This is a genomic window from Lapillicoccus jejuensis (assembly GCF_006715055.1).
Taxonomy (GTDB): Bacteria; Actinomycetota; Actinomycetes; order Actinomycetales; family Dermatophilaceae; genus Lapillicoccus; species Lapillicoccus jejuensis.
On record NZ_VFMN01000001.1, the window covers coordinates 3,418,048 to 3,532,253 of the forward strand.

The 114,206-nt window shown below is 73.7% G+C and carries 109 protein-coding genes (2 of these 109 only partly in view); 49 read left to right on the forward strand and 60 right to left on the reverse strand.

What is annotated here, in order from left to right; all coding sequences use genetic code 11:
* On the forward strand, positions 1-719 hold the end of the coding sequence (gene polA / locus FB458_RS15865; RefSeq protein WP_141849351.1) for a DNA polymerase I. It extends 1,984 nt beyond the left edge of the window; 719 of the gene's 2,703 nt are visible here — the last part of the coding sequence; its start codon lies off the left edge, out of view; its stop codon occupies positions 717-719.
* A 228-nt stretch (positions 720-947) separates the two neighbouring features.
* Here the strand turns inward: polA and FB458_RS15870 are convergent, their stop codons facing one another.
* A complete protein-coding gene (locus tag FB458_RS15870) occupies positions 948-1,778 on the reverse strand; it encodes a class I SAM-dependent methyltransferase (RefSeq protein WP_141849352.1) in 831 nt (276 codons plus the stop codon).
* 169 nt (positions 1,779-1,947) lie between these two features.
* Here FB458_RS15870 and rpsA point away from each other — a divergent pair, with 169 nt between their 5' ends.
* The gene (rpsA, locus tag FB458_RS15875) at positions 1,948-3,435 is read left to right on the forward strand and encodes a 30S ribosomal protein S1 (RefSeq protein WP_141849353.1); all 1,488 of its coding nucleotides are present in this window, start codon (positions 1,948-1,950) and stop codon (positions 3,433-3,435) included.
* Between the two features lie 90 nt (positions 3,436-3,525).
* Here rpsA and FB458_RS15880 read toward each other — a convergent pair whose 3' ends face one another.
* Positions 3,526-4,296, reverse strand: coding sequence for an SDR family NAD(P)-dependent oxidoreductase (locus tag FB458_RS15880; protein ID WP_141849354.1), 771 nt, complete (start codon positions 4,294-4,296; stop codon positions 3,526-3,528).
* 72 nt (positions 4,297-4,368) lie between these two features.
* On the opposite strand from FB458_RS15880, the gene FB458_RS15885 reads away from it, so the two are divergent.
* The 6 genes from FB458_RS15885 to serA are packed head-to-tail and all read left to right on the forward strand — an operon-like array spanning position 4,369 to position 11,928.
* Positions 4,369-5,094 carry a YoaK family protein gene (locus tag FB458_RS15885; protein WP_141849355.1) on the forward strand — a complete coding sequence of 242 codons (726 nt, stop codon included), beginning with the start codon at positions 4,369-4,371 and terminating at the stop codon, positions 5,092-5,094.
* A 9-nt stretch (positions 5,095-5,103) separates the two neighbouring features.
* Positions 5,104-6,321, forward strand: coding sequence for a dephospho-CoA kinase (coaE, locus tag FB458_RS15890; RefSeq protein WP_141849356.1), 1,218 nt, complete (start codon positions 5,104-5,106; stop codon positions 6,319-6,321).
* A 26-nt stretch (positions 6,322-6,347) separates the two neighbouring features.
* Positions 6,348-7,211: a siderophore-interacting protein gene (locus tag FB458_RS15895; RefSeq protein WP_211356067.1), complete on the forward strand. Its 864-nt coding sequence runs from the start codon at positions 6,348-6,350 to the stop codon at positions 7,209-7,211.
* A 46-nt stretch (positions 7,212-7,257) separates the two neighbouring features.
* On the forward strand, positions 7,258-9,393 hold the full coding sequence (gene uvrB / locus FB458_RS15900) for an excinuclease ABC subunit UvrB (protein WP_141849357.1): 2,136 nt from the start codon (positions 7,258-7,260) through the stop codon (positions 9,391-9,393).
* Between the two features lies 1 nt (position 9,394).
* Positions 9,395-10,735: an MFS transporter gene (locus tag FB458_RS15905; RefSeq protein ID WP_141849358.1), complete on the forward strand. Its 1,341-nt coding sequence runs from the start codon at positions 9,395-9,397 to the stop codon at positions 10,733-10,735.
* Entirely contained in the window at positions 10,732-11,928 is a 1,197-nt protein-coding gene (serA, locus tag FB458_RS15910; protein ID WP_141849359.1) for a phosphoglycerate dehydrogenase, read from the forward strand. Before FB458_RS15905 ends, serA begins: the two co-directional genes overlap by 4 nt.
* 29 nt (positions 11,929-11,957) lie before the next feature.
* Here the strand turns inward: serA and FB458_RS15915 are convergent, their stop codons facing one another.
* Together FB458_RS15915 and FB458_RS15920 are read right to left on the reverse strand one after the other, a co-directional pair.
* A complete protein-coding gene (locus tag FB458_RS15915; protein WP_141849360.1) occupies positions 11,958-12,947 on the reverse strand; it encodes a TerC family protein in 990 nt (329 codons plus the stop codon).
* A 238-nt stretch (positions 12,948-13,185) separates the two neighbouring features.
* Positions 13,186-13,977, reverse strand: coding sequence for a C40 family peptidase (locus tag FB458_RS15920; RefSeq protein ID WP_141849361.1), 792 nt, complete (start codon positions 13,975-13,977; stop codon positions 13,186-13,188).
* An 82-nt stretch (positions 13,978-14,059) separates the two neighbouring features.
* On the opposite strand from FB458_RS15920, the gene FB458_RS15925 reads away from it, so the two are divergent.
* The 5 genes from FB458_RS15925 to FB458_RS15945 all read left to right on the forward strand — a co-directional run bounded on the left by FB458_RS15925 (position 14,060) and on the right by FB458_RS15945 (position 19,406).
* Entirely contained in the window at positions 14,060-15,139 is a 1,080-nt protein-coding gene (locus FB458_RS15925; protein WP_141849362.1) for an alpha-hydroxy acid oxidase, read from the forward strand.
* Positions 15,136-16,020, forward strand: coding sequence for a serine hydrolase (locus FB458_RS15930; RefSeq protein ID WP_141849363.1), 885 nt, complete (start codon positions 15,136-15,138; stop codon positions 16,018-16,020). Before FB458_RS15925 ends, FB458_RS15930 begins: the two co-directional genes overlap by 4 nt.
* 82 nt (positions 16,021-16,102) lie before the next feature.
* Positions 16,103-17,620: a circularly permuted type 2 ATP-grasp protein gene (locus tag FB458_RS15935; RefSeq protein WP_141850641.1), complete on the forward strand. Its 1,518-nt coding sequence runs from the start codon at positions 16,103-16,105 to the stop codon at positions 17,618-17,620.
* Entirely contained in the window at positions 17,614-18,564 is a 951-nt protein-coding gene (locus FB458_RS15940) for an alpha-E domain-containing protein (protein WP_141849364.1), read from the forward strand. The genes FB458_RS15935 and FB458_RS15940 overlap by 7 nt, the downstream gene beginning before the upstream one ends.
* A complete protein-coding gene (locus FB458_RS15945; RefSeq protein WP_141849365.1) occupies positions 18,561-19,406 on the forward strand; it encodes a transglutaminase family protein in 846 nt (281 codons plus the stop codon). The genes FB458_RS15940 and FB458_RS15945 overlap by 4 nt, the downstream gene beginning before the upstream one ends.
* Before the next feature lie 12 nt (positions 19,407-19,418).
* Here the strand turns inward: FB458_RS15945 and FB458_RS15950 are convergent, their stop codons facing one another.
* Genes FB458_RS15950 through FB458_RS15960 form a run of 3 tightly spaced genes read right to left on the reverse strand, consistent with a single transcriptional unit; the run spans position 19,419 to position 22,844 of the window.
* Positions 19,419-20,126 (reverse strand): MBL fold metallo-hydrolase, encoded by a 708-nt coding sequence (locus FB458_RS15950; RefSeq protein ID WP_141849366.1) that lies wholly within the window; start codon positions 20,124-20,126, stop codon positions 19,419-19,421.
* A gap of 5 nt (positions 20,127-20,131) precedes the next feature.
* A complete protein-coding gene (locus FB458_RS15955) occupies positions 20,132-20,866 on the reverse strand; it encodes a maleylpyruvate isomerase family mycothiol-dependent enzyme (protein ID WP_141849367.1) in 735 nt (244 codons plus the stop codon).
* Positions 20,867-20,876: 10 nt separating this feature from the next.
* A complete protein-coding gene (locus FB458_RS15960; protein ID WP_141849368.1) occupies positions 20,877-22,844 on the reverse strand; it encodes a glycoside hydrolase family 15 protein in 1,968 nt (655 codons plus the stop codon).
* Positions 22,845-22,917: 73 nt separating this feature from the next.
* On the opposite strand from FB458_RS15960, the gene uvrA reads away from it, so the two are divergent.
* A complete protein-coding gene (gene uvrA / locus FB458_RS15965; protein ID WP_141849369.1) occupies positions 22,918-26,055 on the forward strand; it encodes an excinuclease ABC subunit UvrA in 3,138 nt (1,045 codons plus the stop codon).
* An 84-nt stretch (positions 26,056-26,139) separates the two neighbouring features.
* Here uvrA and FB458_RS15970 read toward each other — a convergent pair whose 3' ends face one another.
* The 5 genes from FB458_RS15970 to FB458_RS15990 form a co-directional block, all read right to left on the reverse strand.
* Entirely contained in the window at positions 26,140-26,847 is a 708-nt protein-coding gene (locus tag FB458_RS15970; RefSeq protein ID WP_246061608.1) for an ABC transporter ATP-binding protein, read from the reverse strand.
* Between the two features lie 5 nt (positions 26,848-26,852).
* Positions 26,853-27,734, reverse strand: coding sequence for an ABC transporter ATP-binding protein (locus FB458_RS15975; RefSeq protein ID WP_141849371.1), 882 nt, complete (start codon positions 27,732-27,734; stop codon positions 26,853-26,855).
* Complete coding sequence (locus tag FB458_RS15980; RefSeq protein WP_141849372.1) at positions 27,731-29,464, reverse strand: branched-chain amino acid ABC transporter permease; 1,734 nt, start codon at positions 29,462-29,464, stop codon at positions 27,731-27,733. Before FB458_RS15980 ends, FB458_RS15975 begins: the two co-directional genes overlap by 4 nt.
* Entirely contained in the window at positions 29,461-30,459 is a 999-nt protein-coding gene (locus tag FB458_RS15985; protein ID WP_141849373.1) for a branched-chain amino acid ABC transporter permease, read from the reverse strand. The genes FB458_RS15980 and FB458_RS15985 overlap by 4 nt, the downstream gene beginning before the upstream one ends.
* A gap of 117 nt (positions 30,460-30,576) precedes the next feature.
* Complete coding sequence (locus FB458_RS15990) at positions 30,577-31,806, reverse strand: branched-chain amino acid ABC transporter substrate-binding protein (protein WP_141849374.1); 1,230 nt, start codon at positions 31,804-31,806, stop codon at positions 30,577-30,579.
* A gap of 323 nt (positions 31,807-32,129) precedes the next feature.
* Here FB458_RS15990 and FB458_RS15995 point away from each other — a divergent pair, with 323 nt between their 5' ends.
* The 10 genes from FB458_RS15995 to FB458_RS16040 all read left to right on the forward strand — a co-directional run bounded on the left by FB458_RS15995 (position 32,130) and on the right by FB458_RS16040 (position 42,018).
* Positions 32,130-32,663, forward strand: coding sequence for a Rieske (2Fe-2S) protein (locus FB458_RS15995; RefSeq protein ID WP_141849375.1), 534 nt, complete (start codon positions 32,130-32,132; stop codon positions 32,661-32,663).
* A gap of 114 nt (positions 32,664-32,777) precedes the next feature.
* A complete protein-coding gene (uvrC, locus tag FB458_RS16000) occupies positions 32,778-34,826 on the forward strand; it encodes an excinuclease ABC subunit UvrC (protein ID WP_141849376.1) in 2,049 nt (682 codons plus the stop codon).
* A gap of 33 nt (positions 34,827-34,859) precedes the next feature.
* Positions 34,860-35,747, forward strand: coding sequence for an RNase adapter RapZ (gene rapZ, locus FB458_RS16005; protein WP_141849377.1), 888 nt, complete (start codon positions 34,860-34,862; stop codon positions 35,745-35,747).
* Between the two features lie 7 nt (positions 35,748-35,754).
* A complete protein-coding gene (locus FB458_RS16010) occupies positions 35,755-36,702 on the forward strand; it encodes a gluconeogenesis factor YvcK family protein (RefSeq protein WP_141849378.1) in 948 nt (315 codons plus the stop codon).
* A gap of 112 nt (positions 36,703-36,814) precedes the next feature.
* Positions 36,815-37,792 (forward strand): DNA-binding protein WhiA, encoded by a 978-nt coding sequence (gene whiA / locus FB458_RS16015; RefSeq protein ID WP_141849379.1) that lies wholly within the window; start codon positions 36,815-36,817, stop codon positions 37,790-37,792.
* A 428-nt stretch (positions 37,793-38,220) separates the two neighbouring features.
* Positions 38,221-39,225 (forward strand): type I glyceraldehyde-3-phosphate dehydrogenase, encoded by a 1,005-nt coding sequence (gap, locus tag FB458_RS16020; protein WP_141849380.1) that lies wholly within the window; start codon positions 38,221-38,223, stop codon positions 39,223-39,225.
* Positions 39,226-39,230: 5 nt separating this feature from the next.
* Positions 39,231-40,445, forward strand: coding sequence for a phosphoglycerate kinase (locus FB458_RS16025; RefSeq protein WP_141849381.1), 1,215 nt, complete (start codon positions 39,231-39,233; stop codon positions 40,443-40,445).
* Positions 40,445-41,257 carry a triose-phosphate isomerase gene (gene tpiA / locus FB458_RS16030; protein WP_141849382.1) on the forward strand — a complete coding sequence of 271 codons (813 nt, stop codon included), beginning with the start codon at positions 40,445-40,447 and terminating at the stop codon, positions 41,255-41,257. Before FB458_RS16025 ends, tpiA begins: the two co-directional genes overlap by 1 nt.
* Positions 41,258-41,352: 95 nt before the next feature.
* Positions 41,353-41,598: a preprotein translocase subunit SecG gene (gene secG / locus FB458_RS16035; protein ID WP_141849383.1), complete on the forward strand. Its 246-nt coding sequence runs from the start codon at positions 41,353-41,355 to the stop codon at positions 41,596-41,598.
* Positions 41,599-41,667: 69 nt separating this feature from the next.
* Complete coding sequence (locus tag FB458_RS16040; RefSeq protein ID WP_141849384.1) at positions 41,668-42,018, forward strand: RNA polymerase-binding protein RbpA; 351 nt, start codon at positions 41,668-41,670, stop codon at positions 42,016-42,018.
* Between the two features lie 67 nt (positions 42,019-42,085).
* Here the strand turns inward: FB458_RS16040 and pgl are convergent, their stop codons facing one another.
* From pgl to tkt, 6 genes are read right to left on the reverse strand one after another with little or no spacing between them, the layout of a single operon-like run.
* Complete coding sequence (pgl, locus tag FB458_RS16045) at positions 42,086-42,823, reverse strand: 6-phosphogluconolactonase (RefSeq protein WP_141849385.1); 738 nt, start codon at positions 42,821-42,823, stop codon at positions 42,086-42,088.
* Entirely contained in the window at positions 42,820-44,073 is a 1,254-nt protein-coding gene (gene opcA, locus FB458_RS16050; RefSeq protein ID WP_141849386.1) for a glucose-6-phosphate dehydrogenase assembly protein OpcA, read from the reverse strand. The genes pgl and opcA overlap by 4 nt, the downstream gene beginning before the upstream one ends.
* A gap of 55 nt (positions 44,074-44,128) precedes the next feature.
* Positions 44,129-45,670 carry a glucose-6-phosphate dehydrogenase gene (zwf, locus tag FB458_RS16055; RefSeq protein WP_141849387.1) on the reverse strand — a complete coding sequence of 514 codons (1,542 nt, stop codon included), beginning with the start codon at positions 45,668-45,670 and terminating at the stop codon, positions 44,129-44,131.
* Positions 45,667-47,310 (reverse strand): glucose-6-phosphate isomerase, encoded by a 1,644-nt coding sequence (locus FB458_RS16060; protein ID WP_141849388.1) that lies wholly within the window; start codon positions 47,308-47,310, stop codon positions 45,667-45,669. Before FB458_RS16060 ends, zwf begins: the two co-directional genes overlap by 4 nt.
* Complete coding sequence (tal, locus tag FB458_RS16065; RefSeq protein ID WP_141849389.1) at positions 47,307-48,440, reverse strand: transaldolase; 1,134 nt, start codon at positions 48,438-48,440, stop codon at positions 47,307-47,309. The genes FB458_RS16060 and tal overlap by 4 nt, the downstream gene beginning before the upstream one ends.
* 49 nt (positions 48,441-48,489) lie before the next feature.
* Complete coding sequence (gene tkt, locus FB458_RS16070) at positions 48,490-50,820, reverse strand: transketolase (protein ID WP_425460852.1); 2,331 nt, start codon at positions 50,818-50,820, stop codon at positions 48,490-48,492.
* Between the two features lie 305 nt (positions 50,821-51,125).
* On the opposite strand from tkt, the gene FB458_RS16075 reads away from it, so the two are divergent.
* Entirely contained in the window at positions 51,126-52,082 is a 957-nt protein-coding gene (locus tag FB458_RS16075; RefSeq protein WP_425460853.1) for a heme o synthase, read from the forward strand.
* 214 nt (positions 52,083-52,296) lie between these two features.
* Here FB458_RS16075 and FB458_RS16080 read toward each other — a convergent pair whose 3' ends face one another.
* From FB458_RS16080 to FB458_RS16095, 4 genes are read right to left on the reverse strand one after another with little or no spacing between them, the layout of a single operon-like run.
* Entirely contained in the window at positions 52,297-53,229 is a 933-nt protein-coding gene (locus tag FB458_RS16080; protein ID WP_141849391.1) for a COX15/CtaA family protein, read from the reverse strand.
* Between the two features lie 33 nt (positions 53,230-53,262).
* Complete coding sequence (locus FB458_RS16085) at positions 53,263-53,772, reverse strand: GNAT family N-acetyltransferase (protein WP_211356068.1); 510 nt, start codon at positions 53,770-53,772, stop codon at positions 53,263-53,265.
* A 28-nt stretch (positions 53,773-53,800) separates the two neighbouring features.
* Complete coding sequence (locus tag FB458_RS16090; RefSeq protein WP_246061281.1) at positions 53,801-54,595, reverse strand: ABC transporter permease; 795 nt, start codon at positions 54,593-54,595, stop codon at positions 53,801-53,803.
* Positions 54,592-55,236: an ABC transporter ATP-binding protein gene (locus FB458_RS16095; RefSeq protein WP_141850645.1), complete on the reverse strand. Its 645-nt coding sequence runs from the start codon at positions 55,234-55,236 to the stop codon at positions 54,592-54,594. Before FB458_RS16095 ends, FB458_RS16090 begins: the two co-directional genes overlap by 4 nt.
* A 188-nt stretch (positions 55,237-55,424) precedes the next feature.
* Between FB458_RS16095 and FB458_RS16100 the strand changes: the two genes are divergently transcribed.
* The 9 genes from FB458_RS16100 (at position 55,425) to FB458_RS16140 (ending at position 63,141) form a co-directional block, all read left to right on the forward strand.
* Positions 55,425-56,258 carry an alpha/beta fold hydrolase gene (locus tag FB458_RS16100; RefSeq protein WP_141849392.1) on the forward strand — a complete coding sequence of 278 codons (834 nt, stop codon included), beginning with the start codon at positions 55,425-55,427 and terminating at the stop codon, positions 56,256-56,258.
* A gap of 79 nt (positions 56,259-56,337) precedes the next feature.
* Complete coding sequence (locus tag FB458_RS16105; RefSeq protein WP_342778067.1) at positions 56,338-57,096, forward strand: helix-turn-helix transcriptional regulator; 759 nt, start codon at positions 56,338-56,340, stop codon at positions 57,094-57,096.
* Positions 57,093-58,514, forward strand: coding sequence for a Fe-S cluster assembly protein SufB (gene sufB / locus FB458_RS16110; RefSeq protein ID WP_141849394.1), 1,422 nt, complete (start codon positions 57,093-57,095; stop codon positions 58,512-58,514). Before FB458_RS16105 ends, sufB begins: the two co-directional genes overlap by 4 nt.
* Positions 58,514-59,767 carry a Fe-S cluster assembly protein SufD gene (gene sufD, locus FB458_RS16115; protein ID WP_141849395.1) on the forward strand — a complete coding sequence of 418 codons (1,254 nt, stop codon included), beginning with the start codon at positions 58,514-58,516 and terminating at the stop codon, positions 59,765-59,767. The genes sufB and sufD overlap by 1 nt, the downstream gene beginning before the upstream one ends.
* On the forward strand, positions 59,764-60,117 hold the full coding sequence (locus tag FB458_RS16120; protein WP_141849396.1) for a non-heme iron oxygenase ferredoxin subunit: 354 nt from the start codon (positions 59,764-59,766) through the stop codon (positions 60,115-60,117). The genes sufD and FB458_RS16120 overlap by 4 nt, the downstream gene beginning before the upstream one ends.
* Before the next feature lie 50 nt (positions 60,118-60,167).
* Positions 60,168-60,947 (forward strand): Fe-S cluster assembly ATPase SufC, encoded by a 780-nt coding sequence (gene sufC, locus FB458_RS16125; RefSeq protein WP_141849397.1) that lies wholly within the window; start codon positions 60,168-60,170, stop codon positions 60,945-60,947.
* Positions 60,944-62,302 (forward strand): SufS family cysteine desulfurase, encoded by a 1,359-nt coding sequence (locus tag FB458_RS16130; RefSeq protein ID WP_141849398.1) that lies wholly within the window; start codon positions 60,944-60,946, stop codon positions 62,300-62,302. Before sufC ends, FB458_RS16130 begins: the two co-directional genes overlap by 4 nt.
* A complete protein-coding gene (gene sufU, locus FB458_RS16135) occupies positions 62,302-62,772 on the forward strand; it encodes a Fe-S cluster assembly sulfur transfer protein SufU (RefSeq protein WP_141849399.1) in 471 nt (156 codons plus the stop codon). Before FB458_RS16130 ends, sufU begins: the two co-directional genes overlap by 1 nt.
* Positions 62,773-62,814: 42 nt before the next feature.
* Complete coding sequence (locus FB458_RS16140; RefSeq protein ID WP_141849400.1) at positions 62,815-63,141, forward strand: metal-sulfur cluster assembly factor; 327 nt, start codon at positions 62,815-62,817, stop codon at positions 63,139-63,141.
* Between the two features lie 92 nt (positions 63,142-63,233).
* Here the strand turns inward: FB458_RS16140 and FB458_RS21430 are convergent, their stop codons facing one another.
* Positions 63,234-64,367 (reverse strand): hypothetical protein, encoded by a 1,134-nt coding sequence (locus FB458_RS21430; protein ID WP_170185707.1) that lies wholly within the window; start codon positions 64,365-64,367, stop codon positions 63,234-63,236.
* A gap of 143 nt (positions 64,368-64,510) precedes the next feature.
* Here FB458_RS21430 and FB458_RS16150 point away from each other — a divergent pair, with 143 nt between their 5' ends.
* From FB458_RS16150 to FB458_RS16160, 3 genes are read left to right on the forward strand one after another with little or no spacing between them, the layout of a single operon-like run.
* Positions 64,511-65,845 (forward strand): O-acetylhomoserine aminocarboxypropyltransferase/cysteine synthase family protein, encoded by a 1,335-nt coding sequence (locus tag FB458_RS16150; RefSeq protein ID WP_246061283.1) that lies wholly within the window; start codon positions 64,511-64,513, stop codon positions 65,843-65,845.
* Positions 65,845-66,342 (forward strand): CoA-binding protein, encoded by a 498-nt coding sequence (locus FB458_RS16155; protein WP_141849402.1) that lies wholly within the window; start codon positions 65,845-65,847, stop codon positions 66,340-66,342. The genes FB458_RS16150 and FB458_RS16155 overlap by 1 nt, the downstream gene beginning before the upstream one ends.
* A gap of 1 nt (position 66,343) precedes the next feature.
* Positions 66,344-66,964 carry an acVLRF1 family peptidyl-tRNA hydrolase gene (locus FB458_RS16160; RefSeq protein ID WP_141849403.1) on the forward strand — a complete coding sequence of 207 codons (621 nt, stop codon included), beginning with the start codon at positions 66,344-66,346 and terminating at the stop codon, positions 66,962-66,964.
* Positions 66,965-67,056: 92 nt separating this feature from the next.
* On the opposite strand, the gene FB458_RS16165 is transcribed toward FB458_RS16160, so the two are convergent.
* Positions 67,057-67,353 (reverse strand): hypothetical protein, encoded by a 297-nt coding sequence (locus FB458_RS16165; RefSeq protein WP_141849404.1) that lies wholly within the window; start codon positions 67,351-67,353, stop codon positions 67,057-67,059.
* A gap of 32 nt (positions 67,354-67,385) precedes the next feature.
* Complete coding sequence (locus FB458_RS16170) at positions 67,386-69,227, reverse strand: flavin-containing monooxygenase (protein WP_141849405.1); 1,842 nt, start codon at positions 69,225-69,227, stop codon at positions 67,386-67,388.
* A 195-nt stretch (positions 69,228-69,422) separates the two neighbouring features.
* On the opposite strand from FB458_RS16170, the gene FB458_RS16175 reads away from it, so the two are divergent.
* Positions 69,423-70,625, forward strand: a complete 1,203-nt coding sequence (locus FB458_RS16175) for a GAF domain-containing protein (RefSeq protein ID WP_141849406.1) — start codon at positions 69,423-69,425, stop codon at positions 70,623-70,625.
* A 107-nt stretch (positions 70,626-70,732) separates the two neighbouring features.
* On the opposite strand, the gene ypfJ is transcribed toward FB458_RS16175, so the two are convergent.
* The 33 genes from ypfJ to FB458_RS16340 all read right to left on the reverse strand — a co-directional run bounded on the left by ypfJ (position 70,733) and on the right by FB458_RS16340 (position 100,015).
* Complete coding sequence (ypfJ, locus tag FB458_RS16180; RefSeq protein ID WP_141849407.1) at positions 70,733-71,683, reverse strand: KPN_02809 family neutral zinc metallopeptidase; 951 nt, start codon at positions 71,681-71,683, stop codon at positions 70,733-70,735.
* A gap of 46 nt (positions 71,684-71,729) precedes the next feature.
* Positions 71,730-72,785 carry an alanine racemase gene (locus FB458_RS16185; protein WP_141849408.1) on the reverse strand — a complete coding sequence of 352 codons (1,056 nt, stop codon included), beginning with the start codon at positions 72,783-72,785 and terminating at the stop codon, positions 71,730-71,732.
* A 1-nt stretch (position 72,786) separates the two neighbouring features.
* On the reverse strand, positions 72,787-73,935 hold the full coding sequence (locus tag FB458_RS16190) for a lipid II:glycine glycyltransferase FemX (protein WP_141849409.1): 1,149 nt from the start codon (positions 73,933-73,935) through the stop codon (positions 72,787-72,789).
* A 43-nt stretch (positions 73,936-73,978) separates the two neighbouring features.
* On the reverse strand, positions 73,979-74,227 hold the full coding sequence (locus tag FB458_RS16195; RefSeq protein WP_141849410.1) for a hypothetical protein: 249 nt from the start codon (positions 74,225-74,227) through the stop codon (positions 73,979-73,981).
* Positions 74,224-76,272, reverse strand: a complete 2,049-nt coding sequence (gene flhA, locus FB458_RS16200) for a flagellar biosynthesis protein FlhA (protein WP_141849411.1) — start codon at positions 76,270-76,272, stop codon at positions 74,224-74,226. Before flhA ends, FB458_RS16195 begins: the two co-directional genes overlap by 4 nt.
* A gap of 66 nt (positions 76,273-76,338) precedes the next feature.
* Positions 76,339-77,511 carry an EscU/YscU/HrcU family type III secretion system export apparatus switch protein gene (locus tag FB458_RS16205; RefSeq protein ID WP_141849412.1) on the reverse strand — a complete coding sequence of 391 codons (1,173 nt, stop codon included), beginning with the start codon at positions 77,509-77,511 and terminating at the stop codon, positions 76,339-76,341.
* 3 nt (positions 77,512-77,514) lie between these two features.
* On the reverse strand, positions 77,515-78,279 hold the full coding sequence (locus FB458_RS16210) for a flagellar biosynthetic protein FliR (RefSeq protein ID WP_141849413.1): 765 nt from the start codon (positions 78,277-78,279) through the stop codon (positions 77,515-77,517).
* A gap of 16 nt (positions 78,280-78,295) precedes the next feature.
* Entirely contained in the window at positions 78,296-78,565 is a 270-nt protein-coding gene (gene fliQ / locus FB458_RS16215) for a flagellar biosynthesis protein FliQ (RefSeq protein ID WP_141849414.1), read from the reverse strand.
* A gap of 7 nt (positions 78,566-78,572) precedes the next feature.
* Positions 78,573-79,550, reverse strand: coding sequence for a flagellar type III secretion system pore protein FliP (fliP, locus tag FB458_RS16220; RefSeq protein WP_246061285.1), 978 nt, complete (start codon positions 79,548-79,550; stop codon positions 78,573-78,575).
* A complete protein-coding gene (locus FB458_RS16225) occupies positions 79,547-80,800 on the reverse strand; it encodes a flagellar biosynthetic protein FliO (RefSeq protein ID WP_141849415.1) in 1,254 nt (417 codons plus the stop codon). The genes fliP and FB458_RS16225 overlap by 4 nt, the downstream gene beginning before the upstream one ends.
* Before the next feature lie 10 nt (positions 80,801-80,810).
* A complete protein-coding gene (gene fliN, locus FB458_RS16230) occupies positions 80,811-81,617 on the reverse strand; it encodes a flagellar motor switch protein FliN (protein ID WP_141849416.1) in 807 nt (268 codons plus the stop codon).
* Entirely contained in the window at positions 81,614-82,489 is an 876-nt protein-coding gene (locus FB458_RS16235; protein WP_211356069.1) for a flagellar motor switch protein FliM, read from the reverse strand. Before FB458_RS16235 ends, fliN begins: the two co-directional genes overlap by 4 nt.
* Positions 82,490-82,704: 215 nt before the next feature.
* Positions 82,705-83,172, reverse strand: coding sequence for a flagellar basal body-associated FliL family protein (locus tag FB458_RS16240; RefSeq protein WP_141849418.1), 468 nt, complete (start codon positions 83,170-83,172; stop codon positions 82,705-82,707).
* Positions 83,169-84,101: an OmpA/MotB family protein gene (locus FB458_RS16245; protein WP_141849419.1), complete on the reverse strand. Its 933-nt coding sequence runs from the start codon at positions 84,099-84,101 to the stop codon at positions 83,169-83,171. The genes FB458_RS16240 and FB458_RS16245 overlap by 4 nt, the downstream gene beginning before the upstream one ends.
* Positions 84,101-84,865 carry a motility protein A gene (locus FB458_RS16250; RefSeq protein ID WP_141849420.1) on the reverse strand — a complete coding sequence of 255 codons (765 nt, stop codon included), beginning with the start codon at positions 84,863-84,865 and terminating at the stop codon, positions 84,101-84,103. The genes FB458_RS16245 and FB458_RS16250 overlap by 1 nt, the downstream gene beginning before the upstream one ends.
* Positions 84,865-85,140 carry a flagellar FlbD family protein gene (locus tag FB458_RS16255; RefSeq protein WP_141849421.1) on the reverse strand — a complete coding sequence of 92 codons (276 nt, stop codon included), beginning with the start codon at positions 85,138-85,140 and terminating at the stop codon, positions 84,865-84,867. The genes FB458_RS16250 and FB458_RS16255 overlap by 1 nt, the downstream gene beginning before the upstream one ends.
* 130 nt (positions 85,141-85,270) lie before the next feature.
* On the reverse strand, positions 85,271-86,125 hold the full coding sequence (locus FB458_RS16260) for a flagellar hook-basal body complex protein (protein WP_141849422.1): 855 nt from the start codon (positions 86,123-86,125) through the stop codon (positions 85,271-85,273).
* A gap of 46 nt (positions 86,126-86,171) precedes the next feature.
* Entirely contained in the window at positions 86,172-86,678 is a 507-nt protein-coding gene (locus tag FB458_RS16265; protein WP_141849423.1) for a flagellar hook assembly protein FlgD, read from the reverse strand.
* 10 nt (positions 86,679-86,688) lie between these two features.
* A complete protein-coding gene (locus tag FB458_RS16270) occupies positions 86,689-88,614 on the reverse strand; it encodes a flagellar hook-length control protein FliK (protein WP_141849424.1) in 1,926 nt (641 codons plus the stop codon).
* Positions 88,611-89,666 (reverse strand): transglycosylase SLT domain-containing protein, encoded by a 1,056-nt coding sequence (locus FB458_RS16275; protein WP_141849425.1) that lies wholly within the window; start codon positions 89,664-89,666, stop codon positions 88,611-88,613. The genes FB458_RS16270 and FB458_RS16275 overlap by 4 nt, the downstream gene beginning before the upstream one ends.
* Positions 89,663-90,124 carry a flagellar FliJ family protein gene (locus tag FB458_RS16280; RefSeq protein ID WP_170185708.1) on the reverse strand — a complete coding sequence of 154 codons (462 nt, stop codon included), beginning with the start codon at positions 90,122-90,124 and terminating at the stop codon, positions 89,663-89,665. Before FB458_RS16280 ends, FB458_RS16275 begins: the two co-directional genes overlap by 4 nt.
* Positions 90,121-91,425, reverse strand: a complete 1,305-nt coding sequence (locus FB458_RS16285) for a FliI/YscN family ATPase (RefSeq protein WP_141849426.1) — start codon at positions 91,423-91,425, stop codon at positions 90,121-90,123. Before FB458_RS16285 ends, FB458_RS16280 begins: the two co-directional genes overlap by 4 nt.
* On the reverse strand, positions 91,422-92,111 hold the full coding sequence (locus FB458_RS16290; RefSeq protein ID WP_141849427.1) for a FliH/SctL family protein: 690 nt from the start codon (positions 92,109-92,111) through the stop codon (positions 91,422-91,424). The genes FB458_RS16285 and FB458_RS16290 overlap by 4 nt, the downstream gene beginning before the upstream one ends.
* Positions 92,095-93,114 (reverse strand): flagellar motor switch protein FliG, encoded by a 1,020-nt coding sequence (gene fliG, locus FB458_RS16295; RefSeq protein ID WP_141849428.1) that lies wholly within the window; start codon positions 93,112-93,114, stop codon positions 92,095-92,097. Before fliG ends, FB458_RS16290 begins: the two co-directional genes overlap by 17 nt.
* Positions 93,111-94,736, reverse strand: coding sequence for a flagellar basal-body MS-ring/collar protein FliF (gene fliF / locus FB458_RS16300; RefSeq protein ID WP_141849429.1), 1,626 nt, complete (start codon positions 94,734-94,736; stop codon positions 93,111-93,113). Before fliF ends, fliG begins: the two co-directional genes overlap by 4 nt.
* The gene (gene fliE, locus FB458_RS16305; RefSeq protein WP_141849430.1) at positions 94,733-95,071 is read right to left on the reverse strand and encodes a flagellar hook-basal body complex protein FliE; all 339 of its coding nucleotides are present in this window, start codon (positions 95,069-95,071) and stop codon (positions 94,733-94,735) included. Before fliE ends, fliF begins: the two co-directional genes overlap by 4 nt.
* Positions 95,068-95,463 (reverse strand): flagellar basal body rod protein FlgC, encoded by a 396-nt coding sequence (locus FB458_RS16310; RefSeq protein ID WP_141849431.1) that lies wholly within the window; start codon positions 95,461-95,463, stop codon positions 95,068-95,070. Before FB458_RS16310 ends, fliE begins: the two co-directional genes overlap by 4 nt.
* A complete protein-coding gene (flgB, locus tag FB458_RS16315; RefSeq protein WP_141849432.1) occupies positions 95,463-95,828 on the reverse strand; it encodes a flagellar basal body rod protein FlgB in 366 nt (121 codons plus the stop codon). Before flgB ends, FB458_RS16310 begins: the two co-directional genes overlap by 1 nt.
* Before the next feature lie 155 nt (positions 95,829-95,983).
* Entirely contained in the window at positions 95,984-96,286 is a 303-nt protein-coding gene (locus tag FB458_RS16320) for a hypothetical protein (protein WP_141849433.1), read from the reverse strand.
* Positions 96,283-96,687, reverse strand: coding sequence for a flagellar export chaperone FliS (gene fliS, locus FB458_RS16325; protein WP_141849434.1), 405 nt, complete (start codon positions 96,685-96,687; stop codon positions 96,283-96,285). Before fliS ends, FB458_RS16320 begins: the two co-directional genes overlap by 4 nt.
* Before the next feature lie 46 nt (positions 96,688-96,733).
* Positions 96,734-98,065, reverse strand: coding sequence for a flagellar filament capping protein FliD (fliD, locus tag FB458_RS16330; RefSeq protein ID WP_141849435.1), 1,332 nt, complete (start codon positions 98,063-98,065; stop codon positions 96,734-96,736).
* Between the two features lie 123 nt (positions 98,066-98,188).
* Positions 98,189-98,983, reverse strand: coding sequence for a flagellin N-terminal helical domain-containing protein (locus FB458_RS16335; RefSeq protein WP_141849436.1), 795 nt, complete (start codon positions 98,981-98,983; stop codon positions 98,189-98,191).
* Between the two features lie 129 nt (positions 98,984-99,112).
* On the reverse strand, positions 99,113-100,015 hold the full coding sequence (locus tag FB458_RS16340; RefSeq protein ID WP_141849437.1) for a sigma-70 family RNA polymerase sigma factor: 903 nt from the start codon (positions 100,013-100,015) through the stop codon (positions 99,113-99,115).
* 236 nt (positions 100,016-100,251) lie between these two features.
* Here FB458_RS16340 and flgN point away from each other — a divergent pair, with 236 nt between their 5' ends.
* The 11 genes from flgN to FB458_RS16395 all read left to right on the forward strand — a co-directional run bounded on the left by flgN (position 100,252) and on the right by FB458_RS16395 (position 111,340).
* The gene (flgN, locus tag FB458_RS16345; protein WP_141849438.1) at positions 100,252-100,731 is read left to right on the forward strand and encodes a flagellar export chaperone FlgN; all 480 of its coding nucleotides are present in this window, start codon (positions 100,252-100,254) and stop codon (positions 100,729-100,731) included.
* A gap of 1 nt (position 100,732) precedes the next feature.
* Positions 100,733-102,127 carry a flagellar hook-associated protein FlgK gene (gene flgK / locus FB458_RS16350; RefSeq protein ID WP_141849439.1) on the forward strand — a complete coding sequence of 465 codons (1,395 nt, stop codon included), beginning with the start codon at positions 100,733-100,735 and terminating at the stop codon, positions 102,125-102,127.
* Entirely contained in the window at positions 102,127-103,014 is an 888-nt protein-coding gene (gene flgL / locus FB458_RS16355; protein WP_141849440.1) for a flagellar hook-associated protein FlgL, read from the forward strand. The genes flgK and flgL overlap by 1 nt, the downstream gene beginning before the upstream one ends.
* On the forward strand, positions 103,011-103,490 hold the full coding sequence (gene fliW / locus FB458_RS16360) for a flagellar assembly protein FliW (protein ID WP_211356070.1): 480 nt from the start codon (positions 103,011-103,013) through the stop codon (positions 103,488-103,490). The genes flgL and fliW overlap by 4 nt, the downstream gene beginning before the upstream one ends.
* A gap of 59 nt (positions 103,491-103,549) precedes the next feature.
* Positions 103,550-103,840: a carbon storage regulator CsrA gene (csrA, locus tag FB458_RS22095; RefSeq protein WP_141849441.1), complete on the forward strand. Its 291-nt coding sequence runs from the start codon at positions 103,550-103,552 to the stop codon at positions 103,838-103,840.
* 251 nt (positions 103,841-104,091) lie between these two features.
* On the forward strand, positions 104,092-105,690 hold the full coding sequence (gene abc-f / locus FB458_RS16370; protein WP_141849442.1) for a ribosomal protection-like ABC-F family protein: 1,599 nt from the start codon (positions 104,092-104,094) through the stop codon (positions 105,688-105,690).
* 10 nt (positions 105,691-105,700) lie between these two features.
* Entirely contained in the window at positions 105,701-106,741 is a 1,041-nt protein-coding gene (locus FB458_RS16375; protein ID WP_141849443.1) for a zinc-dependent alcohol dehydrogenase family protein, read from the forward strand.
* Between the two features lie 105 nt (positions 106,742-106,846).
* Positions 106,847-108,559: a nitrite/sulfite reductase gene (locus FB458_RS16380; protein ID WP_141849444.1), complete on the forward strand. Its 1,713-nt coding sequence runs from the start codon at positions 106,847-106,849 to the stop codon at positions 108,557-108,559.
* The gene (locus FB458_RS16385; protein ID WP_141849445.1) at positions 108,556-109,320 is read left to right on the forward strand and encodes a phosphoadenylyl-sulfate reductase; all 765 of its coding nucleotides are present in this window, start codon (positions 108,556-108,558) and stop codon (positions 109,318-109,320) included. Before FB458_RS16380 ends, FB458_RS16385 begins: the two co-directional genes overlap by 4 nt.
* Positions 109,321-109,322: 2 nt before the next feature.
* Positions 109,323-110,609, forward strand: a complete 1,287-nt coding sequence (gene cobA, locus FB458_RS16390) for a uroporphyrinogen-III C-methyltransferase (RefSeq protein ID WP_211356071.1) — start codon at positions 109,323-109,325, stop codon at positions 110,607-110,609.
* The gene (locus FB458_RS16395) at positions 110,606-111,340 is read left to right on the forward strand and encodes a sirohydrochlorin chelatase (RefSeq protein WP_141849447.1); all 735 of its coding nucleotides are present in this window, start codon (positions 110,606-110,608) and stop codon (positions 111,338-111,340) included. Before cobA ends, FB458_RS16395 begins: the two co-directional genes overlap by 4 nt.
* Here the strand turns inward: FB458_RS16395 and FB458_RS16400 are convergent.
* On the reverse strand, positions 111,333-111,959 hold the full coding sequence (locus tag FB458_RS16400; RefSeq protein WP_141849448.1) for a TetR/AcrR family transcriptional regulator: 627 nt from the start codon (positions 111,957-111,959) through the stop codon (positions 111,333-111,335). The genes FB458_RS16395 and FB458_RS16400 overlap by 8 nt on opposite strands.
* 16 nt (positions 111,960-111,975) lie before the next feature.
* A protein-coding gene (locus FB458_RS16405) for a beta-glucosidase family protein (RefSeq protein ID WP_141849449.1) crosses the window boundary here: on the reverse strand, positions 111,976-114,206 show its 3' portion. It continues 193 nt past the right edge of the window; the window shows 2,231 of its 2,424 coding nt (coding positions 194-2,424); its start codon lies off the right edge, out of view; it ends in the stop codon at positions 111,976-111,978.

Here is a 114,206-nt window from a genome sequence, read left to right on the forward strand (position 1 = left end):
GTCGCGGGCCGGGGGAGCCGTTCGAGTCGCTGATGTCGGTCGACTACAGCCAGATCGAGATGCGGGTCATGGCCCACCTGTCGAAGGACGCGGGGCTCATCGAGGCGTTCCGCACCGGGGAGGACCTGCACAGCTTCGTCGGGGCGCGGGTCTTCGGCGTCGGGATCGACGAGGTCACCCTCGCCCAGCGCTCCAAGGTCAAGGCGATGTCGTACGGCCTCGCCTACGGGCTGTCGGCGTACGGGCTGTCGAAGCAGCTGACGATCTCGACCGGCGAGGCCAAGGAGCTGATGGACGAGTACTTCCAGCGGTTCGGCGGGGTGCGGGACTACCTGCGCGAGCTCGTCGTCGAGGCCCGCGCGACGGGCTACACCGCGACGATGCTCGGCCGGCGCCGCTACCTGCCCGACCTCACCTCGGACAACCGGCAGCGCCGCGAGATGGCCGAGCGGATGGCGCTCAACGCCCCGATCCAGGGCTCCGCGGCGGACATCATGAAGGTGGCCATGCTCGGGGTCGAGCGCCGGCTGCAGGAGTCCGGCGCCCGCTCGCGGATGCTGCTCCAGGTCCACGACGAGCTCGTCCTCGAGATCGCCCCGGGCGAGCGCGAGGACGTCGAGGCGCTCGTGCGCCACGAGATGGGCCACGCCGTCGAGATGGACGTCCCCCTCGACGTCAGCGTCGGGGTCGGCCGCTCCTGGCACGACGCCGCCCACTGAGCCCGTTCCCGGGCCCGGACGACGGAGGACCGGGTGGGTCTGGAGTGGCCCACCCGGTCCTTCTGTCCCGCAGGGGCGGGGAGCCGTCACCTCCCCGCGACGACCCCCGTCACACGCTGCAAGGTGCTTCCGGTAGCAGGACCGACTCTAGGGCCTGCGGACCCGTCGTGGGGCGAAACATTGAGTAAGAAAATGGCAAATTTCCGGACTGTTGCGGTCAAGTCCGACTTAACGCCCAGGTCGGCGCAGCACGAAGATCGCCGTCCCGGGCACCAGACGGCCGCGCAGGGGGGACCAGCCACCCCACACCGCGTCGTTCGCGGGCGGCCACTCGGGCTCGACGACGTCGAGGACCTCGAGCCCGGCGGCCACCGCCTCCCGGACCCGGTCGCCCAGGGTGCGGTGGTGCTCGACGTACGTCGCCCGGCCCGTGCCGTCCTGCTCGACGTACGGCGTCCGGTCGAAGTAGGAGTGGCGCACCCGCAGCCCCTCCTCGCCCGGGTCGTCGGGCAGGGCCCAGCGCAGCGGGTGCGTGGTCGAGAAGACGAACCGGCCGCCGGGGCGCAGGACGCGCGCGGCCTCGCGCATGACCGCGGCCGAGTCGGCGACGAAGGGCACGACGCCGTACGAGGTGAAGACGACGTCGACGCTGGCGTCGGCGAGCGGCAGCGTCACCCCGTCGCACTGCACGAGCGGGACGGCGGGGGCGGCGGGGTCGCGGCGTCGTACGGCGGCGTCGATGAGCTGCGAGCGGCGCAGCATCTGCCGGGAGAGGTCGCTGGCGAGCACCTGCGCCCCCTGCCCGGCCAGCCAGCGCGAGCACTGGGCGGCGCCGGCGCCGATCTCGAGGACCCGGCGGCCGCGGACGTCGCCCAGCAGGCGGGCGTCGGCCTCGCGCAGCCCCTCCGGGCCCCAGCAGAAGTCGTCGTCGCCGAGGAAGCCGCCGTGCTCGGCGTAGTAGTCGACGGCCTCGCCGTCCCACCAGTCGCGGTTGGCCGAGGCCGACTCGTCCTGGTCCGCGTCGCGACGGGTCGCCGACCGCCCGAGGTCCTCGCTCATGGGCCCAGTGTCGCGGTTTTGCCGTCACCGCGGCGCACGGATAGGCTGGAGTGTCGGCCACGTGTGCGTGCACCTTCGCACCCACGGCCCATCCGCCACCCGTCACCTCGGGTGACACCCATCGTTGTTCTCTTCCCTACATCCTGTCCACCATCGGAGTTCCTCCTACATGACTGCTACAACGGTCGCCAAGACCGCCCCTCAGGTCGCCATCAACGACATCGGTTCGATGGAAGACCTGCTCGCCGCGATCGACGCGACGATCAAGGACTTCAACGACGGCGACATCGTCGAAGGTCGCATCGTCAAGGTCGACCGGGACGAGGTCCTGCTCGACATCGGCTACAAGACCGAGGGCGTCATCCCCTCGCGCGAGCTGTCGATCAAGCACGACGTCGACCCGTCCGAGGTCGTCGCCGTCGGCGACGAGGTCGAGGCCCTCGTCCTCCAGAAGGAGGACAAGGAGGGTCGTCTGATCCTGTCCAAGAAGCGCGCCCAGTACGAGCGCGCCTGGGGCACGATCGAGAAGATCAAGGAGGAGGACGGCGTCGTCACCGGCACCGTCATCGAGGTCGTCAAGGGTGGTCTCATCCTCGACATCGGCCTGCGCGGCTTCCTGCCCGCCTCCCTCGTCGAGATGCGTCGCGTCCGCGACCTGCAGCCGTACGTCGGCCGCGAGATCGAGGCGAAGATCATCGAGCTCGACAAGAACCGCAACAACGTGGTCCTGTCGCGCCGCGCCTGGCTCGAGCAGACCCAGTCCGAGGTCCGCACGACCTTCCTCAAGGAGCTCCAGAAGGGGCAGGTCCGCGAGGGCGTCGTCTCCTCGATCGTCAACTTCGGTGCGTTCGTGGACCTCGGCGGCGTCGACGGTCTCGTCCACGTCTCCGAGCTGTCGTGGAAGCACATCGACCACCCGTCCGAGGTCGTCGAGGTCGGCGACAAGGTCACGGTCGAGGTCCTCGACGTCGACATGGACCGCGAGCGCGTCTCCCTGTCGCTCAAGGCGACGCAGGAGGACCCGTGGCAGCACTTCGCCCGGACCCACGCGATCGGTCAGGTCGTCCCGGGCAAGGTCACCAAGCTCGTCCCGTTCGGTGCGTTCGTCCGCGTCGACGACGGCATCGAGGGTCTGGTCCACATCTCGGAGCTGGCCGAGCGCCACGTCGAGCTGCCGGAGCAGGTCGTCACGGTCGGCCAGGACATCTTCGTCAAGGTCATCGACATCGACCTCGAGCGTCGCCGGATCTCGCTGAGCCTCAAGCAGGCCAACGACTCGGCCCAGCTCGCGGAGTTCGACCCGACCCTCTACGGCATGGCCGCGGAGTACGACGAGCAGGGGAACTATAAGTACCCCGAGGGCTTCGACCCCGAGACCAACGAGTGGCTCGAGGGCTACGAGACGCAGAAGGAGAAGTGGGAGGGCCAGTACGCCGAGGCCCACTCCCGCTGGGAGGCCCACAAGGCCCAGGTCGAGGCCGCGGCCAAGGCCGACGAGGAGGCGGGCAACGACGTCGCCCCCACCTCGTACTCCTCCGCCTCGAACGACTCCGAGAGCACGAGCAACGCGGGGTCGCGTCCCCAGCCGGCGGCCGAGGGCACCCTCGCCTCCGACGAGGCGCTCGCCGCGCTGCGCGAGAAGCTCACCGGTCACTGAGCCGGACGGCACAGCACAGGTCCGACGGCCCGGTCCCCGCGAGGGGGCCGGGCCGTCGGCCTGTCCCGGGCCGTCGACGGCCGTCGAGGGTCAGCCGCGGCCGACGAGCGCGCCGCCGTTGACCGGCAGGATCTGGCCCGTCGTCCAGCCCGCGAGCGGCGAGGCGAGGTGGGCCACCGCCTCGGCGACCTCCTGCGCCGTCCCGGCCCGGCCGGTCGGGATGGCGGCGAGCCGGGAGGCGGCCAGGCCCGGGTCGCGCGCGATCCGGTGCCGCCAGAAGTCGGTCTCCGGGACGAAGCCGGGGGCGACCGCGTTGAGGGTGACACCCGAGGGCGCCAGCACCGGGGCCGTGGCCCAGACCCAGGCGTGCACGGCGGCCTTCGCGGCGCCGTACGAGCCCCCGCCGCGCTCCCCGGCGATGGAGCCCATCGCGACCACCCGCGCCCCCGGCGTGGTGAGGTGGCCCCGCAGCGCCTCGAAGGGCAGGACGGTCGTCAGCACGTTGAGGTCGAGGTCGACGCGCCAGGCGGCGGCGACCCGTGCTAGCCGGCCGACCTCGCCCGTCGGCTCGGGGCCGTCCGGCGCCGGGGCGTTGCCGCCGGCGTTGAGGACGAGGACGTCGACCGTCCGCCCCTCGCGCAGGGCGGCGGCGAGGCGTGCGACGTCGGCCGGGTCGCGCAGGTCCGCGGGGTGCGTCGTCACGCGGCCCGCGGCGTCCGCCTCGAGGGCGGCGCGCGCCTGGTCGAGCACCTCCGCCCGGCGGCCGACGAGGACGACCTCGTCGCCGTCGGCGAGGAAGCGGGCCGCGCAGGCCCGTCCGATGCCGGTTCCCCCGCCGGTGATGACGACCCGTCGTGACATGCCCCGAGGATAGGTCGGGGCCGTCGGTGCGAGGATCCACGTCGACGACGGTGGTGGCCGCAGGAGGACGACGTGAGCGACGAGCACGCCAGGCCGTGGTGGCGCGACTACGTCGAGCACCCGCGCCACGGGCCGCTGCCCGGCCTGCTCGTGCTGCTCACGGTGGCGACCGGGCTCGTGGACGGGGTGAGCATCCTCGCCCTCGGCCGCGTCTTCGTCGCCAACATGACCGGCAACGTCGCCTTCCTCGGCTTCGCCCTGGGCGGCGCGCCCGGCTTCTCGCTCGACGCCTCGGTGGTCGCGCTCGGCGCCTTCCTCGTCGGGGCCGGGCTCGGCGGGGCCCTCGTGCGTCGCCGGCGCGCCCACCGCGGCCGGCTGCTGCGCGACGCCACCGTGCCGGTGATCGGCCTGCTGGTCGCCGCGGTCGTCGTGCTCGCGGTGGCACGCCCGCCGTACGACGGCGCGGTGCAGGTCCTCGTCGTCGCGCTCAGCGCCCTCGCGCTCGGCCTGCAGAACGCCGCCGTGCGCGGGCTCGCCGTGCCGGACCTCACGACGACCGTGCTGACGATGACGCTGACCGGGGTCGCGGCCGACCTGCGCGGCGGCGACCACCGCACCACGACCCGGCGCGTGCTCGCCGTCGTGGCGATGCTGGTCGGCGCGCTGGTCGGCACGCTGCTGGTGCGCGGCCCCGGCGCCGCCGTCGCGCTCGGGGTGGCGGTCCTGCTCGAGGCGGTGGTGCTCGGCGCGGTGGCGGCCGCGAGCCGTCGTACGGCGTCCTGGCAGTCCGGCCCCTAGGCTCGGGCCGTGCTGAGGGTGGGGCTGACCGGCGGGATCGGGGCGGGCAAGTCGACGGTCGCCCGTCGCCTCGAGGAGCTCGGGGCGGTCGTCACCGACGCGGACGCCGTGGCCCGCGAGGTGATGGAGCCGGGGGAGCCCACGCTGGCCGCGGTCGCCGAGCGGTTCGGTGCCCACCTGCTGCGCGCCGACGGGACGCTCGACCGGGCGGCGCTCGCCGCCGTCGTCTTCCCGGACCCGGCCGCGCTCGCCGACCTCGACGCGATCACGGGCCCCGCCATCGCGCAGCGGGTCGCGGCGCGACGGGCGCAGGTCCCTGCGGACCGGGTGTCCGTCTTCGACATGCCGCTGCTCGTCGAACGCCGCCTGTGGGTGCACGAGCACCTCACCCTCGTCGTCGACGCCCCGGTGGGGACCAGGGTGCGGCGGCTCGTCGAGCAGCGCGGCCTCGACGAGGGCGACGCCCGGCACCGGATCGCCGCCCAGGCGGACGACCGGCAGCGCCGGGCCGCGGCCGACCTGTGGGTCGACAACGGGGGCGACCCGGACGCCACCCGGGAGCAGGTCGACGCGCTGTGGCGCGACCGTCTGGCGCCGTACGACGACGCGCTGCGCACCGGCCGCCGCAGCCGACGCCCCGAGCACGGGCCGATCCTGCACGAGCCCGACCCGACCTGGCCCGCCCAGGCCGCCCGGCTCGTCGCGCGGCTGCACGACGCCCTCGACCCGGTCGTGCCCGGGGTCCGCGTCGACCACATCGGCTCGACGAGCGTGCCAGGCCTGCCGGCCAAGGACGTCCTCGACCTGCAGGTCGGCGTGCCCGACCTGGCGCTCGCGGACACGCCGGTCTTCCGGGGCGCGATGGACGGGCGGGGGTTCGTCCGCTCGGAGGGGAACGAGGTGGACCACCCGCACGGTCCGGACCCGTGGTGGGAGAAGCGGTTCCACGGGTCGGTGGACCCGGGGCGGTCCGCGAACGTGCATGTCCGCGCCGTCGGGTCGCCGGGGTGGACCTTCGCGCTCGCCTTCCGCGACCGGCTGCGCGCCGACGACGCGTGGCGGGCGGAGTACGCCGCGGTGAAGGCGCGGCTCGCGCGGGAGGCGACGTCGACGACGGCGTACGTCGACGCGAAGGAGCCGTGGTTCGAGCCGGCCTGGCACGCCGTGCAGGACTGGGTCGTCGCGACCGGGTGGCGACCCCCGCCGGAGCCCACCGGGTTGACCTGAGGTTAGGTGAGGCTTACCTTAGCGGGGTGACGATCGCCCCGGTGCGCACCGCCTACTCCGTCTTCCGGGCCCGCGTGGCCGCCGTCCACGACCTCACGCCGTCGCTGCGCAGGGTCGCTCTCGAGGGCGACGGGGACGGCGCGCTGGACGACCTCGGCGATCCTGGCCTCGACACCCGCATCAAGCTCGTCTTCGCCGACGGTCCCGTGGCCGACGTCCTCGCCGAGGCGGGGGAGCAGTGGTACGCCGCCTGGCTCGCGCTGCCCGACGCGGCGCGGCCGGCGCTGCGCACCTACACCACCCGGCGCGTGCGCGAGACGGCCGGCGGTCGGGTGCTCGAGGTCGATCTGGTCCGCCACCCCGACCCCGGACCGGCGGGCGCGTGGGCGGAGGCGGCCGCGCCCGGGGACCGGGTCCTGGTCTGCGCCCCGGTGCGCGGGGTCCCGCCCCGCCACCTCGGGGCCGCGTTCGCGCCGCCGGCGGACACCGGCAGCGTGCTGCTGGTCGGCGACGAGACCGCGCTGCCGGCCGTGTCCCGGACGCTGGAGGACCTCGCGGACGACCCGGTCGGCCTCGGGGCGGTCGCCGTCCACGTCCTGCTCGAGGTGCCGACGGCGGCCGACCGGCTGCCGCTGCGGGTCCCGGAGGGGGCGCGGGTGACCTGGCTCCCGCGCGACGGGGCGCCGTACGGCGGGCCGCTGCTGGCGGCGCTGGGTGACTGGACCCCGGTCGGCTGCGCGACGTCGACCGCGCGGGCCGGGCTCTACGCGTGGGTCGCGGGGGAGGCGGCCGTCGTCCGCGCGGCCCGGCGGCACCTGGTCCGCGAGGCCGGGGTGGCCCGCGAGCGGGTGACGTTCATGGGGTACTGGAGGCTCGGCGGACCGCTCTGAGGGCGGACGGGAGGGCGTTGTCGGTGGTCGGCCTTACGGTGGGGACATGCGTCCGACAACCGACATCAAGCGAACCGTGGCCCCGTTCCGCGTGGAGTCGGAGTTCTCCCCGAGCGGTGACCAGCCGAGCGCCATCGCGGAGCTCGCGCGACGGGTGAAGGACGGCGAGGAGGACATCGTCCTGCTGGGCGCCACCGGCACCGGCAAGTCGGCGACGACCGCCTGGCTCATCGAGCAGGTGCAGCGCCCCACGCTCATCATGGCGCCCAACAAGACGCTGGCCGCCCAGCTGGCCAACGAGTTCCGCGAGCTGCTGCCCAACAACGCCGTCGAGTACTTCGTCAGCTACTACGACTACTACCAGCCCGAGGCGTACATCCCGCAGACGGACACCTACATCGAGAAGGACTCCTCGATCAACGAGGAGGTCGAGCGGCTGCGGCACAGCGCGACGAACTCGCTGCTGACCCGCCGCGACGTCGTCGTCGTCGCCTCCGTCTCGTGCATCTACGGCCTGGGCACCCCTCAGGAGTACGTCGACCGCATGGTGCGGATGCGGGTCGGCGACCGGCTCGACCGCGACGAGCTGCTGCGCCGGTTCGTCCAGATGCAGTACACCCGCAACGACCTCGCCTTCACCCGCGGCACGTTCCGGGTGCGGGGCGACACCGTCGAGATCATCCCGGTCTACGAGGAGCACGCCGTCCGGATCGAGCTGTTCGGCGACGAGGTCGAGCGGATCTACACGCTGCACCCGGTCAGCGGCGAGATCATCCGCGAGGAGGAGGAGATGTACGTCTTCCCCGCCACGCACTACGTCGCCGGCCCGGAGCGGATGGAGCGGGCGATCAAGGGCATCGAGCTCGAGCTCGCCGACCGCCTCTCCGAGCTGGAGCGGCAGGGCAAGCTGCTCGAGGCGCAGCGGCTGCGGATGCGCACGACGTACGACATCGAGATGATGCGCCAGGTCGGCTCGTGCAGCGGCATCGAGAACTACTCGCGACACATCGACGGTCGCGCCCCCGGGTCCGCCCCCAACTGCCTGCTCGACTACTTCCCCGAGGACTTCCTGCTCGTCATCGACGAGTCGCACCAGACCGTGCCGCAGATCGGCGCGATGTACGAGGGCGACATGTCCCGCAAGCGGATGCTCGTCGACCACGGCTTCCGGCTGCCCAGCGCGACCGACAACCGGCCGCTGAAGTGGGAGGAGTTCCTCGAGCGGATCGGGCAGACGGTCTACCTGTCGGCGACGCCGGGCGACTACGAGCTGGCCAAGTCCGGCGCCCCGGTGGAGCAGATCATCCGCCCGACCGGGCTCGTCGACCCCGAGATCGTGCTCAAGCCGACCAAGGGCCAGATCGACGACCTGCTGCACGAGATCTCGACGCGCACCGAGCGCAACGAGCGCGTCCTCGTCACGACCCTGACGAAGAAGATGGCCGAGGACCTCACCGACTACCTCCTCGACAAGGGGGTGCGGGTGCGCTACCTGCACTCCGACATCGACACGCTGCGCCGCGTCGAGCTGCTGCGCGAGCTGCGGATGGGCGAGTTCGACGTCCTCGTCGGCATCAACCTGCTGCGCGAGGGTCTCGACCTGCCCGAGGTGTCGCTGGTGAGCATCCTCGACGCCGACAAGGAGGGGTTCCTGCGCTCCACGCGATCGCTCATCCAGACCATCGGCCGCGCGGCGCGCAACGTCAGCGGCCAGGTCCACATGTACGCCGACAAGGTCACGCCGTCGATGCAGCAGGCGCTCGACGAGACCGACCGCCGCCGCGAGAAGCAGATCGCCTACAACCTCGAGCGGGGCATCGACCCGATGCCGCTGCGCAAGAAGATCGCCGACATCACCGACCTGCTCGCGCGCGAGGACGCGGACACCGAGGCGCTGCTCGGCAGCGGGCGCGCCCAGTCGCGCGGCAAGGGCGGCCGCAAGAACGGCGGCGCGCCGTCCGCGGGCGGGCGAGGGGCGATGGCGGCCGACGTCGCGACGAGCGGGTCCGGCGGCGACGCCGGCTCGATGGCCGCGGCCGACCTCGCCTCGCTCATCCAGGAGCTCACCGCGCAGATGCACCAGGCGGCGGCCGAGCTGCGGTTCGAGCTCGCGGCCCGGCTGCGCGACGAGCTGGGCGACCTCAAGAAGGAGCTCCGCCAGATGCAGCGCGCCACCTCCTGACGTGAGCACCGCCTCGGTCGTGAGCACCCTCCCGCTGCGCGCCGACCGCGACTTCCGTCGCTACTGGTGGGCGCGGGTCGTGTCGGTGACCGGCACGGTGGTCACCACGGTCGCGCTGCCGGTGCTGGTCTACCGGCTGACCGGGTCCCCCGGGCTCACCGCGCTGACGACGACGCTCGAGGCGCTGCCCTACCTGCTTGTCGGGCTCGTCGCCGGGGCGGTCGCCGACCGGGTCGACCGGCGCCGGCTGATGGTCGCCGCCGACCTGGTCAACGTGGTCGTCGTCGGGTCCGTGCCCCTGGCGTGGTTCCTCGGGCACCTCACCGTGCCGCACGTCCTCGTGACGGCCTTCCTCGTCCAGACGGTGTTCACGTTCTACGACGGCGCGAACTTCGGCGCGCTGCCGGTGCTCGTCGGCACCGCCCGGGTCGCCGACGCCAACGCCGCGGTGTGGAGCGTCGGCGGGGTCGTCGACCTCGTCGGGCCGGCCGCCGCCGGGGCGGTGCTCGCGGTGCTGCACCCGGCCGAGCTGCTCGTCGTCGACGCGGCGTCGTACGCCGTCTCCGCGGTGCTCGTGGCCCGGATCGGTCGTCCGCTCTCGCGGACCCGGGAGCGACGGGGCGGCCGGGCCGCCGTCGTGGGGGAGGTCCGCGAGGGGCTGGGGTTCCTCTGGCGGCACACGGGGGTGCGGACCCTGACCTTCATGGGGACCCTGCAGTCCGCGGCCGGCGGCGGGTTCATGGCCCTCTTCGTCCCGTGGTCGGACCGGGTGCTCGGGATCGGGACGTCCGGGTGGCGGTTCGGGCTGGTCTACAGCGTGTGGGGGATCGGTGGTGTCGCCGCGGCGACGGCCAGCGCCCGGCTCCAGCGACGGCTCGGGGCGACGCGGGTGTGCCTGCTCGCGATGCCGCTGTCCGCGGCGGCGGGCATCGCGGCCACCCTCACCCGCTCGTGGGTCGTCGCGGCGCTCGTCCTCGTCGCCTGGGGGGTGGCCTACCAGCTCGTCCTCGTCGCGAGCATCACCTACCGGCAGACGGTGACCCCGGAGCACCTGCTCAGCCGCGTCAACACGACCGCGCGGATGCTCGCCTGGGGCGTCGGCTGGTCGCTGGGGGCGGTGGCCGCCGGCGCGCTGGCCGGCGGGCTGGGCGTCCAGCGCACGATGCTCGTCCTCGCCTGCGCGAGCGTCCTCGCGGCCCTGCTGGGCTGGTTGTCCCCCTTGCGCTCGGGCGACCCGCACGACCGTGCCGAGCGGGCCGGGCGGGCGGACGGCTCGCCGGACGACCATCTGGTGGGCGCCCCCGACGGGTCGCCGCGGGGGGCTGAGAGCATGGACGCGTGAAGGCGCTCCTGCTCGAGAAGATCCACCCCGACGCCCGCGCGACCCTCGAGGCCTCCGGCTACGAGGTCCACGAGCACCCGGGAGCGATGGACGAGGCCGAGCTCGTGGCGGCGCTGCCGGGCGTGCACCTGCTCGGCATCCGCTCCGGCACCCGGGTCACCCCGGCGGCCCTCGACGCCGGGACCGACCTGCTCGCGGTCGGGGCGTTCTGCATCGGCACCAACCAGATCGACCTCGAGGCGACGACCGCGCACGGGGTGGCCGCCTTCAACGCGCCGTTCTCCAACACCCGCAGCGTCGTCGAGCTGGCCATCGCCGAGATGATCGCGCTCACCCGGCGGCTGACCGAGAAGAGCGACGCGCTGCACCGCGGCCTGTGGGACAAGTCCGCCAAGGGCGCGCACGAGATGCGCGGCCGCACACTCGGCATCATCGGCTACGGCAACATCGGCAGCCAGCTCTCCGTCCTCGCCGAGGCGCTCGGGATGGGCGTCGTCTACGTCGACGGCGACGACAAGCTGCCGATGGGCAACGCCCGGGCGCTCCCGTCGCTCGAGGAGCTGCTCCAGGTCGCCGACGTCGTGAGCATCCACGTGGACGGGCGGATCGGCAACGCCGGGCTGTTCGGGGCCAAGGAGTTCGCGGCGATGAAGCCCGGCTCGGTCTTCCTCAACCTCTCGCGCGGGTTCGTCGTCGACACGGCCGCGCTCGCCGACGCCGTGCGCAGCGGCCACCTCGCCGGCGCCGCCCTCGACGTCTTCCCCGTCGAGCCCAAGGCGCAGGGCGACGGCTTCGAGTCCGAGCTGCGCGGGCTGCCCAACGTCATCCTCACCCCGCACGTCGGCGGGTCGACCGAGGAGGCGCAGCGCGACATCGGCCGGTTCGTCTCGGGCAAGCTGCGCGACTACGTCGAGCGCGGCAGCACCTCGCTGAGCGTCAACCTGCCGACGGCGCTGCTCGACGGCCCGCCGTCGGCGCACCGGCTCGCGCTGCTGCACAGCAACGTCCCCGGCGTCCTCGCCCGCGTCAACCAGCTGCTCTCCGAGCACGACGTCAACATCGAGGGCCAGGTGCTGGCCACCCGCGGCGAGCTCGGCTACGTCGTCACCGACATCGCCGCCGCCCCGTCCCCCGAGGCCGTCACCGCCCTCGAGGCCATGGCCGAGACGGTCCGCCTGCGCCGCCTGGGCTGACGCGCGCCGCCGTACGGCGGCGCCTGCGGTCAGGCGACGGGGGTGGCCTGCCGCTCGTCGTGGCGGGTCTTGAGCAGGCTGGCGACGGTCGTCGTGCCGAGGATGACGACGATGGCGCCGAGCGACACCGAGATGGGGATCTCGGGGACGGGCAGGCCCTCGCCGCCGTTGACGAACGGCAGCGTGTTCTCGTGCAGGGCGTGCAGGACGAGCTTGACGCCGATGAAGGCGAGCAGCACGGCCAGGCCGAGGCTGAGGTAGACGAGCTTCTTGAGCAGGCCGCCGATGAGGAAGTACAGCTGCCGCAGACCCATGAGGGCGAAGAGGTTGGCTGCGAGGACGAGGTACGGCTCCTTGGTCAGACCGTAGATCGCCGGGATCGAGTCGAGCGCGAAGAGCAGGTCGGTCGTGCCCAGCGCGAGGATGACGATGAACATCGGCGTGACGAGCCGCTTGCCGTCGACCCGCGTCGTCAGGTGCGCCCCGGCGAACTCCTTCGTCGCCGGCAGGCGCCGCTCGACCCAGGCGAGGAAGCGGTTCTCCTGGTACTCGTCGTCGTCGCTCTCGCCGCCGGTGGCCAGCTTGACCGCGGTGTAGACCAGGAACGCGCCGAAGAGGTAGAAGACCCAGGCGAACTGGTTGATGACGACGGCACCCAGCGCGATGAAGATGCCGCGCAGCACGACGGCGATGATGATGCCGACGAGCAGCGCCGTCTGCTGCAGCTTCTCGGGCACCTTGAAGCTGGCCATGATGAGCAGGAAGACGAAGAGGTTGTCGACCGAGAGGCTGTACTCGGTCAGCCAGCCGGCGTAGAACTCGCCCGCGTAGCGCCCTCCGGCCAGCGCCCAGACGCCGACCCCGAAGGCGACGGCCAGCCCGACGTAGAAGCCCAGCGCGATGGCGCACTCGCGCATCGACGGCACGTGCGGGCGCCGCCCGATGACGACGACGTCGACGGCGAGAGCCAGCGCCATGACGGCGATGGTGGTGATCCAGACCCAGGTGGGGACGTTCACGGGCGGGCAGCCTTCCGGTCGGCGACATGGCGTATCGACCGAAGGTCTCTCCCACCGCGTCCGGTGCGGGACGGCGGCCGGCTCCCCGGGCGGCCGCTGGGGACCGCCGTGATGACGAGGACACCGTGGAGGGGATACTCCCCTTCGCGAGGTCCAGCATGGCACAGGGGTGTGCTGCGGACCGCCGAGGGAACGCCCTGTGGACAGGGATTGTTCCCAGCCGGCCCACAGGGAGCGCTCAGAGTGGCAGCACGAACCGTCCGGCGCCGCTCAGCGTCTCCTGCCGGGGTGGGGTGAGCGCCTCCTCGACCAGGCCCTGCCCGGTCTCCGGGGCGTGCACCATGGCGCCGGGCCGGACGACGACCCCGACGTGGTACGCCCGGGTCGCGCCCGGCTTGGTGAAGAAGTACAGGTCGCCGGGTCGCACCTCGTCCAGGTCGACCGGCTCGGCCGCGTCCTGCTGGTCGTCGGCGTCGCGGGGGACGACGAGCCCGAGGGCGCGGAACCCGTGGTGGACCAGCCCGCTGCAGTCGAGCCCGTACGGCGTCGCGCCCGCCCAGAGGTAGGGCAGGCCGAGATGGCGCCGGGAGACGCCCAGCAGCGGGTGCTCGGCCTCGGCGGCGAGGCGCGCGACCTGCGGGTCGACGTCGGGGAGGGGTGGGACCCCCGCCTCGCCCGGGTCACCCGGCTCGCTCAGGTGGGCGGCGCGCACCCAACCGGGGTAGCCGCGCGGGTCGAGCGAGCTCGGCTGCCACGGCGCCACGACGTGCACCCACCCGGGCAGGTCGGGGTCCTCGTCGTCGACGAGCACCGGCTCGCCCAGGGCGAGCTGGGTGTCGAGGCGGCCGTGCAACCCCAGCCGCCCGTCACCGTCGTGGCCGTCGGTGGGGCGCTCGTCGAGCAGCGCCAGCCACCCGGTCACGTCGGGCGAGGCGGCCGTCGCGGCGGCGTCCACCGCCCGCGGGGAGTCGGCCCTCGTCCACACGTTGGCGACCGGGACGGTGACGTGGGCGAGCCGGGAGGACGTCATCCCGCCATCCAAACACGGACCGCCCGACCCGCCGAGCCGGGAACCGCCGTCGACCGCGACCGGGCTGGGCCAGACTGGCGGCATGCTGCCGCTGCTCCAGGACGTCCGCCGGCGCGCTCACCAGGTCGTGCCCGCCCCCGCCCTCGACTACCTCGAGACCGGGTCGGGGCAGGAGGTCACCCTCGGCGAGGCGGAGCAGGCCTGGCGCGACTGGCGCCTCGTCCCGCAGATCCTCGCCGGCGTCGGACCGCTCTCGAGCATCTCGACCGCGACGCGCGTCCTCGGCGACGTCGTGGCGACCCCGGTGCTGGCCGCGCCGACGGCGTACCACCGCTTCGTCCACGACGAGGGCGAGCTCGCGACCGCGCGGGGCGTCGCCGCGGCGGGCTCGCTCATGGTGCTCTCCTCGCGGGTGACCGTGCCGCTCGAGGACGTCGCCGACGCGCTCCGGGCCGGTGGCACCCCGTGGTGGTGGCAGTCCTACCTCGTCGGCGAGCGCGCCGTCACCGCCGGCCTCGCCGAGCGCGCCGTCGCGGCGGGGGCCACCGCGATCGTGCTCACGGGCGACACGCCGTACGTCTCCGTCCGCACCCGCACCGCGTCGGGCCCGGTGCCCGTCGACGAGGAGGTGCTCGCCGTCAACATGGCCCGCCACGTGCCGCGCGGGGCCGACCTGTCCACCGCGCTCGCGCAGGCGCCGGCGAACCTGGCCGACATCCGCTGGCTGCACGAGCTCACCGGCCTGCCGGTCCTCGTCAAGGGCGTCCTCGGCGGCGAGGACGCGCAGCGCTGCCTCGAGGCGGGCGCCGCCGGGGTCGTCGTCAGCACCCACGGCGGACGCCAGCTCGACCGGGTCGTCGCGAGCGCCCACGTGCTGCCCGACGTCGTCGAGGCGGTCGGCGGGGCGGCGCCGGTCCTCGTCGACGGCGGGATCCGCACCGGGATCGACGTGCTCGTCGCGCTCGCGCTCGGCGCCGACGCCGTCCTGCTCGGGCGACCCGTCGTGTGGGGTCTCGCGGCCGGTGGTGCTCAGGGGGTGGGCGACGTCCTCGGCGCGGTGACGGCCGACCTCGCCCACGGGATGGGCCTGCTCGGCGCCGCCGACGTCGCCGGGGTCCGCGCGGCGCGGCACCGGGTCGTCCCGGCCGGCCTGCGCCGATGACCGTCCCCGCGCTGCCGGGCGGCGCGGTGCAGCGCCTGCGCGACCTCGTCGCCGCCGCGCCGGGCGAGGTCGCCCTCGCCGTACGGCGCCACGACGGCGCGGCCCTCGACGTGGGCGCCGACCGGGTCGTCCCCTCGGCCAGCACGATCAAGGTGCCCGTCCTCGTCGCCGTCCTGCGCGCCGTCCAGGACGGCCGGCTCGCCCTCGACGAGCCGGTGCCGCTGCCGCCGCCGGGGGAGCGGGTCGGGGGCAGCGGCCCGCTCGAGCTGCTGCCGTCGCTGACCGCCCTGCCCGTGCACGAGCTGCTGCTGCTGATGATCTGCCTCAGCGACAACGACGCGACCAACGTCCTGCTCGACCGGCTCGACGAGGTCGTCGGCCCCGGCGCGGTCGCCGCCGCGCTCGCGCTCGTGCCGACCCGCGCGACCCACCTACGCCGCCGGCTCATGGACGCGCAGGCCGCGGCACGCGGCCTGCAGAACGAGACGACCGCGGCCGACCTGGTCGACCTGCTCGTCGCCCTGCGCGAGAGGCGCCTGCTCGACCACGAGCGCACCGGGGTCGCGCTCGACGTGCTGGGCCGGCAGCAGTTCCGCGAGGGCCTGCCCGCCTACCTGCCCGAGTCGGTGCCTGTCGCCTCGAAGACCGGCGAGATCTTCGGGGTCCGCGCCGACGTGGCGCTGGTCGAGCCCCAGCCGGGCCGGTGGGCGGTCGTGGCCGTCGTCGCGACCGGGCTCGGGCGCGGCGGGTCGGGCACCGACATCGTGTCCGCCGCGGGCCGCGACCACGGGACGAGCGTCCTGCCGACCTTCGCCGCGGTGGGGGAGGTCGTCGCGTCCCTCGTCGGCGTGGGACATGCGAGCGAAACACGGGCTCACTAGGGTCGGCGACGTGAGCGCGCCGTTCGAGGTGTACGAGGCGAGGGGACCGGTCGAACCGACGCCGGACACGCCGTACGACGAGATGTTCGCGCCCGACGCGAGCGTGCGACCCGGGTACGCCGCCCTGGGCCGGCGGGTGCAGCAGATCGGCCCCGAGGACCTGCACGTGCGGGCCGAGTCGCTCTCCCGCTCGTACGTCGACCAGGGCGTCACCTTCGACCTCGGCGGCGTCGAGCGGCCCTTCCCGCTCGACCTCGTCCCGCGGCTCATCGAGCCCGACGTGTGGGCGCCGGTCGAGCGCGGCGTCGCCCAGCGGGTGCGGGCCCTCGAGGCGTTCCTCGACGCCGTCTACGGCGAGGGCCGGCTGTTCCGCGACGGGGTGATGCCGCGGCACGTCGTGCTCTCCTCGCCGCACTTCCACCGCGTCGTCCACGGGCTGGAGCCGGTCGGCGGGGTGCGGGTGCACGTCGCCGGGATCGACCTGGTCCGCGACAACGCCGGCACCTTCCGCGTCCTCGAGGACAACGTGCGGGTGCCGTCCGGCGTGTCGTACGTCATGACCAACCGCCGGGCGATGGCGACGGCGCTGCCCGAGGTGTTCGCCGACCACCGGATCCGCCCGGTGGCGCGCTACCCGCGCCAGCTGCTCGCCGCGCTGCGGGCGACCGCCCCGGCCGGGGTCGCCGACCCGACGGTCGTCGTCCTCACCCCGGGCGTCTACAACTCGGCCTACTTCGAGCACGCGCTGCTCGCGCGGCTCATGGGGGTCGAGCTCGTCGAGGGCCGCGACCTCGTCTGCCGCGGCGGTCGGGTGCTCATGCGGACGACGAACGGGCTCGAGCCGGTCCACGTCATCTACCGCCGCGTCGACGACGAGTTCCTCGACCCGGTCCACTTCCGCGCCGACTCGCTGCTGGGCGTCGCCGGGATCGTCAACGCCATGCGGGTCGGCAACGTCACCGTCGCCAACGCGCTCGGCAACGGCGTCGCCGACGACAAGCTCGTCTACACCTACGTGCCGGACCTCATCCGCTACTACCTCGCCGAGGACCCCGTCCTGCCCAACGTCGACACGTGGCGGATGGAGGAGCCGGCGCACCGCGAGGAGGTGCTCGACCGGCTCGACGAGCTCGTCCTCAAGCCGGTCGACGGCTCCGGCGGCAAGGGCATCGTCATCGGCCCGCGCGCGAGCCGCGCCGAGCTCGACGAGCTGCGCGCGAAGGTGCTCGCCGACCCGCGCGGCTGGATCGCGCAGCCCGTCGTCCAGCTCTCCACCCACCCGACCTTCATCGACGGGGCGCTGCGGCCGCGGCACGTCGACCTGCGCCCGTTCGCCGTCAACGACGGCCGCGAGGTGTGGGTGCTGCCCGGCGGCCTGACCCGGGTCGCCCTGCCCGAGGGCGAGCTCATCGTCAACTCCAGCCAGGGCGGCGGGTCGAAGGACACCTGGGTACTGTCGCGCTCGGCCCTGCCCGGCGCCACCGCGCGGCTCGTCCAGGAGCCGCCCACCGGCCGCCTGGATCTGCGGCAGATGGAGCAGCAGCAGCAGCAGTCCGGCGGGGCGCCGTACGGCGACGTCGTGGGGGGTGCGCCGTGCTGAGCCGGATCGCCGAGTCGTTCTTCTGGATCGGGCGCTACCTCGAGCGGGCCGACGCCACCGCCCGGATCCTCGACAGCCACCTCAGCACCCTCGTCGAGGACCCGTCGGTCGAGGAGGCCGCGGCGTCGCGGACCCTGCTCGAGGTCATGGGCATCGAGGCCGTCGACCTGCCGGCCGGCACCCGCGTCGACAACGCCCTCGTCCTGCGGCTGCTCGGCCACGACCCCGACTCGGGCAGCTCGACGGTCTACGCCATCGGGTGCGCCCGCGAGTCCGCCCGGCGCGCCCGCGAGACGGTGTCGGCCGAGGTGTGGGAGGCCATCAACACGACCTGGCACGCGGTCGCCCACGGGCAGCTGCAGGCGATGCGCCCGCACCTCGCGTCGCGGCTCGTCGTCGAGCGCGTCGCGATGATCTCCGGGCTCGTCGAGGGGACGGTCACCCACGACGAGAGCTGGCAGTTCCTCGTCCTCGGCCGCAGCATCGAGAGGGTCGACATGACGGCGCGGCTGCTGTCCAACGCGTCGCTGTCCGCCGGCACCGCCACCGTGTGGGGCACCACGCTGCGGGCCTGCGGGGCGCTCGAGGCGTTCACCCGCACCTACCGCGGCCGGCTCGCGCAGCGCGAGGCGGCCGAGTTCCTCCTGCTCGACCCGCTCTTCCCCCGGTCGGTGCTGCACTCGCTGCAGCAGGCCGAGGCGTGCGTCGCCGCGCTCGACTACGGCGCCCCGCGCCGGGGCGGGCCCGGCACGCACGGCGAGGCGGCGCGGCTCCTCGGCCGCGCGCGGGCCGAGCTGGAGTACCGGCCGCTCGCCGACGTGCTCACCGACCTCGCCGGCGAGATGGAGCGGATCCAGCAGCGGGCGACCAGGGCCAGCGAGGCCATCGCGGCCCGGTGGTTCCCGACGCCGGCGACGCCCGGCTGGCGGGTGGGCGACCTGTGAGCGCGCGCCTCGTCGTCCGGCACCGCACCGGCTACCGCTACCCGCAGGGCGCCCTCGTCTCCTTCGACGAGGTGCGTCTCACCCCGCCGACGACGGCCGAGCAGACCGTCTTCTCCACGCGGGTCGAGGTGACGCCCACGCCGTGGTCGTTCCAGTACGTCGACTACTGGGGCACCCACGTCACCGCCTTCGAGCTGCACGAGCGGCACGAGCAGCTCGTCGTCACCGCGACGTCGTCGCTCGACGTGCACCGCCCGCCGCGCACCGGGCAGGGCCTGACCTGGGACGCGCTCGCCGCCGCGTCGGTCGGGTCCGAGCCGTGCGAGTACCTCGCCGTCACCGACCGCGTCGCGCCGCCGCCGGACCTCGCCGCCCGGGTCGCCGACCTGCGCCGTACGGCGTCCTCCCCGGCCGCGCTGGTCGACGCGGTCGTCGGGCTCGTCCACGACGAGGTGCGCTACGAGACCGGCTCGACCCACGTCGCCTCGAGCGCGGCCGACGCGTGGGCCGCCCGGGCCGGGGTGTGCCAGGACCTCACGCACCTGACCATCGGCGCGCTGCGCTCCGTGGGCGTGCCCACCCGCTACGTCTCCGGCTACGTCCTGCCCGACCCCGAGGCACCGCTGGGCGAGCCGGTGCCGGGGGAGTCGCACGCCTGGGTCGAGTGGTGGGACGGCACCTGGCTCGGCATCGACGTGACGAACCTCGTCGTCCCCGGCGACCTGCACGTCGAGGTCGCCCACGGCCGCGACTACGCCGACGTCCCGCCGCTCACCGGCGTCTTCACCGGCGCCCCCGCGTCCGACATGTTCGTCGAGGTGACCGTCACGCGCACCGCGTGACGGTCACCGTCGTCACCAGCCGCGCTCGCGCCACTCCGGCAGGTGCGGGCGCTCGGCGCCGAGGGTCGTGTCGCCGCCGTGGCCGGGGTAGACCCAGGTGTCGTCGTCGTAGACGTCGAAGACGCGCTCGGTGACGTCGGCGATGAGGTCCTCGAAGCTCTGGCCCTCGTTCTTCGTGTTGCCGACGCCGCCGGGGAAGAGCGAGTCGCCGGTGAAGAGGTGCGTGCGGCCGTCGGCGTCCTCGTAGGCCAGCGCCACCGACCCGGGGGTGTGGCCGCGCAGGTGGACGACGTCGAGGGTGACGTCGCCGAAGGTCACGGTGTCACCGTGCGCGAGGCGCCGGTCGGGCGCGACGGGCAGCGCGTCGGCGTCGTCCTCGCCGGCGGCGCTGCGGGCCCCGGTCGCGTCGAGGACGGCGGCGAGGGCGCGGTGGTGGTCCCAGTGCTGGTGGGTCGTGACGACCTTGACCAGCCGCCCGCCGGCCTCGGCGACGAGGGCGAGGATGGCCTCCGCGTCGTCGGCGGCGTCGACGAGCAGCTGCTCGCCGGTCGCCGTGTCGGTGAGCAGGTAGACGTTGTTGCTCATCTCCGACACGGCCAGCTTGCGGATGGTCAGCCCGGGCAGCTCGCGCACCTGCGCGGGGCCGCCGGGGGCGACGTCGCCGTCGTACGACGACGCGGGGGCACCCGAGGGCGCGGCGGGGGTCTGGGAGTCGGTCATGGGGGTCAGCCTCCGAAGGGCAGGGTGGGGAGGTCGCCGTCGGCGGCGACCCCGTCGGTCAGTCCCCGGGTGCTCCACCCGAGGAGCGCGGCCCGTGGGCCGCGCAGCGTGACGGTCGGGCCCCCGGCCTCGGTCGTCACGAGGTCGTCGCCCTCGTCGCTGAGCAGCCGTACGGCGACGCCGCCGACGCCGAGCCGCGCCGCCTGGTCGACGAGGAGGTCGTGCTGCAGGTCCGGCGGCAGGGCGTCGTACGCGAAGCCGGCGTCGAGGTCGAGGTGGTGGACGACGACCTCGCGCAGGCGCATCCACGGCAGGTCGCGCGCGGGGAGGGTGCGGCCGGCCCGGGCGGTGACCTGCTCGTCGCCGAGCCACTCCTCGGTCCCGAGCGGGGCGGCGTACGCGGCGAAGCGCTCGCTCGCCAACCGCAGGTCGTCCTCCTGCTCGTGGGCGGGCCGTGGGGCACCCTGCTCGATCTCCTGGTCGCGGGCCTCCTCGGAGGCGTACATCGGCAGGCGGTCGCCGGTGAGGACCGTGCGGGTGAGGCGTCGCAGCGCGTCGGCGTTGCGGGCCAGGTGGGTGACGACGTGGCCGCGGGTCCAGCCGGCGCAGGCGCTCGGCGCGGCGACCGCGGCGTCGTCGAGCCCGGCCACCGTCGCGAGCAGCCGCTGCGTCTCGGTCGCCAGCAGCTCGAGGTCCGTCGCCGGGCGTCGAGGAGCCGGGGTCGCGCCAGTGGGACTCATGACGCCAACCCTAGACGTCGGCGGTGTCGCGCCCCGCCGCGGCGCGGGCGGTCGCCAGCTGGCGGGCGGCGCCGATGAGGGCCAGGTGCGAGAAGGCCTGCGGCATGTTGCCGGCCATCCGGTCACCCTGCGGGTCGTACTCCTCGGACAGCAGCCCGACGTCGTTGGCGAGCCCGACCAGCCGGTCCATCAGGGCGTGCCCCTTGTCGAGCTGCCCGGTGCGCGCGTAGGCGTCGACGAGCCAGAAGGAGCACGCGAGGAACGGGTGCTCGTCGCCGCCGAGCCCGTCGACGCCGCTGTCCGTGCGGTAGCGCAGCACCAGCCCGTCGCGCAGCAGGTCCTCCTCGACCGCCTTCACCGTGCCGAGGAAGCGCGGGTCGTGCGGCTCGACGAAGCCGCACTGCGCGAGGACGAGCAGGCTGGCGTCGACCTCGCGGGTCTGGTCGTGCTGGACGAAGGTGCCGCGCTCGGCGTCGTACCCCTTCTCCAGCACCCGCGCCCGTACGGCGTCCCGCACCGACCGCCAGCGCGCCACCGTCTCCTCCGGCGCGGGCAGGCCCTGCTCGACGGCCTTCACCGCGCGGTCGAAGGCGGCCCACACCATGACCTGCGAGTGGGTGAAGTGGCGCTGCGGCCCGCGGATCTCCCACAGGCCGTGGTCGGGCTCCTGCCACCGCTCGGCGAGCTCGTCGACCAGAGCGGTCTGGATCCGCCACGCGCGGGTGTCGTCCTCGAGGCCGGCGTCGCGGCCCTCGGCGAGGGCGATCATCACCTCGCCGAGGACGTCGGTCTGGCGCTGCCCGACGGCGCCGTTGCCGACCCGGACGGGACGCGAGCCGGCGTAGCCGGGCAGGTGGTCGAGGGTCTGCTCGGGCAGCTCGCGGGCCCCGTCGACGGCGTACATGATCTGCAGGTCCTCGGGGTCGCCGGCGACGGCCCGGATGAGCCAGCGGCGCCACAGCGCGGTCTCCTCGACGTAGCCGTGCGAGACGAGGGCGCTGAGCGTGAGGGAGGCGTCGCGCAGCCAGCAGAAGCGGTAGTCCCAGTTGCGCTCGCCGCCGAAGTCCTCCGGCAGGCTCGTCGTCGGCGCGGCGACGATGCCGCCGGTCGTCGAGCTGGTGAGCAGGCGCAGGACGAGCAGGGAGCGGACGACGGCGTCGTGGTAGCGGCCCTCGTGGCGGATGCCGTGGGCCCAGTCCTCCCACCAGTCGAGGGTGACCCGGACGGTGGCGTCGGTGGCGACGTCGTGGGGGACCGGCAGGTGGGAGGGCAGCCAGGTCGTCGAGAAGGCGAGCCGGTCGCCGGCGGCGACGTCGAACACGTCGACGTGGCGGCCGTCGACGGGACGGGGCAGCCGCGACCCGCGCAGCACGAGCAGGTCGGGCCCGGCGACGGCGGTGATGACCCGGTCGGCGTCGCCGCCGGGGCCGAGGCCGCGGCTGACCCACGGCTTGATCCGGCCGTAGCCGAACCGGACGACCCACTCGTGCCGCATCCGGACCGTGCCCTCGACGCCCTCGACGATCCGGACGATGTCGTGGCGGTGGTCGCCCAGCGGCATGGCGTCGACGACCCGGACGGTCCCGGTGGGGGTGACGTGGGTCGTCTCGAGCACGAACGTCTCGCCGACGTAGCGGCGGGTCGTCGTCACGCCCTCGGGGTCGGCCGGGCCGAGCAGCCACCGGCCGTGGTCGGGGGTCCCGAGCAGGGCGGTGAAGCACGAGGGGGAGTCGAAGCGGGGCAGGCACAGCCAGTCGACCGAGCCCTGGCGGCTGACCAGCGCGCACGACTGGAGGTCGCCGATGACGGCGTACTCGCTGATGGGGACGGTCTCGGGCGGGGTCGAGGAGGCGGCGTGACCGGGCTGGGAGGCCGGGCGCTCGTCGCGCTGGCCGGGGCCCGTGGTGGCGCCCGAACCGCTCGACCGGTGGGGGGCTCCGCCGTGCGGAGCCGGGTGCGCGTCCTCGCTGGCGGGCATGCGGCGAGCGTATCCGCGAGGGGGGTCCCCGTCCTGGAGGACCCCTGTCGGTGGGCCCACCTAAGGTTGAGGGGTGACGCCCGCGCCCTCCACCACGACCCCCACACCCCGCCGCAGCCACGACACGCTCGTCGTCCGCGGCGCCCGCGAGCACAACCTCAAGGACGTCTCGGTCGAGCTCCCGCGCGACAGCCTCATCGCCTTCACCGGCCTGTCCGGGTCGGGCAAGAGCTCGCTCGCCTTCGACACGATCTTCGCCGAGGGCCAGCGCCGGTACGTCGAGTCGCTGTCCTCCTACGCCCGCCAGTTCCTCGGGCAGATGGACAAGCCGGACGTCGACTTCATCGAGGGACTGTCGCCCGCGGTCTCGATCGACCAGAAGTCGACCAACCGCAACCCGCGCTCGACCGTCGGCACGATCACCGAGGTCTACGACTATTTGCGTCTGCTCTTCGCGCGCGCCGGCCGGCCGCACTGCCCGACCTGCGGGGAGCCGATCACCCGGCAGTCGCCGCAGCAGATCGTCGACCGGCTGCTCGAGCTGCCCGACCGGACCCGGTTCCAGGTGCTCGCGCCGGTCGTCCAGGCCCGCAAGGGCGAGTTCGTCGACCTCTTCGCCGACCTGCAGTCCAAGGGCTTCGCCCGCGCCCGCGTCGACGGCGAGGTCATCAGCCTCACCGACCCGCCGAAGCTGGAGAAGCAGTACAAGCACACCATCGAGGTCGTCGTCGACCGGCTCGTGGCGCGCGGCGGGGACGCCGGGTCCAAGCGCCGGCTCACCGACTCCGTCGAGACCGCCCTCGGCCTGGCCGGCGGCGTGCTGCTCGTCGAGTTCGTCGACGTCGACCCGCAGGACGAGGACGCCGTCCGCGAGCGCCGCTTCTCGGAGAAGATGGCCTGCCCCAACAACCACCCGATCGCCATCGACGAGATCGAGCCGCGCTCGTTCTCGTTCAACGCGCCGTTCGGGGCCTGCCCGACCTGCACCGGCATCGGCACCGAGCTCGAGGTCGACCCCGAGCTGCTCGTCCCCGACCAGGACCTGTCCATCGCGCAGGGCGCGATCGCGCCGTGGGCGCAGGGCAGCGGGTCGGCCGACTACTTCCAGAACGTCATCGCGGCGCTCGCCGAGGACCTCAAGTTCTCCATGGACGCGCCGTGGCACTCGCTGCCGGCGCGGGCCAAGGAGGCGCTGCTCACCGGACAGAACTACAAGGTCCACGTGCGCTACCGCAACCGTTACGGCCGCGAGCGGTCCTACACGACCGGCTTCGAGGGCGTCGTGCCCTTCGTCAAGCGCCGGCACGCGGAGACCGACTCCGAGTGGAGCCGGGAGCGCTACGAGGGCTACATGCGCCAGGTGCCGTGCCCGACCTGCAAGGGGGCGCGGCTCAAGCCCGAGGTGCTCGCCGTGAAGATCGGCGACCGGAGCATCTCCGAGGTCTGCGCCCTGGCCATCAACGAGGCGGCCGAGTTCCTGTCGGGCGTCGACTTCAGCGCGCGCGAGCGGCAGATCGCCGCGCGGGTCATCAAGGAGATCGAGGCCCGGCTGGGCTTCCTGCTCGACGTCGGCCTCGACTACCTCTCGCTCGACCGGCCGGCGGGGACGCTGTCCGGTGGCGAGGCGCAGCGCATCCGGCTGGCGACGCAGATCGGCTCCGGGCTGGTCGGCGTGCTCTACGTCCTCGACGAGCCGTCGATCGGACTGCACCAGCGCGACAACCACCGGCTCATCGACACGCTGACCCGGCTGCGCGACCTGGGCAACACGCTCATCGTCGTCGAGCACGACGAGGACACCATCGCCACGGCCGACTGGGTCGTCGACATCGGCCCGGGCGCGGGGGAGCACGGTGGGCAGGTCGTCCACTGCGGCACCGTCCAGGGCCTGCTCGAGCACCCCGACTCGATCACCGGTCAGTACCTGTCGGGCCGTCGCGAGATCGCGGTGCCGGCGGAGCGCCGCGGGCAGGACGGCCGCGAGGTGACCGTCGTCGGGGCCAAGGAGAACAACCTCAAGGACGTCACCGTCTCCTTCCCGCTGGGCAACCTCGTCGCCGTGACGGGCGTGTCCGGGTCGGGCAAGTCGACGCTGGTCAACGACATCCTCTACACGGTGCTGGCCAACAAGCTCAACGGCGCGCGCCAGGTGCCGGGCCGGCACAAGACGGTCGCCGGGCTCGAGCACCTCGACAAGGTCGTCCACGTCGACCAGGGCCCGATCGGGCGCACCCCGCGGTCGAACCCGGCGACGTACACCGGGGTCTTCGACAACATGCGCAAGCTGTTCGCCGAGACGACGGAGGCGAAGATCCGCGGGTACCAGCCGGGCCGGTTCTCGTTCAACGTCAAGGGCGGTCGCTGCGACAACTGCTCCGGCGACGGCACGATCAAGATCGAGATGAACTTCCTGCCGGACGTCTACGTCCCGTGCGAGGTGTGCCACGGCGCCCGCTACAACCGCGAGACGCTCGAGGTCCACTTCAAGGGCAAGACGATCGCCGACGTCCTCGACATGCCGATCGAGGAGGCCGTCGACTTCTTCGCCGCCGTGCCGTCGATCAGCCGGCACCTGACCACCCTCAACGACGTCGGGCTGGGGTACGTCCGGCTCGGCCAGCCGGCACCGACGCTGTCCGGCGGCGAGGCGCAGCGCGTCAAGCTGGCCACCGAGCTGCAGAAGCGCTCGACGGGGCGCACGGTCTACGTGCTCGACGAGCCGACGACGGGGCTGCACTTCGAGGACATCCGCAAGCTCCTCGAGGTCCTCCAGGGGCTGGTCGAGAAGGGCAACACGGTCATCGTCATCGAGCACAACCTCGACGTCATCAAGTCGGCCGACTGGATCGTCGACCTCGGGCCCGAGGGTGGCAAGCGCGGCGGGACGGTCATCGCGCAGGGCACGCCGGAGCACGTCGCCTCGGTCGAGGCGTCGTTCACCGGGCAGTTCCTCAAGCCGATCCTCGAGAAGGCCGGCCACTCGCCGCGCCCGAGCACGGCGCGGGCCCGGCGGGCGCCGGTCGTCGTCCCGGCCAAGGGGGCGGCGAAGAAGACCACGACGAAGACCACGACGAAGACCACGACCAAGAAGACGGCCGCCAAGAAGACCGCGGCCAAGAAGACGGCGAAGAAGGCCACGGCGGCGGTGACGGTCACCCGCACGGCGGCCGCGCGCTCCTCGTCCCCGAGGACGACCCGCCGGGCCGGCTGACCGCGCCGACCGCCTCCGTACGCGGTCGCGCCCGGCCCCCCGCGTGGGGGACCGGGCGCGGCGTCGTACGGGCGGGGGTGGTGCTCAGTCCTCGCCCAGGTAGGCCTTGCGGACCTCGTCGCTGGTGAGCAGCTCCTTGCCGGTGCCCTCGAGGACGATCGAGCCGACCTCGAGGACGTAGCCCTTGTCGGCCAGCCGGAGCGCGGCCTGGGCGTTCTGCTCGACGAGCAGGATCGTCGTGCCCTGCTCCTGGAGCGTCTTCACCGTCGACATGATGCGCTTCATCATCAGCGGCGAGAGGCCCATCGAGGGCTCGTCGAGCATGAGCAGCCTGGGCCGGCTCATCATCGCCCGGCCCATCGCGAGCATCTGCTGCTCGCCGCCGGAGAACGTCCCCGCCGGCTGCTTGCTGCGCTCCCGCAGGATGGGGAAGAGGTCGAAGGCCGCCTCGAGGTCGTGCCGGATGTTGGCCGAGTCCTTGCGGGCGAACGCGCCGAGCAGGAGGTTCTCCTCGACGCTGAGCCGCGGGAAGATCCGCCGCCCCTCGGGGGAGTGCGCGATCCCCAGCTCGACGATCGAGTGCGCGGCGGTGCCGCTGATCGGCTTGCCCTGGAACGTGATCGACCCGCTGACCGGCTTGAGCAGCCCGGACACCGTGCGCAGCGTCGTCGTCTTGCCGGCGCCGTTGGTGCCGATGAGGGTGACGACCTGGCCCTCCTCGACGGAGAACGAGATCGACTTGACCGCCTCGATCTTGCCGTAGGCGACGACGAGGTCCTTGACCTCGAGCATGGCGCTCACGCGCGACCCTCCTTCTCGTCCCGTACGGCGTCCTGCGGGTCGGCCGCGGGTACGTCGTCCTCGTCGTCGTCCCCCTCGTCACCGGTGCCGATGTAGGCCTCGATGACCCGCGGGTCGGACTGGACCTCGCCCGGCGTGCCCTCGATGAGGGTCTCGCCGCGCACCAGGCAGAGCACCCGGTCGCACAGGTTGAAGATGAACCGCATGTCGTGCTCGATGACGACGACGGCGATCCCGGAGTCGCGGATCCGGAAGATCAGCTCCATCGCCTCGCGGGTCTCCTGCGGGTTCATGCCCGCCGTCGGCTCGTCGAGCAGGAGCACCTTGGGGTCGGTCGCGAGGGCGCGGGCGATCTCCAGGCGCCGCTGGTCGCCGTACGGCATGTTGCGGGCCAGCAGCTCGGTCGAGGAGCCGAGCCCGACGTAGTCGAGCAGCTCCTGGGCCCGGGCCCGGGTCTCGGCCTCCTCGCGCCGGAACTTCGGCCCGCGGATGATCGAGGTGAGGGCCGCCGCGCTCGTGCGGCAGTACCGCCCGACCATGACGTTCTCCAGCGCGGTCATGTTGCCGAAGAGCCGGATGTTCTGGAACGTGCGGGCCATGCCGGCGAGGACGACCTTGCGCGGCTTCGGCGGCAGCACCGCCCCGCGGAAGGTCACCTGCCCCTCGGTGGGCAGGTAGAGCCCGGTGAGGCAGTTGAAGAACGTCGTCTTGCCGGCGCCGTTGGGCCCGATGAGGCCGACGATCTCGCCCTCGCGGACGGTGAGGTCGACGTCGTTGACCGCGGTGAGGCCGCCGAAGCGCATGACGACGCCGCGGGCCTCCAGCACCGGGGCGCCGAGGTGGCGGTCGGCCGGGGCCTGCTCGAGGGAGGCGGTCATGCCTTGGCTCCTTCCTCTTCGAGGTGGACCTGTTCGATCCGGCTCGCCAGCCGCTCGTCGTCCTCGTGGAACTCCAGGCGCCGCCGCTGGCTGGGCACGAGGCCCTCGGGGCGGAAGCGCATGACGAGGACGAGCAGGATGCCGAAGATGAGGTAGCGGTAGTCGGAGATGAAGCGCAGCTTCTCCGGCAGCAGCCGCAGGATCGCCGCCCCGACGAGGACGCCACCGACCGTGCCCATGCCACCGAGGACGATGGCGGCGAGCAGGAAGGCCGACTCGAGGAAGACGTACTGGTCCGGCGTCACCGACACGTCCTGGTGCGCCTTGATCGTGCCCGCCATGCCAGCGAGGAACGCGCCGCTGGCGAAGGCGAACAGCTTGAGGCCGAAGACGTTGACGCCCATGGCCTCGGCCGCCTTCTCGTCCTCGCGGATGGCCACCCAGCCGCGGCCGATCCGGCTGTTGTTGAGCCGGGTGAAGACCGTGATGATGACCGCCGCGACGACGAGGAGCAGGAAGTAGTAGTTCGCGAACCGGCCCAGCGGGATGCCGAGGACGGTGTGCGTGTCGCCGAAGTTGAACGACCCGATGGCCAGGTCCGGGATGGCGGGGATGCCGTTCGGGCCGTTGGTGAGGTCGGGGCCGTTGTCGCCGTCGAAGTTGCCCATGGCCAGGCGGAAGATCTCGCCGAAGGCCAGCGTGACGATGGCGAGGTAGTCGCCCGACACCCGCAGCGTCGGCGTGCCGATGATGAGGCCGAGCGTGGCCGAGAACAGCGCGCCGACGAAGACGACGACGATGAACGGCGGCTTCCACGAGATCGTCGCGAAGGCCGACATCGAGAGCGTCGCACCGACGTAGGCGCCCGCCCCGAGGAACGCGATGTACCCCAGGTCCAGCAGGCCGGCGAGCCCGACGACGATGTTGAGGCCGAGCGCGGTGACCGCGAAGATGATGACCTGGGTGGCGATCGACATGTTGGCGTCCGACCCGTTCTGGGTGAACGGGAAGAGGAACGCGACGACGAACGCCCCGAGGGTCAGCACCTCGCGGTGCTTCTGGGCGATGATCCCCACCCAGGCGAAGAACCCGCAGCGGACCAGGCCCGCGACGAGGGTCCCCGCGAAGACGAGGAACAGCACGAAGATCGTGCCGTCGTCCTGCCCGAGGGCGAAGGCCGCCCCGAAGAGCGCCACCGCGAGCAGCACGACGATCGTGGCGATCTCGACCCAGCCGGGCAGCCTCGCGTGGATCGCGTCGCGCCGGTCGGTGGAGGGCAGGAGGTAGGCACCGGCCAGGAGCAGCAGCGCGCCCACGAAGGACACCCAGCCGCCCGGGTCGACGTTGACCAGGCCGCCGGCCTGGATGCCGCCCGCGACGACGACGAGCAGCATGTAGATGCTCGCGCCGACGCCCACGGCCGTCAGCCCGGAGGCGACGTCGAGCCACTCGCCGAGGCGGTGCAGCGGTCCGCGGTAGGCCAGCAGCAGCACGATCGCGGCGACCGCCACGATGATCATGAGGATCTGCAGCGGGCCCGGGTAGAAGTAGATCGACAGGTCGCCGAGGACGGTGGTGTCGTAGTTCCACGACAGCAGGCACCCGACGAGGAGCAGGACGGCGCCGGCGAGGGCGACCGGCCACGCGAGGTGCGCGTAGCGACGTCGTACGGCCTGGATGCCGGTGGGCTCGTCGGGGGTCACGGCGGGGGAGGCGGTGGAGGTGCTCATGCCCGGTCCACCACCCGCGCGCCGAGGAGGCCCTGGGGCCGGAAGACCAGGACGATGATGAGGAGCACGAAGGCCCACACGTCCTTCCAGGCCGAGCCGCCGAACTGACCGGGGATGTACGTCGAGGCCATCGCCTCGACGACCCCGAGGAACAGGCCGCCGACGACGGCCCCCTGGATGTTGCCGATGCCGCCGAGGACGGCGGCGGTGAAGGCCTTGAGGCCCGCGAGGAAGCCGATCCGGTAGTCGATGTTCGCGTTCTGCAGACCCTGCGCGACACCGGCGACGGCGGCGAGCACCGCGCCGAGGACGAACGCGACGACGATGATCCGGTCGACGTTGATGCCCATGAGCTTGGCGGTGTCGGGGTCCTGCGAGACGGCCTGCATCGCTCGGCCGAGCTTGGTGCGGTTGACGAAGTACCACAGCAGCGCGGCGCAGACGGCCAGCGCGACGACGGTGAAGATCGCGGACTTCTGGATCGTCACGCCACCGATCGTCGGGCCGGGGCCGGTCACGCCGTCGATCTGCGGGAAGGGGATCTTGCTCTTGGCGTCCGGGAAGGCGCCCCAGAAGGTCAGCGGGTTCCCATCGCGGAAGTTCTCCGAGAAGCAGACCCGGCTGAAGCAGTTGAGGCGCACGAACTCCTGGAGGAACACCGACACGCCGATGGCGGTGATGAGCGGCGCCAGGCGTGGCGCGTTGCGCAGCGGCCGGTAGGCGAAGCGCTCCATGAGCACCGCCACGAGGACCGAGCAGGCGACCGCGCCGACGATCATCACCGGCAGGACCCACAGGGCGGTCGTGACGTTGGTGACGGACGACAGCACCGTCCACGTCCCGAAGGCGCCGAAGGCGCCGATCATGAAGACCTCGCCGTGGGCGAAGTTGATGAGCTGGACGATGCCGTAGACCACGGTGTAGCCCACCGCGATCAGCGCGTAGAGCGCGCCGAGGCTCAGCCCGATCACGAGCTGGTTGAAGAACTCCGTCATGGTGCTCCTGGATCTCTCGTCACGACCCGGGTCGGGCCCTGCCCCGGGGGACATGCGGGGACATGCGGGACGGCAGGCGAGGGCTCGCGCCCCCGCCTGCCGTCACCCGATGTCGGCCTACTTGAACTCGTCGGTCTTGTCGGCAGCCCAGGCGCCGCTCGTGACCTTGTAGACGGTGAGGATCTTGCTCGTCGTGTCGCCGTACTCGTCGAAGGCGACCTTGCCGGTCACGCCGTCGAAGGAGACCTTGCCGACCGCGTCGACCGTGGCCTGGCGGGCGGACTTGACGTCCGAGGCGCCCGAGAGCGACGTCTTCAGCGCGGCGATGATGGCGTTGGCGGCGTCGTAGGAGTAGCCGCCGTAGGCCGCGGCGGGCTCGGCGTAGCCGGCCGCCTGGTACGACGCGAGGAACTTCTTGCCCGCGTCGGTGCTCTCGGTCGGCGCACCGACCGAGGTGGCGAGGTCGCCGTCGGACTTGGCGCCGGCGAGCTTGATGTACTGCGGGTCGTAGATGCCGTCGCCGCCCATGAGCGGGACGTTGAGGCCGGCGGCCTTCATCTGCTGCGAGAGCGGACCGGCCTGCGGGTACTCACCGCCGTAGTAGACGGCCTTGGGGCTCGTCGCGGCGGCCTGCGAGACGACGGTCTGGTAGTTCGACTCGTCCGGGTTGATGGTGAAGGCGCCGGTGATGGTGCCGCCACCCTTCTTGAACTCGGTCGTGAAGGCGTTGACCAGGCCCTGGCCGTAGGTCTTCTTGTCGTTGATCGTCGCGACCTGCTTGATGCCCTGGGCGAGCAGGTACTGCGCCGCGAACGGGCCCTGGACCGCGTCCGTCGTGCAGGTGCGGAAGTAGGTCTTGTAGGTGCGCTTCGGGCTGGCCGAGTCCGCGCCGATGGTCAGCGAGGGGTTGGTGTTGGCCGGCGAGATCTGGGTGATGTTCGCGGCCGCGAAGATCGGCTGCGTCTGCTGCGAGACGCTGGAGTTGAGGTCACCGACGACCCCGACGACCTGGTCGTCCGCCGCGAGCTTGGTCGCGGCGTTCTTGCCGACGTCGGCCTTCGCCTCGTCGTCGACGGGCTCGACCTCGAGCTTCCAGCCCGGGACGGTGTTGTTGGCGTTGGCCTCCTTGACGGCCAGCTCCACGGAGTGCTGGATGCCCTTGCCGAGCGCCGACAGGTCGCCGGACAGGGGCGCGATGACGCCGATCTTGACGGTCTTGGTCGAACCGCCGCCGCCGGACGAGCCGCCGCTCGAGCCGTTGTCGCCGCCGCGGGAGCCGCAGGCGGACAGGGCGAGCGCGGCGACCGCGAGCGGGACGCCGAGCCGGACGATGGAGCGCTGCTGCACTGCTTCCTCCTGAGTGGTACGCCCGGCGGACGTGCCGGACACTCGCGATACCCGCGAGACGTGTGGGCAGGACAGTAGTCCGCAGAGCGAGGGAGGGTCGGGAAGCCACGGGAGTGTGTCCCATCTGTGACATGTGACGGTGGTGTTTCGCCGGCCGGGGTGCTGCGACGACGCAGGACTGTCGCGAACTCCCGCGCGTGCGTGAACGTTTCACGGCGGGGCGAGGTGGTGAACCGCCCGTGCGGCACCGCCGTCTCCCTCGACGAACCCCCCGTACGACGCGTCGTACGGACCCCCATCCCCGAGCCCCACGAGGACCCCTCATGACGGACAGCACCGACCAGCGCCGCACCCCCGCCCCGACCTCGTCCGACCTGCCGCGCCGCACGCTCCTGCGCGGCGCCGGCGTCGCCGGTGCCGCGGCGGTCGGCGTGGGCGCCCTCGCCGCGTGCGGCTCGACCTCGGACGGCACCCGGAGCGGCTCGGGCGCCGGTGCCGGGTCCGGCTCGGGCGGCTCGTCCTCGAGCGCGGGCGGCTCGTCGAGCTCGACGGCGGCCGGCGGGTCCGGCGGCGCGTCCGGACCGTCCGTCGCGACGGCCGACGTCCCTGTCGGCGGCGGCAAGATCCTCGACGGCGTCGTCGTCACGCAGCCGACCCAGGGCCAGTTCAAGGCGTTCAGCTCGGTCTGCACGCACCAGGGCTGCCCGGTCACCCAGATCCAGGGCACGAGCATCGAGTGCATGTGCCACGGCAGCAAGTTCGACATCGCGACCGGCGCCGTCGTCCAGGGCCCGGCCACCCAGCCGCTGGCCGCCAAGACCGCGACGGTGGAGGGCGACAAGGTCGTCGTGTCCTGACGCGCGACCGCCCGGGGCCGCCCCCGGGGCAGCCCCGGGTCCGCCCCGGGTCCGCCCCGGGTCCGCCCCGGGGCGCCCCGCCGGCCTGTCGGTGGGGCGACCTAGGGTTGGACGGTGGCCGACCCGTCGACGTACCGCCCCAAGCCGGGCGAGATCCCTACCGACCCGGGCGTCTACCGCTTCCGCGACAAGGACGGCCGCGTCATCTACGTCGGCAAGGCCAAGTCGCTGCGGCCGCGGCTGTCGTCGTACTTCCAGGACATCACCGCGCTGCACCCGCGCACCGCGACGATGGTGCGCACCGGCGCCAGCGTCGAGTGGACCGTCGTCGGGACCGAGGTCGAGGCCCTCCAGCTGGAGTACAGCTGGATCAAGGAGTTCGACCCCCGTTTCAACGTCAAGTACCGCGACGACAAGTCGTACCCGTTCCTCGCCGTGACGATGGGGGAGGAGTACCCGCGCGCCCAGGTCATGCGCGGCGCGAAGCGGCGCGGCACCCGCTACTTCGGGCCGTTCTCGCACGCCTGGGCCATCCGCGAGACCCTCGACCTGCTGCTGCGCCCCTTCCCGGTGCGCACCTGCAGCGGCGGGGTCTTCAAGCGGGCCAGCATGAGCGGTCGCCCCTGCCTGCTGGGCTACATCGACAAGTGCTCCGCGCCCTGCGTCGGCCGCGTCTCCGCCGAGGAGCACCGGGCGATCGCCGAGGACTTCTGCGACTTCATGGCCGGCAACACGACGAAGTTCGTCAAGCGGCTCGAGCGGCGGATGAAGGAGGCCTCGGACGAGCTGGAGTTCGAGCAGGCGGCACGGCTGCGCGACGACATCGGCGCGCTCGAGAAGGCGCTGGAGAAGAACGCCGTCGTCCTCGGGGACGCCACCGACGCCGACGTCTTCGCCCTGGCCGACGACGAGCTCGAGGCCGCCGTCCAGGTGTTCTTCGTCCGCGGCGGCCGGATCCGCGGGCAGCGCGGCTGGGTGGTGGAGAAGGAGAGCGAGGACCTCCCCGAGCTCGTCGGCCACCTCCTCCAGCAGGTGTACGGCGACCCGTCCGAGGGCACCACGGACGCCGTCCCCCGCGAGGTGCTCGTCCCCGTGCTGCCGGCCGACTCCGACAGCGTCCAGGAGTGGCTGACCCGGCTGCGCGGCGCCAACGTCGACCTGCGCGTGCCGCAGCGCGGCGACAAGAGGGCGCTGGCCGAGACCGTCCGCCGCAACGCCGAGCAGTCCCTGGCCCGGCACAAGGTCACCCGGGCGGGCGACCTCACCGCCCGCAGCGTCGCGCTCCAGGAGCTGCAGGAGGCGCTCGACCTGCCCGAGGCGCCGCTGCGGGTCGAGTGCTTCGACGTCAGCCACGTCCAGGGCACCAACGTCGTCGCGTCGATGGTCGTCTTCGAGGACGGGCTGGCCCGCAAGGCGGAGTACCGCCGCTTCATCGTCCGCGGGGCGACGTCCGGGGGCGACGACGGCACCCCACCGGTCGTCGACGACACGGCGGCCATGCACGAGGTGCTGACCCGCCGCTTCCTGCGCTACCTCGACGAGCGCGACAGGGCGACCGACGTCGAGGTCGGCGACGACGGCGCGGCCGACGAGCGGGCGGGCGGCGTCGAGGAGGTCGGCGGGCCGCGGGCCAGCGGGCCGATCGACGAGGAGACCGGCCGTCCGCGCCGGTTCGCCTACCCGCCCAACCTCGTCGTCGTCGACGGTGGCCTGCCGCAGGTCAACGCCGCCCAGCGGGCCCTGGCCGACCTCGGCATCGACGACGTCGCCGTCGTGGGGCTGGCCAAGCGCCTGGAGGAGGTGTGGGTGCCCGGCCAGGACTACCCGGTCATCCTGCCGCGCACCTCCGAGGGCCTCTACCTGCTGCAGCGGGTGCGCGACGAGGCGCACCGCTTCGCCATCACCTTCCACCGCCAGCGCCGCAGCAAGGCGATGACCGTCTCCGCCCTCGACGGCATCCCGGGGCTGGGCGAGACGCGGCGCAAGGCGCTGCTCAAGGCCTTCGGGTCGGTCAAGCGGCTGCGGACGGCGACCGTCGAGGAGGTCGAGGCCGTCCCCGGCATCGGGCCGACCCTGGCCGCCACCGTCGTCGAGCGGCTGCACGCCGACGAGGCGACCCGCGTCCCGGCCGTCAACCTCACGACGGGCGAGGTGCTCGACTGAGCACCACGGCGCCGTCCCCGTAGGCTCGGGCCCATGAGCCAGCCCCCCGGCCAGCGCATGGTGGTCCTCACCGGCATGAGCGGCGCCGGCCGCTCGACGGCGGCCAACGTCCTCGAGGACCGCGGGTGGTACGTCGTCGACAACCTCCCGCCGCAGATGCTGCCCGCGCTCATGGAGCTGCACGCCGACTACGACCGGCGGCTGGCCGACGGCGTCGTCCCCGCGCTCGCGGCCGTCGTCGACGTGCGCAGCCACGGCATCTTCGCCGACTTCAACTCGATCCTGTCCGAGCTCAGCCGGTCCGGGCACCGCCCCCGGATCGTCTTCCTCGACGCCACCGACGAGGCCCTCGTGCGGCGCTTCGAGAGCGTCCGGCGCCCGCACCCGCTGCAGGGCCGCGGCCGGCTGCTCGACGGCATCCTGCGCGAGCGGCAGCTGCTCGGCGAGCTGCGCTCCGAGGCCGACGTCATCCTCGACACCTCCGGGCTCAACGTGCACCAGCTGAGCGCGAAGGTGTCCTCGCTGTTCGAGGACGGCGGGCGAGCGCAGCTGCGGATCGCCGTGATGTCCTTCGGGTTCAAGTACGGCGTCCCGCTCGACGCCGACTTCGTCCACGACATGCGCTTCCTGCCGAACCCGTTCTGGGTGCCCGAGCTCCGCCCGCTCACCGGGCGCGACGCGCCCGTCGCCGACTACGTCTTCGCGCAGCCCGGCGCCGTCGAGTTCGTCGAGGGCGTCGTCGACCTCATGCAGCCGGCGGTGGAGGGCTACGTCCGCGAGGGCCGGCGCTACGTCACCGTCGCCGTCGGGTGCACGGGCGGCAAGCACCGCTCGGTCGCGACGGCCGAGCGGCTCGCGCGGATGCTCGCCTCGGACCGCGTGGAGACCTTCGTCGTCCACCGCGACCTCGGACGGGAGTGACGAGGCCGTGACCGACCCCCGCGTCGCCGCCCTCGGCGGCGGGCACGGCCTCGCCTCGTCGCTGGCCGCGCTCAAGCTCGTCACCGAGCGGGTCACCGCCGTCGTCACCGTCGCCGACGACGGCGGCTCGTCCGGGCGGCTGCGCGACGAGCTCGGCGTGCTGCCGCCCGGTGACCTGCGGATGGCCCTCGCCGCCCTGTGCGACGACTCCACCTGGGGCCACACGTGGCGCGACGTCCTCCAGCACCGCTTCGCGGGCGAGGGCGCGCTCGCCGGCCACGCGCTGGGCAACCTGCTCATCGTCTCGCTGTGGGACCTGCTGGGCGACACCGTCGGCGGGCTCGACCTCGTCGGCCGGCTGCTCAACTCGCGCGGCCGCGTCCTGCCGATGGCCGCCGTGCCGCTGGCCATCGAGGCGGAGGTCCTCGGCCCCGACGGCGCCGTGCACACGGTCCACGGCCAGCACCGCGTGGCGACCGCGCGGGGCCAGGTCCGGGCGGTGCGGCTGCTCCCGGAGGACCCCGAGTGCCCCCCCGAGACGCTGCAGGCCGTCCAGGACGCCGACTGGGTCGTCCTCGGCCCCGGGTCGTGGTTCACCTCGGTGCTGCCGCACGTCCTCGTCCCCTCGCTGCGCGAGGCGCTGGCGACGACCCGCGCGCGCAAGCTGCTCAACCTCAACCTCGAGCTGCACACCGACGAGACCAAGGGCTACCGGGCCAGCGACCACCTCGCCTCGCTCGCCCGTCACGCGCCGGGGCTCACCCTCGACGTCGTCCTCGCCGACCCGTCCTGCCTGGGCGACGACGGCGACCCGCGGGCGGCGCGGGCCGAGCTCGAGGCCGCGGCCCGCGAGCTCGGCGCCGAGCTCGTCGTCTCGACGGTCTCGCGCACCAGCCACCGGGGTCAGCACGACTCCCTGCGCCTCGCCGCGGCCTACCGCGACGTGTTCGGCTAGGGTCACTCGATCGAGGGACAGGGCGGTCCCGTGGCAGTGACAGGTGGGCGACAGCCCCGGGTCCGACGGGGGTCGACCCTCTCGACGACGGCAGTGACAGGATGGCGCGCGGATGGCGATGACGGCCAAGGTGAAGGACGAGCTGAGCCGTCTGCCGGTGACGAAGCCGTGCTGTCGCAAGGCGGAAGTGGCTGCCACCCTGCGGTTCGCCGGCGGCCTGCACATCGTCGGCGGCCAGATCGTCGTCGAGGCCGAGCTCGACACCGCGATGGCGGCGCGCCGGCTGCGCGGCTTCATCGGCGAGGTCTACGGCCACCGCGCCGACATCCTCGTCATGTCCGCCGGCGGCCTGCGCAAGGGCAGCCGCTGGGTCGTGCGCGTCGACCAGGACGGCGCGACCCTCGCCCGGCAGACCGGGCTCGTCGACTCCCGCGGCCGCCCCGTGCGCGGCCTGCCGCCCAAGGTCGTCAGCGGCTCGGCCTGCGACGCCGAGGCCGCCTGGCGCGGGGCCTTCCTCGCGCACGGCTCGCTGACCATGCCCGGCCGCTCGTCCTCGCTCGAGGTGACCTGCCCCGGTCCGGAGGCCGCGCTCGCCCTCGTCGGCGCAGCGCGCCGGCTCGGCATCCAGGCCAAGGCGCGCGAGGTGCGCGGCGTCGACCGGGTCGTCATCCGCGACGGCGACGCCATCGCCGCCATGCTCACCCGGCTGGGCGCCCACGACGCGGTCCTGGCCTGGGAGGAGGGGCGGATGCGCCGCGAGGTGCGCGCCACCGCCAACCGCCTCGCCAACTTCGACGACGCCAACCTGCGCCGCTCCGCCCGGGCCGCCGTCGCCGCCGGCGCCCGCGTGGAGCGCGCCCTCGAGATCCTCGCCGAGGACGTGCCGGAGCACCTGCGCGAGGCCGGACGGCTGCGCCTGGAGCACAAGCAGGCCTCGCTCGAGGAGCTCGGTCAGCTGGCGTCGCCCCCGATGACCAAGGACGCCGTCGCCGGCCGGATCCGCCGCCTGCTGGCGATGGCCGACAAGAAGGCCGAGGACCTCGGCATCCCGAGCACCGAGGCCAGCCTCACCGCCGACATGCTGGACTGATCGGGCGCAGGCCCCGGCGCGACGCCGTACGGCGTCCTCCCGACGAGTCCGTAGCGGGACCCCCACTGGGCCGCCCACCCGAATCGGATTCCTGCCACTCGGCTCCCGTCACGACCCGAGCCGAGCGGACCGAATCCGATTCGCGGAGGTCGGCTCGAGCCGACACGGATCGGGGTCCTGCCACTCGGCTCCCGTCACGACCCGAGCCGAGCGGACCGAATCCCATTCGCGGGGGCTGGCTCGGGCTCCGGGTGCGGGGGAGGGGTACGGCGCCGACGGGACGTCGTACGGCGTCCCGCGGGCCCGCCCACCGGCTGGACCGGCGTCAGGCGGTGTGACGCAGGGCACTAGGTTGGAGGCCGAGGCGGTCGCCGTCGTCGGCGACGCGCCCGGACCCTGTCACCGCTCCGGAAGGCTGCGAGAAACCCATGACCGTCCGCGTAGGGATCAACGGCTTCGGCCGCATCGGCCGCAACTTCTACCGCGCGGCGCAGGCCGCGGGGGCCGACATCGAGATCGTCGGCGTCAACGACCTCACCGACAACGCCACCCTGGCCCACCTGCTCAAGTACGACTCGATCCTCGGCCGCCTCGACGGCGAGGTCTCCTCGAGCGCCGACGAGATCTCCGTCGACGGCAAGGCGTTCAAGGCCTTCGCCGAGCGCGACCCGGGCGCCCTGAAGTGGGGCGACCTCGGCGCCGACGTCGTCATCGAGTCGACCGGCCTGTTCACCGACGCCACCAAGGCCAAGGTGCACGCCGACAACGGGGCCAAGAAGGTCATCATCTCCGCCCCGGCGAAGAACGAGGACGTCACCGTCGTCATGGGCGTCAACCACGACCAGTACGACCCGGCGACGCACACCGTCATCTCCAACGCGTCGTGCACGACGAACTGCCTCGCCCCGATGGCCAAGGCCCTCAACGACGAGCTGACCATCGTCAAGGGCCTCATGACGACGATCCACGCCTACACGCAGGACCAGAACCTGCAGGACGGCCCGCACAAGGACCTGCGCCGCGCCCGCGCCGCGGCCCTCAACATCGTCCCGACCTCGACCGGCGCGGCCAAGGCCATCGGCCTGGTCCTGCCGGAGCTCAAGGGCAAGCTCGACGGCTTCGCGCTGCGCGTGCCGGTGCCGACGGGCTCGGCCACCGACCTCACCTTCGAGGCCGGCCGCGAGACGACCGTCGAGGAGGTCAACGCGACGGTCAAGGCCGCCGCCGACGGCGCGCTCAAGGGCTACCTCAAGTACACCGAGGACCCCATCGTCTCCAGCGACATCGTCACCGACCCGCACTCGTGCATCTTCGACGCGGGCCTGACCAAGGTCATCGGCAACCAGGTCAAGGTCGTCGGCTGGTACGACAACGAGTGGGGCTACTCCAACCGCCTCGTCGACCTCGTCGCGCTCGTCGGCAAGGACCTCTGAGCCGGATGAGGACGCTCGACGACCTGCTGACGGCGGGCGTCGCGGGCACGCGCGTGCTCGTGCGCTCGGACCTCAACGTCCCGCTCGACGGCGACAGCATCACCGACGACGGCCGGATCCGGGCGTCGGTGCCGACCATCAAGGCCCTCTCCGAGGCGGGCGCACGCGTCGTCGTGTGCGCCCACCTCGGGCGGCCCAAGGGCGCACCCGAGGACCGCTACTCGCTCGCGCCGGCCGCCCGCCGGCTCGGCGAGCTGCTCGGCCGCGAGGTGGCGCTGGCCGCCGACACCGTCGGCGACGACGCCCGGGCCAAGGTCGAGGCCCTGGACGACGGCGACGTCGTCATGCTCGAGAACCTCCGGTTCAACCCGGGGGAGACGGCCAAGACCGACGAGGAGCGGGCGGAGTTCGCGCAGGCCCTCGCCGGCCTCGCCGACGCGTTCGTCTCCGACGGCTTCGGCGTCGTCCACCGCAAGCAGGCGTCGGTGTACGACGTCGCCCGGCTCCTGCCCGCCTACACCGGCGGCCTCGTCCGCGACGAGGTTCAGGTGCTGGAGCGGCTCACCAAGGACCCGCAGCGGCCCTACGTCGTCGTCCTCGGGGGCGCCAAGGTCTCGGACAAGCTCGGCGTCATCGGCAACCTCCTGCAGACCGCCGACCGGCTGCTCGTCGGGGGCGGCATGGTCTTCACGTTCCTCAAGGCGCAGGGTCACGAGGTCGGGAAGAGCCTGCTCGAGGAGGACCAGGTCGAGACGGTCAAGGGCCACCTGGCCGACGCGGCCGAGCGGGGCGTCGAGATCGTCCTGCCCGTCGACGTCGTCGCGGCCGACGCCTTCTCGGCCGACGCCGCCCACGACGTCGTCGGGGTCGACGCGATCCCCGCCGACCGGATGGGCCTCGACATCGGCCCGGAGTCGGCCCGGCTCTTCGCCGAGAAGGTCGCCGACGCCCGCACCGTCTTCTGGAACGGGCCCATGGGCGCGTTCGAGATGGCGCCGTACGCCGACGGGACGAAGGCCCTCGCCCAGGCGCTGGTCGAGGCCACCTCGGCCGGCGCGCTGACCGTCGTCGGCGGCGGGGACTCCGCCGCCGCGGTGCGGCAGCTCGGCTTCGAGGACGCCCAGTTCGGCCACATCAGCACCGGGGGCGGGGCGAGCCTGGAGTACCTCGAGGGCAAGCAGGTGCCGGGGCTGACCGTCCTGGACGAGGAGCGGTCCTGATGGCCGCGTCGACCGCTCCCGCCGGCGGGCGCACCCCGCTCATGGCCGGCAACTGGAAGATGAACCTCGACCACCTCCAGGCCACCCACCTCGTGCAGAAGCTGGACTGGACGCTGCGCGACGCCAAGCACGACTTCGCCGCGGTCGAGGTGGCCGTCCTGCCGCCCTTCACCGACCTGCGGTCGGTCCAGACGCTCGTCGACGGCGACCGGCTGTCGCTGCGGTACGGCGCCCAGGACCTCTCGGTCCACGCCTCGGGTGCCTACACCGGCGAGATCTCGGGCGCCTTCCTCGCCAAGCTCGGCTGCACGTACGTCGCCGTGGGGCACAGCGAGCGGCGCGAGTACCACCACGAGACCGACGAGGTCGTCGGGGCGAAGGTCCGCGCGGCCTACGCCCACGGGCTGACCCCGATCCTGTGCTGCGGCGAGGGCCTCGAGGTGCGCAAGGAGGGCGGGCAGGTCGAGCACGTCCTCACCCAGCTGCAGGCCGCCCTCGACGGCGTGACGGCGGCGCAGGCGCGCAGCATCGTCATCGCCTACGAGCCCGTCTGGGCCATCGGCACCGGCGAGGTGGCCACCCCGGACGACGCGCAGGAGGTCTGCGCGGCCATCCGCACGCTGCTCGCCGAGCTGTGGAGCGGTGACGTCGCCGACGCCGTCCGCGTGCTGTACGGCGGCTCGGTCAAGGCCGCGAACGTCGCCGCGATCATGGCCCAGGAGGACGTCGACGGCGCCCTCGTGGGCGGCGCGGCGATCGACCCGACCGAGTTCGCCTCGATCTGCCGGTACCGCGACCACGTCGCGCTCTGAGCCGGTCGCGGGACGCTCCCGACGACGGGCCCGGGACCCCCGGGCCCGTCGTCGAGCGGTCTGAGACGCCGGTCACGTGAGGTAACCTGTCGGGCGTGACTGCGGTGAAGATCGGGCTCGAGGTCCTGCTCGTGCTGGCCAGCCTCTTCCTGACCCTGCTCATCCTCATGCACAAGGGGAAGGGCGGCGGTCTGTCGGACATGTTCGGCGGGGGGATGTCCAGCTCGCTGGGCGGCTCCACCGTCGCCGAGCGCAACCTCGACCGGTTCACCATCGCCATCGGCATCATCTGGTTCGTGACGATCGTCGGGCTCGGGCTCATCGCCCGGTTCTCCAGCTGACCCCGGCGCAGCGGCGGCCGCGGCCGTCGGGACGACGTACGACACCCATCGGAAGGAACGCAAGGACACATGGCGGGCGGTAACGCGATCCGAGGCAGCCGGGTGGGCGCCGGGCCGATGGGTGAGGCGGAGCGCGGCGAGTCCGCGCCGCGCACGATCATCAGCTACTGGTGCTCCAACGGGCACGAGACCCGACCCAGCTTCGCGCAGGAGCCCGGCCTGGCGCTCCCCGAGACCTGGGACTGCCCCCGCTGCGGCTTCCCGGCCGGCCAGGACCGCGAGAACCCGCCGGCCCCGCCGAAGGTGGAGCCCTACAAGACGCACCTGGCCTACGTGAAGGAGCGGCGCTCGGACGCCGACGGCGAGGCCATCCTCCAGGAGGCCCTCTCGACGCTGCGGGAGCGCGGCCTCATCCAGTGAGCTGAGCAACCACGAAGCGGGCCGCCCCCTCAGGGGGCGGCCCGCTTCGTCGTCCGGCGTGCCGGGCTCAGCGCGGCAGCCGGCTCGCGGCGGCCTCGTCCACCAGCCACCGGGTCGCCTCCTCGCCGCGGACGCCCGACGCGGGGACGTCCCAGCGGTCGGCCCCCGGGGCCAGCGCCGCGGCCACGGCCTCGCCCTTGTCGTCCCCCGCGACGAGGAACCAGACCTCGCGGGCCCGGGCGAGGGCCTCGAAGGTCAGCGAGACCCGGTCCGGCGGCGGCTTGGGGGAGTCGTGGACGGCCACGGTGATCGCCCCCTCGGTGCGCTGCGCGGGGTGGTGCGGGAAGAGCGACGCGACGTGCCCGTCCGGGCCCACACCGAGCAGGACGACGTCGAAGGAGCCCTGCCCGTGCTCGCGGACCGTCTGCGCGTACGACGCCGCGCTGGCCTCCGCCGAGTCGCTCGCATCCGGGCCGGCGACCCGGAAGACGCGCTGCGGGTCGAGGCCCAGCGAGGACAGCCCGGCCTCGTCGTTCTGGGTGTCGTTGCGCTCGCCGTCGCCGGCGGGCAGGTAGCGCTCGTCGCCCCACCACAGGTCGACCCGCGACCAGTCGACGGACGACCGGCCGGGCGTCTGCAGCACGGAGCCCCAGACGGCCGAGCCCATCGACCCGCCGGTGAGGACGAGCTGGGCCCGTCCGCCGCGGGCCTGCGCGTCGACCGCGGCGGCGACGAGCCGGGCCGCCACCGCGTCGGCGAGCTGCTGCTTGCCGGGGTGGACGACCACCTGCGGCTCGGCGCTCACGACGTGGCCTTCTTCGCGGTCCGCTTGGCGGTCGTCCTCGTCGCGGCCGCCTTCGTGCTCGCCTTCGGGGTCGCCGTCCGCTTCGCCGTCCTCTTCGCGGGCGCCGCCAGGGCGCCGAGGTCCTGCTCGCGCGGGGTCGGCTCGTCGGCGAGCTTGGCCGCGGTGGCGGTGCGGACCTGGTCGGTGTCGCCGGTCTCCGGCGCGGTCGGGGCGGTGACCATGGCCGACGCGGCCGCGGCGTGGTGGTCGCGGGCGAGCCGGCGCTGGGTGCGACGGGCCTCCTCGACCGAGGGCGCCTCGCCGGCGGCGGCGGCCTCGCTGGCCGTCTTCGTGGCGGGGGTGAGCAGCTCGAGGCCGGTGACCAGCGTCTCGGCGTACACCTCGTCGTTGTCGAGCCGACGCAGCTCGTCGGCCAGGCACTCGGCCAGGCCACGGCGCTTGAGGCTGATCCGCCGGTCCGGCTGGCCGGGCTGGGACAGCGTGGCGACAGTGCCGTCGGGGCGGACGAGGTCGATGGGCCCGTTGGACCGCTCGAGCCGCACGCCGACGACGCCGGAGCCGGCCCGGGTCCGCACCCGCTGGACGGGGACCCGCAGGGTCGAGCCCAGCCACGCGGCGAGCAGGTCCGAGGACGGCGAGTCCACGGCCCCCTCGACGACGGCCTCGGTGACGGGCAGGTACGGCGGCCCGTCGAGGGCCGCCGCGAGCAGCCCGCGCCACAGCGTGACGCGGGTCCAGGCGAGGTCGGTGTCGCCGGGGCTGAACGTCCTCGCCTGCCGCTTGAGCGCGGCCTTGGGGTTGCTCGACTCGGCGGCGTCGGTGATCCGGCGGTGCGCCATGACCGCGATCGGGTCCTTGCGCAGGTCGGCCGGGGCCTCGTGCGGCCACCACGCCACGACAGGCGAGTCGGGCAGCAGCAGCGGGACGACGACGCTCTGGCCGTGATTGGCCAGGGGCCCGTAGAGCCGCAGGACGACGACCTCGCTCGCGCCGGCGTCGCCGCCGACGCGGATCTGCGCGTCCATCCGGTTGGCGCCGCGGCGGTTGCCGGCGACGACGACGAGGATCCGGCAGGGGTGCTGCCGGCTCGCGTCGTTGGCCGCCTCGATGACGTCCTCGGCCTGGGTGTCCTCGACGACGATGACGAGGGTGAGGACGCGCCCCAGGGTCATCGCGCCGACGTCGTTGCGCAGGCTCACCAGCTTCTTGCTGACGGCGACGCTCGTCGTCTTGGGAAGGTCGACGATCACCGGGGTCCCCGTCCAGTAGCGGAGCGAGGAACGAGCGGAGAACTGGGTGGGGTGGTCAAGGCATCCTCCAGGTGCGGCCGTCACGGGCCATCATGTCGTCGCTCGCGGCGGGACCCCAGCCACCGGCGGGGTAGGGCTGCGGCTTGCCGTGCTGGCCCCACCACTGCTCGATCGGGTCGAGGATCTTCCAGGAGAGCTCGACCTCCTCGTGGCGGGGGAAGAGCGGCGGGTCGCCGAGCAGGACGTCGAGGATGAGCCGCTCGTAGGCCTCGGGGGAGGACTCGGTGAAGGCGTTGCCGTAGCCGAAGTCCATCGTCACGTCGCGCACCTCCATCTGCGCGCCCGGCACCTTTGAGCCGAAGCGCATGGTGATGCCCTCGTCGGGCTGCACCCGGACGACGATGGCGTTCTGGCCCAGCTCCTCGGTCGCGGTGTCGTCGAAAGGCAGGTGCGGCGCCTTCTTGAAGACGACGGCGATCTCGGTGACCCGCTTGCCCAGCCGCTTGCCGGTGCGCAGGTAGAACGGCACGCCCGCCCAGCGGCGGGTGTCGACCTCGAGCTTGACCGCGGCGTAGGTCTCCGTGGTGGACGTCTTCGCGACCCCGTCCTCCTGCAGGTAGCCGACGACCTCCTCGGCGCCCTGCCACCCGGCGGCGTACTGGCCGCGGGCGGTGGCCGCGCCGATGTCCCTGGGCACCCGGACGGCCGAGAGGACCTTCTCCTTCTCGGCGCGCAGGTCGTCGGCCCGGAACGAGACCGGCTCCTCCATCGCCGTGAGGGCGAGCAGCTGGAGCAGGTGGTTCTGGATGACGTCGCGGGCGGCGCCGATGCCGTCGTAGTAGCCCGCGCGCCCGCCGATGCCGATGTCCTCGGCCATGGTGATCTGCACGTGGTCGACGTAGTTCGCGTTCCACACCGGCTCGAACATCTGGTTCGCGAAGCGCAGCGCCAGGATGTTCTGGACCGTCTCCTTGCCGAGGTAGTGGTCGATCCGGAAGACCGAGTCGGCCGGGAAGACGCTCTCGACGATGGAGTTCAGCTCGCGGGCGCTGGGCAGGTCGTGCCCGAAGGGCTTCTCGATGACGACGCGGCGCCACGAGTCGGTCGCCGCCGTCGCGAGGCCCGAGCGCTCGAGCTGCTCGCAGACCATGGAGAACGAGCCGGGCGGGATGGACAGGTAGAACGCGAGGTTGCCGCCCGTCCCGCGCTCCTGCTCGAGCTGGTGGACGGTCTGGGCGAGCAGGTCGAAGGCGGCCGGGTCGTCGAAGGTGCCAGGGACGAACCGGAAGCCCTCCGAGAGGTTGCGCCACACGTCCTCGCGGAAGGGGGTGCGCGCGTGCTGCTTGACCGACTCGTAGACGACCTGCCCGAAGTCCTGGTCGGCCCAGTCGCGGCGGGCGAAACCGACGAGCGAGAAGCCCGGCGGCAGCAGGCCGCGGTTGGCCAGGTCGTAGATGGCCGGCATGAGCTTCTTGCGCGACAGGTCACCCGTCACGCCGAACAGCACCATGCCGCAGGGGCCGGCGATGCGCGGCAGCCGCCGGTCCCTCGCGTCGCGCAGCGGGTTCCGGCCCGCCGCCACCGTGGCCGCGCTCATGCGACCCCGAGCGCGGCGAGGACCTGGGCCAGCCCCGACGCGTGGTCGGTGAGGTGCAGGCGCAGCACCGGGCGGCCGTGGTCGGCGAGGACCCCGGCGTCACCGGCGGCCTGGGCCGCGATGAACTGCCCGAAGGTGAAGTCGCGGCCGGGGATCTCCAGGTCCTCCTGCGGATCGGCCGTGATCTGCAGGTAGACCCCGACGCGGGGGCCGCCCTTGTGGAACTGGCCGGTCGAGTGCAGGAAGCGCGGGCCCCACCCGAACGTCGTCGGGCGCTCCGTGCGCAGGGCGAGCGCGCGCCGGCAGTCGGCCAGCGGCGCGTCCTCGAGGCGGTCGAGGTAGGCCATGACGGCGAGGTAGCCCTGCTCGGGGTCGAGCTGGGCCAGCAGCGCGTCGACCGCGGCCGGGACGGTGGTGGCGTCCCCGAGCCAGCCGTCGGTGCCGCCGATGGCGCGGATCTGCACGTCGCCGTCGGTGGCGTCGGGCTCGCCCGCCGACCCGATGCCCTGGTCGAGCAGCTCGCGGGCCGCGGCCTTGGCGCTCTCGACGTCGGGCTGGTCGAACGGGTTGATCCCGAGCAGCCGCCCGGCGGCCGCGGTGGCGACCTCCCACAGCAGCATCTGCGCGCCGAGGCTGCCCCCGACCCACACCGCGCTGCGGTGGCTCTCGCCCTCGACGGTGGCGTTCGACTCGTCGGCGTCCACGTCGATGAGGTGGGCGACGGTGACGTCGTGCGCGGGGACGCGGACCTCCGGGTCGGCGTCGTCGTGGACGACGACCGGGAGCAGACCGGTGCCCTGCTTGCCGGTGGACTCGGCGATGAGCTGCTCGGCCCAGTCGGCGAACCCGACGATGCCCGACCCCTCGTCGACGAGGGCGAGCTTGTCGCGCAGCGGGTCGGTGCCGGCGATGGCGGCGCCGAGCCGCAGGCCCGGGTTGCCGTCGTCGTCGGCGGCCAGCAGGTCGGCGACCGACTCGGCGTCGTCGAGCAGCGCCTCGACGTCGACCCCGGCCAGACCGCTGGGCACGAGCCCGAACGCGGTGAGGGCCGAGTAGCGCCCGCCGACGTTCGGGTCGGCGTTGACGACGCGGAACCCCTTCTCGCGGGCGTCCTGGTCCAGCGGGCTACCGGGGTCGGTGACGACGACGATGCGCGTCGTCGGGTCGATCCCCGCGTCGCGGAACGCGGCTTCGTACGCCCGCCGCTGCGAGTCGGTCTCGACGGTGGAGCCGGACTTGCTCGACACGACGACGATCGTGCGGTCGAGCCGGTCGGTGAGGGCCGAGCGGACGTAGTCCGGGTCCGAGGAGTCGAGGACGGTCAGCGGCTTGTGCGCGGTCGCGCAGATGACCTCGGGGGCGAGCGACGAGCCGCCCATGCCGCAGAGGACGACGTGGTCGACCTGGTCGGACATGAGGTCGTCGCGCAGGGCCGCGATCTCCCCGACGAGCGGGCGGGAGCTGCGCGGCAGGCCCACCCAGGACAGGCGCTTGGCCGACTCGCTCTCCGCGTCGGAGCCCCACAGCGTGGGGTCCTGCGCGAAGAGCTTCGAGGCGAAGCCCGCCTCGACGAGTCCGGGGACGTGCTGGCTGACCGCGTCGGCCGCAGGGCCGGACGCGGTGACGGAGAGCGTGCTCACTGGTCCGAGCCCACCTTGCCCTGCGCCGCGCCGTCGAGGTTGGCCTTGACCTCGTCGAGGAGCTGGCCCCAGGCCTTCTCGAACTTGTCGACGCCCTCGACCTCGAGCTGCTGGACGACGTCGGCGTAGGAGACGCCGAGCGCCTCGAGCCGGTCGAGGACGTCCTGCGCCTCGGCGTAGTGGCCGGTGATGGTGTCGCCGGTCACCTGGCCGTGGTCGGCGGTGGCGTCGAGCGTCTTCTCCGGCATGGTGTTGACGACGCCCTGGGCGACGAGCTCGGTGACGTAGAGGGTGTCGGGAAGGCTCGGGTCCTTGACCCCGGTCGAGGCCCACAGCGGGCGCTGCGGGCGGGCGCCGGCGGCGGCGAGGGACTCCCAGCGCGGGGTCGAGAAGACCTCTTCGTAGGCCTGGTAGGCCAGGCGCGCGTTGGCGACGCCGGCCTTGCTCTTGAGCGCCTTCGCCTCGTCGGTGCCGATGGCGTCCAGCCGCTTGTCGATCTCGGTGTCGACGCGGGAGACGAAGAACGACGCGACCGAGACGAGGGTCGAGACCTCCTTGCCGTTGGCCTTGGCCTGCTCGACGCCCTCGAGGAAGGCGTTCATCACGGCGCGGTAGCGCTCGAGGGAGAAGATCAGCGTGACGTTGACGCTGATGCCCTCGGCGAGGACGGCGGTGATGGCCGGCAGGCCCTCGACGGTCGCCGGGATCTTGATGAGGACGTTGTCGCGGCCGACGGCGTCGCGCAGCTGCTTGGCCTGCTCGACGGTCTTCTCGGTGTCGTGGGCCAGACGCGGGTCGACCTCGATCGACACGCGGCCGTCGACGCCGTCGGTGGCCTCGAAGACGGGCTGCATGACGTCGCACGCGTTGCGGACGTCCTGTGTCGTCATGAGGAAGACGGCCTCCTCGACGCTCTTGCCGTCGGCGGCGAGCAGGGCGACCTGCTCGTCGTAGGCGGTGCCCTGGGACAGGGCCGCCTGGAAGATCGACGGGTTGGTCGTCACGCCGGTGACGTTGCGCGTCTTGACCAGCTCGGCGAGGTTGCCGCTGTTGAGGCGGTCGCGGGAGAGGTCGTCGAGCCAGATGGAGACGCCGGCGTCGGCGAGGGCTTGCAGGTTCTGGTTGGTCATGGTTCTTCGCTTCCTGTGGCTGGTGGAGCCGGGAGAGGGGCGGGGCGCGTCAGCGCGCGCCGGAGCCGGCCTTGAGGGCGGCGGGCTCGGAGCCCGTGCCGGCGGCGTCGTACGGGGGCACCTCGTCGAGCGCGCCGTCGGTCTCGGTGCGCGGCGCCGTGCCGTCGAGGACGGGCACCCGGGGCTGCCCGGCCGCCGTGGCCGCCTTGAGGGAGGCCTTGGCCTCCTTGACGACGACCTCGGCCGTCAGGCCGAACTCGCGGTAGAGGGTCTTGGCGTCGGCCGAGGCGCCGAAGTGGTCGATGCCGATGGCCCGGCCGGCGTCGCCGACGATGTCGTGCCACCCGAGGGTGGCCCCGGCCTCGATGCTCACGCGCGCCCGTACGGCGCTCGGCAGCACCTTCTCCTGGTAGCCGCGGGTCTGCTCCTGGAACCACTCGCGGCACGGCATGGAGACGACCCGGGTCGCGATGCCCGACCGCTCGAGGCGCTCGCGCGCGTCGAGCGCGATCGGGACCTCGGAGCCGGTCGCGACGAGGATGACGTCGGGGGTGCCGCCGTGGCCGGCGTCGGCCAGGACGTAGGCACCCTTGGCGACGCCCGACGCCTTGGCGTAGACCTTGCGGTCGACGACGGGGAGGTTCTGGCGGCTGAGGGCCAGACCGGCGGGGCGGGCCTTCTCGAGGATGGTGCGCCAGGCGACCGCGGTCTCGTTGGCGTCCGCGGGGCGTACGACGTCGAGGCCGGGCATCGCGCGCAGCGAGGCGAGCTGCTCGACCGGCTGGTGGGTCGGGCCGTCCTCGCCGAGACCGATCGAGTCATGGGTCCACACGAAGGTGACCGGCAGACCCTGGATGGCCGCGAGGCGCACGGCGCCGCGCATGTAGTCGGAGAAGGTGAGGAAGGTGCCGCCGTACGGGCGGGTGAGGCCCTCGAGCGCGATGCCGTTGAGGATCGCGCCCATGCCGAACTCGCGGATGCCGAAGTGCAGGGTGCGGCCGTAGGGCCCGCCCTTCCATGCGTCGGTCTGCTTGCCGGCGGGGATGAAGGACGGCTGGCCCTCCATCGTCGTGTTGTTGGACTCGGCCAGGTCGGCCGAGCCGCCCCACAGCTCGGGCATGACCTCGGCGAGCGCGCCGAGGACCTTGCCGGACGCGGCGCGGGTGGCCAGGCCCTTCTCGGTGTCGGTCGGGAAGACCGGCAGCGCCTTGACCAGCCCGGCGGGGAGCTCCCCGGCGACGAGGCGGTCGAGCAGGGCGGCGGAGTCCTTGTTGGCCTTGCGCCAGGCCTTGTAGGCCTTGTCCCACTCGCGGTGGGCGGCCTTGCCGCGCTTGACGACCTCGCGCGCCCGGGCCAGGACGGGCCGCTCGACGGTGAACGCCTTCTCGGCGGGGAAGCCGAGCAGCTCCTTGGTCGCGCGGACCTCGTCGGGGCCGAGGGCGGAGCCGTGGGCCTTGCCGGTGTCCTGCTTGGTCGGGGCCGGCCAGGCGATGATCGTCTTGAGCAGCACGAGGGTCGGCTTGTCGAGGACCTTCTCCCCGGCGCGGATGGCGGCCAGCAGCGCGTCGACGTCCTCGACGTAGGTGTGCCCGCCCTGCCCGTCGGCGGCCTGCTGGCGCCAGTCGACCACGCGCACGTCCCAGCCGTAGGCCTCGTAGCGCTTCGCGACGTCCTCGGAGAACGAGATGTTGGTGTCGTCCTCGATGGAGATGTGGTTCTGGTCGTAGACGACGGTGAGGTTGCCCAGCTCCTGGTGGCCGGCCAGCGCGCTCGCCTCGTGGCTGACGCCCTCCATGATGTCGCCGTCCGAGGCCAGCACGTAGACGTGGTGGTCGAACGGGCTGGTGCCCGGCTTCGCGTCGGGGTCGAGCAGGCCGCGCTGGCGACGCTGCGCCATGGCCATGCCGACGGCGGACGCGAGACCGGACCCGAGCGGGCCGGTGGTGATCTCGACGCCCTTGGTGTGGTGGACCTCCGGGTGGCCCGGGGTGAGGCTGCCCCAGGTCCGCAGCGCCTCGAGGTCGCTCAGCTCGAGCCCGTAGCCGGACAGGAAGAGCTGGACGTACTGGGTGAGGCTGGAGTGGCCGCACGACAGGACGAAGCGGTCCCGGCCGAGCCAGGTCGGGTCGCTCGGGTCGTGGGTCATCACCTGCTGGTAGATCAGGTAGGCCACCGGCGCGAGGGACATCGCGGTGCCGGGGTGGCCGTTGCCGACCTTCTGCACGGCGTCGGCCGCGAGGAGGCGGGCGGTGTCCACGGCCCGCACGTCGAGGTCCGTCCACCCCGCCTTCGTGGCCACGGGGGCCGGCAGGTCCGGGCTGCGCCCGGCGAGGGGGGAGGCGGCGCGCTTCAAGGCGCGGGTGGCCGTGGTGGTCGTCACAGGTGTTGTCTCCTTCGGAGGTCTGGCGTTCACTCCCAGGCGGTCGCTCCGAGCCTAGTCCCCCGTGTGACGCGGGTGACATCTCGGCCCGAGGGCTGGCGCAGGGGGCTCTTCATGTGCAAGTCGGGACGGGGTCGTGGTGTTCCGGCCCGCCCGACGACCCCCCGGTGCCTCCGTGGTCGGGCCGGGGGGCGGCGGGTCACCGGGGAAGTGCCCGTTAGACTGAGGTCGCACTCGCGGGAGGGGCCTGTCAGGTCGCCGTACCGCCGCCGGTGCGAGACGACCGCCCAGCCGACAAGGACACCGTGACCGCTCTGGACCCGCGCGCCGGGCTCTCCGCCCCGCGGACCGGACGTCCCCTCGGACCGTGGTCGACGGTCGGCCAGTACGTCGCCCTCACCAAGCCGCGGATCATCGAGCTGCTGCTCGTGACGACCGTGCCGGTGATGTTCCTCGCCGACCGCGGCATCCCGTCGCTGTGGCTCATCCTCGCCACCCTGGTCGGCGGCTCGCTGTCGGCGGGCGCGGCCAACACGCTCAACTGCGTCATCGACCGCGACATCGACGCGGTCATGCACCGCACGAGCAACCGGCCGCTCGTCACCGGGACGATCTCGCCCCGGGCGGCCCTCGTCTTCGGTCTGGTGCTCACGGTGGCCTCGACCCTGTGGCTGGGGCTGCTGGTCAACTGGCTCGCCTCGGGCCTCGCGCTCGCCGCGCTGGTCTTCTACGTCGGCGTCTACACCGCCCTGCTCAAGCGCCGCACCGCGCAGAACATCGTCTGGGGTGGGGCGGCCGGCTGCATGCCGGTGCTCGTCGGCTGGGCCGCGGTGACGCACTCCGTGTCGTGGGCGGCCGTCATCCTCTTCGCGGTCGTCTTCTTCTGGACCCCGCCGCACTACTGGCCGCTGTCCATGCGCTTCCGCGAGGACTACGAGGCCGCGCACGTGCCGATGCTGCCCGTCGTCGAGCAGTTCGTTGTCGTCGCCAAGCAGGTCGTCGCCTACTCGTGGGCGATGGTCGCGGCGACGCTGCTGCTCGTGCCCGTCGCCGACATGGGCTGGGTCTACGTCATCGGCGCCGTCGCCGCCGGCGGTCTGTTCCTCGCCGAGGCGCACCGGCTGCTCGCGCGGGCCAAGGCCGGCGCCGCTGAGGCCGTGCTCAAGCCGATGCGGCTGTTCCACTTCTCGATCAGCTACCTCACGGTGCTGTTCCTCGCGGTCGCGATCGACCCGTTGCTGCACCTGCCGTTCCGCTTCTGAGTCGGGCCGGCGCGGCGCTGACATCCATCAATCGTTGGATGTCAGCAGACCGCCCTGCACACGTGTTGCTGAAGTCCATCAATTGTTGGATGTGAGCGGACCGCCCTGCACACGTGTTGCTGAAGTCCATCAATTGTTGGATGTCAGCGGACCGCCCTGCACACGTGCTGCTGAAGTCCATCAATTGTTGGATGTCAGCAGACCCCGTCGTGGGTCAGGCGGAGGCGCCCACCCGGCGACCGGGGTCGCGGTCGACGACCGGCACGTCCTGCTGCGGGGCGTGGGTGACGACGAGGACCCAGGTCACCGCGGCGACGAGGACGCAGGCACCGACGAGGTGCAGGGCGACAACGGCGACGGGCAGGCCGGTGAAGTACTGGACGAACCCGACGACGCCCTGGGCCAGCTCGACGGCGAGCAGGACGACGGCGGAGCGGGTGGCGGACCCACCGGCCCGGCGCAGCACGACGACCGTCGCGAGCGTGAGGGCGACGAGCAGGTAGACGCTCCAGGCGTGCACGTGGCTGACGGTCTGCGTGTCCAGCCCGTTGCGGCGCGCGTCGAGGTCACCCGCGTGCGGGCCGGCGCCGGTCACGACGGTCCCGAGCCACACGGCGACCCACGCGACGACGTACGACGCCGCGGCGAGACGCCGGGCGGCCAGCGGCGCCCGGGCACCGGCGCCGCGGGTCAGCCGCCGTACGCGCAGCACGAGCCACGCGGACGCGGAGACGAGGACCATCGACAGGATCATGTGCAGCCCGACGACCCACGGGTTGAGCCTGGTCAGCACGCTGATGCCACCGATGACCCCCTGGAGCGGGATGCCGGCGAGCAGCAGCCCGGCGTGCCACCGCAGCGACCGCGAGGTCCGCGCCCAGCGCCAGACGACGACGAGGGTGCCGAGGACGACGAGGATGAGGACGTAGGTCAGCAGCCGGTTGCCGAACTCGATGGCCCCGTGGATGCCCAGCTGCGGGTGGGCGACGAAGGACTCGTCGGTGCACCGCGGCCAGGTCGGGCAGCCGAGGCCGGAGCCGGTGAGCCGGACCAGCCCGCCCGTGAGGACGATGGCGGCGTTGGCCACGAGCGCGGCCCAGGCGCCCCGTTCGACGAGACGGTCCGAGGGGGTCGCGCGCAGGTCCACCCCTTCAGGGTAGGCGAGCCGGACGACGCGCCCTCACCCCGCTCGGCCCAGCTCCTTGACCATGAGCCCGACGACGTGACCGGGGTCACCGAGGCGGCCGACCTCGTCGTACCCCCGGCCGCGGTGGAAGGCGAGCGAGGGCTCGTTCGGCGGGTCGACGTTGACCTCGAGGGCCATCCGACCGCGGGCGGACGCCTCGATCTCGTCGTACACCCGGCGGGCCAGACCACGGCGGCGGAAGCGCTCACCGACGACGACCCGGTCGAGGTAGGTGAAGTCGTCGTACCGCTGCGAGAACCAGCGGTAGTTCTCCGAGTCGTACGCCGTCCCGGGGGCGAAGGTGAGCACGAAGCCCGCCAGCTCCTCGCCGACGTCGAGGACGAGGGCCCGGTCGGCCCACCCGCGCAGGAGCCGCAGCCGGGACGCGTCGAGCGGGGAGAGCAGCTCGACGTCGCGGGCGTTGAGGTCGAGGACGGTGAGGACGTCGTCGTCCGTCATCGGCCGCAGGTCGAGGGGGAGCAGGTGGTCGGTGCGGTCCGTCACGGACCCGATCCTGTCAGCCCGTCGGGACTCAGTCGGACCAGCGGAAGGTGCGCCGGGCGAGCAGCGTCGCGACGACGCCCCAGCCGACGAGCACGAGCAGCGACCCCGCCGCGAGCGTGCCGGTCACGAAGGCGCCGCGCAGGCCGTCGGCCAGGGCGGACGAGGGGAGCAGGAGGGCGATGTGGGACAGCCCGGCCGGCAGCTCGGAGCGGGGCACGAGCACCCCGCCGAGGCCGACGAGCAGGATCCACACGAGGTTGGCGACGGCGAGCACGCCCTCGGCGCGGAGGGTCCCCGCGAGGAGGAGGGCGAGGGCGACGAAGGCCCAGGTCCCGACGAGCAGGAAGACCAGCGCGGGTGCCCACCCCAGCGCCTCCGGGCGCCAGCCGAGCAGCGCGGCGACCACGCCGATGACGAGCCACTGGAGGACCTCGACGGCCAGGGTCGCCACCGCCTTGGCGGCGAGCAGCCCGTCGCGCCCCAGCGGGGTCGTGCCGAGCAGCCGCAGGACGGCGTACCGGCGGTCGAAGCCGGTGGCGATGGCCTGCGAGGTGAAGGCGGCCGAGACCACGCACAGGGCGAGCACGCCCGGGGTGGCGACGTCGACCCGTCGCCCGTCGCCCAGCGACGGCACGGAGGCGAGGACGAGGCCGACGAGGGCACCGAGGGGCAGGACGAGCGAGACGAGCAGCTGCTCGCCGTTGCGCAGCAGGGTGGCGGCCTCGAAGCGCGCCTGCGCGAGCACCCGCGCGCGGGCGGGGGCCGGCCCGGCGTGGGTGGCGCCGCCGGCACCGACGGTGGGCGACAGGTCGGGCGTCGTCACCGGCGCATCCTCCTCGTGAGGTCGAAGTAGACGTCCTCCAGCGAGCCGTCCCCGACGACGTCGGCGACGGGACCCTCCGCGACCGTGCGGCCCTCGCTGACGATGACGAGGTGGTCGGCGAGTCGCTCGGCCTCCTCGAACGAGTGCGTCGTCACGACGACCGTCGTGCCGTCGTCACGCAGCCCGCGGACCAGGTCGTAGACGTCGAGCCGGGCGTGCGGGTCGAGCCCGGCCGTCGGCTCGTCGAGGAAGACGACCTCGGGGCGCCCGACGAGGGCGGCCGCCAGCGCCACCCGCTGCCGCTGCCCGCCGGAGAGCCGGCGGACCGTGGTCCGGGCGAAGCCGTCGATCCCGAGCGCCGCGGCGAGGGCGTCGACGTCGGCGGGGGCCGCGTAGAGCGACGCGAGGTGGCGCAGCAGGCGCAGCGCCGTCGTGCCGTTGGGCAGACCGCCGGACTGGAGCATGACCCCGACCCGGGCGCGGTGCCCGGCGGGGGAGTGCCAGGGGTCCTCGCCGAGGACGCGCACGGTGCCGCCGTCCGGGCGCTGCAGGCCGACGGCGCACTCGACCGCGGTCGTCTTGCCGGCCCCGTTGGGGCCGAGCAGGGCGGTGACGCTGGACGCGGCGGCCGACCAGGTCATCGCGTCGACCGCGGTCAAGTCGCCGAACCGGCGGACGACGCCCTCGAGGGCGACGGCGGGGGGCGGGACGGGCACGAGGTCCGATCGTAGGCGACGCGTTTGTCACCTCGCGCGCGAGGGAATCCATCACCGTGCTCGGGCCCCCGGGTCCGACCCGCGTACCCGACGACCGTGAGGAGCACCACACCATGAGCACCACCAGCCGCGTCACCGGCGCGAACGGCGTCCAGCTGCACGTCGAGGACTCCGGCGGCGACGGTCGCCCCGTCGTCCTCGTCCACGGCTGGCCGCTCAGCGGCGCCTCCTGGGAGAAGCAGGTCCCCGCCCTCACCGGCGCCGGCCTGCGCGTCGTCACCTACGACCGGCGCGGGTTCGGTCGGTCCGACAAGCCCGCGGACGGCTACGACTACGACACCTTCGCCGCCGACCTCAAGGGCGTCGTCGACGGGCTCGGGCTCACCGACGTCTCCCTCGTCGGCTTCTCGATGGGCGGCGGCGAGGTCGCGCGCTACGTCGGGACGTACGGCGAGTCGGGCGTCCACAGCGTCGCCTTCGTCGCCGCCGTGCCGCCGTACCTGCTCAAGGGCGGGGACAACCCGGACGGCGCGCTCGACGAGGCCGCCGTGCAGGGGATGAAGGACGGGCTGGCCGCCGACCGTGACGGGTTCTTCCCGCAGTTCACCCGCGACTTCTTCTCGGTGGACGGCGAGCTCGAGGTCTCCGAGGCCGACGTCGACGCGGCCGTCGCGCTCGCGCAGCAGTCGGACCAGCAGGCGGCGCTCGCGTGCATCACGGCCTTCGGCACGACCGACTTCCGCGCCGACCTCGAGAAGATCACCGTGCCGACCCTCGTCGTGCACGGCGACGGCGACGCCATCGTGCCGGCCGAGGCCTCCGGGAAGCGCACCGCCGCGACCGTGCCGGGCGCGCAGCTGCACCTCGTCGAGGGCGGCCCGCACGGCCTGACCCACAGCCACCCGGACGAGCTCAACCAGGCGCTCGTGACCTTCCTCACCCGCTGACCGGCCTGTGCGCCGAGGGCGGTGGTGGTGAGGGGACCCTCACTACCGCCGCCCTCGGCAATTACGTCACAATGGTGTGGTGTTTATCGGAGCGGACCTCGAGCGCACGCCGGAGGAGTCGGCGCGCCATCTCGAGCGCCGCACCCGCGAGCGGGTCCTCGCCGACATCAGCGAGCACGCCCCGGTGACCGCGGCGCAGATCGGGGAGCGGCTGGGGCTGACCCCGGCCGCGGTCCGTCGCCACCTCGACGCCCTCGCCGAGCAGTCGGTCATCGAGGAGCAGGTGCCCGCCGGCACGGCCTCGCGCGGCCGTGGTCGACCGGCCCGCGCGTGGGTCCTCTCCGAGGCCGGGCACCGCGCCCTCGAGCACGACTACGAGGACCTCGCCGCGCAGGCCCTGCGCTTCCTCGCCAGCCACGCCGGCCCCGACGCCGTCGACGCGTTCGCGCGCGAGCGGGTCGGCGAGCTGGCCGCCCGGTACGCCGCAGCCGTGGCCCCGTACGACGACCCGCAGCAGCGGGTCGGTGCGCTCGTCGAGGCGATGACCCAGGACGGGTACGCCGCCAGCGCCCGCCCGGTCGGGCTGCCCGGCACCTCGCGGCACGGGGTGCAGCTGTGCCAGGGACACTGTCCCGTCGGCGGGGTGGCCGAGGAGTTCCCCGCCATCTGCGACGCCGAGACCGAGGCCATCTCGCGTCTGCTCGGTGTCCACGTCCAGCGCCTGGCCACCCTGGCCGGCGGCGCCCACGTCTGCACGACGTTCGTGCCCACCCCGGCCCCGGCCGGGACCCCCGAGACCACCACCGCCCACACCACCGATGAAAGGTCGCCCCGATGACGTCGTCCGTCGAGGAGCTCAACCCCGGACTGAAGGACCTCGGTCGCTACGAGTACGGCTGGGCCGACAGCGACGCCGCCGGCGCGCTGGCCAAGCGCGGCCTGAGCGAGGACACGGTGCGCAACATCAGCGCGCTGAAGAACGAGCCGCAGTGGATGCTGGACCTGCGGCTGCGGTCGCTGAAGCTCTTCGGCAAGAAGCCCATGCCGACCTGGGGCTCGGACCTGACCGGGATCGACTTCCAGAACATCAAGTACTTCGTGCGCTCCACGGAGAAGCAGGCCACCTCCTGGGACGACCTGCCCGAGGACATCAAGCGCACCTACGACAAGCTCGGTATCCCCGAGGCGGAGAAGCAGCGCCTCATCGCCGGCGTCGCCGCGCAGTACGAGTCGGAGGTCGTCTACCACCAGATCCGCGAGGACCTGGAGGAGAAGGGCGTCATCTTCGTCGACACGGACACCGGTCTGCGCGAGCACGAGGACCTGTTCCGCGAGTACTTCACCTCGGTGATCCCCGCCGGCGACAACAAGTTCGCCTCGCTCAACACCGCGGTGTGGTCGGGCGGCTCGTTCATCTACGTGCCGAAGAACGTCAAGGTCGACATCCCGCTGCAGGCCTACTTCCGGATCAACACCGAGAACATGGGCCAGTTCGAGCGGACGCTGATCATCGCCGACGAGGGCTCCGACGTGCACTACGTCGAGGGCTGCACCGCGCCGATCTACAAGTCGGACTCGCTGCACTCCGCGGTGGTCGAGATCGTCGTGAAGAAGAACGCCCGCGTGCGCTACACGACGATCCAGAACTGGTCGAACAACGTCTACAACCTCGTCACCAAGCGCGCCACGTGCGCCGAGGGCGCGACGATGGAGTGGATCGACGGCAACATCGGCTCCAAGGTGACGATGAAGTACCCGGCGGTCTACCTCCTCGGCGAGCACGCCAAGGGCGAGACCCTCTCGATCGCCTTCGCGGGCGAGGGCCAGCACCAGGACGCCGGCGCGAAGATGGTCCACCAGGCGCCGAACACCTCCTCGACGATCGTCTCGAAGTCGGTCGCGCGCGGCGGTGGCCGCACGTCGTACCGCGGCCTCATCCAGGTCATGGAAGGCGCGACGAACAGCCGCTCCACCGTGCGCTGCGACGCGCTGCTCGTCGACTCGATCAGCCGGTCCGACACCTACCCCTACGTCGACGTCCGCGAGGACGACGTGCAGATGGGTCACGAGGCGACCGTCTCCAAGGTGTCCGCGGACCAGCTCTTCTACCTCCAGTCCCGCGGGATGTCGGAGGAGGAGGCGATGGCGATGATCGTGCGCGGCTTCGTCGAGCCGATCGCGCGCGAGCTGCCCATGGAGTACGCCCTCGAGCTGAACCGCCTCATCGAGCTGCAGATGGAAGGAGCAGTCGGCTGATGCCGCTGTTGGAGAAGACCACCGGAGCCCCCGCAGGGGCTCCGGGCACGCAGGGCCACACCGACTCCGCCGAGGCGTTCGTCCCGGACCAGTCGCGCGCCGAGCGACGCACGTCGTTCGACGTCGCCGACATCCCGGTGCCGGGCGGTCGCGAGGAGGAGTGGCGCTTCACCCCCGTCGACCGGCTCCGCCCGCTGTTCGCGGACCGCGCCGGCGACGACCACGACGGCGACCCCGCGGCGTCGTACGACGTCGAGGGGCCGACCGAGGCGTTCCCCGGCACCCTCGCCGCGGGCCAGGCGCCGCGGGGCAGCGTCCTCGTGCCTGCCGACCGCGCCGCGGTCGTCGCGTCGGCCAACGTCGAGCAGGCGCTGCACGTGCGCGTCCCCGCCGAGGCCGAGTACGACGTCCCGCTGCGGGTCCAGGTGCACGGGCACGGCGCCGGGCGCCGCTCGAACGGCCACGTCGTCATCGAGGCGGGCCGTCACAGCCGGGCCGTCGTCGTCCTCGAGCACACCGGCTCGAGCGACCACACCGGCAACGTCGAGGTGCTCGTCGGCGACGGCGCCCAGCTGACCGTCGTGACGATCCAGCACTGGGACGACGACGCCCACCACCTCGGGCAGCACGACGCGCTCGTCGGCCGCGACGCGACGTACAAACACATCGCGGTCACCCTCGGCGGCGGCATCGTCCGGCTCAACGCCAACGTGCGGTACGCCGGCCCGGGCGGCGACGCGACGCTGCTCGGCGTCTACTTCGCCGACAGCGGCCAGCACCTCGAGCACCGCAGCTTCGTCGACCACGACCAGCCGCGCTGCAAGAGCCTCGTCACCTACAAGGGCGCGCTGCAGGGCGAGTCGGCGCACACCGTCTGGGTGGGCGACGTGCTCATCCGGGCGGAGGCGACCGACACCGAGACCTACGAGCTCAACCGCAACCTCGTCCTCACCGACGGGGCGCGGGCCGACTCGGTGCCCAACCTCGAGATCGAGACCGGCGAGATCGTCGGCGCCGGGCACGCCTCGGCCACCGGCCGGTTCGATGACGAGCAGCTGTTCTACCTGCAGGCCCGCGGCATCCCCGAGGACCAGGCCCGCCGGCTCGTCGTGCGCGGCTTCCTCGTCGACGTCGTCAACCAGATCCCCGTCGCCGAGCTGCGCGACCGGCTCTACGCCGACATCGACGCCGAGCTCGCCGGGGCGGCCGCCGCGGGCGCCCAGGTCGGGGCGCAGGTCGGGGCGGGCGCGTGAGCGCTCAGCCCGACACGACGTCCGCCGACGCGCAGGACGGGTTCACCCCCGTCTGCGCCGTCGGTGACGTCGCCCCCGGCACGGCCGCGCGGGCCGACGTCGACGGGCGGATCGTCGCGCTGGTGCGCGACGCCGACGGCGGCTGGCACTGCGTCGACGACCGTTGCACCCACGCCGACGTCTCGCTCGCCGAGGGCGAGGTCGACGGCTGCACCCTCGAGTGCTGGCTGCACGGCTCGCGCTTCGACCTGCGCACCGGCGAGCCGTCCGGACCGCCGGCGACGCGGCCCGTCGCCGTCCATGAGGTCCGCGTCGACGGCGACGACGTGCTCGTGCGCCTGTCCCGCTGACGGCCCCCACCGCTCCCCCCGACCCCCTCGAAGAGAGAAGACAGATCACCATGACCACGCTCGAGATCCGCGACCTGCACGTCACGGTCGACGCCGGTGACGGCCCGGAGGCCGGCGACGGCGTCAAGGAGATCCTCCGCGGCGTCGACCTCACGGTCCGCTCCGGTGAGACCCACGCCATCATGGGTCCCAACGGCTCCGGCAAGTCCACGCTGGCCTACTCGATCGCCGGCCACCCCAAGTACACCGTCACCAGCGGCACCGTCACCCTCGACGGCGAGGACGTCCTCGCGATGTCGGTCGACGAGCGCGCCCGCGCCGGCCTGTTCCTCGCGATGCAGTACCCCGTCGAGGTCCCCGGCGTGACCGTGTCGAACTTCCTGCGCACCGCCAAGACCGCCATCGACGGCGAGGCGCCCAAGCTGCGCACCTGGGTCAAGGACGTCCGCACCGCGATGGACGAGCTGCGGATGGACCCGGCCTTCGCCGAGCGCAACGTCAACGAGGGCTTCTCCGGCGGCGAGAAGAAGCGCCACGAGATCCTCCAGATGGAGCTGCTCAAGCCCAAGGTCGCCATCCTCGACGAGACCGACTCCGGCCTCGACGTCGACGCGCTGCGGATCGTCAGCGAGGGCGTCAACCGCGCCAAGGAGGGCACCGACGTCGGCGTCCTGCTCATCACGCACTACACGCGGATCCTGCGCTACATCAAGCCCGACTTCGTCCACGTCTTCGTCGACGGCAAGGTCGTCGAGGAGGGTGGCCCGGAGCTGGCCCAGCGTCTCGAGGACGAGGGCTACGACCGCTTCCTCACCCCCGCGAAGGCGTGAGTCCCACGGCGGCCGGCACCGGGGCGCCGTACGGCGAGCCCTTCACCGACGAGGAGGTCACCGCGATCCGCGGCGACTTCCCCATCCTCACGCGCACCGTCCGCGACGGGCGCCCGCTGGTCTACCTGGACTCGGGCGCCACGTCGCAGAAGCCGTGGGTCGTGCTGGCCGCCGAGCAGGAGTTCTACGAGCGGCACAACTCGGCCGTCCACCGCGGGGCGCACCAGCTCTCCGAGGAGGGCACCGGGCTGTACGAGGCCGCGCGCGAGATCATCGCGGGCCTCGTCGGCGCGCCGGCGCACGAGGTCGTCTTCACCAAGAACGCCACCGAGTCGCTCAACCTCGTCGCGTACGCGTTCTCCAACGCCGGCGCCGGCGGCGGGGGAGCGACCGGGGCGGCCGCCGACCGGTTCCGGATCGGGCCGGGCGACGAGGTGCTCGTCACGCAGATGGAGCACCACGCCAACCTCGTGCCGTGGCAGGAGCTGTGCCGGCGCACCGGCGCCACGCTGCGTTGGGTGCCGGTGACGGCCGACGGGCTCCTCGACCTGACGACGCTCGACGAGCTGCTCACCGAGCGCACGAAGGTCTTCGCCTTCACGCACGTCTCCAACGTCCTCGGCACCGTCAACCCGGTCCGCGAGCTGGCCGACCGCGCGCACGCCGTCGGGGCGCTCGTGGTCCTCGATGCCTGCCAGTCGGCGCCGCACCTGGCCATCGACGTCGCCGAGCTCGACGTCGACCTGCTCGCCTTCAGTGGTCACAAGCTCTTCGGCCCTCTCGGGATCGGGGTGCTGTGGGGCCGCGCCGAGCTGCTCGACGCCATGCCCGTGTTCCTCACCGGCGGGTCGATGATCGAGACGGTGACGATGGAGGGCTCGACGTACGCCCCCGTTCCGCAGAAGTTCGAGGCCGGTGTGCCCGCCGCGGCGCAGGCCATCGGCCTGGCGGCGGCCGTGCAGTACCTCACCGAGCTCGGGCTCGACCGGGTCGCCGCGCACGAGCGCCGGCTGACCCAGGCGCTGCTCGACGGGCTCGCCCAGCGGCCGTGGGTGCGCGTCGTCGGCCCGGCGGGCGCCGAGGAGCGGGGCGCGACCGTCGCGTTCGTCGTCGAGGCGGGGGGCGAGTCCGTCCACGCCCACGACGTCGGCCAGGTCCTCGACGACGCCGGTATCGCCGTCCGGGTCGGGCACCACTGCGCCTGGCCGCTGCACCGCGCGCTCGGGGTGACCGCGACGACCCGGGCCACCTTCGCGGCCTACAACACGCTCGACGAGGTCCAGGTCCTGCTCGACGCGCTCGACCGGGTGCCGGCGACGTTCGGGCTGCCCGTGGGCGAGAAGGTGGCCTCCTGATGGACCTCTACCAGGAGCTCATCCTCGACCACAGCAAGCGCCCCCGGCACGCCGGGCTGCGCGAGCCGTTCGACGCCGAGGTGCACCACGTCAACCCGACCTGCGGCGACGAGGTGACGCTGCGCGTCGAGGTCGACGGCGAGGGCGAGGACGCGGTCGTCCGCGACCTCTCGTACGACGCCCTCGGCTGCTCGATCTCCGTCGCCTCCACCTCGGTGCTCGCCGAGGAGGTCACCGGCAAGCCGGTGGCGCAGGCCCTCGAGGTCGTCGCCGCCATGCGCGCGATGGTCACCTCGAAGGGGAAGGACTCCGGCGACGAGGACGTTCTCGGGGACGGCGTCGCCCTGGCCGGCGTCGCGAAGTACCCCTCGCGGGTCAAGTGCGCGTTGCTGGGCTGGACGGCCTTCACCGACGCGCTCGCCCGCAGCGGGGTCGACATCGCCCCCGTGACCACCGCCCCCACCCGCTGACCGACAGACCGCAGACCCGTAGACCACGAGGACGGAACCACCATGACCGACACCCAGCGCCCCGTCGACGTCGCCGACGTCGAGGAGGCCATGCGCGACGTCGTCGACCCCGAGCTGGGGATCAACGTCGTCGACCTCGGCCTCGTCTACGGCATCACCGTCGACTCCGGCGCCGCCGCCGTCATCGACATGACGCTGACGTCGGCGGCCTGCCCGCTGACCGACGTCATCGAGGACCAGACCGCCACCGCGCTCGACGGCCTCACCAACGGCTTCCGGATCAACTGGGTCTGGATGCCGCCGTGGGGTCCGGACAAGATCACCGACGACGGCCGCGAGCAGCTGCGCGCCCTCGGCTTCAACCTCTGACCCGAGGCCCGCGCCACCGAGCGACCCGCACCACGACCGACGGCCGCCACCCCCGGGGTGGCGGCCGTAGGCGCGTCCGGACGCGGCCCGCGTCAGAACACGGCGAGGTGGGGGACGGCCCGTCCGTCGACGGTGGTGAAGTCGCCCCCCACCCAGAGCCGGCCGGTCGCGGCGTCGTACGCCGAGGCGAACAGCCCCCCGGCGGAGTTGAACCGCGGTCCCCACCCGGTGACCGTGCCCGACGCGCGGTCGACCGCGAAGCCCTTCTTGCGGGTGACCGGGTCGGCGCAGTTCGTCGTCGCGGTCCGTCCGCCGAGGCAGACGCGCGCGAAGTGGCCGCCCGCGACGAGCGTCGACCCGGCGAGGGTGACGGTCTGGACGTCCCCGTCCGTCTGCCACGGGGTGCGGGCGAGCGTGCCGTCGAGGCGGTACGTCGCCAGACGGCCGCCACCGCCGGCCCCGGCGACGGCGACGACCGAGGAGTCCACGGCGATCCCCCGGACGGGGAAGGCGGGCCGGGGCCGGAACGTGGGCAGCACCGCGCCGCTGGTCGGGTCGAGGGCGGCGAGGTGGGTGGCGGCCGGGTCGCCGCCGACCTTGGCGAAGTCGCCGCCGACGTAGACCCGGGTGGCGTCGGTCGCGACCGCCTCGACCGCCGCGGACGCGGTGGGCGCCCACCCGGTGAGGCCGTTGCCGCTCGTCGACCAGGCGGCCAGACGATTGCGGACGGCCCCGCCGGACGTGCGGAAGGTGCCGCCGGCGTACAGGACGCCCGACCGGACGGCCAGTCCGAGCACCGACCCGTCGAGGCGCCCGTCGAGCCCGGTGAGACCGCCGGCGGTCGTCACGCCGGCCAGCCGGCTGCGCGCGGCGCCCTGCACGGTGGTGAAGGACCCGCCGGCGTAGACGACGCCGGAGGAGACGGCGAGGGCGGTGACCTCGCCGTCCGTGTCGGCTCGCCACCCCGTGAGCGAGCAGGTGGCCAGGTCGACGGCGGCAAGGTGGGCCCGTGGCTGCGAGGTGCCGTTGCGGTCCCGGACGGTGGTGAACCGGCCGCCGAGGTAGGCGACCCCGCCGGACAGCGCGATGGCGGACACCCGGCCGTCGGGCTGGGCGCACGTCACCGGGGTGGTCGTGTAGGCCCCGGCGGGGGCGGCCCCCGCGAGGGCGAGCGCGCTGGCGGTGGCACCCGCCGCGACGATGGTGAGGAGTCGTCGAGGTCGCACTGGGGTCCTCCCCGAGAAGGATGGTGGGCGCCCGGAAGATAACCCCGCCGAGGACGCCGTGGACAGGCTGTTGCGGCGCTCCGGTGGTCGTGCAGCGCCGACCCGTCGCGCCGGCGGCGGGGTCGAGGGGTGAGACTGGGGTCGTGCCCGACCCGACACCGCCGTCCACCCCGTCTCCGCCCGCCCGCTCAGAGCGGACCTACGGCTTCCGCACCCGCGCCGTCCACGCCGGGGCGATCCCGGACGCCGTGCACGGCGCGCGGGCGCTGCCGATCTACCAGTCCAGCGCGTTCGTCTTTGACGACACCGCCGACGCGGCGGCCCGGTTCGCCCTGCAGAAGTACGGCAACATCTACAGCCGGCTGTCCAACCCGACGGTCGCGAGCTTCGAGGAGCGGGTCGCCTCGCTCGAGGGCGGGCTCGGCGCCGTCGCGACGTCGTCCGGGCTCGGCGCCGAGCTGCTCGTCTTCGCGGCGCTGGCCGGTGCGGGGGACGAGGTCGTCGCCTCATCGAGCCTGTACGGCGGCACCGTCACCCAGCTCGACGTCACGCTGCGCCGTTTCGGGGTGGAGACGACGTTCGTCGCCTCCGGCGACCCGGCGGCGTACGACGCCGCGATCACCGACCGCACCAAGCTCGTCTTCGTCGAGTCGGTGGCGAACCCGTCCGGCGCGGTGGCCGACCTCGCCGGGCTGGCCGAGGTGGCGCACAGCCACGGGGTGCCGCTCGTCGTGGACTCGACGGTGGCGACGCCGTACCTCAACCGGCCGATGGAGTGGGGGGCCGACGTCGTCGTGCACTCGGCGACGAAGTTCCTCGGTGGGCACGGCACGACGCTCGGCGGGGTGGTCGTCGAGTCGGGCCGCTTCGACTGGGCCAACGGGCGGTTCCCGCTGTTCACCGAGGAGGTGCCGCACTACGGCGGCCTGACCTGGCACGGCAACTTCGGCGAGTACGCGTTCCTCACCCGGCTGCGGGCCGAGCAGCTGCGCGACCTCGGGCCGGTGCTCAGCCCGCACTCCGCCTGGCTGCTGGCGCAGGGGCTGGAGACCCTGCCGCTGCGGATGGAGCAGCACGTCGCGAACGCCCGGGTCGTCGCCGAGTGGCTCGAGGCGGATCCCCGTGTCTCGCAGGTGAACTGGGCCGGGCTGCCGTCGCACCCGGACCACGAGCGGGCGAGGCGCTACCTGCCCAAGGGGCCGGGCGCGGTGTTCACCTTCGAGCTGGCCGGCGGGCGCGCGGTGGGGCAGCGGTTCATCGAGTCGCTCGACCTCGCCTCGCACCTGGCCAACATCGGTGACACGAAGACGCTCGTCATCCACCCGGCCTCGACGACGCACGCCCAGCTGAGCGAGCAGCAGCTGCTCGACGCCGGGGTCGGTCCGGGGCTGGTGCGGATCTCGGTCGGCATCGAGGACGTCGAGGACATCGTCGCCGACCTCGACCAGGCGCTGACGACCGCGGTGAGGGAGGCGTGATGGGGGAGCGGACCTGGGTCGGGCCCACGGCGCAGGAGCGGCTCGCGCTGCTGCGGTCGACGCGCACCGTCGCGGTGGTGGGAGCCTCGCCGAACCCGGCGCGGGCGTCGTACTTCGTCGCGACGTACCTGCTGGCCTCGACCGACTACGACGTCCACTTCGTCAACCCGGTCGCGGCGGCGAAGGGGGAGACGATCCTCGGCCGTCCGGTGCACCCCGACCTCGCCTCGCTGCCCGTCGTGCCCGACCTCGTCGACGTGTTCCGCCGGCCGGAGGACACCCCGCAGGTGGCGCGCGACGCCGTCGCCGTCGGGGCCAGGGCCCTCTGGCTGCAGCTCGGGGTGTGGAACGAGGAGGCCGCGGCGGTCGCGGAGGCGGGCGGCCTCACCGTCGTCATGGACCGCTGCCTGAAGATCGAGCACGCCCGCTTCCACGGCGGCCTGCACCTCTTCGGCTTCGACACCGGCCAGCTCACGGCGCGCAAGACCATCCGCTGACGTGGTCGAGCTCGGGCCCGAGCGGGTCGTCGAGGTCGAACCGGAGCGGGTCGAGCGGTGGGCCGCGAACTTCGCCGAGCGGCACGGGGGAGCCACGACGTCGTACGACGGCGCGCGGATCGCCGTCCTGGTCGGCGGCGACGGGGCGACCGCGTCGTTCACGTGGTCCGACGCCGACCCGCTCGGGGTCGTGCTCGTGCGGCGCGGCGGGTACGCCGTCGCGCTGGTCCGGGACGGGGTTCTCGTCGAGCACAAGGTCGGCACCCGGCACGTCCAGTCCCGCACGGCGGCGGGAGGGTGGTCGCAGCAGCGGTTCGCGCGCCGGCGCGGCAACCAGGCCGACGCGCTCGTCGTCGCCGTCGCCGGCCACGCCCTGCGGGTGCTGCTGGGGGGTGACGAGTCACCGCCCACCGGGGCGCCGTCGGTGCCGACGGGGCTGGTCGTCGGCGGCGACCGCACCCTCGTCGGCGAGGTCCTCGACGACCCGCGGCTGCGTGCGCTCGCCGGGCTGCCGCGGCGTGAGCTCTACGACCTGCCCGACCCGAAGCGGTCGGTCCTCGACGACGCCGTACGGCGCGGTCGGGCTGTCCGCATCACCCTGCACGACCCCGTATCGCACTGACTCGCACCGAACACCCCACATGTTGCTGATTCTGGACATCCGAGCTGATGTCCAGAACCAGCAACATGTGGGGTGTCAGGCGCCTGAGCTGGTCACGTCAGGCCGAGGTCCCTCCGTCGAGCCGACCGTTCGGGTTCGTCGAGCCACTCGACGGTGCACCGACCGTCGCGGAGCCCAGCGAGAGACGTCGTCAGATCGCCGCCCACCACGCCGTCGCGCAGGAATCGGGCGACGCCCCCGTCGAGTCCGCGCAGCTCGGCTTCGGTGATGACGCGCTTCTGCGGTTGGCGCACACGCGAAGCATCACGACGACGCAACCGGCCCCGCCGCCCGGCACCCCACGTGTTGCTGGTTCGGGACGTGAGGTGGATGTCCATCGCCAGCAACATGTGGGGTGTCCTCGTCGTCGTCCCCGAGTGGCTCAGGCGGTGTGGTACACCTCGGCGAGCTTGTAGACGGGGGTGTCGAGGCCCTCGTACCGCGCCTTGAGCTGGAGGGCGAGGTAGAGCGAGTAGTGGCGCGACTGGTGCAGGTTGCCGCCGTGCATCCACAGGTTCGGCACCTGGGTCGGCTTCCACACGTTGCGCTGCTCGCCCTCCCACGGGCCGGGGTCCTTGGTCGTGTCCGAGCCGAGGCCCCACACCTTGCCCACCCGGTCGGCCGTCTCCTGGTCGATGAGGTCGGCCACCCAGCCGTTCATCGAGTTGTAGCCGGTGGCGAAGACGACGAGGTCGGCGGGCAGCTCGGTGCCGTCCTCGAGCACCACGGCGTCCTCGGTGAGGTGGTCGATCTGACCGTGCACGAGGTGCACGTCGCCGTTGGCGACGAGGTCGGCGGCGCCGACGTCGATGTAGTAGCCGGAGCCGCGCCGGAGGTACTTCATGAACAGGCCCGACCCGTCGGCGCCCCAGTCGTGCCAGAAGCCGGCGGCCTCGAGCCGGTCGTAGAAGTCCTTGTCGACCTCGGCCATCTTCTCGTAGGCGGGGATCTGGAACTCGTGGAGGATCCGGTAGGGGAGCGAGGCGAAGATCATGTCGGCCTTCTCCGTCGTCACCCCGGCCGCGACCGCCCGCTCGGAGTAGAGGTCACCGAGGCCGTACTCCATGAGGCTGGCGCTCTTGACGATGTGCGTCGAGGAGCGCTGCACCATGGTCACGTCGACGTCGTGCTCCCACAGCGCCCCGCAGATGTCGAAGGCGCTGTTGTTGCTGCCGATGACGACGGCCTTCTTGCCGGCGTAGGCGTCCGGCCCGGGGTGCCGCGAGGAGTGGTGGACGTCGCCCTTGAAGACGTCGATGCCCTTGACCTCGGGCATCCGGGGCTTGCCCGACATCCCCGTCGCGAAGACGAGCTGCGTCGGGCGCAGCACCAGGGGTTGTCCCTCGCGCTCGACCTCGACGGTCCACTCCTGGGCCTCCTCGGACCACGTCGCGGACTTCGCCTCGGTGCTGCTCCAGTAGGGCACCTCCATGACCTTGACGTAGGCCTCGAGCCAGTCGCCGATCTTGTCCTTCGGCGCGAAGACGGGCCAGTTGTCGGGGAACTTCAGGTAGGGCAGGTGGTCGTACCAGACCGGGTCGTGCAGGCACAGCGACTTGTAGCGCCCGCGCCACTGGTCACCCGGGTTGGGGTGCTTGTCGATGACGAGCGACGGCACGCCGAGCTGGCGCAGCCGCGACCCCAGGCCGATGCCGCCCTGACCCCCGCCGATGACGAGGACGTACGGCTGCGTCGTCGAGCCGAGCGACTCGGCCTCGGCCTGCCGCTTCTCCTTCCAGGTCTGCCGGTCCTTGCTGGCGCCGTGCTCGGCGCCCATCGGCCGGTGGGTGCCGCGCGGCTCCTCGTGACCCTTCAGCTCGTACAGGGCGGAGAGCAGCGTCCACGCCTTGTCCTGCCCGTCCTCCTCCTTGAGCCGCAGCAGGCCGTTGCCGCGCCCGACCGCCGTCTCGAAGACGATCCACGCGGTGACGACACCGCCGTCCTCAGTGGCCGGCTCGCTCGTCGCGAAGCCCGTCGGGTCGGTCCGCTCGAGGGTCTCCGCGAGCAGGTCGCGCACGCCCTCGGGGTTCTCGACGGTCGCGATGTTCCAGGTGAACGAGACGAGGTCCCGCCAGAAGCTCTGCGCCGCGAACATCCCCGCCGCGCGGTCGACGTCGCGGGCGGTCAGGGCGTCCTGGAACCCGTCCAGCCACGCCTGCGCGCGGCGCTGGGCGTCGTCGGCGCCCGCGGCCTGGGTGTCCGGACGCTCCAACGTGTCGGTCATCTGCACTCCTTCGTGCCACCCGGGCCGCAGAGGTCGGCCCGGCGTGGGGCCAGCACACCGCCCGTACGACGCCCCGGGGAAGGGTTGCAGCACGTTGCAGCGGGAGGTTGCCGCGGGTTGCACCCGGTCGGGCAGGTCTCCCGTCGACCGCCGCGGGCTACCCTGGCCGCCAGTGGAGGGTCGAAGGAGACCGGCATGACGTCGTACGGCGGGGGCGCGGTGACCCCGGGCACCGACCTGGGGCAGCACGCGCGTGCGCTGCAGCGCGTCCACGACGCGGTCATGGGCGGTACGGCGCCCCCGGCCCGTCCCCGCCCGCTCGTCTCGCGCTCGTGGCGGCGCGTCCTCGGGCTGGGGCTCGACCCCACCCGGTGCAACGCGCGCGACCCGCTGCCGCTGGCCGAGGTCGAGCGGCGGCGGCACCACTCGCCGCTCGCGCTCGTCGTCGACGAGATCCGCTCGGTGCTGACCTCGGTCGCCGACGCGTCGCGGTTCATCGTCGTCGTCACCGACGCCGACGGGGTCATCCTGTGGCGCGAGGGGTCGGCCGGGGTGCTGCGCCGGGCCGACGAGCTCGGCTTCTCCGAGGGGGCGACGTGGACCGAGGACCACGTCGGCACCAACGCGATCGGCACGGCGCTGGCCGAGCAGGCGCCGGTGCAGCTGTTCTCCGCCGAGCACTTCGAGGAGGGCCAGCACCCCTGGTACTGCACGGCGTCACCCGTGCACGACCCGCGCACCGGCTCGCTGCTCGGGATCGTCGACGTCAGCGGCCCCGCGCTCACCCTGCACCCGGCCCTCGTCGCGCTCGTCGAGACGGCGACCAAGCTCGCCGAGGCGCGGCTGTGGCGCCACCACGAGCAGTCGCTGCAGCGGCTGCGGCGCTCGGCCGAGCACGTGCTCGCCTCGACCAGTGGTCCGCTGCTGCTCGTCGACGACGACGGGTGGGTCGCGCACTACAGCGGCGTCCTCGTCCGCGACCGGATCGCGGCGCCGCGGCCCGACCGGGTGCTCACCGTCCCCGGGCTGGGCCTGTGCCTGCCCGAGCGGCTCGGCGAGGGCTGGCTCGTGCGGCCCGACCGGCGCGAGGAGACCCTCGTCGCGCGGCTGACCACGGTCGGCGGCGACGCCGTCCTCGAGGTGTCGGGCACGGGTGAGGGCGGCGCGGGCTGGCGGGCCTCGCTCACCCCGCGGCACGCTGCGGTGCTGCGCGCGCTCGCCGCCGCCGGCCCGGAGGGCCTCACCGCCGCCGCGCTGAGCCGGGTGCTCTTCGGCGACGACCAGCACGTCGTCACCGTCCGCGCCGAGGTGAGCCGGCTGCGGCGCACCGTCGGCGCGCTGGTCGCCGCGTCGCCGTACCGGGTCGCCGACGGCGTCCGCCTCGTCGTCGAGCAGTAGGGGAGTGGCCGCGTCGCGCAGACCCTCGTCACGGTGCGCGCACCGTGCCCGGTGTGCGCACCGTGACGAAGGTGTGCCGAACGGAAGGGCGGGAGCTGCGCGCTACGTCACTCGACGTTGCTGACGGCGAAGGTGTCGCACTGGTTGAGGTCGCCGCTCTGGTAGCCGGTGAGGAACCACTTCTGGCGCGCGGCGCTCGACCCGTGCGTCCAGGTCTCGGGGGTGACGCGCCCCTGGACCGACTTCTGGATCCGGTCGTCGCCGACCGCGGAGGCGGCCGACAGGGCTGACCGGATGTCGTTCTGCGACAGCGGCTTGAGGAACGTCGTCCCCCGTGCGTCCGTCGTCTGGGTCGCGTGGTTGACCCACGTCCCGGCCAGGCAGTCGGCCATGAGCTCGAGCCGGACGGAGCCCGACTCGGCGCCCTGCGGGTCCTGCTGCGCCCGACCGAGGATGCCGAGGATGTCCTGGATCCGGTGGCCGTACTCGTGGGCGATGACGTACTCCTTGGCCAGCTGACCGCCGTCCGAGCCGAAGCGCTGCTGCAGCTCGGTGAAGAAGCTGCTGTCGATGTAGACCAGCCCGTCGAGCGGGCAGTAGAACGGACCCACCTGGTTGCTCGCCGTGCCGCACGCCGACCGGGTCTGCCCCGAGTAGAGGACGGTCTTGGCCGGGCGGTACTGCCGGCCGTACTGCGGCAGCTGCTGCGACCAGTAGGCCTGCACGCTGTTGACCGTCGCGATGACGAGGCAGTCGTCGTCGCGGTTCGCGTCCGCGCCGGTGCGGCACTGCGAGAACCCGGCGCCGCTCTGGGTGCCGCCGACGCCGACCTGCGAGGGGTCGAGCGAGCTGGACTGCCCCTGCTGCGCGACGCCGGGGTCGCTGGTGCCGCTGCCGCCGAGGACGTTGCCGCCGAAGACCAGACCGAGGATGAGCAGGATGATCCCGCCGATGCCGCCGCCGACCTGGATGCCGCCGGGGAACCCGCCGCCCCCACCGCCGCTGCCGCCACCTTGCACCTGCGAGGTGTCGAGCTGGACGTTCTCGTTGAAGGACACGTCAGCACGATAGTGGCGGCGGGCCGCCGGGGCGGGGGACGCCGCGTCAGGTGATGTCGACCGCGTCCGCGAGCAGTGTCGTGTTGCGCACCCGCACGTCGACCTCGTCGCCGACCGCCGGCGGCGTCACCCCGGCGGGCAGCGCGAGCAGGCTGACCTGCATGTGCGGCGGCTCGACGAACCACGTCGAGCGGCCGCCGACGGTGAACGGCGAGCGCACCCGGTGCGCCGCCTCGAGCACGCCCTCGGCGACGGTGATCGCGCGCTGGCGCAGCGTCGCCGCGGCCGAGGGGGCCTCGAGCGCGACGCCGTGCGCCGTCCCGCCGCTGACGACGAGCAGGTGCCCGGCGCCGAGGGTCCGCTGCCTATACCCGGCCCGGTCCCCCTTGGCGACGGCCCGCACGTCGAGGACGTGGGCGCGCACGGCCAGGGCGCCGGGGTCGCCGAGCCACATCGCCGTCCCCACCCGCGGCCGCAGCTCGCGGTCGGGGAAGCGCGTGCGCAGCGTCGCCAGCTCGGAGGCGCTGAGGTGCGAGAGGTACCAGGTGCGCACGCCGTCGACGCCCGCCACCCAGCGGCTCACCTCCTCGAGGTGCCCGGTGCCGAGCGGCAGGTGCAGGGTGACCCCCTCGACGGCGAGGCCCCGGTCGGCGAGATCGGCGAGCAGCCCCGGCACGACGCCGTACGGCGCCCCGAAGCGGTTCATCGAGGTCAGTCCCTCGACGACGACCCGGGCCCGACCCGCCCGGCCGGCCAGGTGCAGGGCGTCGTCGAGACCGGTGACCGAGTGGATGAGCGCGGGGTCCCCGACGGCGAGCCCGGGTCCGCCGGGCACCGGGGGCACGGCGGCCCGGTAGGGCTCGAGGACGAGCACGTCACCCGGGTGCGCGGCCAGCGCCGTCGGCGCCTCGGCGTAGGTGCCGACGGCGATCTGGCGCACCAGCCGCTCGCCGTTGAGCCGCGCCGACTCGGCGAGCAGTACGGGCAGGCCGAAGCCGTAGCCGTTGCCCTTGACGACGGGGACGAGCCCAGGGTTGGCCTCGACGGTGCGGCGCAGGTGCTCGCGCCAGCGCGCGCCGTCGACCCGCAGGACGACGCTCACGTCAGCCCCTGCGCGCCATGTAGAGCCCGAACGCCTTGTGCCACAGCGGTCGCAGCGGCAGGTCCCACTCGCCGGCGTACTCGACGGCCTCGCCGCCGGTGCCGACCTTGAAGCGGATCAGGCCGAGGTGCGGGTCGTCGGAGGCGATGGTGTCGGTGATCCCGCGCAGGTCGTAGACCGCGGCGCCGGCGGCCAGGGCGTCCTGCACCATCCGCCACTGGACGGCGGTCGAGCCCTGGACCTCGCGCCGGTCGGAGGTCGAGGCGCCGTACGAGTACCAGGTGTGCCGGCCGACCCGGACCCACGTCGTCGCGGCGACGAGGTGCCCCTCGTGGTGGGCGAGGTAGAGGCGGATCCGGTCCTCGTCCTCGGCCGTCATCACCTCGACCATGCGCTGGAAGTACGACAGCGGGCGGGGCACGAAGTGGTCGCGGGCCGCGGTCTCGGTGTAGACGGTGTGGAAGGCGGGCAGGTCGGCGGCGGTCCCGCGGGTCACCTCGACGCCGGCCTTGGCCGCCTTCTTGACGTTGCGCCGCCACAGCTGGTTCATCCCGGCGAGGACGGCGGCCTCGTCCTTGCCCTCGAGCGGCAGCTGGAAGACGAACTGCGGCTGCCCGGCGGCGAAGCCCTCGTCGGCGGCGAGGTGCTCGAAGCCGAGCCGGGTCAGCAGGGTGCGCAGCCGCACCCCGGTCTCGTCGGTGACGTCGGCGGGCACCTGCGTGAGCGAGCGCACCTGCTCGTCGGCGATGGCGTCCTTGATCGTCGCGGCGTGCCAGCGGCGCACGACCGCGGTCGGCCCGATGCGCAGGGTGAAGGCGCCCTGCGCCAACGCGTGGTCGCGCAGGGTGCGCAGCACGTCGAGGGCGTACGGCGCGTCCCACCCGCCCGCGAGCACCGGCCCCTCGGGCAGGTAGGCCAGCGAGCGGTTCACCCTCGGCACGGGCCGGTAGAGGACGAGCCCGGCGGCCAGCAGCGGCGCGTCCGCGCCGGACCCGTCGAACCAGCCGAGCGACTCGGCGCGCCAGTCGTTCTTCAGCCGGCCCCACGCGGGGGTCTGCAGGAAGCTGCCCGAGTGGGCCTCGACGAAGGCCTGGTGCGTCGCGGCGTCGATCGGCCGCAGGGTCACCGGCGAGGAGGGGGCGGGGCTCACGGCGGTCGAGGCTATCCCAGCCCGACGGGGCCCCGAGCCCCGCTCACTCGACGGGCGCGTCCACCCCGAGCTCGTCGGCCTCCGCCTCGGCGCGGGCGGCGGCGCCGGGCGGCAGCGCGGCCGGGAAGGCCCAGGTGCGCACGAGCGACACGGCGACCCAGCAGACGAGGAGGACGACGACGACCCGCTTCATCGCCTCGTCCCAGCCCATCGTGCCCTGCCACGCCTCGAGCAGGGTCGGGGCGCTGAGCAGCGCGGTGGGCAGCAGGACGGGGGCGGAGGCCGGGCTCACGAGGGCACGGCCATGGTCGGCGGGACGACCGTGCCGAGGGCCCGGATCTGCGAGCAGCCGGCCAGCTCCGAGTAGGAGAGCACCGGCAGCGTCGGCAGGCTGGGGCGCAGGAGGCGCCGTACGGCGGCCCGCACCTGCGGCGCGCAGACGAGCACGGGGTGGAAGGCGTCCTCCTCGGCCGAGTGCTGCAGGTGCCCGAGCTGGGTGAGGACGGACTGGCCGAGGTCGGGGTCGAGGCCGAGGACCGAGCCCAGCTCGCCCGGGCGCATCGTCTCGAGCAGGTGCTGCTCCAGGCGCGGGTCGAAGGTGATGACGTGCAGCGTCCCGTTGGTCGCCGACTGCGCGACGATGGCGGGCGCCAGGGCGGCGCGGGCGCTCTCGACGAGCCCGTCGAGGTCCTTGGAGGTCTGCGCGCGCAGCGAGACGGCCTCGAAGATCCGGACCAGGTCGCGGATCGGCACGCTCTCGTCGAGCAGCGTCTGCAGGACCCGCTGGAGCTCGCCGAGGCTGAGCTGCCCGGGGACCAGCTCGTCGACGACGACCGGGTGGCTGCGCTTGACGACGTCGGTGAGCAGCTTGACGTCCTCGCGGCCGAGCAGCTGGGCGGCGTGCCGGGTGACGACGTCGGAAATGTGCGTCGTGATGACCGAGGTGCGGTCGACGACGGTGGCGCCGCCGAGCTCGGCCTGGGTGCGCAGCTCGGCCGGCACCCACTTGCCGTCGAGGCCGAAGACCGGCTCGCGGGTCGGCGTGCCCGGCATCGTGGCCAGGTTGTCGCCGATGGCGAGGACGTGGCCGCGCGGCGCCTGGCCGCGGGCGACCTCGACCCCGAACAGCTTGACGACGTACGTGCTCATCGGCAGGGCGATGTCGTCGCGGGTGCGCATCGGCGGGATGACGATGCCGATCTCGCCCGCGATCTTGCGCCGCAGCGCCTTGACCCGCTGGAGCAGGTCGCCGCCGGCGCTGGGGTCGACGAGGTCGATGATGTCGGGGGAGAGGTCGAGGCCGAGCGGGTCGACCTGCGCCTCCTGGGCCAGGTCCTCCGGAGCCTCGCTCGGCGCGGCGGGGGCGGCGCCCGCCTCGGCCGCGCCCGCGGCGACCGCCTCGGCGTCGTCGCCCTGCGCCCGGGTGGAGGCGAGGATCATCAGCCCGCCGGCGATCATGAACGGCAGCTTGGGCAGGTCGGGGATGAGGCACAGGGCCAGGGCCGCGCCGCCGGCGACCCGCAGCGGCAGCTTGCGGGCGCCCATCTGGCGCAGGATGTCCGAGCCCATGTCGTTGGCCCCGGTGGCCCGGGTGACGATGAGGCCGGTGGCGACCGACAGCAGCAGCGCCGGCACCTGGGAGACCAGGCCGTCACCGACCGACAGCAGGCTGTAGGTGCTCACCGCCTCGGAGAACGACATCCCCTTCTGCATGACACCGACGCCGAAGCCGCCGATGAGGTTGACGACGGTGATGATGATCGCCGCGATGGCGTCACCCTTGACGAACTTGCTCGAGCCGTCCATCGAGCCGTAGAAGTCGGCCTCGGCGTGCACCTCGGCGCGGCGCCGGCGGGCCTCGTCCTCGTCGATGAGCCCGCTGTTGAGGTCGGCGTCGATGGCCATCTGCTTGCCGGGCATCGCGTCGAGGGTGAACCGCGCGCCGACCTCGGCGACGCGGCCGGCACCGTTGGTGATGACGACGAACTGGATGACCAGCAGGATCGCGAAGACGATGAGCCCGACGATGAGCGAGCCGCCGACGACGAAGTGGCCGAAGGTGTCGATGACCTTGCCGGCGTAGCCGTCCAGCAGCACCAGGCGAGTCGCGCTGACGTTGAGCGCCAGCCGGAAGAGCGTGAGGACGAGGACCAGCGCCGGGAACGAGGAGAAGTCCACCGGCTTGTGCACGAACATCGTCGTCAGCAGCACGAGCAGCGCGACGGTGATGTTGGTGGCGATGAGCAGGTCGAGCACCACGGCCGGCAGCGGGACCACCAGCATGATGATGACCCCGACGATCCCGACGGGGACGGCGAGCTGCGTCAGACGGTTCACAGGGGGGATGCCTCTCGGCACGAGGTGGAGCCGGCCCTCCTGGCCGTGGGGTCCGCCGTCCTGGCGTCAGGCTGCTGATCGGCCCGGCAGCCGTGGGCCTGAGCGCTTTCGCCCCCGGCCCGTACGGCGCCCCGCCGGCAGGACCGCGGGCAGCTCCTCGTCGCGGCGGGGGGAGGAGACCGAGCCGCCGCGCATCCCGCGCGACTTGCGGGTGATGACGAAGGCGAGCACGGTGGCGACCGCGGAGAACAGCTCCGGCGGGATGCTCATGCCGACCCGCGTCGAGGTGTAGAGCGCCCGGGCGAGGGGGACGTCGCGCACGAGCGGGACGCCGGCCTCGGTGGCCTTGGCCCGGATCGCGGCGGCGACGGCGCCGGCGCCGCGGGCGACGACCTTGGGCGCGCCCTCGTCGGAGCGGTAGCGCAGCGCGACGGCGACGTGCGTGGGGTTGACGAGGACGACGTCGGCGGTCGGCACGTCGGCCATCATCCGGTTGCGGGCCATCGCCAGCTGCCGGGAGCGGATGGCGCCCTTGAGCTGCGGGTCGCCCTCGGCCTGCTTGTACTCCTGCTTGACCTCCTCCTTGGTCATCCGCACCTGCTTGCCCACCCGGCGCCGGGCGACGGCGTAGTCGGCGAAGGCGAGGACGAAGCCCGCGAAGGCGACGTTGCGCAGCATCGACACGGCCGCGGAGGTCAGCTCGTCGAGCACGTGGGGGATCGGCATGAGGCCGCCGACGAGCGGGATGAGGGCCTTGATGGCGGCGTACACGACGAGACCGACGACGGACGCCTTGAGCAGCGTCTTGGCGCCCTCCCACAGGGTCTGCGGGCCGAAGAGCCGCTTGGCGCCCTTGAGCGGGTTGAGCTTGGCGGCGCTCGGCTTGAGCAGCGAGGGGGAGACGACGAAACCGCCCTGGGCGATCGAGGCGCCGACGCCGACGACCATGACGCCGGCGCCGAGAACAACGACGGCGAGGAAGGCCTGCTCGGCCGCCCGGCGCAGGACGACGCCGGCGCCGGGCAGGCCGGCGTGGGCGGCCACGGCCGGGAAGCTCAGCGCGGTCGTCATCAGCTCCTTGACGACGTCCATCTCGTGCGAGACCAGGGCCGGGAGCACGAGACCGACCGCGAGGAGGATGCCCCAGCCGCCGAGGTCGGGCGTGCGGGCGATCTGGCCCTTCTTGCGCGCCTCCTTGCGGCGCTTGGCGGTCGGCTTCTCGGTCTTCTCCCCGGACACGGCTCAGCCCGCCCCGACGACCGCGGCCATGGCCTGGGTGGCGAGCCCGCCGAGCCGGGAGACGACGCCCGGCAGGACGGGGAAGGACATCCCGAGGATGAGCAGGACGAGGCCGATCTTGGCCGGGAACATGACGTTCATCGCGTTGAGCTGGGGCGCGACCTTGGTCATCAGAGCGAGGCCGAGGTCGGCGAGGACGAGGACCGCGACCATCGGCAGCGCGATCTGGACCGCCGAGAGGAACATCAGCGTGGCGCCGGTGGTGAGGACGTTCGCGCTGTGGGGCATGGCGGGCATCTGCCCGACGGGGAGCACCCGGAAGGTCTCGAGCAGCCCGCCGATGACGAGCAGGTGCGTCTTGGTCGTGAACAGCAGCGCGGTGGCGAGGAACTGGTGGAAGGTGCCGAAGACCGAGTTCTGGTTGACCGACATGGGGTCGAAGGCCTGGGCGAGCGAGAACCCGCCGAAGACGTCGACCAGGCTGCCGGCGGCGGAGACGGCGGCGAAGACGAGGTAGGTGACGAAGCCGAGCATCCCGCCGACGAGCACCTGCTCACCGGCGACGACGGCCAGCCCGACCGCGTCGGTCGGCACCGCCACCTTGCTGGCCGGCGCGACGGCGACGGCGAGGCCGACGGCGAGGACGACCTTGGCCGTGCCGGGCAGGGCCTTGCTGGAGAAGGGCGGGACGACGAGCAGCCACGCCAGGATGCGGGCCGAGGCCAGCAGGTACCCGACGAGGGCGTCCCCCGCGATCGCGATGGTCATCGGTGCTCCGCCGGGCTCAGCCCAGCATCCCCGGGATCTTGGCGTAGAGCTCCTGCGTGAAGGTGATCATCGTGTGCAGCATCCAGTTGCCGCAGACGAGCAGCGCGACGCCGACCCCGATGACCTTGGGCACGAAGGAGAGGGTGACCTCCTGGATCTGCGTCATCGACTGGAAGACCGAGATCGCGAACCCGATGACGAGGGCGGTCGCGAGGATCGGCGCGGACAGCTTGAGCGCGACCTGCATGGTCATGGTCGCGATGTCGATGATCGAGGCGTCGGTCACGGCGGCCCTACTGGTAGCTCGCGACGAGGGAGGTGATGACCAGACCCCAGCCGTTGACGAGGACGAACAGCAGCAGCTTGAACGGCAGCGACACCATCGCCGGCGGCATCATCATCATGCCGAGCGCCATGAGCGCCCCGCTGACGACGATGTCGATGACCAGGAACGGCACGAAGATCACGAAGCCGATGACGAACGCCTGCTTGAGCTCGGTGAGGACGAAGGCCGGCACGAGCGTCGTGAAGTCGACGTCGGCCTTGTTCTTCGGCATCGGGCGCTTGGCGACGTTGGTCAGCAGCAGCAGCTCGTCGTCGTCGGTGTGCTTGATCATGAAGTCGTGCAGCGGCTTGCCGCCGTCGCTGAGCGCCTGCGACGTCGTCTTGCTGCCGTTGAGGTAGGGCTGCAGGCCGCTGTCGTTCATCTGGCTGAGGACCGGCCCCATGATGAACAGGCTGAGGAAGAGCGCGAGCCCGACGAGCACCTGGTTCGGCGGCGTCTGCTGCAGCCCGAGCGCGTTCCGGGTGAGTCCGAGGACGACGAGGATCTTGGTGAAGCTCGTGCAGGTCAGCAGCAGCGCCGGCAGCACCGAGAGCAGGGTGACGGCGAGGATCGCCGTGACCGAGGTGCTCGGCTTGTCGGTGAGCCCGCCCAGCTGGACGTCGACGGTGTTCGGGTTGGTCGCGCCCTGCGGCCCGGCCGGCCCCTGAGGACCGGCGGCGGGGTTCGCCGCCGACCCGGGGGTCACGGCGGGGGTGACCGCGGGGGTGACGGCGGGGGCGATCGGGGTGGCCGAGGGGGCCGCGCCGCTCGTGGCGCCGGTCCCGCTCGTCCCGCCCGTGGTCGTCGTGGTGCCGGGCGCGACGGTGCTCGTCGTCACGGGGGTCGGCGTGTCGGCAGCGGCGCTGCCCGCCGTGGCCGGCAGGGACAGCAGGGTCGCCGCGAGGGCGAGACCGAGGACGGCACCGGCCCGTCGAGCGGCCCTCACCGGGCCCGTCCGGTCACGGCGTGCGCGGCGTCCCGCCAGGTCTGCGGGGCCAGCAGCGACCCGGCCAGCGCGGAGTGCAGCTCGCGCTCGAACGCGGCGTCGGGGCCCGTACGGCGTCCCGGGGTGGCGCCCGCGGTGGCGGTCACCGGCCGACCGGGCCAGCCGGTGGACGACCGGGCCGCGAGGGCGGGACGGGCCGCGGGGACCGGCCGGGCCGGGCGGGTGGGCCGGGGGGAGCGGGCGACGGGCTCGGCGGCCGTACGGCGCCCCCGCCCGCGCCGACGGGCGCGGCGCAGCTCGCGCTCCTGGTACTCGCGCAGGGCGCGGGCCTCGGCCCGGGTGCGCGGCACGAGGACCGGGTCGGCGGGCGACGCGGTGCTCGGCGTGGTCGAGGGGGTCGGGGTGGCGACCGCGGGGGTCGCCGCGCGCTGGGCGGCGCGGGCGCGGGCGGTCGCGAGCACGGCGGCCGCGGCGGCGGCCGCGTCGCGGGTCGGCGCCGGGGCGGGCCCCGCGGCGGACCCCGTGGCGGGGCCGACGGCGAGCGCGGCGGCGAGGGCGGCCGGCAGCTCCGGGTGGTGCGCGGTCGTCGGGGCCGGCGCCGGAACAGCTGCGGGGGTGGCGGGGGAGCGCAGGTCGAGCACGTCGGGGCGGCCGAGCTCGGTGAGCGCGAGCAGCGCGACGGCGTCCTGCGGGGTCGCGGTCGGCGTCGCGACGGGGGCGGCCACGGGGGCGGCCACGGGGGCGGCCACAGGGACGGCCACGGGAGCGGCCACCGGAGCGCCGACGGGGGTGCTCGCCGGGGCGGGCAGGCCGAGGCCGGCGAGGTCGTCGTACCCCTCGAGGTCCTCGAGGTCGTCGTACCCCTCGAGGCCGTCGAGGCCGTCGACCTCGTCGTCCTGCCGGGGCGCGCGGCGGCGCGACCAGGGCATGGTCGGCAGCCCGCCGAGGCCCGGGAGGGCGAGGGGGGCCACGGTGTCGGTGGCGGGGGCGTCGAGCTCGACGGCCTCCTGCTCGGTCAGCTCCGCCAGCAGGGTGACCTGCTGCTCGGTGGTGCCGAGCACGAGGGTGCGTCCGCCGACCACGACGACGGCGACGCCGCTGGAGCGCCCGAGGGCCTGGCGGTGGACGACGCGGAGCGCGGCGCCGCGACGGCGCCCGCCCATCCGGCGCCCGGCGAGCCGGGAGAGGACGACCAGCAGACCGACGACGACGGCCAGCGAGAAGACCAGCCGGATGACGAGCTCGACCATGACCGCCGCCTCAGCCCGCGGTGCCGTCGAGGATCTCGGTGACCCGCAGCCCGAAGTCCTCGTCGACGACGACGACCTCGCCGCGGGCGATGAGGCGCCCGTTGACCAGCAGGTCGGCGGGGCTACCGGCGGCCCGGTCCAGCTCGAGCACGTCACCGGGGGCCAGCGCGAGCAGCTCGCGGACGGTCATCCGGGTGCGGCCGAGCTCGACGGTGAGCTCCATGTCGACGCCGTGCAGCATCTCCAGCCCGCGGTTGACGCCGCCGGGCAGGCCACCGGCGCCGGGCCGGGGCTGGAAGGTGGCGTCGGGGGTGAAGGGCGAGGAGGTGGCGCCGTCCGAGCCGGGGGTGCGGGCCAGCAGGTAGGCGCTGACGACGACGGCCGCGCCGACCCCGTCCGCGCCCTCGAGCGGGACGACGACGAGCGGGCCGTCGATGACGGAGGGCAGCTGGGCCGTGTCGACGGCGTCGGCGCGCTCGGCGGCCAGTCCCAGCGAGGCCGCGGCGGCGTCGAGGGCGGGCTGGGCCGCGGCGCCGAGGTCGAGGCCGGGGGCCCCGGCCGCGAGGGCGGAGACGAGGTCGGAGCGCACGAGCACGGCCAGGCCGCCGGGGCGGCCGGTGACCATGGCCACGGCGGCGCCCGGCAGGACGGCGGTGAGGCCGGCGAGCGCGCTGCCGTCCTGGGGGGTGCCGGCGGTGAGCGGCGAGGGCGTCGGCAGCACCTGCGCGGCGGCCACGGCCGGGCCGAGGGCGCGTCGGAACAGGTCGTCGGCCGCCTCGGTGCTGGTGGCGAACGGGTCGGTGGTCGTGACGGTCATCGGTTCTCCTCGGAGGTGCCCACGATGAGGGCGGCGAGTCGGGGGCCGCGGCTGCCCGCGGTGGCGTGCGCGAAGGCTGCGCCGTCGGCGCAGACGTCGAGGGGGGCGGCGGCCGGGTGGGCCAGCCGGATGACGTCGCCGACCGCGAGACCGACGAAGGTCTCGGGGGCGACGCGGGTGGGCCGCAGCCGGACGGCGACCTCGACGGGCACGTCGTGGAAGGTGCGCGACATGAGGTCGGCCGAGCGGGCCCGCTGGGAGCGCTCGCGCTCGGAGAGCGGGGCGGGGGCGACGGCGCGGGCCAGGTGGGGGACCAGGCCGCTGAACGGCATGGTCAGCGTCACCCGGTGCGAGGTGTCGTCCAGGTGCAGGTCGAAGGTGGCCACGAGCATCGTGTCGGAGGCTCCGGCGACCTGCGCGAACTGCGGGCTGTCCTCGGTGCCGACGATGACGGGGTCCTCGGTGAGGATGCCGTCGAGGCAGTAGCGCAGCTCGCCGAGCAGGCGCCCGACGAAGGCGCCGGTGACGCCGGCCTCGATGTCGGTGAGGGGCCGCTGGGGCTGGTCACCCGACCCGGGCCCGCCGAGGAGGTGGTCGACGCACGACATCGCCGCCCCGATGGGCAGGTCGAGCATGCACCGGCCGGGGATCGGCTCGGCCGTGAACATCGTCAGGTAGGTCAGCGGGTCGAGCGAGGCGATGTACTCGGCGTAGCTGCGCTGGTCGACCGAGACGAGGGTCACGGAGCACACCGAGCGCAGCGCGGAGGTGAAGAGCGTCGTCGACTGGCGGGCCAGCTCGTCGAAGCCGAGCTGGAGCAGCCGGGACTGCTCGCGCGAGAGCTGGATCGGACGACGGAAGTCGTACGGCACGGCCCGCTCGACGGGGCGCAGACCCGTCGCATCGGGTCGTCGCCGCGACGCGGTACCGCCGGCAGGGGAGGGTGTCACGTGTCCAGGGATCGTCCCCCGTCACGCGGACCTGAGAGGTTTGCCGGCGACGCCGTACGGGCGTGCGTGAAGACCGCGGGCGATACGCCTGCGGCACCCGGTCGGCGCCCGGGGGTCGTGGCCCCCGGGCGCCCTCGTCACTGGGTGACGAACTGGGTGAAGTAGAGAGCCATCACCTTCTTCTCGTACAGCTCGCGGATCTTCTCCAGCAGCTGCGCCTTCAGCTTGGCGCGCGACGTCGGGTCGTCGACCTGGGCGATGGGCTTGCCGCTGAACGTCGAGATGACCGCGTCCTGGGCCTTGCTGCCGTCGACCTCGGCCTCGGCGGTCTTGGTCATCTGGAGGGCGACCGAGATGCGCAGGTAGTGCTCGCCGGAGAGGTTGATCTGGATCGCGTCGAGGGCGACGACGGCCCCGGGCTCGTCCTTGGGAGCCGCGGCGGGGGCGCCGCTGGAGCGGCCGAGGAAGAAGTAGCCGCCGCCGGCGACGAGCAGCACCGCCACGGCGATGATGATGATCAGCTTCTTCTTCCCGCCGCCCGCGGCGGCCTCCTCGTCGGCCTTGGCGCCCTTGGCGCCCTTCTTGTCGATGGTCGAGACGCTCATCCCGCGCTCCCTCCGGCGGTGGTGTGGGTGGTGGTGGTCCTGGTGGCCGGCGTGGGGTTGCCGGCCGTGCCGAGCGAGGCCGCCCCGATGAGCGAGGCGCTCTCCTGGGGCAGGGTCGTCTCGACGACGATGTCGACGCGCTTGTTGACGTCCTGCGAGCCGGCCTGCGACGGCGGCTCGAGCGGGCGGGTGTGGCCGAACGCGCTGGCCGTCATCCGCTCGTTGGGGATGCCGAACCGCTCGTTGAGCACGCGCAGCACGTAGACGGCGCGGGCGGCGGACAGCTCCCAGTCGGTGGGGAAGTAGCGGGGGGCCACGGCCACCTGGTTGGTGTGGCCCTCGACCGCGAGCGAGTTCGGCAGCGAGGACAGGACCGGGGCGAGGGTGTCGAGGACCTCCATCCCGCGGGGGGTGAGGGTCGCGACGTCGTTCTCGAAGACGATGTGCCGCGAGACGAGGCTGATCGTCAGCCCGCGCGGGCCCACCGTGGCCTGGACGTCGTCCTGGAGGTTGTGCGCCTTGAGCGCGGCGGCCACCTTGGCCCAGGTCGCGTCGAGGTTCGCCTTCTCGGCGTCCGCGGTGGCCTGGTTGCGCTGGGCGGCCAGCTGCTGGGTCTTGGCGACGGTGTCCTGGACGATCTTCTGGTCACCCGGCGGCAGGTCCTGCACGGCCTGGTTCGGCGCGATGGGGGCCGCCACCGACGTCCCCGGCTCCTCGAGGATCGAGCTCGAGCCGTCGAGCACGCTCGTCGACTGGCCGAACCCGGCCGCGAGGCCGGACTTGAGGGCGTTGAACTTCTTCTGGTCGACCGTGCTCATGGCGAACATGACGATGAAGAGCACCATGAGCAGGGTGACCATGTCGGCGTAGGTCACGAGCCACCGTTCGTGGTTCTCGTGCTCCTCGTGCTCGGCGTGGCGGCGCGACATCAGGCCGCCTCCGCCTGCTCACCGGGGCCGAGCAGCGCGCGCAGCTTCTGCGCGACGGCCCGCGGGTTCGACCCGGCCTGGATGGCGCTGATGCCTTCGATGGTCAGCTCCATGCGCTCGGCCTCGAGCTGGCCGAGCCGCTTGAGCCGGTTGCCCAGGGGCAGGAAGATGACGTTGGCGGACATGACGCCCCACAGGGTGGCGATGAACGCGCCGGCGATGAGGTGGCCGAGCTTGTCCGGGGTGGAGAGGTTCTCCAGCACGTGGACCAGGCCCATGACCGTGCCGATGATGCCGATCGTCGGGGCGTAGGCGCCCATGTCGGCGAAGAACTTGGCGGCCTGCTTGTCGGCCTGCTGCTTCGAGTACACCTGCGACTCGAGGATGTCGCGCAGCTCCTCCGGGTCGGTGCCGTCGATGGCCATCGTGATCCCGGCCTTGAGGAACTCGTCGTCGATGCTGCCGACCTGGTCCTGCAGGGCCAGCAGGCCCTCCTTGCGGGCCCGCTCGGCGAGGCCGACCATGACGGGGACGAGGTCGCCCGCCGGCTTGACCTTGCCGGTGAAGGCGCGCGCCAGCGAGGAGCCGGCGGTCTTGGCGTCGGCGAGCGTGCCGCCCGCGATCGCCACCAGGGGGGTGGTGACGAAGATGAGGACGAGGGCCGGCGGCACGATGAGGGCCGCGGGGTTGCCGCCCTCCATGACGTTGACGCCGATGATCGCGCCGAAGGCGACGACGATCCCGATGATGGTCGCCGGGTCCATCAGCGCTCCCCGGGGTGCGTCGAGACCGCGGTGAGGCGGCGGCCCGTGGGCACGCTCGCCGTCTCGGTGTCGGAGTCGGCCAGGCGGGCGCTGAGCGAGAGGATGCCCCCGTGGTGGCGGCGGACGGCCTCGACGATCTCCTCGGCGGACTCCACGACGACGTACTTCTTGCCGTCGACGAGGGTCACCACCGTGTCCGGCGTGCTGTCGATGCGCTCGATGAGGTCGGAGTTGAGCACGAACTGGGAGCCCGTCAACCGGGTCAGGCTGATCATCGGCGCACCTTCCTAGTGCTGGAACGACGAAGGCCGTCCGTGGCCTCCACCTGGTCGATCGGCCGGGACGGCCGGGATCTGAGTGGTTGCCACGGACGACCTGTCGTCGGGCGGACCGTGCGGACCGGGGTCAGCGCTTGATGTTGACCAGGTCGTCGAGGATCTGGTCGGAGGTCGTGATGACCTTCGAGCTGGCCTCGAACCCGCGCTGGGCGATGATGAGGTTGGTGAACTCGGCCGCGAGGTCGACGTTCGACATCTCGACCTCGCCGGCCGCCATCTTGCCCATCCCGCCGATGCCGGCGGTGCCGAGCGTCGGCGTGCCCGAGTTCGCGGTGGCGCGGAACGAGGTGTCGCTGGCGCGCTCGAGACCCATCGGGTTGACGAAGTTCGCCATCGCCACCCGGCACAGGCTGCGGGTCTGCCCGTCGGAGAACGTGCCGCTCAGCGTCCCGTCCGGACCGAAGGCGTACGACGTCATGCTCACGCCCGCGGGGACGGCCGGCTGGGCGTTCGCGGTGCTCAGCGTGACGTCGATGAGGCCGCCGGTCGGGTTGCCGGTGGCGTCCAGCGCGTAGCCCTGCACCCGCTGCCCGGCCGGGTTGACCAGGGTGCCGGTGTTGTCGAAGTTGAACGAGCCGGCCCGGGTGTAGAGGTCCTCGGTGCCCTTGCGGGTGACGAACATGCCGTCGCCCATGATGATGAGGTCGGTGCCGCGGCCGGTGGTCTGGGCCGAGCCCTGGGTGAAGTTGCCGTTGGTCGCGGCCAGCTGGACGCCGAGGCCGATCTGGACGGCGTTGGTGCCGCCGCTGGCGGTGGAGGCCGACGACCCGGCGGTGAGCATCTGGCTCAGCGTGTCCTGGAAGACGAAGCCGCTCGACTTGAAGCCGACCGTGCTGGCGTTGGCGATGTTGTTGCCGGTGACGTCGAGGGCGGTCTGGTTGACGCGCAGGCCGCTGATGCCGGCGAACAGGGAGCGAAGCATGTCAGGAGGGTCCTTTTCGTGGGGAGAGTGCGTGGGGAGGGGGAGCTCAGGCGGGGGTGGAGCCGGACGTCGCACCGGCGGTGGAGCCCGCGGTCGGGGCCGCGGCGGCCGCCGTCGGCGTGACCGAGGTGACCTCGCTCATCGGGACGGTCTTGTCGCCGATCGTCAGGGTCGGGCCGTCGCTGGTGAACTGGACACCACCGACGACACCGGTCCCGGTGACGCCCTGGGGGTCGGTCCAGGCGACCGTGCGGCCGATGAGGCTGCTGGCACCGAAGGCGACCGACGCCGTGAGCAGCGACTTGGTCTGGTCGGCGACGGCCTGCATCTTCTCCAGCGAGGTGAACTGGGCCGACTGGGCCATGAGCTGGCTGGAGTCGGTCGGGTTGCTCGGGTCCTGGTAGCGCAGCTGCGCGACGAGGAGCTGGAGGAAGGTGTCCTTGTCTCCCATCCCCCCGGACGTGCCGGTGGTCGGGGTCGACGCGTCACCGGTGCTCCCGACGGGGGAGCCGAAGATGCCGGTGGTGCTGGGGACCACGGCGTTGACGGTCATGGGCGTCCTTCTACAGGGTCAGGTCCAGGCCCTGGAGGACCGGGACGGCGGGACGGGGGCGAGGTCGTACGACGTCGCCCGACGTCCTGGTGGTGCCGTCCGTGGCGGGGTGACCACTGCCCGTCCGTGGGCCGTGGTGGTCGGTGGTGTCCTGGCGCGGCGCGGAGCCGGCGCGGCTGTCCGGGTGATCGGCAGCCGCGGTCCAGGACTGAGCCGTCTGGTCCTGGCGCTGCTGCGGCGAGCCCGACGAGGTGCCCTGCGGGTCGCGCACGTCGAGGACGACGGAGCGGGCCCCACCCTGCTCGAGCAGGCGCTGCAGGTCGGCGGAGGAGTCGAGCAGCGCCGCGCGGGCCTGCTCGCCGGCGGCCAGGCGCACGGTCAGCTCGCCGCGGCGCATGGTCAGGACGACCCGGACGTCGCCGAGCGCGCGCGGGTTGAGCTGGAGCACGACGCGCTGGACGCCGTCGCCGGAGGGGACGAGGCGGGCCACCTCGGGGAGCACCTGCGCGCGGACCGCCTGGCGGGCCGCGTCGACGTCCGCCGCCACGGGAGAGCCGGTCGCCACCGGCGCTGCCGTCGGGTTCACGAGGCCGGCCGGGGCGGGCGTCGGGTCGGTCACCGGCGTCGTGGCCGTGGTGGCCGTGGTGGCGTCGCCGGTGGCCGGGGACGTCGAGGCGCGGTCGGGCTCCGGGTCGGTGGAGCCGGGGGTGGCGGTGCCGGTCGGGCCGGTGCCCGCGGTGAGCACCGACGCGACGGCGGCGTCGGCGCCGTGGGTCCGGCCGGGGGCCGGGTGACCGGGGGTCGCCGGGACGGCGCCCGGAGTGGCGTCGGTCACCGGGGTGGACGGACCGGCCGGGGCGGACGAGGGGTCCGCCGGCGTCGTCGCGGCGGGGGACGTGCCGGTGGGCCGGCTCGGCGTCGCAGTCGCGGGGGCCGCGGTGGCCGCGGTGCCGGGCGAGGTGCCGGGCGTGGTGCCGGGCGTGGTGCCGGGCGTGGTGCCGGGCGTGGCGGTGGGCGTCGTGGCCGACGCGGCAGCCGTGACCGGAGCGGGCGCCGGGGCCGCCGTGGTCGACGGGGTCGACGGCGCGGTGGGGGCCGGCGCGGCGGAGGGGCCGGCAGGCTGCGCGGTCCGGTCGGCGCGCACCGGCACGGGCGCGGTCCGGGCGGGGGTGGCCGGCGCCGGGGAGGCGTCCGCAGCGCCCGGGGCGGCGGCAGGACCGCCGGCCGGTCCGGCGGTCGGCACCGGGCGAGCCCCGGCCGGGGTGGCGGTGCCGGCGGAGGGGGCGACCCCCGAGCCCGGGACGACGGGTCCGGCGGTCGCGCCGGGAGCGCCGGGGACGGGACCCGCGGCGCGGAAGGCGGCCGGGACCGAGGACGGGGGGGCCGCGTCGGCGGTCGGACTCGCCGGTGTGCCGCTCGCCGGGGTGGCCTGCGCGGCGACCGGGACGGCGAGGCCGGCGACCGCCACGGCCAGGGACGTCGGCAGGAGGGTGGGCGGGACGACGGGCGTCGCGACGGGGGTCGTGGCGGGGGTCGCGGCCGGGTCCACGGGGGTGGGCGTGCCGTCTGCGGCCGGGTCGGGGGTCGTGGGCGCGCTCGCGTCGGTCGGGCCGGCCGGGTCGTCGCCCGCCGTCCGGCCCCGCACCAGGTCACGGGCCCGGGGGTCGAGGGTGGGGCGCGGGTCGGGTACCCGGCGACCGGCCGGGCGACCGGTCGGGGCGGCGCCGCCGTCGCGGGGGTCGCGGGGGTCGCGGCGGGCCGGGCCGGCGGAGTCGTCGAGGCGCTGCCGGACGAGCTCGCCGAACGAGGGGCCGTCGTCGGCGCGCGCGCCCCCGGAGGGCCGGCCGGACGGCCGGGAGCCTCCGGCGGCCTCGAGGGCGGCGACCGGGTCGGTGCTGGTGGGGCGGCCGGCGTAGCCGGGCAGGGGCGCGGTCATGCGGCACTCCCGAGGTCGGCGAGGATGCGGTGGACGTACTGCTGGGTCTCGGCGTAGGGGGGCACGCCGCCGTACCGGGCCACGGCGCCCGGACCGGCGTTGTACGCGGCGAGGGCCAGGTCGGTGCGTCCGCCGAACCGGTCGAGCAGGCCGCGCAGCATCCGCGCGGCACCGTCGACGGCCTGCGCGGGGTCCATGGGGTCGCTCACGCCGAGGCCGCGGGCGGTGGTCGGCATGAGCTGCATGAGCCCGCGGGCCCCGACGGGGCTGACGGCGGAGGGGTCGAAGCCGGACTCCTGCTTGGCGACCGCCTCGAGCAGGGCGGGGCTGACGCCGTACGTGCGTCCGGCGGCGGCGAACAGGGGCCGGTACGTCGTCGCGCCGGCGGCGGCGATCCCGGTGACCGCCCCCGCACCGGTCGGGAGGGCGCCGGTGCCGGCGGGCAGGACCCGGCGGATGTCCGTCGGGGCCGGGGTGACCGGCGCGATCCGCACCGACAGGCCGGGCCGCGGGGCCTCGAGCATCTTGCCGTCGCCGACGTAGATGCCGATGTGGTGCGCGGGGGAGCCGAAGGTCAGCAGGTCACCGGGCTTCGCCTGGGCGAGCCCGCCGGCGACGTGGGTGCCCTCCCGGGCCTGGTCGGCCGCGACGCGCGGGAGCGTGACGCCGAGGTCGTGGAAGACCCGCTGGACGAGCCCGGAGCAGTCGAGACCGGTCTTCGGGTCGGTGCCGCCCCACACGTAGGGCACGCCGAGGTAGCGACGGGCGTCCGCGACGACGGAATCGCCGGTCGGGCCCACGGAGCCGGCGGACGAGGTCGTCCCGGCGTCGGCCGCCCCGGAGGCGCGCCCGGTGGTGCCGGCCGAGGCGTCGACGGACACCGCGGTCGACGAGGAGTCGGCGCCGGCGTCGGCCAGCGCGGCGGCGCCGAGCGCCTGGCCGAACGCGGCGCCGCCGGCCGCCGTCGCGGCGGCGGTCGGGGTCACCGTGGACAGACCCGACAGCTGCCCCTGGATCTGGGCCATGCGGGCGGTGACGTCGTCGAGGCTCATGACAGCTGCTCCTGGATCCGGGCCTGCGTGGCCCCGCGCAGCCACAGCCGGCCGGCGACCTCGTCGGTCTCGCCGTCCTCGCGGTGCCGACGCTCCTCGCGCTCGCGCTCGACCCGCCGCTCCTGGAGCAGCGAGATGGCCTCGAGGCGGGTGCGGTCGAGCTGCCATCGGCCGCGGGCGGCGGCGGCGACCGCGCCGGCGCCCTCGAGCCGCCGCGCGGAGGCGATGGCCGCCTCGCCCAGGGCGAGCAGACCGCGGCGCTCGGCGAGGAAGTCGGCGGTCGGCTGCGCCCCCCGGGGGGCGCCGGCGCCGGAGAGGCGCCCCTCGAGGCCGTCGAGGACGTCCTGCTCGGCGCGGCGGCGCGCGTCGGCGTCGAGCAGCCCGAGGAGGCTGTCGCGCTCGCGCAGCGACCGCACGCGGGCGACGGCGGCCAGACCGCGGTCGGACCGGGTGCTCACGACGCCGCCAGGTCGTGCAGACGGGCCCAGGTCGCGGCGACGGAGTCGGCCTCGTCCATGGGCTGGCGCAGGAAGCCGTTGAGCTGCGGCAGCAGCGCGAGGGCGGTGTCGGCGTCGGCGTCCGCGCCGGCGACGTAGGCGCCGATCTCGACCAGCTCGCGGACCTCGCGGTGGGCCGCCAGCAGCTGGCGCACGCGCTGGGCGTCGGCGCGCTGCTGCGGCGTCGTCACGGCGCCGGCCACGCGGGAGACCGACTCGAGGACGTCGACGGCGGGGTAGTGGCCGGAGGTGGCGAGCCGCCGCGAGAGGACGACGTGCCCGTCGAGGATGGAGCGGGCGGTGTCGCCGACCGGGTCCTGCAGGTCGTCGCCCTCGACGAGGACGGTGTAGAGGCCGGTGATGCTGCCGTGGACGTTGGTGCCGGCGCGCTCGAGCAGCCCCGGCAGCAGCGCGAAGACGCTCGGCGGGTAGCCGCGGGTGGCCGGGGGCTCGCCCGCGGCGAGGCCGATCTCGCGCTGCGCCATCGCCACGCGGGTGAGGCTGTCCATCATCAGCACGACGTCCTTGCCGGTGTCGCGGAACCACTCGGCGATGCGGGTGGCGACGAACGCCGCCCGTAGCCGCTCCACCGGAGGCGCGTCCGAGGTCGCGACGACGACGACCGAGCGGGCGAGGCCCTGCGGGCCGAGGTCCTGCTCGATGAACTCGCGGACCTCGCGCCCGCGCTCGCCCACCAGGGCGATGACGCTGATCTGGGCGTCGGTGTGCCGCGCGACCATCGACAGGAGGCTCGACTTGCCGACGCCCGAGCCGGCCATGATGCCGACGCGCTGGCCGCGACCCACCGGGGTCAGGGCGTCCAGGGCGCGCACGCCGAGACCCACCTGGGTGTCGATGCGCGGGCGGGAGAGGGCGTCCGGGGCGGGGTGGTCGACGGTGACGAGGTCGAGCGCGTCGAGCGACGGGCCGCCGTCGACCGGGCGGCCGAGGCCGTCGAGGACGCGACCGCGCAGGGCGTCGCCGACGCGGATCCGCAGGGGGCCGCCGGCGGCGTGCACCGCGGCGCCGGCGCGCAGACCCGTCGTGGAGCCGAGGGGCAGGCAGATGAGCCCCTGCGGCGTGCTGGCGACGACCTCGGCGAGGACGGTCGGGGTGGCGTCGACCTCGAGGAGGTCGCCGACGGCGGCCTCGAGGCCGCGCACGCCGAGCTGCAGCCCGCGCAGCTCGGTCACGCGACCGGACGGCCGCGGTCGGACGGCCGCGAAGGCGCGGTCGGCGAGGGTGGCGGTGAGGACGGTCATCGCAGGACCTCCCGCAGCCGGCCCAGGGCGGCGTCGGCGTCGAAGCGCACCAGCGCGTCGTCGAGCTCGGCGACCGCGCCGGAGCGGGGGAGCGTCGGGTCGCCGACGACGGTGACGCCGGGCAGGTCGTCGGCGCTCAGGGTCGCCGCGACGTCGGGGTGCAGCCGCAGCCGCGCCGTCCCGCGCCCGTCGCCCCTGACGAGCCCCGCGGCCCGCCGTACGACGTCCTCGGTGGTCTCGGTGCGCAGGGCGTGCCCGACGAGCTCCTCGGTGAGGGCGAGGGCGAGCTCGCTGGCCTGCTCGTGGACGGCGGCGGTGGCGCCGGCGGTGGCCCGCTCGAGCCGGGCGGCGGCCTCGTGCAGGGCGGCGAGGGCCGCCGCGTGCTCGAGGCGGCGCTGCTCCTCGGCGTGGGCCAGCTGGGCCGCGGCGACGGCGCGGACGCGCTCGGCGTCCTCCGCCGCGGCCCGGCGGCCCTGCGACCAGCCGATCGAGAAGCCCTGCGAGCGGGCGGCGTCGCGGGTGCGCTCGGCGAGGCCGTCGAGGACGGACTCGGTGGTGGCGTCGCCGCGCACCTCGTCGTCCCCGAGCCGGGTCCACAGGCTGGTGCGCAGGTCCGGTGTGCGCAGCCGCTCGGCGCTGGCCCCCCGCACGAGGGTGGCCGGGCGGGTCTCAGGTGATGAAGTCATCGTCGCTCCCTCGGCGGATGAGCAGCTGGCCCTGGGCCTCGAGCTCGCGGATGACCCGGATGACGGCCTGCTGGGCCTCCTCGACCTGGGTGAGGCGCACGGCGCCCAGCAGCTCGACCTCGTCGAGCAGGTCCATCGCGGCCCGCTCCGAGAGGTTCTTGGTGATCTTGTCGCGCACCGCGTCGCTGACGCCCTTGAGCGCCATGGCGAGGTTGCCCGCCTCGACCTGGCGCAGCACGAGCTGCACCGAGCGGTCCTCGAGCGTGACGACGTCCTCGAACATGAACATCCGGCTGCGCACCTGCTCGGCCAGGTGGGCGTCCAGGGACTCGAGGCCCTCGACGATCTGGCGCTCGGTCGAGCGGTCGGCGCGGTTGATGATCGTCACGAGCGGGTCCAGGCCGCCGACGCGGGACAGCTCGGTCGGCTGCAGGACGGCGGAGAGCTTGCGCTCGAGGATCGACTCGACCATCCGGACCGTCTCCGGGGTCGTGCGGTCCATGACCGCGATCCGGTGCGCCACCTGGGCCTGGCGGTCCGGGGGCAGGCCGGAGAGCAGGGTCGCCGCGCGGTCGGGCGACAGGTGGGCGATGACGAGGGCGACGACCTGCGGGTGCTCGTCGACGATGAACGACAGGAGCTGGGCCGGCTCGATGGCGGCGACGAGCGCGAACGGCTTGCGGGCCGAGGCGTGCTTGAGCCGCTCGGTGATCTCGGCGGCCCGCTCCTCGCCGAAGGACTCGCGCAGCAGCTGCTGGGCGACGTCGATGCCGCCCTGGGCGACGTGGGCGCGAGCCGTCATGAGGTCGCGGAACTCGGACATGACTGCGGTGCTCTCACCGGAGTCGATGACCTGCAGCCGGGCGATCTCCGCGGAGATGGCTTCGACCTCGGCCTCGCCGAGGTGGCTGAGGATGCCGGCGGCCTTCTCCTTGCCGAGCTGGACGAGCAGGACGGCGGCCTTGTGCACGCCGCTGCTCAGCACGGGGGCGAGGGCGTTCACGAGGGACGCTCCACGAGCCAGCCGCGCAGGAGCGAGGCGACGTCCTCGGGCTGGCCTTCGACGAGCGACTCGAGCTCACGCCGCAGCGCCTCGTCCTCGTCGACGCCCCGGTCCCGGGCGGGGGCGGCGTCGGCGAGGTCGCGCGCCATGGCGGCCCGCAGGGCGGCCTCCTCGCGCAGCTGGCCGACGACGTACTCGGTGGCCTCCTCGCGGGCCTTGGCGCGCTTGCGGGCGCGCAGCCAGCCGACGAGGAGCAGGACCGCGAGCAGGAGCACCGGCAAGCCGGTCTTGACGTAGCCCATGAGCTGGGCCTGCTGGTCGGCGGCGGTCTGGGCGGCGAGCTCGGCCGCGGCGGCCTTCTCGGAGCTGCGGTCGAAGGGCAGCTGGGCCAGGCTCATCGTGTCGCCGCGCTTGGTGTCGTAGCCGACGGCCGAGGCGATCGACTGCTGCAGCGCGTTGACGTCGACGGAGCCGACCTTCCTCTGGTCCAGGACGATCCCGACGTGCAGCGACTTGACGGTGCCCGGGGCGACGACGGTGTTGGTCACCGTCGTGTCGAGCGCCTGGTCGGAGGTCGCGGACTTCTTGGAGTAGGTCGACTGGCCGCTCGAGGTGCCCGTCGTGCCGACCGAGCCGGTCTGCAGCTGGCCGTCGGGGCCGACGATGCCGGCGCCGGAGGAGCCGGCCCCGGTGCCGCCGGCGCCCTTGTAGTCCTCGCTCGTCGTCGTCTGCGAGGTCGAGAGCCCGTTCGGGTCGGCCTTCTTGTACGTCGTCGAGGACGAGGTCGCCTGGTCGTAGTTGAGGTCGGCGCTCACCTGGACGGTCCCGTTGCCCGGGCCGACGACGCGGTCGAGGATCGCCTGGATCCGCTGCGTCTGCGCGGCCTCGAAGGCGGTCGTCTGCTTGTCGCGGGTCGCGGCGGCCAGCCCGCCGGCGCCGGCGTCGGTGGGGGAGGAGAGCAGGTGGCCCGCCTGGTCCGCCACGGTGACCTTGGCCGGGTCGAGACCGTCGATGCTCGAGGCGACGAGGTGCACGACGGCCTGGACCTGCGTGTCGTCGAGGGTGACGCCGGGCTTGACGTCGAGCAGCACCGACGCGGTGGTCGGGTCCTGGGTGTCGGAGAAGACCTGCTTGCTCGGCAGGGCCAGGTGCACGACGGCGGCGCTGACGCCGTCCATCGCGCCGAGCGTCTTGGACAGCTCGCCCTCCATGGCCCGCTTGTAGGTGACCTGCTGCTGGAAGTCGGAGGTCGACAGGCTCTGGTTGTCCAGGAGCGAGTAGCCGCCGTCGGCGCCCGACGGCAGGCCGTCGCCGCTGAGGGCGATGCGGTCCTTGTAGACCTCGTCCTGCGGGACGAGGATCGTGCCGCCACCCCCGCTGATCTGGTACTTCGTGCCCTGGGCGTCGAGCTTGGCGACGACCGCCGAGGCGTCCTTGGGGGACATGTTCGTGAAGAGCGGGGCGTACTGCGGGGCCGAGACCCAGCCGTAGAGGAGCACGGCGCCGAAGAGCAGGGCCGCGGTCCCGAGGATCGCGGTGACCTTCTGACCCGGCGTGAAGGCGCGGAAGACGTCGGCGTACCGCCGCACGGCCCGCTGCACGGAGTCCTTGAGGGCGGTCATCCGACCGGCATCCGCATGATCTCGTTGAACGCCTCGAGGGCCTTGTTGCGCATGGCGACGGTCAGCTGCGTCGTCACCGAGGCCTCGGTCGCGGCGATCGTGTACTGGTGGATCGCGGTGAGGTCACCGGTGGCGGCCTGGACGGCCAGCTTGTCGCTCGTGCCCTGCACCTGCTGGAGGTGGTCGATGCCGTCGACGAGCATCTGGCCGAAGCCCGAGCCGGAGGGCGCGGACACCCCACCGGCACCGGACGTCGTGGGGTCGGCGACCGTCGGGGCCACCACGGGCGGGACGTACGGCGTGAAGCCGACACCGCCGATCGGGGAGATGCTCATGCGCCGCGTCCGATCTGCAGGGCGGAGGAGTAGGTCTCCTGCGCGTTCTTGGTCACCTGCACGGAGGCCTGGAAGCCCCGCTGCGCGATGACGAGCTGGGTCATCTGGCTGGCCATGTCCATGTCGGGCAGGCGCACGTTGCCGTTCGCGTCGGCCAGCGGGCTGTCGGGCATGTTGACCAGGCGCCCCTGCGCCGAGCTGACGGCGATGCCGGAGACGCCGACGCCGCCGTTGGCGAGCGAGGTCGCCTCGACCATCTTGGCCTGGTACGCCGACTGCGACGTGCGCCGGACGGTGTTGGCGTTGGCGATGTTGTCGGCCAGCGCGTCGAGCCAGGTCTGGTGCACGCCGAGGCCGGTGCCGGCGATGCGGAGCATGTCGAAGGCGCTCATCACGCACCGCTCACGGCGTCGTGGACCAGGGCGAACCGGTCGCTGATCGCGCGGGTCAGCGTCTGGTACTGGTACTGGCTCTGCGCGGCGGCCATCGTCTCGGTGCGCAGGTCGACGTTGTTGCCGTCCGCCCCCACCGGGGTGTCGGTCGGGACGACCTGCGGTGCGGCCGTGAACCGGCCGTCGGCCGCGCTGCCGTCGGCGACGGCGGCCGAGAGTGCGGACTGGAAGTCGACGTGCGTGGCCCGGAAGTGGGGGGTGTCGACGTTCGCGATGTTGTCCGCGATGGCGTTCTGGTTCATGGTCACGCCGTCCAGGGCGGCGGACAGGATCCGCCCGACGGCGTCGGAGACGACCAGGGACACGACAGCACTCCTGCGGAAGAAGGGGTGGGGTGCCGGTCCGTCGGCGGGAGGAACGAGCAGTCCGTGCTCGGGGGGTGGATCGGTCGGGGGTCGGCCGGTCTGAGGGAAAAGCTGGAGGAACCGGGCGTACGTCGAGCCGTACGGGACGCGGTGGGTCAGCCGACGACGTCGACGTACACGGGCACCGGGGGAGTGGCCGTCGCGGCCCGCAGCCGGCGGGCGGCCTCGTGCTCCCGCCCCGCCTGCCGGCGGGCCGTGCCGGTGTCGGCGAGGGCCGCACGCAGGGACGCGCCCTGCTCGACCTGGCGGTCGAGCAGGGCGCGGGCCCGCGGCGCCAGGGCCGCGGGAAGGGGCCCGAGGTGCGTCGGCGGCTGCCATCCGCCGGACGCACGTCGGGGGTCGAGGGGGTCGAGCGTCAGCTCGTGCTCGAGGTCGTCGAGGACCTCGTCCCAGGTCACGCCGTCGCCGCCAGGGCGAGCGGGGAGGCGCCGGCGAGGACCGCGGCGGCGTCGTGCCAGGTGCGGGCGATGCCGGTGACGAGGCCGTGGGCCTCGGCGACGAGCGCCGGGTCCTTGGCGACGTTGGCGCGCATGAGCAGGGTGTTGACGTAGCGGTAGAGCGCGGCGAGCTGCTCGCCGGCCGGCATCGCCTCGGGGCGCAGGCTGGTCTCGAGCTCGGAGACGATCGCCTGGGCGTGCACGAGGTGCCGGTGGGTGGCGGGCAGGTCGGAGGACTCGAGGGCGAAGGCCGCGCGCTCGACGTCGAGGACCATCCGGTCGCAGAGCATGAGCAGCAGGGCCTGCGGGCTCGCGGTGCTCACCGAGGCCGAGACGTAGGCCTGGAGGGGGTTCACGGGCATCGGAGCACCTTCCGTGACTGCTGGGAGGGGGAGTGGGTGGGGAGGCTCACTTGGACGACGAGGAGGTGCCGTTGAGCGAGTTGAGCTGGCTGGTCAGCCAGGACGACTGGCTGTTGAGCTTGCTCAGCGCGGTCTCCAGCGCCGTGTACGTCGTCGTCAGCGTCTGCTGCTTGAGCTGGAGGCGCACGTCCCAGTCGGCGATGCCGGCCTGGGTGCGGCGGATCTCGGAGTTGCGGCTGGTCACCGACGCGGTCAGGGAGCCGGAGACGCTGTTGCTCGCGGCGTCGGCGACCGTCTGGATCCGTGCGGCGAAGCCGGTCGGCCCGCCGAGCGCCTTGGCCACCGAGCCCGGGTCGCCCTGGTAGGCCTTGTCGAAGGCGGCCGGGTCGAAGGTCAGCCGGCCGTAGCGGTCGGTCTGGATGCCGACCGAGGCCAACGTGGTGCCGTCGGTGGGGAAGACGCTGCGGAAGAGCGCGGTCTGCAGCGAGCCGACCGCACCGTCGTCGCCCAGGGGGCCCTGGGTCTTGCTCGCCGCGTTGTAGGCGGTGCCGGCGTCGGCCTGGTCGAGGATCGCGTTGAGGTTGTCGACGAGCGACTTGGCCTGGGCGCGGGCCGCGGTGGGGTCGTTGGTCACCGCGACGTGGGCGTCCTGGCCGACCGCCGCGGCGCTGACCGTGATGCTCAGCCCCGAGACGGCGGAGAAGGTGTTGGTCGGCGAGGACAGGGTGTCGCTGCCGACGACGATCTGGGCGTCCTGGCCGGCGGTCGTCGTCGCGGTGCCGAGACCGTCGACCCCGGTGAGCGACAGCGCCTGGGCGCCGGTCGTGCTCGACTGGATGAGCAGCCGCTGGGTGCCGTCGGCCTGGGTGATCGTCGTCGCGGTGACGCCGTACCCGCCGTTGTTGATGGCGGCGGCGATCGAGCCGATCGTGCCGTCGCCGGTGGTGAGGGTGCTGGTGGTCCCGCCGACGGTCAGCTGGGCGGGGACGCCCGTCGTGACGACGACGTCGGAGGAGCGGACCGTGGTGCCGAACGAGACACGGGCGGCGCTCGCGACCTGCTGGACGTGCAGGTCGAGGCTCGCGCCGCCCGTGCCCGTGGCACTGACCGCGACACCGGCCAGGGACGAGGTCACCTGGGTGGGGGCCCAGCTCGCAGCCGTGGCAGCCGCCTTCGCCTGGATCGCGAACGACGCGACCTTGGCGTTGAGCGACTGCAGGGACGTGAGCGCCGTCTGCTCGGACGACAGCTGGGCCTTCAGTCGGTTCTGGGGAATGGCCTCCAGCTGCATGAGCTGGCTGATGATGGACGCGGTGTCCAGGCCACTGGCCAGCCCACTGATGCTGCTGGTGCTTCCCGTGCTGCTGATAGTGCTCATCACTGTCTCCAATCAGCCGTCAGCCGCGGTGCGGGCGGGTGACGGGGGCTCGACGTCCTCGGTGGGGGAGGGCCGGCTCACCGGGTGGTGGGCCGGCCCTCCTCACGCGTGGCCTGCGAGGTCTCAGCCGAGCAGCTTGAGGACGCCCTGCGAGACCTGGTTCGCCTGGGCGAGCATCGAGGTGCCGGCCTGGGACAGGATGTTGCTGCGGGTGAAGTTGACCATCTCGGCCGCCATGTCGGTGTCGGTGAGCTGGGACTTCGACGCGGTCAGGTTGGTGATCGCGACGTTGGTGCTGTTGATGCGGTGCTGGAACAGGTTCTGCGTGGCACCGATCTCGGCGCGCTGGGCGGAGATGGTGTCGATCGCGGCCTTGACGTCGGTGCTGGCGGTCGTCGAGGTGATGTCGAGCGCGGAGACGTCGACCTGCGCGAGGGCGGTCGTCGAGATCGACAGCGTGTCGGTCGAGCCCGAGCCGACCTGGAACGACAGCGCGTTGCCCGTGAAGAGCTGGACGCCGTTGAAGTTCGCGGCCGTGGTGGTGGTCCCGATCTCCGTCTGGAGCTTGGTGAACTCGGCGGTCAGGGCGGCCTGGGAGGTCGCGTCCTGCGTGCCGTTGTTGTACTGCACGGACAGGTCCGACATGCGCTGGAGCATGGACTGGACCTCGGTCAGGGCGCCGTCCGCGGTCTGCGCGACCGAGATGCCGTCCTGGGCGTTGCGGACGCCGACCTGCAGGCCGCCGATCTGCTGCTGCAGACCCTGGGAGATCGCGAGGCCGGCGGCGTCGTCGGCGGCCTTGTTGATCCGGAAGCCGCTCGACAGCTTCTCGAGCGAACCCGAGAGGGAGTTCTGCGTGGTCGAGAGGTTGCGGTACGCGTTGAGGGCGTCGATGTTGGAGTTGATGCGGAGAGACATGGGGAGGGGTTCCTTCCTGGATGGGGTGGTGCGAAGCCCGTCCGTGGGCTTCACCGACTCAGATCGGCCGGGGGTGGTCGGATCCGAGGAGTTCTGTGGAGTTTTTTCTGCGGGTTCCTCGCGGTGGCGTCAGGCCGTCGCGTCGAGGTCGGAGCCGGCGAGGCGCCGGACCCCGAGGGCGTGCCGGGTGGCGACGGCGGCGTAGTACGCCTCGCGACGCCGGGCGACGCAGCCCTGGGGGCGGGCGGGCGCCTGCTCGAGCTCGGGGTCGAGCTCGCGGTGCAGGACGCCGCGCAGGAGGACGAGGGCCTCGGCGCGCATCTGCGAGATGCGCGACTCGGTGACGCCCAGCTCGAGGGCGAGCTCGGCCATCGGCCGCTCCTCGACGAAGTAGCCGGTGACGACCGCGCGCAGGCGCTCGGGCAGCTCGGCGACGGCCTCCATGAGGTAGGTGAGCAGCTCCTCGTGCTCGACGACCTCGGCGGGGTTCGGGGTGCGGGCGGGGCCGACGCGGCCCTCGATGTCCTCCGTGCCCTCGATGGACAGGACGCTGGCGCGGGCGACGTCGTCCTGGTTGCGCACGACGTCCTCGACCGCGACGCCGAGCGCGGCGGCGACCTCGGCGGTGGTGGGCACGCGCCCGAGGGCCGGCGCCAGGCGGGCGCGGGTCTCGTCGAGGTCGCGGGCGGTGCGGCGCACGGCGCGGGAGGCCCAGTCGACGCGGCGCAGCTCGTCGAGCACGGCGCCGCGGATGCGGGTGGCGGCGTAGGCCGCGAACGGCACCCCGCGCTGGGCGTCGAAGGCCTGGGCGGCCTGGACGAGGGCGAGCATCCCGGCCGACGTGAGGTCGTCGCGCTGGACGTGCTGGGGCAGGCGGCTCATCGTCTCGCGGACGATGTGACCGACCAGGGGGAGGTGGTCGGTGACGAGCTGGTCACGGGTGGGGGCAGCGCCGGTGACGTCCGTGCGGTGGGCCTGGAGGACGTGGGGGTGGCCTGCCGTAGCGAGGAGGGGGAGGGTCGCAGCGGGCATGTCCCATACGGTGCAGGACGAACTAATCGGACAGAAAGGGTATTCGTCCCATCAGGTCCCTTTTGGGTTCTTTGCGGACTGTTCACCAGGTGCCTGTCCCCCGAACGGACGATCCGCCGGGCCGCGAATCCGTCCTCACCATTCGCTCAGACCCCGCGGCCCCGGGCCGATGACCGGAGCAACCACGTGACACCACCTGATCACGTAGCTGATCACGTAGCGGAAAGGGGTCCACCGTGGAGAAGCTGTCACAGGTCCTGTGGCGCGAGCGCGAGCTCCTGGACACGTTGCTCTACCACCTCGAGGTGGAGCGACTCGTCCTCGGCGCCGGCCGGACGCCGTGGCTGGCCCGCGCCAGCGACGACGTCGAGCGCGACCTGCTGCGCCTGCGCGAGACCGAGATCCTGCGCTCCGTCGTGGCCGAGGAGGCCGCGGCCGAGCTGGGCATGCCCCCCAGCCCGAGCCTGCGCGCGCTCGCCGACTCGGTCGAGGAGCCCTGGCACTCGATCCTCGTCGACCACCGCGACGCCTTCGTCGCGCTCAGCCGCGAGATCTCGCTCGTCGCCGACGACAACCGCACCCTGCTCTCCTCGGGCCTGCGCTGGGCCCGCGAGGCGCTGCTCGCCGTCGACGAGGAGACGGTCCAGGGCTACGGCCGCGACGGCACCCTCGTCGCCGCCCCCAGCGCCAGCCGCCTCGTGGACCGGAGCCTGTGAGATGACCGGCACCTTCGCCACCTTCAACACCGCCGCGAGCGCCCTGCGCTACGCCCAGGTGTCGCTCGACGTCGCCAGCAGCAACATCGCCAACTCGACGACGGCCGGCTACACCCGCCGTCGGGTCGAGGCGGGCGCGCTCGCCGCCCCGTCGGTGCCGGCCATGTGGTCGCGCTACGACGGTCACGGAGACGGGGTCACCGTCGCCGGCGTCACCCGGATGTCCGACGCGCTGCTCGACGCCCGCGTGCGTACCGAGCACGGCAACCAGGGCTCCCTCGACGTCCAGCAGACGGGCCTCGAGCAGCTCGAGTCCTCGATCAACGAGCCCGGCCCGAGCGGCGTCGCCGCCGCGCTCGGCGACTTCCGCGCCGCGATGCACGACCTGGCCAACGACCCCGGCCCGAGCTCGGCCGCCCGGTCCAACCTGCTCGGCAAGGCGAGGATCCTCGCCGCCGCGGTCTCGAGCCAGAGCAGCCACCTCGACGCGACCGCCCTGACCGTCGGCCAGCAGCTCGCCGCCCAGGTCAAGGAGACCAACACGGTCGCCGCGAGCCTCGCCGACACGAACAAGGCCATCTCCGCCGGCACGCTCGCGGGAGCCGACGTCAGCAGCCTGCTGGACACCCGGGACACGCTGACGCTGCGCCTCTCCGAGCTGACCGGTGGGACGACGAGCCTGCGCCCGGACGGCAGCGCCGACGTCGCCGTCGGCGGCGTGTCCCTCGTCTCCGGCCCGGTGGCCTCGACCCTGTCGGTCGCCTCCGGCCTCGCCGCCGACGGCACCCCGACCGGGGCCCCGGTCACCTTCGCCGTCACCGCCCCCGCCGGCGCGCCGGTGGCCACGACCAGCCCCCTCGGCGGCCAGTCCGGCGGCAGCACGCAGCTGCTCAACGTCGCCATCCCGACCTACCGCGCCGGCCTCGACGCCGTCGCGAAGAACCTCGCCGACAGCGTCAACGCCCAGCAGCAGGCCGGGTACGACGCCGCCGGTGCCGCCGGGACGCCGCTCTTCGCCTACGACCCGGCGAACCCGTCCGGCTCGCTCACCGTCGCCCTCTCCGACCCGACGAAGCTCGCCGCCTCGTCGATCCCCGGTGGGGGACTGGACGGCTCCAACGCGACGGCCATGGCCGCGCCGACCTCCGTCGAGTCGTCGTACCGCGAGCTGGTCACCGGCCTCGGCAACCAGGTGCAGGCGGCCCAGCGGGCGGCCTCCAACCAGCAGGTCCTCACGACCCAGTTCGACGCCAGCCGCGAGCAGCAGGCGGGCGTCAACGTCGACGAGGAGACCGTGACCATGCTGCAGAGCCAGCGCACGTACGAGGCCGCGGCCAAGGTCATGAGCACCCTCGACTCGGTGCTCGACACGATCATCAACCGGATGGGGGTCTGATGACCATCAACCGGGTCACCCAGCGGATGATGGTGACCAGCTCGCTCGCCGGCCTGCAGAACAGCCTGGCCACCGTCGCGCGCACGCAGGAGCAGCTCTCCAGCGGCCGCGCGCTCAACCGGCCCAGCGACGACCCGAGCGGCACCGACACGGCCATGCGGCTGCGGCAGTCGCTGGCCGCCACGACGCAGTACGCCCGCAACGCCCAGGACGGGACGGGCTGGCTCGACCAGGCCGACACCGCGCTCGGCTCGGTCGGCGACCAGCTGCTGCACGCGCAGGACCTCATCACCCAGGGCGTCAACGGCGCGATGACGCAGAGCGCGCGCGACGCCCTGTCCTCCCAGCTCCAGTCGCTGCGCACCGGGATCCTCGGTGACGCGAACACGACGTACCTCGGCCGGCCGATCTTCGGCGGGGTCACCGGCGGCACGAAGGCGTACGACGCCACCGGCACCTACGTCGGCACGCCCGGCGCGGTCAACCGGACCGTCGCGGACGGGATGACGGTGCGGGTCGACGTCGACGGGCCGAGCGTCCTCGGCTCCGGCGCCGGCTCCGTCTTCGACCACCTCGACGCCGCTGCCGCCGCCGTGAGCAGCGGTGACGTGGCGGGGATGCAGGCCGCGCTCACCGCGGTCCAGGCCGACTTCCAGCGCGTCACCGACGCGCACGCCCTCGTCGGCAGCACGACGAACCAGATCACCTCGGCCGTCTCGGCCGCCCAGACCCGCCAGACCTCGCTCACGTCCTCCCTGCAGGACATCGAGAACACCGACCTGCCGAAGGCGGCCATGGACCTGCAGCTGCAGACCGTGGCCTACCAGGCGGCCCTCGGCGCCGCGAGCAAGGCCCTTCAACCGAGCCTCATGGAGTTCCTGCGATGATGACGACGACGGCCGTCCGCACCCCGGACCCGACCGCGCCCGCCCACCCGGAGGCCCCTGTGTCCCCCGCGCCCCAGCAGAGCGACATCCCGCTCATCGAGCTGACCCGCCCGATGCCCGGGTTCGACGACCGGCGGCGCTTCGCGCTCGTCCAGCTCGACGAGGACGGCGTGCTGTGCGCGCTCCGCTCGGTCGACGACCCGGGGCTGCGCTTCCTGGTCACCCCGCCGGCGCCCTTCTTCCCGGACTACGCCCCGGTCGTCAGCGACGAGGTCGCCGCCGAGCTCGGCGTCGACTCCCCGCAGGACGCGCTGCTGCTCGTCGTCCTCACCGCCGGGCGGTCGCTGGAGACGAGCACGGCCAACCTGCTCGCGCCGCTCGTGGTCAACGTCCGCACCCGCCGGGCCCAGCAGGTCATCCTCGAGGGCCAGGACTACGCCGTCGCGCAGCCGCTGGTGGCGCTCGGCGCGGCCTGAGGCGCGCCACGACGCGGACCCTCGGCGCGCGGCCGGGCCGGGACGGGTAGTTTGCCGTCATGCTGGTACTGAGCCGCCGCGTGGGCGAGAGCGTCACCATCGACGGGGGCGTGGTCGTCACGGTGCTCGAGGTGCGCAGCGACGGGGTGCGGATCGGCATCGACGCCCCCCGCTCGGTCAAGGTGCACCGCAGCGAGCTGCTCGAGGAGCTCGGCCGCCGCAACCAGGAGGCCGCCTCCCCGCAGGAGGACGTCGTGTCCTCGCTCCAGGACGCGCTGCGACGCCGTACGGGCGGTGAGGCGGCCGCCGACGAGGCGCCGTCGACCGACCCGGCTCCCGAGCGCGAGTAGCGCTCGCGTTCCTCGACGATCTTCGGCGTCCGACGTCGCGCAGCCCGGTTCGGCTCGCGTTTCTCCGACATCTTCGCCGTACGGCGCCGCCCGGCCCGGATCCGCCTGCGTTCCTCGACGGTCGCCGCCGGCCGACGTCGCCGATTCGGAGGGACGACCCCGGCTGCGGCACCATGGGTGGGGAGCAGCGGCCGTGACGGCGTGACTCCCCGTCCACCGAGCACCACCCACGACCCCGAGAAGGACCCGCTGTGATCGTCGCCGCCGGCATCGAGCTGCGAGCCGGAGCCCGGCTCCTCGTGGACGGCGCGACCTTCCGCGTCGCCGAGGGGGACCGGGTCGGGCTGGTCGGCCGCAACGGCGCCGGCAAGACGACCCTGACCAAGGTCCTCGCCGGGGACGGCCAGCCCGCCGCGGGCACCGTCACCTCCTCCGGTGAGGTCGGCTACCTCCCGCAGGACCCGCGCACCGGCGACCTCGACGTCCTCGCGCGCGACCGGATCCTGTCCGCCCGCGGTCTCGACACCGTCATCCGCGAGCTGCGCGACACCGAGAAGCGGATGGCCAGCGAGGACGAGGCCGTCGCCGCCAGGGCGATGCGCACATACGCCCGCCTCGACGACGAGTTCACCTCGCGCGGCGGGTACGCCGCCGAGTCCGAGGCCGCGAGCATCGCCTCCGCTCTCGGCCTCGAGGAGCGGATCCTCGCCCAGCCGCTGCACACCCTCTCCGGTGGCCAGCGGCGCCGCGTCGAGCTGTCGCGGATCCTCTTCTCCGGCGCGCAGACCCTGCTGCTCGACGAGCCGACGAACCACCTCGACGCGGACTCGATCGTCTGGCTGCGCGAGTACCTCAAGGCCTACAAGGGCGGGCTGGTCATCATCAGCCACGACGTCGAGATGCTCGACACCGTCGTCAACCGGGTCTTCCACCTCGACGCCAACCGCGCCCAGCTCGACCTGTACAACGTCGGCTGGAAGTCCTACCTGGCCCAGCGCGAGACCGACGAGCGGCGCCGCAAGCGCGAGCGCGCCAACGCCGAGAAGAAGGCCGGCGCCCTCATGGCCCAGGCCGACAAGATGCGCGCCAAGGCCACGAAGACCGTCGCGGCGCAGAACATGGCCCGGCGCGCCGAGCGGCTCCTGTCCGGTCTGGAGGAGGAGCGCGCGCAGGACAAGGTCGCCAAGCTGCGCTTCCCCGACCCGGCCTCCTGCGGCCGCACGCCCCTGCGGGCCAGCGGCCTCTCGCGATCTTACGGCTCGCTCGAGGTCTTCACCGACGTCGACCTGGCCATCGACCGCGGCTCGCGGGTCGTCGTCCTCGGCCTCAACGGCGCGGGCAAGACGACGCTGCTGCGGATGCTCGCCGGGGTCGACACCCCCGACACCGGCCAGGTCGAGCCCGGCCACGGCCTCAAGCTCGGCTACTACGCGCAGGAGCACGAGAACCTCGACGTCGGCCGCACCGTGCTGGAGAACATGAAGAGCGCCGCGCCCGACCTCGGTGAGACCGAGGTGCGCAAGGTGCTCGGCTCCTTCCTCTTCTCCGGCGACGACGTGCACAAGCCGGCCCAGGTGCTGTCCGGCGGGGAGAAGACCCGCCTCTCGCTGGCCATGCTCGTCGTCTCGGCGGCCAACGTCCTGCTGCTCGACGAGCCGACCAACAACCTCGACCCCGCCTCGCGCGAGGAGATCCTCGGCGCGCTGCGCACCTACAAGGGCGCCGTGGTCCTCGTCACCCACGACGAGGGGGCCGTCGAGGCCCTCGAGCCGGAGAAGATCCTCCTGCTGCCCGACGGCGTCGAGGACCTGTGGGGCCCCGACTACCGCGACCTCGTGTCGCTGGCCTGAGGGCGTCGCCGTGCGAGCGGTCCTCGTCGAGGCGTACGGCGCCCCGCCCCGCCTCACCGACGTCCCCGACCCGTCCGCGCCCGACGGCGGCGTCGTCGTCGCGGTCGAGGCGACCGGGGTGTGCCGCTCGGACTGGCACGCCTGGACGGGGCACGACCCGGTGGCGCTGCCGCACGTACCCGGCCACGAGCTGGCCGGCACGGTCGCCGAGGTCGGCTCGGGCGTGACCGGCTGGCGGGTCGGGGACCGGGTCACCGTCCCCTTCGTCTGCGGGTGCGGCGTGTGCGCCTACTGTCGCGCCGGCGACGCGCAGGTCTGCCCCGACCAGACCCAGCCCGGGTTCACCCACTGGGGCTCGTACGCCGACCGCGTGGTCCTGCACGCGGCCGACACCAACCTCGTGGCGCTGCCGGACGACCTCGACGCGGTCACCGCCGCGTCGCTGGGGTGCCGGTTCGCGACGTCGTACCGGGCCCTGACCGCGCACGGCGGGCTGGGCGAGGGGCAGTGGCTGGCGGTGCACGGCGCCGGTGGCGTCGGTCTGGCCGCGGTGCTCGTCGCGCGGGCGCTGGGCGCCCGCACCGTCGTCGTCGACCCGTCGCCCGCCGCCCGCGAGCGGGCCCTCGAGCTCGGCGCCGAGCAGGCCGTCGACCCGGCCGCCGGCGACGTCGCGCAGGTCGTCACCGAGGTGACCGGCGGGGGAGCGCACGTCGGGGTCGACGCCGTCGGCTCGGCCGCGACGGCCACCGCCTCGGTCCGCTCGCTGCGCCGCCGCGGCCGGCACGTCCAGGTCGGGCTGCTCTTCGGCGCCGACGCGACCCCGCCGCTGCCGATGGACCGGGTCGTCGCGCACGAGCTGTCGGTGCACGGCTCGCACGGGATGGCGGCGGCCGACTACCCGGGGATGCTGCGCCGCGTCGCGGCCGGCCGGCTCGACCCGGGGCTGCTCGTCGGTCGGGTCGTCCCGCTCGCGGACGCCCCGGACGCGCTCGTCGCGATGAGCGCGCCGGCGCAGGGGCCGGGGATGACGGTCGTCGACCTGCGTCGCTAGCCCCCTCGCACCACGGCAGGGCGCCCCACCACACCACCGCCCCGCCCGCCACCGTCGTCGACCCCCGTGCATAACGCGACACACTGTTTCGGATAATGGACCGTTATGACAGACGGTCCCTCCCAGCCGCACACTGACACGGTGACGGCCTCCCCTCCCCGCACGCGCACCCGCGCGCCGCAGCCCACCGGTGCGTGGGCCGACGGCGACCGCACCCCGCTCAACGCCAACGAGGCGTTCAAGCAGGAGGACGACGGCCTCAACGTCCGCCAGCGGATCATCGAGGAGTACAGCCGCGACGGCTTCACCTCGATCACCGACGAGGACCTGCGGGGGCGCATGCGCTGGTGGGGGCTCTACACCCAGCGCAAGCCCGGGATCGACGGCGGCCGCACCGCCGCGCTCGACCCGTCCGAGCTCGACGACGAGTACTTCATGCTCCGGATCCGCTCCGACGGCGGCCAGCTCTCCGGCGAGCAGCTGCGCACCATCGCCGAGGTCAGCACGCAGTTCGCGCGCGACACCGCCGACGTCACCGACCGGCAGAACATCCAGCTGCACTGGATCCGCGTCGAGGACGTCCCCGAGATCTGGGAGCGGCTCGAGGCCGTCCGGCTCATGACGACCGAGGCCTGCGGTGACACCCCGCGCGTCATCCTCGGCTCGCCGGTCGCCGGGATCGCCGCCGACGAGATCATCGACGGCACCCCGGCCCTCGAGGCGATCCGCGACCGCTGGATCGGCGACCCCGAGTTCTCCAACCTGCCGCGCAAGTTCAAGACGGCCATCTCCGGCCACCCCTCGCTCGACATCGCGCACGAGGCCAACGACATCTCCTTCGTCGGCGTCGTCCACCCCGAGCACGGCCCCGGCTTCGACGTCTGGGTCGGCGGCGGCCTGTCGACCAACCCGATCTTCGCCCAGCGCCTCGGTGCCTGGGTGCCGCTCGAGGAGGTGCCCGAGGTCTGGAAGGGCGTCGTCTCGATCTTCCGCGACCACGGCTACCGCCGGCTGCGGAACAAGGCCCGCCTCAAGTTCCTCCTCGCCGACTGGGGCCCGGAGAGGTTCCGCCGCGTCCTCGAGGAGGAGTACCTCGGCCGCCCGCTGGTCGACGGCCCGCCGCCGGCGCACCCCGCCGACCGCCGCCGCGACCACGTCGGAGTGCACAAGCAGAAGGACGGCCGGGTCTGGGTCGGCGTCGCGCCCGTCGCCGGCCGGGTCAGCGGCACGGTCCTCGGGCGCCTGGCCGACCTCGCCACCGAGCACGGCTCGGGTCGGGTCCGGCTCACCGCCCAGCAGAAGCTGCTCGTCCTCGACGTCGACCCGGCGTCGGTCGACCAGCTCGTCGCCGGCCTCGCCGAGATCGGCCTGTCGGCCGACCCGAGCGAGTTCCGCCGCGGCGTACTCGCCTGCACGGGCATCGAGTTCTGCAAGCTGGCCATCGTCGAGACCAAGGCCACCGCGCGTCGTACGGTCGAGGAGCTCGAGCGCCGGCTGCCCGGCTTCGACGCGCCGTTCACGCTGCACGTCAACGGCTGCCCCAACAGCTGCGCCCGCTTCCAGGTCGCCGACGTCGGCCTCAAGGGCATCGTCATGAGCGACGAGCAGGGCCACGACGTCGAGGGCTTCCAGGTCCACGTCGGCGGCGCCATCGGCGTCGACGCCCAGCTGGCCCGCAAGACCCGCCAGCTGCGGGTCACCTCGGCCGAGCTGCCCGACTACGTCGAGCGCCTGGCCACCCGCTACCTGGACCAGCGCGACGAGGGCGAGTCGTTCGCGCTCTGGGCCCGCCGTGTCCCCGAGGAGGAGCTGCGATGACCGTCACCGTCCCCCGCACCGGCGAGGCGACTCGCGCCGAGACCCTGCGCGACCTCGTCGAGGAGGGCAGCCGCGTGGTCGGCGACCTCGGCCCCGGCCGCGAGCCGGCGACGTACGAGGAGCGCGTCGAGATGGCGCGCCGAGCGCTGCGCTGGGCCCACGAGACCTTCGGTGAGGCGCTCACCGTCGCCAGCTCGATGGGCGACACCGTCATGGTGCACCTGGCCGGCACGACGATCCCCGGCTGCGACGTCTTCTTCCTCGACACCGGCTACCACTTCGCCGAGACCATCGGCACCCGCGACGCGTACGACGTCATGCTGCCCATCCGCGTGCGCACCGTCCTGCCACTGCTCAGCGTCAAGCAGCAGGACGTCGAGTACGGCCCGCGGCTGCACGACCGCGACCCCGACCTGTGCTGCGCGCTGCGCAAGGTCGAGCCGCTGCAGCGGGCGCTGCGCGGCCGCCAGGCGTGGGTGAGCGGGCTGCGCCGCGACGAGTCGCCGTCGCGCGCGGACACCCCGGTCGTGGGCTGGGACGCCAAGCGCGAGATGGTCAAGCTCAACCCGCTCGCGACCTGGACCCACGACGACGTCGAGCGGTTCGTCGCCGAGGAGGGCGTGTTCGAGAACCCGCTCAAGCACGAGGGCTACGCCTCCATCGGCTGCGGGCCGTGCACCCGGGCGATCAAGCCCGGTGAGGACGAGCGCGCCGGTCGCTGGGCCGGCAGCGCCAAGACCGAGTGCGGGCTGCACACCTGAGCGTGACCACCGGCTACCCGCTCACCCTCGACGTCGCCGGGCGCCGGGTCCTCGTCGTCGGCGCCGGTCCGGTCGGTGCCCGGCGAGCCCTCGCGCTCGTCGCCGCCGGCGCCCGGGTCGACGTCGTCGCGCCCACCGCCGATCCGGCGGTCCGCGAGGCCGCCGCCGCCGGGCTGCTCACCTGGCACCAGCGCCCGTACGACGCCGCCGACCTCACCACCCCCGCCCGGGCCTGGCTCGTGCACACGGCCACCGGGAGGGCGGCCGACGCGGTCGTCGCCGCGGCCTGCGAGACCGAGGCGGTGTGGTGCACCCGCGCCGACGACGCGTCCGCCTCGACCGCGTGGACCCCCGCGGTCGCCCGCGGCACCGCCGGTACCCCGGCCGACGGGCTCGTCGTCGCCGTCTCCGGCGACCGGGTCGGCGGGGCGGACCCGCGCCGGTCGGCGGCCGTCCGCGACGCCGTCCTCGCCGGGCTGCAGTCCGGCACGCTGCCCGTGCGGCGGGTGCGCCGCCCCGCGGTCGACCCCGGGGAACCGGCCCGGGTCGGCCGCGTCGCGCTCGTCGGCGGCGGGCCCGGCGACCCCGGACTGCTCACCGTCCGCGGCCGGGCGCTGCTCGCCGCCGCCGACGTCGTCGTCACCGACCGGCTCGGCCCGCGGGCCGTCCTCGACGCGCTCGGGCCGGACGTCGAGGTCGTCGACGTCGGCAAGCAGCCGCAGCGCCACCCCATCCCCCAGGACCGGATCAACGCGCTCCTCGTCGAGCACGCCCTCGCCGGCAAGGACGTCGTCCGGCTCAAGGGCGGCGACCCGTTCGTGCTGGGCCGCGGCGGCGAGGAGGCGCTCTTCTGCGCCGAGCACGGCGTGCCCGTCGAGGTCGTCCCCGGCGTGACGTCGGCCGTGTCGGTCCCGGCGGCCGCGGGGATCCCGGTCACCCACCGGGGGATCACGGCGTCGTTCGTCGTCGCGTCCGCGCACGAGGGGGCGAACGAGGCCCTCACCGCCCTGCGCGACGCCCCGGTCACCTCGACCCTCGTGCTGCTCATGGGCGTCAGCGCGTTGCGGGAGACGGCCGAGTCGCTCATGGCCGCCGGCCGCCCGGCGTCGACCCCCGTCGCGCTCGTCGAGTCCGGCTGGACCGCCGACCAGCGCACGACCGTGACGACGCTGGAGAAGGCGGCGGTCGTCGCCGAGGAGGAGGGGGTGCGCGCCCCCGCCGTCGTCGTCGTCGGCGACGTCGTCGCCCTGCGCGGCCAGCTCGGCGACCTGCACCGCCCCACCCCGTGACGACGACGACGGGTGACGACCCGACGCCGCTGGTGCTCCTCGCGCACGGCTCGCCCGACCCGCGGCACGCCGCGGGGGCCGAGGCGGTCGCGGACCGGGTCCGCGCGCTGACGGGGGACCGGCCGGTGCACCTGGCCTACCTCGACCACCACGGCCCGTCCGTCGACGACGTCGCCACCGCGCTGCCCGCCGGCACGGGCGGGGTCCTCGCGCCGCTGCTGCTCACCGCGGCCACCCACGTGCGCGACGACGTCCCCGAGGCCGCCCGGACCCTCGCCTCGACGACCGGCGCCGGGTGGGCCGTCGCCGCCGCCCTCGGCCCCGACCCGCTGCTGCTCGACGCCTGCGAGGAGCTGCTCGCCCGCGGGGGCACGACGCCCGACCCGGGCACCGCCGTCGTGCTCGTCCTCGGCGGGTCCTCGGCCCGCGACGCGATCACGGCCGCCGGGGACGCGGCCGCCGAGCGCACGGCCCGCGGGTGGGGCCCCTGGGTCGCCGCCGCCCTCAGCGGCGGAGAGCCGCTCGAGGACGCCGTACGGCGGCTGCGGGCCACCGCCGGGGTGCGCGGGGTCGTCGCGGTGACCTACATGGTCGCCGACGGGATCCTGCGCGACCGGATGGTCGAGCAGGCCCGCGCCCTCGACGTCGACGTCGCGCCGGGGACGTTGGGGGAGACCGGGGCCCTGGCCCGGCTGCTGCTGCGCCGGGCCGCCGAGGCGTCCGTCAGCTGAGCTCGTACGGCGCCCGCAGCGCCGCGAACGCGGTCCGCGCGGCCCGCACCATGTCGATCGACCCGGGGTCGGCCACCCACTGCACCTGCAGCCCGTCGAGGACGGCGACGACGAGCTGCGCGACCGTGTCGACCGGCGTGCCGGGACGCACCGTCCCGGCGGCGACCCCCCGGCGCAGCGCCCCGGACACCGCCTCGCGCACCGCCTCGAGGTGCTCGAGCAGCCAGTCGTGCGCGGGGTGCTCGGGGTCGACCGCCTCGGCCGACAGCGTGACGTAGAGCCGGATCAGCCCCGGCCGGGTCGTGTTGAGGGCCACGACGTGCTCGAGCCGGTCGAGGACGGCGAAGCCCACCGCCTCGTCCGCGGCGGCGACCGCCGCGTCCTCGCGGCCGCGCAGCCGCAGCACCTCGGCGAGCAGCGCCTCCTTGGAGCCGACGTGGTGCAGCACCCCGGCGGCGCTGAGGCCGACCCGCTCGCCGACCTGCGCCACCGACGTGCCGCGGAAGCCGCCCTCGGCGAAGGCCGCGAACGCAGCACGGACGACGGCCTCGCGGGTCGCCCCCGAGCGGGACCCGCGAGGCCGTCCGGGGCCGCGCCCCGTCCTGCCGTCGGCCGTCATCGACGTGCCGGCCGACTCACCCGAGCGCGATGCGCGCCCGGACGTCCCCGAGGCCGCGGGCCAGCAGCAGCTCGCCGCCGTCGGCCAGCCGCGCCCACCGGCCCGCCGCCTCGTCCCACCGGCGCCACAGCCGCTCGTCGCAGGCGACCTCGACCCGCGCCGACGCGCCGGGGTCGAGCACGACGGCCGTCCACCCGACGAGCCGCACCGGCTGGTCCGCCTCGGCGGGGCGCAGGTAGGCCTGGACGACCTCGCGCGAGCGGCGCCCGCCGGTGTTGGTCACCTCGACGGAGACCCGCCACCCGCCGTCGGCCCCCTCCCGGCGGGCCGAGGCGGCGCCGTACGCCCAGGTCGCGTAGCCGAGGCCGTGGCCGAACCAGAACAGCGGCGCCGGCGCCCGGCCGGCGTCGTACCCGCGGTAGCCGACGAAGGTGCCCTCGGTGTACTCCAGCACCCCGTCGACCGGGGTGACCGACCAGGCCGGGCTGGCGCCGTCGGCGGCGGGGTACGACGTGACGAGCCGCCCGGTGGGCTCCTGCGCGCCGGTGAGCACGGCCGCGACGGCGTGCCCGCCCTCCTGGCCCGGCAGCCCGGCGACGAGGACGGCGTCGACGTCGCCCTGCCACGGCATGAGCACCGGGGTCGCGGCGTTGACGACGACGACCGTACGGCGCGCCGCGGCGGCGACCGCGCGCACCATCGCGTCCTGCTCCCCGGGCAGCGCCAGCGTGGTCTTGTCCATCGCCTCGGTCTCCTGCTCGGGCGTCAGCCCGACGACCACCACCGCGACGTCGGCCGCGGCGGCGGCGCGGGCCGCCTCGGCGAGGACCTCGTCGCTCGAGCGCGGGGCGGGCTCGAGCACGAGGCCGAGCAGCCGGGCGCCGGAGACACCGACCGATCCGGACGGCGGCCGGGAGACCGCCTCGACGAGCGCGCCGCCCTCGGGCAGGGTCACCGTCGTGGTGGTCGTCGGCGCGTTGAGCACGCCCTCGCCCGGGTCGTCGCCGAGCGCGGCCAGCTCGTCGGTCGTCGTCGTGCCGCCGGCGGTGACCTCCCAGCGCCCCAGGCCGAGGGCCCCCACGACGACGTCGCCGGTCAGCGACGTGCGGGCGCGGAAGCGGACGAGCGCCACGTCGTCGCCGTAGTCGTCGTCGAACCCGACCATGAGCTGCGCGACCGGCAGGTGGCGGTCGTCGAGCACGCGGCCGTAGGAGTCCTCGACGACGACCTGGACGCCGGGCTCGCCGGTTCCCGGGTGGGTGACGTCCCGGCTCGCGGGGACCGCGCGGGCGCGGACGGGGACGCCGTCGACGACGGTGAGCCGGTCGCCGAGCACGGCGGACAGGCCGTCGGCGATGTCGACGGAGTACGGCGGGTTGACCTGCGCCGAGCCGCCGCCCATCGTCACGGTGTCGAGGGCCGGGCGCCCGACGAGGGCGACGGTCGCACCCTCCGCGAGCGGGAGGGTGCCGTCGTTGGTCAGCACGGTCATCCCGGCGGCGGCGAGCCGGGTCAGCTGCTCGCGGCGGACGGGGGAGTCGGGCTGCTCGACGTCGCTCGGCCAGGTGCGCGGGGTGCCCAGCGCGCCGACCCGGTCGGCCAGCCTCAGCAGCCGGACGAGGTGCTCGTCGACGACCTCCTCGCCGACCTCGCCCGCCTCGACGGCGGCGACGAGCGCGTCGCCCCAGGGCCCGTCGGGACCGGGCATGACGAGGTCGAGACCGCCGTTGGCCGACGCGGCGGTGCTCGTCGTGGCGAACCAGTCGCTCATGAGCAGGCCGTCCCAGCCCCACTCGCCCTTGACGACGTCCTCGACGACGTGGTGCTGCTCGGTGGCCGGCACGCCGTCGACGAGGTTGTACGCCGCCATGAGCGTCCAGGGGTGCGCCTCGTGGGCGAGCTCGAAGGGCAGCAGGTAGAGCTCGCGCAGCACCCGCTCGCCGAGCCGGTCGTCGACGGTGTGCCGCTGCGTCTCCGCCTCGTTGGCGACCAGGTGCTTGGGGCAGGCGCCGACGCCGCGGGCCTGCAGCCCGCGCACGTAGCCGGCGGCGATCCGCCCGGTGAGCAGCGGGTCCTCGGAGTACGCCTCGAAGAGCCGGCCGCCGAGCGGGCTGCGGTGCAGGTTGACGGTGGGGCCGAGGACGACGTGGATGTGCTGGCGCAGCGCCTCGTCGGCGACGATGCCGCCGACCTCCTGCGCCGCGTCCTCGTCCCACGCCGACGCCAGCAGCGTCGCGTTGGGGAAGA

Coding starts and splice junctions, on each gene's coding strand:
- FB458_RS15870 (WP_141849352.1), bottom strand. CDS start 1,778: ATGAGCGAGGACCTCGGGCGGTCGGCGACCCGTCGCGACGCGGACCAG.
- rpsA (WP_141849353.1), top strand. CDS start 1,948: ATGACTGCTACAACGGTCGCCAAGACCGCCCCTCAGGTCGCCATCAAC.
- FB458_RS15880 (WP_141849354.1), bottom strand. CDS start 4,296: ATGTCACGACGGGTCGTCATCACCGGCGGGGGAACCGGCATCGGACGG.
- uvrB (WP_141849357.1), top strand. CDS start 7,258: ATGCGTCCGACAACCGACATCAAGCGAACCGTGGCCCCGTTCCGCGTG.
- FB458_RS15920 (WP_141849361.1), bottom strand. CDS start 13,977: ATGACGTCCTCCCGGCTCGCCCACGTCACCGTCCCGGTCGCCAACGTG.
- FB458_RS15925 (WP_141849362.1), top strand. CDS start 14,060: ATGCTGCCGCTGCTCCAGGACGTCCGCCGGCGCGCTCACCAGGTCGTG.
- FB458_RS15930 (WP_141849363.1), top strand. CDS start 15,136: ATGACCGTCCCCGCGCTGCCGGGCGGCGCGGTGCAGCGCCTGCGCGAC.
- FB458_RS15935 (WP_141850641.1), top strand. CDS start 16,103: ATGTTCGCGCCCGACGCGAGCGTGCGACCCGGGTACGCCGCCCTGGGC.
- FB458_RS15950 (WP_141849366.1), bottom strand. CDS start 20,126: ATGACCGACTCCCAGACCCCCGCCGCGCCCTCGGGTGCCCCCGCGTCG.
- FB458_RS15955 (WP_141849367.1), bottom strand. CDS start 20,866: ATGAGTCCCACTGGCGCGACCCCGGCTCCTCGACGCCCGGCGACGGAC.
- FB458_RS15960 (WP_141849368.1), bottom strand. CDS start 22,844: ATGCCCGCCAGCGAGGACGCGCACCCGGCTCCGCACGGCGGAGCCCCC.
- FB458_RS15970 (WP_246061608.1), bottom strand. CDS start 26,847: ATGCTCGAGGTCAAGGACCTCGTCGTCGCCTACGGCAAGATCGAGGCG.
- FB458_RS15975 (WP_141849371.1), bottom strand. CDS start 27,734: ATGACCGCCTCCCTCGAGCAGGCCCCGGCCGACCGCCACCTCGGCGCC.
- FB458_RS15980 (WP_141849372.1), bottom strand. CDS start 29,464: ATGAGCACCTCCACCGCCTCCCCCGCCGTGACCCCCGACGAGCCCACC.
- FB458_RS15985 (WP_141849373.1), bottom strand. CDS start 30,459: ATGACGGAGTTCTTCAACCAGCTCGTGATCGGGCTGAGCCTCGGCGCG.
- FB458_RS15995 (WP_141849375.1), top strand. CDS start 32,130: ATGACGGACAGCACCGACCAGCGCCGCACCCCCGCCCCGACCTCGTCC.
- rapZ (WP_141849377.1), top strand. CDS start 34,860: ATGAGCCAGCCCCCCGGCCAGCGCATGGTGGTCCTCACCGGCATGAGC.
- whiA (WP_141849379.1), top strand. CDS start 36,815: ATGGCGATGACGGCCAAGGTGAAGGACGAGCTGAGCCGTCTGCCGGTG.
- gap (WP_141849380.1), top strand. CDS start 38,221: ATGACCGTCCGCGTAGGGATCAACGGCTTCGGCCGCATCGGCCGCAAC.
- FB458_RS16025 (WP_141849381.1), top strand. CDS start 39,231: ATGAGGACGCTCGACGACCTGCTGACGGCGGGCGTCGCGGGCACGCGC.
- tpiA (WP_141849382.1), top strand. CDS start 40,445: ATGGCCGCGTCGACCGCTCCCGCCGGCGGGCGCACCCCGCTCATGGCC.
- FB458_RS16040 (WP_141849384.1), top strand. CDS start 41,668: ATGGCGGGCGGTAACGCGATCCGAGGCAGCCGGGTGGGCGCCGGGCCG.
- zwf (WP_141849387.1), bottom strand. CDS start 45,670: ATGAGCGCGGCCACGGTGGCGGCGGGCCGGAACCCGCTGCGCGACGCG.
- tal (WP_141849389.1), bottom strand. CDS start 48,440: ATGACCAACCAGAACCTGCAAGCCCTCGCCGACGCCGGCGTCTCCATC.
- FB458_RS16095 (WP_141850645.1), bottom strand. CDS start 55,236: ATGACCTGGTCGGCCGCCGCGTCCAGCGTCACCGCCCTGCTCGGCCCC.
- FB458_RS16100 (WP_141849392.1), top strand. CDS start 55,425: ATGAGCACCACCAGCCGCGTCACCGGCGCGAACGGCGTCCAGCTGCAC.
- sufB (WP_141849394.1), top strand. CDS start 57,093: ATGACGTCGTCCGTCGAGGAGCTCAACCCCGGACTGAAGGACCTCGGT.
- sufD (WP_141849395.1), top strand. CDS start 58,514: ATGCCGCTGTTGGAGAAGACCACCGGAGCCCCCGCAGGGGCTCCGGGC.
- sufC (WP_141849397.1), top strand. CDS start 60,168: ATGACCACGCTCGAGATCCGCGACCTGCACGTCACGGTCGACGCCGGT.
- sufU (WP_141849399.1), top strand. CDS start 62,302: ATGGACCTCTACCAGGAGCTCATCCTCGACCACAGCAAGCGCCCCCGG.
- FB458_RS16140 (WP_141849400.1), top strand. CDS start 62,815: ATGACCGACACCCAGCGCCCCGTCGACGTCGCCGACGTCGAGGAGGCC.
- FB458_RS16155 (WP_141849402.1), top strand. CDS start 65,845: ATGGGGGAGCGGACCTGGGTCGGGCCCACGGCGCAGGAGCGGCTCGCG.
- FB458_RS16165 (WP_141849404.1), bottom strand. CDS start 67,353: ATGTTGCTGGCGATGGACATCCACCTCACGTCCCGAACCAGCAACACG.
- FB458_RS16170 (WP_141849405.1), bottom strand. CDS start 69,227: ATGACCGACACGTTGGAGCGTCCGGACACCCAGGCCGCGGGCGCCGAC.
- FB458_RS16175 (WP_141849406.1), top strand. CDS start 69,423: ATGACGTCGTACGGCGGGGGCGCGGTGACCCCGGGCACCGACCTGGGG.
- FB458_RS16210 (WP_141849413.1), bottom strand. CDS start 78,279: ATGACCATCGCGATCGCGGGGGACGCCCTCGTCGGGTACCTGCTGGCC.
- FB458_RS16225 (WP_141849415.1), bottom strand. CDS start 80,800: ATGGTCGAGCTCGTCATCCGGCTGGTCTTCTCGCTGGCCGTCGTCGTC.
- fliN (WP_141849416.1), bottom strand. CDS start 81,617: ATGACCGTCACGACCACCGACCCGTTCGCCACCAGCACCGAGGCGGCC.
- FB458_RS16240 (WP_141849418.1), bottom strand. CDS start 83,172: ATGAGCGTCTCGACCATCGACAAGAAGGGCGCCAAGGGCGCCAAGGCC.
- FB458_RS16245 (WP_141849419.1), bottom strand. CDS start 84,101: ATGTCGCGCCGCCACGCCGAGCACGAGGAGCACGAGAACCACGAACGG.
- FB458_RS16250 (WP_141849420.1), bottom strand. CDS start 84,865: ATGGACCCGGCGACCATCATCGGGATCGTCGTCGCCTTCGGCGCGATC.
- FB458_RS16255 (WP_141849421.1), bottom strand. CDS start 85,140: ATGATCAGCCTGACCCGGTTGACGGGCTCCCAGTTCGTGCTCAACTCC.
- FB458_RS16260 (WP_141849422.1), bottom strand. CDS start 86,125: ATGCTTCGCTCCCTGTTCGCCGGCATCAGCGGCCTGCGCGTCAACCAG.
- FB458_RS16265 (WP_141849423.1), bottom strand. CDS start 86,678: ATGACCGTCAACGCCGTGGTCCCCAGCACCACCGGCATCTTCGGCTCC.
- FB458_RS16270 (WP_141849424.1), bottom strand. CDS start 88,614: ATGACCGCGCCCCTGCCCGGCTACGCCGGCCGCCCCACCAGCACCGAC.
- FB458_RS16275 (WP_141849425.1), bottom strand. CDS start 89,666: ATGAGCCTCGACGACGTCACCGCCCGCATGGCCCAGATCCAGGGGCAG.
- FB458_RS16285 (WP_141849426.1), bottom strand. CDS start 91,425: ATGACCGTCCTCACCGCCACCCTCGCCGACCGCGCCTTCGCGGCCGTC.
- FB458_RS16290 (WP_141849427.1), bottom strand. CDS start 92,111: ATGACTTCATCACCTGAGACCCGCCCGGCCACCCTCGTGCGGGGGGCC.
- fliF (WP_141849429.1), bottom strand. CDS start 94,736: ATGACCGCCCTCAAGGACTCCGTGCAGCGGGCCGTGCGGCGGTACGCC.
- fliE (WP_141849430.1), bottom strand. CDS start 95,071: ATGAGCATCTCCCCGATCGGCGGTGTCGGCTTCACGCCGTACGTCCCG.
- FB458_RS16310 (WP_141849431.1), bottom strand. CDS start 95,463: ATGAGCGCCTTCGACATGCTCCGCATCGCCGGCACCGGCCTCGGCGTG.
- fliS (WP_141849434.1), bottom strand. CDS start 96,687: ATGCCCGTGAACCCCCTCCAGGCCTACGTCTCGGCCTCGGTGAGCACC.
- fliD (WP_141849435.1), bottom strand. CDS start 98,065: ATGAGCACTATCAGCAGCACGGGAAGCACCAGCAGCATCAGTGGGCTG.
- FB458_RS16335 (WP_141849436.1), bottom strand. CDS start 98,983: ATGTCTCTCCGCATCAACTCCAACATCGACGCCCTCAACGCGTACCGC.
- FB458_RS16340 (WP_141849437.1), bottom strand. CDS start 100,015: ATGCCCGCTGCGACCCTCCCCCTCCTCGCTACGGCAGGCCACCCCCAC.
- flgK (WP_141849439.1), top strand. CDS start 100,733: ATGACCGGCACCTTCGCCACCTTCAACACCGCCGCGAGCGCCCTGCGC.
- flgL (WP_141849440.1), top strand. CDS start 102,127: ATGACCATCAACCGGGTCACCCAGCGGATGATGGTGACCAGCTCGCTC.
- fliW (WP_211356070.1), top strand. CDS start 103,011: ATGATGACGACGACGGCCGTCCGCACCCCGGACCCGACCGCGCCCGCC.
- csrA (WP_141849441.1), top strand. CDS start 103,550: ATGCTGGTACTGAGCCGCCGCGTGGGCGAGAGCGTCACCATCGACGGG.
- FB458_RS16380 (WP_141849444.1), top strand. CDS start 106,847: ATGACAGACGGTCCCTCCCAGCCGCACACTGACACGGTGACGGCCTCC.
- FB458_RS16385 (WP_141849445.1), top strand. CDS start 108,556: ATGACCGTCACCGTCCCCCGCACCGGCGAGGCGACTCGCGCCGAGACC.
- FB458_RS16400 (WP_141849448.1), bottom strand. CDS start 111,959: ATGACGGCCGACGGCAGGACGGGGCGCGGCCCCGGACGGCCTCGCGGG.